The organism is Streptomyces sp. NPDC090127 (assembly GCF_044746945.1).
Classification (GTDB): Bacteria; Actinomycetota; Actinomycetes; order Streptomycetales; family Streptomycetaceae; genus Streptomyces.
Genome location: NZ_JBIVDE010000005.1, coordinates 225,719 through 339,849 on the forward strand (window position 1 = coordinate 225,719; position 114,131 = coordinate 339,849).

The following is a 114,131-nucleotide window of genomic DNA, read 5'->3' on the forward strand; positions in this document are numbered from 1 at the left end:
TGACTATCCGCCCCGAGCGAGCAATCACGACGGCAGGGCTGCGATCTGCCGACGGGCTGAGTCCCAGACCTCCTCGAACTGGTCAGAGGTCAGCTCCTCCGGATCGTGGCCTTCCCATTCAGAGACGGGCAGTTCTGCTGTGATCCCGAACCTGTTGTCGTACTCGTCGAGGCGGCCTGCGTCGCGGGCCTGCTGGCATTCGGCGAGGGAGGCGGCTGCGATCGGGATCAGCTCAGGCCCTTCGAGCTCGATCTGCCGGGTCACCCAACCTTCGGCGTCGACCTCGAAGTAGAACCAGACGTCTTCCTCGTCCCAGTAGCAGCACATCCATGTCGTCACCAGCACATGATGACAACATGCCCTGTCTGCTCGCCGGGGCAATGTCAGAGCCGTGTTGGAGGATCACGCCATGCTGATTACGACTGATGAGGCGGGCCGCGTGGTGAAGAAGCCCTCGAAGCCAGCGATAGGCAGGATGCTGGCCAACCTCCAACGCGGTAACGCGCATCTGATTCTGGAGCGCGTGGAGGAGGGCACGGAAGGCAGCTGGTATGTCCAGGTGTTGCTGCGTGACGACAACACGTACCAACTCGAATTCCGGGACGGCGTGGCAGCCGAGCACTATCAGACGCGGACCGTGTCCCAGGAGAAGGTCTTGTCCGCGATGCTCGGCTGGGCGGCCGGCATGGCCGACTGGAAGGTCGACTTCATATGGAACAACATCGGCTCGCAGTTCGAGGCGGATGACGCTCAACATCAGGGCTGACATGACCTGGTGCTGACGACTGCTCACGACGACGGCGAATTCCTCAGACACGTGTCAGAGTGCAGCGAGCTCGACATCTTGTCCGACGGAGCTCATCGTCCGTCTTCATCATCGAAATCGTAGGGCGGAATAGTCCATCGCATCACTGCCTGACTGGCCTCGTCCGCTTCGAGCGTGACGGGGTAGACCTGGCCGGCGAGTCGTTCACCGCGGTGTCTCATCGAGTGATCTCCCTGGTCCCAGTCGATGCCGAGCACCTGACAGCCGCCGATCTCGATCGCACCGAGGTGGAGCGGATGGTGCCACCCTGCCCGTCTGAACCGGTAGAAGTCGGTGTGAGTATCGAGCGAGACTGCGACACCCTTGCCTTGGAGACCACCTCGCCACGTGGTGAGTTCGGCAGCGAGCGTCTCTGCTTCGACCAGGGGCATATCGAGCCATCCATGCGGTCCGTCATGCCGATGCTTTGCGATCGGCTCGCCGCCGAATTGAGCGTGCGCGTCGTCCTTGTAACGGCCCCAGTAGGTGACGTCGGCGAGCCCATCGGCTGGCTCGCTGTCCATCCCTGTCCACGCGTCGAGCCCCGAGGCGTCGCCGAGCACCATGCCGCACCGGTCGACGGGCAGGTCTCCAAGCCGGATAAGCGTTGCTCGGTCGGCAGTCTCGGGCCACGGCAGACCGAGGTCGACTTCCAGCATCGCGATCGTCGGCTCGTCGTCGAACGGCGACGGAGAGGTAGTCGCCCGCACCCTCAGTGGCTGATCGTCGACCACAGGGACTGCGACCGCCTCACACAGCCACTCATGGACATGACCTCCCCCCGATGCCGCCAATGTCCTGGCACGTTCAGACAAGGGCTGACCCAGTTCCCGCCAGTAGTCGATCCACCCGGCCATCCCCAGCACGAGCACGCCGGAGGGTGCGGTCACGAGACCCTACAGGGGGCGCCGTTACGTCTGCGCCATGTCCACGAAGCGGGAGTAGTGGCCCTGGAAGGCCACGGTGATCGTCGCCGTCGGGCCGTTTCGGTGCTTGCCCACGATGATGTCGGCCTCGCCCGCGCGGGGTGACTCCTTCTCGTAGGCGTCCTCACGGTGCAGCAGGATGACCATGTCCGCGTCCTGCTCGATCGAGCCGGACTCACGCAGGTCGGAGACCATCGGCTTCTTGTCGGTGCGCTGCTCGGGGCCACGGTTCAGCTGGGAGAGCGCGATCACCGGCAGTTCGAGCTCCTTGGCCAGGAGCTTGAGGTTTCGCGACATGTCCGAGACTTCCTGCTGGCGGCTCTCCTGCCGCTTGGAGCCACCCGACTGCATCAGCTGCAGATAGTCGATGACCACGAGCTTGAGCCCGGCGCGCTGCTTCAGCCGACGGCACTTGGCGCGGATCTCCATCATTGACAGGTTCGGGGAGTCGTCGATGTACAGCGGTGCCTGGGAGACGTCCGGCATCCGGCGCGCCAGCCGGGTCCAGTCCTCGTCGGTCATGGTGCCGGAGCGCATGTGGTGCAGCGCGACCCGGGCCTCTGCCGAGAGCAGGCGCATCGCGATCTCGTTGCGGCCCATTTCGAGGGAGAAGATGACGCTGGGGAGGTTGTGCTTGATGGAGCAGGCCCGCGCGAAGTCCAGGGCGAGCGTCGACTTACCCATGGCGGGACGGGCCGCGATGATGATCATCTGGCCCGGGTGCAGACCGTTGGTGAGCTGGTCGAGATCGGTGAAGCCGGTCGGCACACCGGTCATCTCGCCGCTGCGGGAGCCGATCGCCTCGATCTCGTCGAGCGCACCCTCCATGATGTCGCCGAGCGGGAGGTAGTCCTCGGTCGTGCGCTGTTCGGTGACCGCGTAGATCTCGGCCTGCGCCGAGTTCACGATCTCGTCGACATCGCCGTCGGCCGCGTATCCCATCTGCGTGATCTTGGTGCCGGCCTCCACGAGGCGGCGCAGCACGGCCCGCTCATGGACGATCTCCGCGTAGTACGCCGCGTTGGCCGCGGTCGGTACCGACTGGACGAGCGTGTGCAGATACGAGGCGCCGCCGACGCGGGTGATCTCGCCGCGCTTGGTGAGCTCCGCGCCGACCGTGATCGGGTCGGCCGGCTCGCCCTTCGCGTACAGGTCGAGGATGGCCGCGTAGACCGTCTCGTGGGCGGGCTTGTAGAAGTCGTGGCCCTTGATGATCTCCACGACGTCCGCGATGGCGTCCTTGGAGAGCAACATGCCGCCGAGCACGGACTGCTCGGCGTCGAGATCCTGCGGGGGCACCCGCTCGAAACCGGACAGGCCGCTGTCCCACGGCCCGCCGTCGCTGCCGCGGTCGTGCTGGTCCTCGCGGCCCCGTCCCCGCCCACGACCCTCACCGCGGGGGCGCGCGACGGGCAGTCGGTCGCTCGGTCCGCTGTCGGTCCAGGGGTCGTCCAAGGGCTCGGGAATGCTCACCCAGCCACCTCCTCCCGTCCGCTCCGCGGACCTCGCCGTGCCACTCTTTCTTACGCCACGGCTCGGACAAACAAGAGGCTTTGACTCCGCTTCTGGCGCGTCGGGCGCCGGACCACGGTAGGCCCGCGGGCACCGTCAGCCAATCTGGTTATCCACAGGGCCTGTGGGTGAAGGACCAGATGCTGTGGAGAACCCCGCCGATCCTGTGCACGGACCGGGGGACAGTCATGTGGACAAACTCATAGCGGACCCCGCAGCACCACCCTGACCTGCATGTCTTCCATCCACCGGCTGTGGGGGAGAAAAACTTTTCCCTCCGGACCAAGATCAGAACAAACGGCGCACACCCGAGGTTCCACAGGGGAGCAATGTAAGGACCTCAGACACATTGCATCTCTTACCTGTGGAAGATTAGATTTGACCCATGACCCAGGCTCCCCCGACCCCCAAGGCCGTCCGTCGGCAGCACGACCGCGAGATCGTCTCCCTCGCGCTGCCGGCCTTCGGCGCACTCGTCGCCGAGCCCCTCTTCCTGATGGTCGACAGTGCCATTGTCGGCCATCTCGGCACCCCTCAGCTCGCCGGTCTCGCCATCGCCGCAGCGCTGCTCACGACGGCGGTCAGCGTCTTCGTGTTCCTCGCCTACGCGACCACGGCCGCTGTCGCCCGTCGCGTGGGAGCCGGTGACCTCAAGGCGGCCATCCGCCAGGGCATGGACGGCATCTGGCTCGCGCTCCTTCTCGGAGCAGCCGTGGTCGCCGCCACGCTGCCCACCGCACCCTGGCTGGTCGACCTCTTCGGAGCCTCCGACACAGCGGCCCCCTACGCCACCACGTACCTGCGGATCTCCATCCTGGGCATCCCCGCCATGCTCGTGGTCCTGGCCGCCACCGGCGTCCTGCGAGGCCTCCAGGACACCCGTACACCGCTCTACGTCGCCATCGGCGGCTTCACGGCCAACGCGCTGCTCAATGTGGGCTTCGTCTACGGCGCCGGAATGGGCATCGCCGGCTCGGCCTGGGGAACGGTCATCGCGCAGTTCGCCATGGCTGCCGTGTACCTCGTCGTGGTCGTCAGGGGCGCACGGCGCCACGGCGCCTCCCTGCGCCCCGACGCGGCCGGCATACGGGCCAGTGCCCACGCGGGCGTCCCTCTGCTCGTCCGTACGCTCTCCCTGCGCGCGGTCCTGATGATCGCCACCGCCGTCGCGGCCCGCATGGGCGATGCCGAGGTGGCCGCCCACCAGATCATCCTGTCCCTGTGGAGCCTGATGGCCTTCGCCCTCGACGCGATCGCGATCGCCGGTCAGGCCATCATCGGGCGATACCTCGGCGCCGACGACGCCGGGGGCGCCAAGCAGGTCTGCCGCCGCATGGTCCAGTGGGGCGTGCTGTCCGGAATCGTTCTGGGCGCACTCCTCGTCGTGGCCCGCCCCCTCTTCGTCCCGCTCTTCACCGGCGACACGACGGTTCAGGACACCCTGCTCCCGGCGCTGCTTGTCGTCGCGGTCTCCCAGCCGATCGCCGGAGTGGTCTTCGTCCTCGACGGTGTCCTCATGGGTGCGGGCGACGGCCCGTATCTGGCGTGGGCCATGCTCCTCACCCTGGCCGTCTTCGCTCCGGTCGCCCTCCTGGTCCCCACGCTCGGCGGCGGGCTCACGGCGCTCTGGTGGGCGATGACGCTGATGATGACCGTCCGGCTGGTGACCCTCTGGCTGAGGTCGCGTTCCGGCCGCTGGATCGTCACCGGCGCCACGCGCTGAATGTTTCACGTGAAACGGCGGAAGGGCCGCACCCCGAGGGGTGCGGCCCTTCCGTACTGCTGAGAGCAGCGTTACGCGGCGACAACCTCGACGCCGAGCTTCGCGGCAACCTCGGGGTGCAGACGCACGGACACCTGGTGCGAGCCCAGGGTCTTGATCGGCGAACCGAGCTCGACGCGACGCTTGTCGACGTCGGGGCCACCCGCGGACTTGATCGCCGTGGCGATGTCGGCCGGGGTCACGGAGCCGAAGAGGCGGCCGGCGTCGCCGGAGCGAACGGCCAGACGCACCTTCACGCCCTCGAGCTGGGCCTTGATCTCGTTGGCCTGCTCGATGGTCGCGATCTCGTGGATCTTGCGGGCGCGGCGGATCTGCGCCACGTCCTTCTCGCCACCCTTGGTCCAGCGGATCGCGAAACCACGCGGGACCAGGTAGTTGCGAGCGTAACCGTCCTTGACGTCGACGACATCGCCGGCGGCACCGAGGCCAGAGACCTCGTGGGTGAGGATGATCTTCATTTTTCGGTCACCCTTCCCTTATCGCGCGGTGGACGTGTAGGGCAGCAGCGCCATCTCACGGCTGTTCTTCACGGCCGTGGCGACGTCACGCTGGTGCTGCGTGCAGTTGCCGGTCACGCGGCGGGCACGGATCTTGCCACGGTCGGAAATGAACTTCCGCAGCATGTTCGTGTCCTTGTAGTCCACGTACGCGGTCTTGTCCTTGCAGAACGCGCAGACCTTCTTCTTAGGCTTGCGCACAGGCGGCTTCGCCATGGTGTTTCTCCTGTGTGATCAAGAAGTTTGGGTACGAGCCGTCTTCCAGGGGAGTGCCCTAGAAGGGGGGCTCGTCCGAGTAGCCGCCGCCGCTGGAGTTTCCACCCCAGCTGCCTCCGCCGCCCTGCTGCTGGCCGCCGCCGGCCGGCGCGCTGGTCGCCCACGGGTCGTCGGCGGGAGCACCGCCACCACCCTGCTGGCCACCGCCGGAGTTTCCACCCCAGCTACCGCCGCCGCCCTGCTGCTGACCGCCGCCACCGTAGCCACCCTGGCCACCGCGACCGGTGGTCTTGGTGACCTTGGCCGTGGCGTTCTTGAGACTGGGGCCGACTTCGTCGACGTCCAGCTCGTAGACCGTGCGCTTGACGCCCTCGCGGTCCTCATAGGACCGCTGCTTCAGACGACCCTGCACCACGACACGCATGCCGCGCTGGAGGGACTCGGCGACGTTCTCCGCCGCCTGACGCCACACCGAGCAGGTCAGGAACAGGCTCTCGCCGTCCTTCCACTCATTGGTCTGACGGTCGAAGGTGCGGGGGGTGGACGCGATACGGAACTTCGCGACCGCCGCACCGGACGGGGTGAAGCGCAGCTCGGGGTCGTCGACAAGATTGCCGACGACCGTGATGACGGTCTCGCCTGCCATTGGATGAACCTCTCGGCGGGATTGCTTCTGGCTGCTTACTGCTACTCGAACCCGATGACCTCTGAGCTAGAAGCTCAGTGGGTCTCGGGACGGAGGACCTTGGTCCGGAGGACCGACTCGTTCAGGTTCATCTGTCGGTCGAGCTCCTTGACGACCGCAGGCTCGGCCTGCAGGTCGATGACCGAGTAGATGCCCTCGGGCTTCTTCTTGATCTCGTAGGCGAGACGACGACGGCCCCAGGTGTCGACCTTCTCGACCTTTCCGTTGCCCTCACGGACGACAGAAAGGAAGTTCTCGATCAGCGGGGAGACAGCGCGCTCCTCGAGATCGGGGTCGAGGATGACCATCACCTCGTAGTGACGCATGTGGAACCCACCTCCTTTGGACTCAGCGGCCACGGTCGTTCCGTGGCAGGAGGGTCGTGATGCGTAGACAACGGTATCCGCCACCACTGACAACCCCCTCGACCAGCGAGGAGGACGTCGGGTCCTTGGTGGACCTGGGCAGACACCGGTGCAGACCGTACAGAGTACCCGCACACCGGCTTCCGGTTGAAATCCGGTGGTGGGGGGACGCAATCTGTACACAACGGATGTCGGCGGCGCTACGATGCGCCGCCGTCCGGCAAGCACGCCAGGAGGTGCCCCATGGCACAGGCAATGCAACCCGACCCCGGACACTCTCTCCTCGCCACCGACGGCAAGCCGCACGTCCTCCAGGACACCCTGGTCGCCGTGACGCTCGTCCTCGGTGTGCTGGCCTTCATCACCGCGATGTTCCACCACCTGCACGTGCTGAGCTCCTGGGCAGGGCTGCTCGGGATCCTCACCGGCGCGTTCGGCCAGTTCATCTCCGTGACGACCAGGGAGCGCTTCGCGCTGATCGTCGGGCTCGGCGCCTCGGCGGTGGGCTTCTACCTCGGAATGTTCCACGGCGGCCTCGCCTGAGTGAGGCATCCGGGTCGCTCGCCGGTCCGAAGGACACACGTCCCATCGAGGCGCTCCCCGGTCACAGTAGGCTTCGGCGCGAGAGCCGGAGCCCCTGAACCGATGGGGACACACCTGCCGAGGAGCGCCCCGCATGAGCCTGACCCTGAGGACCATCAGCCGTGAGCAGCATCTGGCATTCATCCAGAGCCAGCCCTCGGCGAGCCACTGCCAGGTCCCGGCGTGGGCGGATGTGAAGACCGAGTGGCGCTCGGAGAACCTGGGCTGGTTCGACAAGTCCGGCGAACTCGTCGGCGCGGGCCTCGTGCTCTACCGCCAGCTGCCGAAGATCAAGCGCTACCTGGCCTACCTCCCCGAGGGCCCGGTCATCAACTGGTACGCCCCCAACCTCGACGACTGGCTGCAGCCGATGCTCGCGCATCTCAAGCAGCAGGGCGCCTTCTCCGTGAAGATGGGCCCGCCGGTCGTCATCCGGCGCTGGGACTCCGCCGCCATCAAGTCCGGCATCCAGGACCCGGACGTGAAGCGCCTGAAGGACGTCGAGGCCAGCCACATCGAGCCCCGCGCCTTCGAAGTCGCCGACCGGCTGCGGAAGATGGGCTGGCAGCAGGGTGAGGACGGCGGCGCCGGCTTCGGTGACGTGCAGCCCCGCTACGTCTTCCAGGTGCCGCTGGCCAACCGCTCGCTCGACGACGTCCTCAAGGGCTTCAACCAGCTGTGGCGCCGCAACATCAAGAAGGCCGACAAGGCCGGTGTCGAGGTCGTCCAGGGCGGCTACGAGGACCTCGCCGAGTGGCAGCGGCTGTACGAGATCACGGCCGTCCGCGACCACTTCCGCCCGCGCCCGCTCTCGTACTTCCAGCGCATGTGGACCGTCCTCAACAACGAGGACCCCAACCGCATGCGGCTGTACTTCGCCCGCCACAACGGTGTGAACCTCTCCGCCGCTACGATGCTCGTCGTCGGGGGGCACGTCTGGTACTCCTACGGCGCTTCCGACAACATCGGCCGCGAGGTCCGCCCGTCGAACGCGATGCAGTGGCGGATGCTGCGCGACGCCTACGCGATGGGCGCGACCGTCTACGACCTCCGCGGCATCTCGGACTCGCTGGACGAGACCGACCACCTCTTCGGCCTCATCCAGTTCAAGGTCGGTACGGGCGGCGAGGCGGTGGAGTACGTCGGTGAGTGGGACTTCCCGCTCAACAAGCTCCTGCACAAGGCGCTCGACATCTACATGTCGCGCCGCTGACGGTCCGGGCGTCCCGCCCGTAATCTCGTACGTACCCTCGTACACATCTTTGATCCACCGCAGCCACCAGAAAGGTTCCGGGCCGGCCATGGCGCTCTCCCTCTACGTCGACACCGCTCGTTGGCGAGCGCACCAGAAGACCGTGATCGACCAGTTCCCCGGTCTGATCCCGGTCTGCAAGGGCAACGGCTACGGCTTCGGCCACGAGCGGCTGGCCGACGAGGCCTCCCGGTTCGGTTCCGACATGCTGGCCGTGGGCACCACCTACGAGGCCGCGAAGATCAAGGACTGGTTCGGCGGTGACCTGCTCGTCCTCACCCCGTTCCGGCGGGGCGAGGAGCCGGTGCCGCTGCCGGACCGGGTGATCCGATCGGTGTCGTCCGTGGACGGCGTGCACGCGCTCGTGGGTGCCCGCGTGGTCATCGAGTGCATGAGCTCGATGAAGCGGCACGGCGTCCTGGAAGAGGACCTGGGGCGGCTGCACGCGGCCATCGAGGACGTACGGCTCGAGGGCTTCGCCCTGCACCTGCCCCTGGACCGCACGGACGGCACGGACGCGGTCGAGGAGGTCATCGGCTGGATGGACCGCCTGCGGGCCGCCCGGCTGCCCCTGCACACCATGTTCGTCAGCCACCTGCGGGCGGAGGAACAGGCCAGGCTCCAGCAGCAGTTCCCGCAGACCCGGTTCCGCGCCCGGATCGGCACCCGGCTCTGGCTGGGCGACCACGAGGCCACCGAGTACCGGGGCTCCGTCCTGGACGTCACCCGCGTCGCCAAGGGCGACCGCTTCGGCTACCGCCAGCAGAAGGCCGCCTCCGACGGCTGGCTGGTGGTCGTCGCCGGCGGTACGTCGCACGGGGTGGGCCTGGAGGCTCCCAAGGCGATGCACGGCGTGATGCCGCGCGCCAAGGGCGTGGCCCGCGCCGGCCTCGCCACCGTCAACCGGAACCTTTCGCCGTTCGTCTGGGCCGGCAAGCAGCGCTGGTTCGCCGAGCCTCCGCACATGCAGGTCTCGATCCTGTTCGTGCCGTCCGACGCCCAGGAGCCGAAGGTCGGCGACGAACTGGTGGCCCACCTGCGCCACACCACCACGCAGTTCGACCGGATCGTCGAGCGCTAGAGCCTGGCCGAAGGACAGACCCTGGTCCCGAAGGACAGGCCCTAGTCCCGAACGACCGCCCCTAGCCCCCCAGCCGCTCCCCGGGCGCCGCGTCCCGGGGGACGCCCGCCACTCCCCACTGCACCCGCGGTCCCTCCACGGCCGGGGCCGCGTGCCGGGCGGGGTGGGCGGCCCGGCCCCGTACGAAGACGTCCTCCGCGCCGTCCAGGACGCCCCCGGAGGGGTCGTCCGAGCCGTCCTGCCGCACCACGTCCCGTTCCGGCGCCAGGATGTCGCGTACGACCATGGCGCACAGGTACACCGTGCCGAGCAGGTGCAGGACGATCACGAAGTGGTAGCCGTCCGTCGGCAGCCCCTGCTTGTTGCCGCTGGTGGTGAAGGCCAGGTACATCCAGATGCCGAGGAAGTACATGACCTCGCACGCCTGCCAGACGAGGAAGTCCCGCCAGCGCGGCCGCGCCAGGGCCGCGAGCGGGATGAGCCACAGCACGTACTGCGGCGAGTAGACCTTGTTGGTCAGGACGAACGCGGCCACGATCAGGAACGCCAACTGCACGAAGCGGGGCCGGCGAGGTGCCGTCAGCGACAGGACGGCGAGGCCCACGCCCGCGAGCACCATCAGCAGCATCGTGTACGTGTTCGCGCTGCCCGGGGTGATCTGCTCGCCGCTGCGCTGGCTGATCAGCAGCCAGAGGGAGCCGAAGTCGACGTTCCGTTCCTCGTTGAACGTGTAGAACTGCTTCCACCCCTCGGGCGCGAGCAGCATGACCGGCAGGTTCACGACGAGCCACGCCCCGGCCGCGCCGATCAGCGCCGTACCGAACTCCCGCCATCGCCCCGCGCGCCAGCACAGCAGGAGCACCGGCCAGAGGATCAGGAACGGATAGAACTTGGCGGCGATCGCGAGGCCGAGCAGGACGCCGAAGGCGAGCGGGCGGCCGCGTGACCACATGAGAACGGCGGCGGAGGTCAGCGCCACGGCCAGCAGGTCCCAGTTGACGGTGGCCGTGAGCGCGAACGCGGGGGCCAGGGCGACCAGGAGGGCGTCCCAGGGGCGACGGCGGTGCGTACGGGCCACACAGACGGCCATGACGGCCGCGCAGACCATCAGCAGGCCCGCGTTGACCATCCAGTAGATCTGCTCGCGGTGCACCAGATCGCCGCCACCGGGCGTGAGCCAGGCCGCGACCTGCATGAACAGACCGGTCAGGACCGGGTACTCCAGAAACTCTATGTCGCCGCTCAGCCGGTCGAAGTACGGCACCAGGCCCTCGGAGAACCCGCGTCCGACGAAGAGGTGCGGGATGTCGGAGTAGCAGGCGTGGGTGTACTGGGAGGTGCTGCCCCGGAACCAGGCCCAGTCGTAGCAGGGGATCTTCTGCACCATGCCGAGCGCGAACATCCCGATGGCCACCAGCGCGATGACACGCACGGGGGTGATCGCCCCGAAGCCGAGCAGCGCCCGGCGGCCGATGGGCCCGCCGATCAGTTCGCTGCCCGCCGCGGCGACCTCGTCGCGACGGGTGGGGCACACGATCGCGGGGTCCTGCGGCCGGTCCTGCTGCGGACTCGTCTTGTGGAGGCTCGGCATGGGGACATCCTGCCGTACGCCCCCGAGAAACCGTGAGGGCCGCCGTACCCGCGCCGTACATGTGCGTACGTGTCGGATACGACGGCCCCAGGGCCGTTACCGGGCGAGGCCCGGTGGACGGGTCAGTCGCTGCCCAGCCAACCGTTTCCACCGCCGTTGGGCCTGCCGGTGGCGGTGTCCGTCGGGGTCGGTGACGTCGGTGTCGTAGGTGTCGACGGTGTCCCGCCGGGTCCACCGTCCTGACCGCCGTCCTGACCGCCGTTCTGGCCACCGTTGTCGTTGCACGGCCAGTCGAACACGCCACAGGACTCACTCGGGCTCGGCGAGCCGCTGGGCGTGCGCGACGGCGTCTGAGACGGAGTGACGGTCGGCGACGGGGTCTGCGACGGCGTCGGCGTCGGCGACGGGGTCGGGCTCGCGGCGCCGCCTCCGTAGACGATCTCGGCGTCCAGGTCCTCGGGCTCGGGGAAGGACTCGACCTTCATGCCCTGGAGCGCGTCGGTCATGTAGTCCTTCCAGATCTGCGAGGGGAAGGACGAACCGTGGATCTTGGGCTGAGCACCGGTGCCGAACATCGACAGGAACTTGCGACCCTTCTTGGACTCGTCGTCGTCGAAGCGGTACATGTCGATCGCGGTCGACAGATTGGGCGTGTAGCCCACGAACCAGGCCGAGTTGTTGCCGTCGGTCGTACCGGTCTTGCCGGCCACGTCACGGCCCGGGATCGCGGCCTTCCGGCCGGTGCCCTTCGGGTTCTCGACGACATCGCGCAGGACGTCGGTCACGTTGCTCGCGATCGCGGAGGAGAAGGCACGCTTGGGCTTCGACTCGTGCGTGTAGATGACCCGACCCTTCTCCTTCACCTCCTTCACCGAGAACGGATCGTTGCGCTCACCGTTGTTCGCGAAGGTCGCGTACGCGCCGGCCATCCGGATGGCGCTCGGGTCGGAGATACCGAGGGAGAACGACGGCACGTTGGCCTTGACCAGCGAGCTCTCGCGCAGACCGGCCTTGACCGCCGTCTCGCGGACCTGGTCGATGCCGACGTCCATGCCGAGCTGCACGTAGGGCGAGTTGGCCGAGCGGATCATCGCCTCGCGCAGGCTCATGGGGCCGTAGTTGGCGTCGTCGTCGTTGACCTGCTCCCACTCCTCGCCGTTCTCGTCGTGCCAGATCGTGCCGTCGTAGTTCTTGATCCGCAGCTTGTTCTTGCCGGAGTAGCGGCTCTTGTTCGGGTCGACGATCTTCCGGGTGCTCTGGTCCTGGGCCACGCCCTCGTCCGGGTCCCGCACGCCGTACTCCATGGCCGCGGCCAGGACGAACGGCTTGAATGTCGATCCGACCTGCGCACCGGTCTGGTCGGCGTTGTTGGTGAAGTGCTTGGTGGCGTCGGCGCCGCCGTAGATGGCGACGATCTCACCGGTCTTGGGGTTGACCGAGGCACCGCCGAACTGGACGTGGGTGTCTTCCTTCGGCCGCTTCTTCGGATCGATGTGCTCGGCGTAGACCTTCTTGATGGAATCCTCGAGCGCCTTGACCTTCTTCTTGTCGAAGGTCGTGTAGATCTCGTAGCCACCCCGGGCGAGCTGCTTCTCGTCCATCCCCGGGTGGTTGTTGATGAAGTTGGCCTTGGCCGTGCTCACCAGGTAACCGATCTGGCCGGTCAGCTGCGCGTTCTTCTTCGGCGGCTGCACCTTGGGGAAGGTCGGGTACTTGGCCCGGTCGGCTGCCGAAAGACCCTCGTCCTTGACCATCTCGTCGAGGATCCAGTTCCAGCGCTCGGTGGCCCGCTCCAGGTTCGCCTTCGGCGTCGCCCGGGGGTCGATCTCGGTGGAGCCTGCCGGGTCGTAGTAGGTCGCTCCCTTGAGGAGCGAGGCGAGGAAGGCGCACTCGCTCGGGTTCAGATCTCTGGAGTCCTTCTGGAAGTACGTCCGCGCCGCTGCCTGGATGCCGTAGGCACCGCGTCCGTAGTACGCGGTGTTCAGATAGCCCTCCATGATCTCGGGCTTCTCCATCTCGGTACCAACCTTGATGGAGATGAACAGCTCCTTGACCTTGCGGGACAGGGTCTGGGACTGGTCGTTGAGCAGGCTGTTCTTCACGTACTGCTGGGTGATGGTCGAGCCGCCCTGCGTCTGGCCACCCTTGGCCATGTTCCACACGGCACGCCCGATGCCCATGGGGTCGATGCCGGAGTCCTCGCGGAACGTCTTGTTCTCCGCCGAGATCACCGCGTTCTGCATCGCGGCCGGAATCTTGTCGATCCCCACGATCTGCCGGTTGACCTCGCCACCGGTCGCGGCCATCTGACTTCCGTCGGACCACAGGTAGACGTTGTTCTGCGCGGTGGCCGCCTCGTCCACGTTCGGAATGGCCACCTGGGAGTAGGCGATCGTGGCCGCGCCCATCAGGACGCCGAGGAACGCCAGGCAGAGCCCCGAGACGAGCTTCCAGGACGGCACCCAGCGGCGCCAGCCGTACTTGTCGTAGCGCGGGTAGTCGATGATCCGCTTCTTGCCCGGCGGACGGCCGCCCCCGCGGCCACGGCCCGGGCCACCGCCCTGTCCGCCGCCTCCGCCACGCCGGCCACCACCGTGACCGCCGTGACCTCCCGCGCCGCCGTCGGGAGCACGCCGACGTCCTCCCCGCTGGGCGGCGCGCCGGGCCTCGGCCCGCCCGCCGTAGGGGCGCTCCTCTTCTCCGTACCCCGACGAAGGGGAGCCGGTACTGACATCCCGTCCCTGAGCCGACCGGCGGCCCATGGGCTGCTGGGCGGCGCGCCGGGCCGCCGCACGGCCGCCACTCGGCGGCTGCGACTGCGGCATTTTGCGACGATGCTCGCTCATCGAACGACTACTCCTCGGGCAGGCGCGTGCGCCTGGAAGCGGCAGTTGAGTTCCGGTCCCCCCGAAATGCGCACGGCCTGACCTCACCAGAGGCCCCTCCGTAGCGCAGCCGATCACCCGGATCACTGACGCCTTGCGGCGTCTCTCGGTTCCCGGTGGTCTGCATGCCGCAAGACTACGCACGGCCAAAACCCACCTAGGGCCGAAGTTCACCCCAAATCAGGCAAGTCGATTGCTGTGAATTGACGATGTGACGCCGGTCACCGTGGCCCCACTTGTCGCAGCAGTCTCGCCGTTCTATCGTCTGGATGTATCGAGTCGATACATCAGCACGGCATAAGGCACCCCGCGGCGGAGGAGGGCGACGGATGAGCAGACGCTCGGGAATCCTCGAGTTCGCCGTTCTCGGCCTGCTCCGGGAAGCGCCGATGCACGGGTACGAGCTGCGGAAGCGGCTCAATACCTCACTGGGCATCTTCCGGGCCTTCAGCTACGGGACCCTGTACCCCTGCCTCAAGACGCTGGTCGCCAACGGCTGGTTGATCGAAGAGCCGGGCAGCGCTCCCGAGGAGGCGCTCGCCGCTTCACTCGCAGGACGCCGCGCCAAGATCGTCTACCGGTTGACGGCCGAAGGTAAGGAGCACTTCGAGGAGCTCCTCTCCCACACCGGTCCGGACACCTGGGAGGACGAACACTTCGCCGCCCGCTTCGCCTTCTTCGGTCAGACCGAGCGCGAGGTGCGGATGCGGGTGCTGGAAGGCCGCCGCAGCCGGCTGGAGGAGCGCCTGGAGAAGATGCGCGCCTCTCTGGCCCGCACACGCGAACGCCTCGACGACTACACGCTTGAGCTGCAGCGGCACGGAATGGAGTCCGTGGAGCGCGAAGTGCGCTGGCTGAACGAGCTCATCGAGAGCGAGCGGGCGGGGCGGGATCAGCGATCCGGCCCCGACGCCCCCGCTCAGCACGACAACGATTCTGGAGAAACGGGCGGCCTGCCCCGGCACGGGGGCAGTACCCGGCCGGATCCGTCCGACGACACCGCCAAGTGAATCCCTGCATCCCGCAGGGCTTCCACGATCACACAGGGAGCAACCGGAATGGGTTCGGTTCGCGTAGCCATCGTCGGCGTGGGCAACTGCGCCGCCTCGCTGGTGCAGGGCGTCGAGTACTACAAGGACGCCGACCCGGCGTCCAAGGTGCCCGGCCTGATGCACGTCCAGTTCGGCGAGTACCACGTCGGTGACGTCGAGTTCGTCGCCGCCTTCGACGTGGACGCCAAGAAGGTCGGCCTCGACCTCTCCGACGCCATCGGCGCCAGCGAGAACAACACCATCAAGATCTGCGACGTCCCGAACACGGGCGTCACGGTGCAGCGCGGCCACACCCTGGACGGGCTCGGCAAGTACTACCGCCAGACGATCGAGGAGTCCGCCGAGGCCCCCGTCGACGTCGTGCAGGTCCTCAAGGACCAGCAGGTCGACGTGCTCGTCTGCTACCTGCCCGTGGGTTCCGAGGCCGCGGCGAAGTTCTACGCCCAGTGCGCCATCGACGCCAAGGTCGCCTTCGTCAACGCCCTCCCGGTCTTCATCGCCGGCACCAAGGAGTGGGCGGACAAGTTCACCGAGGCCGGTGTCCCGATCGTCGGTGACGACATCAAGTCCCAGGTCGGCGCGACCATCACGCACCGCGTGATGGCGAAGCTGTTCGAGGACCGCGGTGTCCGTCTTGAGCGCACCATGCAGCTCAACGTCGGCGGCAACATGGACTTCAAGAACATGCTCGAGCGCGACCGCCTCGAGTCGAAGAAGATCTCGAAGACCCAGGCCGTCACCTCGCAGATCCCCGACCGCGAGCTGGGCGAGAAGAACGTCCACATCGGCCCGTCGGACTACGTGGCCTGGCTGGACGACCGCAAGTGGGCGTACGTCCGCCTCGAGGGCCGCGCCTTCGGTGACGTTCCGCTGAACCTGGAGTACAAGCTCGAGGTCTGGGACTCCCCGAACTCGGCCGGTGTCATCATCGACGCGCTGCGCGCTGCGAAGATCGCCAAGGACCGTGGCATCGGTGGCCCGATCCTCTCCGCGTCCTCGTACTTCATGAAGTCCCCGCCGGTGCAGTACTTCGACGACGAGGCCTTCGCCAACGTCGAGAAGTTCATCAAGGGCGAGGTCGAGCGCTAAGCGCTGATCCACTTCGTCGTTCGAGGGTCCCCGGTCTTCCGCCCGGGGGCCCTCTTCGTATGTGAGTCTTGCTGCCATGCCCGTCGTACGTGATCTGCGCGTACTCCTGCGCCTGACGAACTTCCGCCGCCTCCTCGCCGTCCGGCTGCTCTCCCAGTGCGCCGACGGCGTCTACCAGGTGGCGCTGGCCACGTACGTCGTCTTCTCCCCCGAGAAGCAGACCTCTCCCGCTGCCATCGCCTCGGCCATGGCCGTGCTGCTCCTCCCGTACTCCTTGGTCGGACCGTTCGCCGGAGTGCTGCTGGACCGCTGGCAGCGCCGCCAGGTCTTCCTGTACGGGAACCTGCTGCGCACCCTTCTCGCCTGCGGTACGGCCGTCCTGATGCTGGCTTCCGTACCCGACTGGCTCTTCTACGCCTCAGCCCTGTCGGTCACGGCCGTCAACCGCTTCGTCCTCGCCGGACTCTCGGCGGCACTGCCACGGGTCGTCGACGACGAGCGGCTGGTCGTGGCCAACTCACTGTCCCCGACGGCCGGCACGGTGGCAGCGACCGTGGGCGGTGGTCTGGCCTTCGGGATCCGGCTCCTCTCCGAGGACTCCGACGCGGCGGTCGTCCTGTTCGGCGCTCTCCTCTATCTCTGCTCCGCGCTGGCCTCCCTGCGGATGCCCCGGGAGCTCCTGGGCCCCGACCCCGAGGAGATCCAGCCCCGACTGGGCGCCGCCCTCGCCTCGACGGCCCGGGGGCTCGTGGCCGGGCTGCACCATCTGGCCGAGCGGCGGCCCGCTGCCCGCGCGCTGGCCGCGGTGACGCTGATGCGCTTCTGCTACGGGGCGCTCACGGTGACCGTGCTGATGCTCTGCCGCTACGCCTGGAGCTCCACGGAGTCCGAGGGGCTCGCTCTGCTGGGGCTGGCCGTCGGTGTCTCCGGAGCCGGGTTCTTCGTGGCCGCCCTGGTCTCACCCTCGGCGATCGGGCGGTTCGGACCCTTCGGCTGGATGACCGTCTGCGCGGCTTCGGCAGCTGTGCTGGAGCCCGCGTTGGGGCTGCCCTTCACGCAGACCCCTCTGCTGATCGCGGCCTTCCTGCTCGGTCTCGTCACCCAGGGCACCAAGATCGCGACAGACACGGTCGTCCAGATGACCGTGGACGACGCCTTCCGCGGACGGGTCTTCGCCCTCTATGACACGCTCTTCAACGTCGCCTTCGTGGGCGCTGCGGCGGTCGCGGCGTTGATGCTGCCGCCGGACGGCCGGTCCGTCCCCGTCGTTCTCATGGTCGCCGCGGTGTACGCCTCGATCGCGTTGATGCTGGGGCGCCAACAGAAGAAGGGGTGATGTTTCACGTGAAACATCACCCCTCCCGACTGTGGCCCCGTCGATGTTTCACGTGAAACATCGACCGCACCGACTCAGCCCTGCGTCGCCCACCACTCCTTGAGCGCGGCGACCGCCGCCTCGTGCTCCATCGGCCCGTTCTCCAGGCGCAGCTCCAGCAGGAACTTGTACGCCTGCCCGACAGCGGGGCCTGGCCGGATGCCGAGGATCTCCTGGATCTGGTTGCCGTCCAGGTCGGGCCGGATCGAGTCGAGCTCCTCCTGCTCCTGGAGCTGCGCGATCCGCTCCTCCAGCCCGTCGTAGGCGCGCGAGAGAGCACCCGCCTTGCGCTTGTTGCGCGTCGTGCAGTCCGAGCGGGTCAGCTTGTGAAGGCGGGAGAGGAGGGGGCCCGCGTCGCGCACATAGCGACGCACCGCGGAGTCGGTCCACTCACCGGTTCCGTAGCCGTGGAAGCGGAGGTGCAGCTCCACCAGGCGCGAAACGTCCTTGATCATCTCGTTCGAGTACTTCAGGGCCGTCATGCGCTTCTTGGTCATCTTCGCGCCGACCACTTCGTGGTGGTGGAAGGAGACCCGACCATCCTTCTCGAAGCGCCGGGTGCGCGGCTTGCCGATGTCGTGCAGCAGCGCGGCCAGGCGCAGCACCAGGTCCGGCCCGTCCTCCTCCAGGTCGATCGCCTGGTCGAGGACGGTCAGGGAGTGCTCGTAGACGTCCTTGTGCCGGTGATGCTCGTCGCTCTCGAGTCGCAACCCCGGCAGTTCCGGCAGCACGTACGCGGCGAGGCCGGTGTCGACGAGCAGACCCAGCCCCTTGCGGGGGTGCGCGGAGAGCAGGAGCTTGTTGAGTTCCTCACGGATCCGCTCCGCGGAGACGATCTCCAGACGGCCGGCCATCTCCGTCATCGCCGTGACGACCTCGGGGGCGACCTCGAAGTCGAGCTGGGCGGCGAAGCGTGCGGCCCGCATCATGCGCAGCGGGTCGTCCGAGAACGACTCCTCCGGCGTCCCGGGGGTACGCAGGATCCGTGCGGCGAGGTCGTCGAGGCCACCGTGCGGGTCGATGAACTCCTTCTCCGGGAGGGCGACGGCCATGGCGTTGACGGTGAAGTCACGCCGGACAAGATCCTCCTCGATGGAGTCGCCGTAGGAGACCTCCGGCTTGCGCGACGTCCGGTCGTACGCCTCCGAGCGGTACGTCGTCACCTCGATCTGGTAGCCGCTCTTCTGGCAGCCGACCGTGCCGAAGGCGATCCCGACCTCCCAGACCGCGTCGGCCCACGGCCGAACGATCTTGAGGACGTCTTCCGGCCGGGCGTCGGTGGTGAAGTCGAGATCGTTGCCGAGCCGTCCGAGCAACGCGTCCCGTACCGAGCCGCCGACCAGCGCGAGGCTGAACCCCGCATCCTGGAATCGGACGGCGAGGTCGTCGGCGACAGGGGAGACGCGCAGCAGTTCACTGACGGCGCGGCGTTGCACCTGGCTCAGTGCGGTCGGGGTGTCTTCGTTGGCGTTCGGCACAACAGAAAAGGGTACGTGCCCCGGCCCTGGGCAGCGTCCCCGTTTTCCCACGGAGCGACCGCCTTGCCCCCATCGGCTGGAGCAGTCCCCGGCACTTGCCCCCGGCGTGCCTCGTTACCATGCGTGGACACAGCAACGGGGAACCACCGACACCACTGATACGACGAGGACGGGCGAGCGCGTGGCCGAGGCGGCAGACATCCAGGGGACCCTTCCCTCACCTGCCCGTCGGTGGCTGCGGCGGACGGTGTCCCTCCTTGCCGGGGCGCCGCTGCTGGCCGGGCTCCTTCAGGGCGCCGTGGCCCCCTCGGCCGTCGCCGCCGAGGACGGCACCGGCTCACGCACCGTCGATGTGTCTCTCGACACGCTCTCGCCGAGCGCCCCGGTGGAGGGCGACACCGTCACGGTCTCCGGAACGCTGACCAACAAGGGCAAGCAGACCGTGACGGATGCCACGGTGGACGTGCGGGTCGGTCCGCGCATGACCAGCCGGAGCCAGATCGAACAGGTCTCGGGCCGCTCCGGTTACCGGCCCGGGAGCGATCCCGCCGCCCTCGGCGGTGCCTACACGGTCAAGGTCCCTCGGCTTGCGGCGGGGCTCAGCACGGAATTCAAGCTCTCCGTCCCCGTCGACAAGATGGGCCTGGACGACCCGGGCGTCTACCAGCTGGGCGTCTCCCTCTCGGGTCAGACCCCCTCGCAGCCCGGGCCGCACGTGCTCGGGATCGAGCGGACGTTCCTGCCCTACCAGCCCGAGCCGGCGGAGAAGAAGACCCAGCTCACCTACCTCTGGCCGCTGATCTCCTCGGCACATGTGTCGGCACAGACCGGCACCGACGACCAGCAGACGCCGGTCTTCGAGAACGACGACCTGGCGGCCGAGCTCGGCCCCGGCGGGCGCCTGGACCACATGGTCACGCTGGGCAAGGAGCTCCCGGTCACCTGGGTGATCGACCCGGACCTGCTCGCCACCGTCGACGCGATGACCCGGAGCTACCAGGTCAAGAGCGCGGCGGGCACGGTCCCCGGCAAGAACCAGATCGTCGCCAAGCGGTGGCTGGACGCCCTGCAGAAGGCCGTGGCGGGGCGCAAGGTCGTCGCCCTGCCGTTCGCCGACCCGGACATCGCCTCGCTCGCCCACCGCGGCAAGGACGTCCCCGGCTCGCTCAGCCACCTTCAGCCGGCGACGGAGCTCGCCGGTTCGACCGTGGAGACCATCCTTCATGTGAAGCCGTCCACCGACTTCTCCTGGCCCGTGGACGGGGCCGTCGACCCTTCGATCATGGATGTCGCCACCTCGGCCGGCGCCCACAAGGTGATCGCCCGCAGCGACAGCTTCCAGGACGACCTCCCGTACACGCCGACCGCGGCCCGCCCCATCGGGGGCGGCACGACGGCCGTCGTGAGCGACGCCTACCTCTCGACCGCGTTCGAGGGCGACCTGCTGCCGTCCGGGAACTCCACGCTCGCCGTCCAGGAGTTCCTGGCCCAGTCGCTCGCGGTCACGCTGGAACAGCCCGACCAGCAGCGCAGCATCGTGGTCGCCCCCCAGAGGATCCCGACCACGTCACAGGCACAGACCATGGCGACCGCGCTGCGCGGGCTGTCGGCCCAGCGCTGGACCCAGCCCCTCGATCTGATCGCGGCCGCCGCGGTGAAGCCGGACCCGGACGCCAGCACGACGGTGCCGAGCGCCTCCCGCTACCCGCAGCAGCTGCGCAAGCAGGAGCTGCCGGTCGAGGCCTTCCGGGACATGAAGGACACCCGAGCGGGTCTGGACGACTTCAAGGTCATCCTCACTCAGCCCGACCGCGTGGTGACGCCCTTCGGCAACGCGATCAGCCGCGAGATGTCGACGTCCTGGCGCGGCCAGGCCCCTGCGGCCTCGCTGTACCGGATCAGGGTGCTCGAGTACCTCAAGAGCCTCACCCGCGAGGTGCAGCTCATCGAGAAGTCGGACCTCACGCTCTCCGGCCGCAGCGCCACCATCCCGGTGACCGTCCAGAACAAGCTGCTGCAGGGCGTGGACGACCTCGTGCTGAGGCTGACGTCCACCAACAAGACGCGTCTGAAGTTCGAGGGCGGTGCCCCGGTCGCCGAGCTTCCCGTCAAGATCGGCGCGGGACACAGCCAGTCCGTGAAGTTCGACGCCTCGGCCAACGCCAACGGTCCGGTGGCGATGACGGCCCAGCTCTTCACCAAGGACGGCACCCCCTACGGGCAGCCCATGACGTTCACCGTGAAGGTCTCCGAGATCACCCCGACGGTGATGCTCGTCCTCGCCGGTGGTGTGCTGCTCCTGGTCCTCGCCGGAGGCCGGATGTACGTCCAGCGCAAGCGCGCGGCGGCCCGGAACGCCGAAGCGGAGGCCGCGGAGGACGACGATCCCGAGCAGCCGAGTGACCCGATGCCGGACACCGCCCACGAAAGCGGCGACCCGTCCGGCCCGGGTGAGAAAGTGGACCGTTGAGCGATGTCGTGGCCGGTCGGCCGGGGACGATGAGGTGGGGTAACCATGAACGCGCCGTACGACGGTGACCGCGGGCACGGCCGGGGCGGTACCGAGCCGTCCGGTGGAACGCCCGCGGATGCCTCGGGACCCGGTCAGTCGCCGGTTCCTCCACCGCAGCAGCCCGCCTCGGACCCGTATGCCCAGAACCCGTACGCCCAGGACCCCTACCTCCAGGACCCCTACGTCCAGGACGCGTACACCCACGATCCGTTCCAGGCGCGGGACCTGTCCGCGCAGGACCCGGTGGGCGAGGCCCTCTACGACCGCGCCGCGCACCCTCCGCCCCCGCCCGGGACCTACCAGGAGCCCCAGCCGCTCTATCAGCAGCCCGCGGCGCCCCAGCACGGTCCCGACCCGAGGGTGTGGGCCCAGACGCCTGCTCCGGAGCCGGACGGGCCCTCGCGTCATCTGCCGTACGGCGACGACGCCCGCACGGTCCAGTTCACCGGCGTGGACGATCTCGTGACCCGGGCCGGCGACGAGCACCCAGAGCCGGACGCCTTCGCCCACCTCTACCGGGACCAGCAGACACCCGGCCAGGTGCCGCCGCCCGCTCCGGAGCCGAACCCGATGCCCGCCCCCGCCCCGAAGAAGTCCGGTCGCGCCTCCGGGCTGCTGAAGTCCAGCGCGGTCATGGCGGCCGGCACGCTCGTCTCCCGGCTGACCGGCTTCGTCCGCAGCCTGGTCATCACCGGCGCGCTCGGCGCCGCCCTGCTCGGTGACACCTTCACCGTCGCGTACACCCTGCCGACGATGATCTACATCCTCACCGTCGGCGGCGGACTGAACTCCGTCTTCGTCCCGCAGCTCGTCCGCTCGATGAAGAACGACGAGGACGGCGGCGAGGCCTACGCCAACCGGCTGCTGACCCTGGTCATGGTGGCGCTCGGACTGATCGTGGTCGCCGCCGTCTTCGCGGCGCCCCTGCTGATCCGGGCGATGTCGAACACCATCGCCGACGACGCGGCGGCCAACAGCGTCGCCGTGACCTTCGCCCGCTTCTGCCTGCCCACGATCTTCTTCATGGGCGTGCACGTGGTGATGGGTCAGATCCTGAACGCCCGGGGCAAGTTCGGCGCGATGATGTGGACCCCGGTCCTCAACAACATCGTCATGATCGTCACGTTCGGCCTCTTCATCTGGGTCTACGGCACCTCCGCCGAGTCCCACATGGGTGTGCAGACCATCCCGGACGACGGCATCCGCCTGCTCGGCATCGGCACCCTGCTCGGCCTGGTCGTCCAGGCGCTGGCGATGGTCCCCTACCTGCGCGAGGCCGGCTTCCGCTTCCGCCCACGGTTCGACTGGAAGGGCCACGGTCTCGGCAAGACGGTCAAACTCGCCAAGTGGACCGTGCTGTTCGTCCTCGCCAACCAGGCGGGTGTCCTGGTCGTCACCCAGCTCGCCACGGCGGCCGGTGAGGAGTCCGGCAGGAACGGCGCCGGCTTCCTCGCGTACTCCAACGCCCAGCTGATCTGGGGCATGCCGCAGGCCATCATCACCGTCTCGGTCATGGCCGCCCTGCTGCCCCGCATCTCCCGCGCCGCCCATGACAACGACCCCGGCGCGGTCCGCGACGACATCTCGCAGGGCCTGCGGAACTCCGCCGTCGCGATCGTCCCGGTCGCCTTCGCCTTCCTGGCGCTCGGCGTCCCGATGTGCACCCTGCTCTACGCCTCCAGCGGCGTGCAGGCCGCCCAGGGCATGGGCTTCATCCTGATGGCCTTCGGCCTCGGCCTCATCCCGTACTCGGTCCAGTACGTCGTCCTGCGCGGCTTCTACGCCTACGAGGACACCCGGACGCCGTTCTACAACACGGTCATCGTCGCCGCCGTCAACGCGGCTGCCTCGGCGGCCTGTTACTTCGTACTCCCCGCCCAGTGGGCCGTTGTCGGCATGGCCGCCTCGTACGGTCTGGCCTACGCGGTCGGCGTCGGCGTCGCGTGGCGCCGGCTGCGCAACCGCCTCGGCGGCGATCTGGACGGCGCCCACATCATGCGGACCTACGCCCGTCTCTGCCTGGCATCGCTGCCCGCCGCGGTCGTGGCCGGAGCCGTCGGTTTCGGCCTCTTGAAGCTGCTCGGCGAGGGCGCCCTGGGCTCGCTCGTGGCCCTGCTCGTCGGCGGCGTCATGCTCCTCGGCGTCTTCTTCGTGGCCGCCAAGCGCATGCGGATCGCAGAGCTGAACTCCATGGTCGGTATGGTCCGTGGACGCCTGGGACGGTAGGAAACCGTCCCCCGCACAACCATCGTCGTCTGCCGCGTGTCGTGCAGAGCGGCCGACTGTGGGCACAATTGGCTTGGCTGTTGGATGTGGCGCAACGGATGGGGAGGCAGGAACGACGGTGGCGGAACGTAGCACGGCTGCCGTCGACGTGGCCGACAACAGCGGTGACGACCCGCTGACCGCCAAGGCGGACACGGCCGCGACCGACGGGGTGGCGGAAGCGCAGGACCAGGCGGAGCAGTCCGCCGAGGTCACAGAGGACAAGGCCGGTAAGCGGCAGAACGGCGAGCAGCCCTCCATCGAGACTCCCGAGCTGCACAGCGGGCACAAGCTGGCCAGGCGCTACCGCCTGGAGGAATGCGTCACTCGTCTGGACGGATTCAGCAGTTGGCGTGCCGTCGACGAGAAGCTTCGGCGTGCCGTCGGCGTCCACCTGTTGCCGGCGGACCACCCCCGGGCCCGTTCGGTCCTCGCGGCGGCCCGCTCGGCCGCGCTGCTCGGAGACCCCCGGTTCGTCCAGGTCCTCGACGCGGTCGAGGAGAACGACCTCGTATACGTGGTGCACGAGTGGCTTCCCGACTCCACCGAGCTGACGGCGCTGCTCGCCGTAGGCCCGTTGGAGCCGCACGACGCCTACCAACTCGTCAGCCAGGTGTCCCAGGCCATGGCCGCCGCGCACCGCGAGGGCCTGGCCCATCTCCGCCTCACGCCCAGCGCGGTCCTGCGCAGCTCCACCGGCCAGTACCGGATCCGCGGCCTGGCCGTGAACGCCGCGCTGCGTGGCATCAGCGCCGAGCGCCCCCAGCGCGCCGACACCGAGGCGATCGGAGCCCTGCTGTACGCGGCGCTGACCCAGCGCTGGCCGTACGACAGCGACGCCTACGGCCTGACCGGACTCCCCAAGGGAGTCGGACTGCTCCCTCCCGATCAGGTACGGGCGGGTGTCCACCGCGGGCTGTCCGAGATCGCCATGCGGGCCCTGGCCAACGACGGCGCCACCGCCTCGCGCCAGGAGCCGCCCTGCACCACCCCGGACGAGCTCGCCAAGGCCGTGGCGGCGATGCCCCGTATCCGCCCGCCGGAGCCGGAGTTCCCCGCACCGCCCGACTACCAGCGCACGACCTACCAGCAGGGCACCTACGGCCGCCCGCAGCCCCGCCCGGGCATCCCGGTGGCCCAGCCCGTGATGATGCCTCCGGCCCCGCTGGAGAGCCGTACGGGCCGGGCTCTGAAGTGGGCCGTGTCGGCCCTGCTGATCGCCGCGCTCGGTCTGGGCAGCTGGCAGATCGCGGACCGGCTGCTCGACCAGAACAAGAACAGCAAGGAGCCCCCGCAGACCACGCAGCCGCAGGACAGCGAGGACGAGAAGCAGCCCGTCACGGGCAAGCCGGTGACGATCGCCGGTGCGAGCGACTTCGACCCCGACGGCAATGGCTCCGAGACTCCGTCGGAGATAGGGAATGCCTTCGACGGCAACCCCTCGACGTCCTGGCAGACGGCCATCTACTACGGGTACTCGGACTTCGGCAGGCTAAAGGAAGGCGTGGGCCTGATCCTGGATCTCGGTACGGTTCAGGAGGTCTCCACGGTGGACGTCACCTTCGAGGGCAGGACGTCGGTGCAGCTGCGGACGGCGCCTGAGAACGCCCCGTTCCGGCCCACGACGGCCGACGGCTTCACCACCGTGGCCTCCGGCTCCGGGACGCAGGTCGCACTCAAGGCCACCAAGCCCGTGAAGACGCGCTACGTTCTGGTCTGGCTGACCGACCTGCCGGGTAGCGGTGACGGTTTCCGCGGCAAGGTCTCGGAAGTCAAGATCACCAGCTGACGCGTCGGGGGAGGGGGCTCACCGTTGGACGAAGCCATAGGAAGCGGCATCAGCGACCAGGAACTCCTGACGCGCCATGTCGCCGGCGATCCCGACGCCTTCGGTGAGCTCGTACGGCGTCACCGCGATCGGCTGTGGGCGGTGGCGCTGCGGACCCTGGGGGACCGTGAGGAGGCCGCTGACGCCGTCCAGGACGCCCTGGTGTCCGCCTTCCGGGCCGCGCATACCTTCCGAGGGCAGTCGGCCGTCACGACCTGGCTGCACCGGATCACGGTGAACGCCTGTCTCGACCGCGCCCGGAAGGCCGCGTCGCGCAAGACCTCCCCGATGGACGACACCGAGCGCTTCGAGCAGCTCCTCGAACCCGCCGAGTCGGCCGAGGCCCCTGTCGAGCGCCAGGATCTCCACCGTGAGCTGCTGGCCGCCCTCGCCACGCTTCCCGCCGACCAGCGGGCCGCCCTCGTCCTCGTGGACATGCAGGGCTACCCCGTGGCGGAGGCGGCCCGCATCCTCGACGTACCCACCGGAACGGTGAAGAGCCGCTGTTCACGCGGACGGGCGAGGCTGCTCCCGATGCTCAGCCATCTGCGCGCCGAGACCGTGGGTAACGAGGGCCCCGAGCGGGGAAGGAACCGGACGCCGGGGACATCCGTCCCACCGGTGTCGGGGCCATCGGATACCGGACCGAACGGGCCGGCTGCTGTGAAGGGTGGAGGTGGGCGCGCGTGACTTCCACGACCGGCAGGGCCGACACAGCACAGCACCCGGACGTCTCGGAGATCTCCGACCTGACCGAGGGGCTGCTCTCACCCTCCCGTACGGCAACCGTCCGTCGGCACATCGAGAGCTGCTCCCTCTGCGCGGACGTACAGACCTCCCTGGTGGAGATCCGCGGACTGCTCGGCACCCTCCCCGGCCCGCCCCGCATGCCCGCCGACATCGCCGGGCGCATCGATGCCGCCCTCGCCGCCGAGGCGCTGCTGGACGCCACCTCCCCCGAGGTCGACTCCGATGTTTCACGTGAAACAGCGAACGACCACGCCGAGACCCCGCCGTCCGCGACGCCCGCCCCGGCGGCAAGCCGCCCCGGCGGCCACCCTCGCGCCGCCACCGGCCCCGGGCGCCCCCGTTCCCGCCGTCGCCGCATCGCGGCTCTCGGCGCGGCTTTGAGCGCCGCAGCGCTCGGCATGAGCCTCTTCCTCACCCAGGGCGGTCTTCAGACGCTCACCGGTGGCGAATCGGCCGACCGGGAGGCGTCCACCGCAGCGAGCGGTGTCGGCGGCCGCTTCGACGGCCGGCCGATGGAAGCCGAGGTCCAGGAGCTGCTCCGGCCGGACACCCTCAAGGTCCCCGGCGAGACCCAGCCGGAATCGCTCTCCGCCGAGAACGAGGCGGGCACGAAGCGGAACACGCCCGAAGTCCTCCCGGAGTGCGTCAAGGCGGGCACCGGTCGCACGGAAGCGGTCGTCGCCTTCCAGCGGGGTGACTACCAAGGAACACCGGCCTACCTCCTTCTGCTGCCCAAAGGGACGGAGGGCGCCGAAGTCCAGGCCTACGTCCTGGATGCCTCCTGCGCCGACAACCCGGGACAGGGCAAGGCCGAGGTTCTACTCACGCAGACCTACCCGCGCCCCTGACCCCTTGCCGTGCCGTGCGGCGTTCTCGGGAATGTTGGCCCCGTAGGATCCGTTGGGTGGGGTGAGAGTCACCGACAGACCACCCTGTAGGCAGCTGGCAGTCCGCAGAGACGAGGAAGAAACCCGTGAGCGACGTCCGTAACGTGATCATCATCGGCTCCGGGCCCGCGGGTTACACCGCTGCGCTCTACACGGCGCGTGCGTCGCTGAAGCCGCTGGTCTTCGAGGGTGCCGTCACCGCTGGTGGCGCGCTGATGAACACGACCGACGTGGAGAACTTCCCCGGCTTCCGTGACGGCATCATGGGCCCGGACCTGATGGACAACATGCGTGCCCAGGCCGAGCGCTTCGGCGCCGAGCTGGTCCCGGACGACATCGTCTCGGTCGACCTGACCGGTGAGATCAAGACCGTCACCGACACCGCCGGCACCGTGCACCGCGCGAGGGCCGTCATCGTCACGACCGGCTCTCAGCACCGCAAGCTCGGTCTCCCGAAGGAGGACGCGCTCTCCGGACGCGGCGTCTCCTGGTGCGCCACCTGCGACGGGTTCTTCTTCAAGGACCAGGACATCGCCGTGGTCGGCGGTGGCGACACCGCGATGGAGGAGGCCACCTTCCTCTCGCGCTTCGCCAAGTCCGTCACGATCGTCCACCGTCGGAATTCCCTGCGCGCCTCGAAGGCGATGCAGGAGCGCGCCTTCGCCGACCCGAAGATCAAGTTCGCCTGGGACAGCGAGGTCGCCGAGATCCACGGGGACCAGAAGCTCTCCGGTCTGACCCTGCGCAACACCAAGACGGGCGAGACCAGCGAGCTGGCGGCCACCGGCCTGTTCATCGCCGTGGGCCACGACCCGCGCACCGAGCTCTTCAAGGGCCAGCTGGAGCTGGACGACGAGGGTTACCTCAAGGTCGACGCCCCGTCGACGCGGACCAACATCCCCGGCGTCTTCGGAGCCGGCGATGTCGTCGACCACACCTACCGCCAGGCGATCACCGCCGCCGGCACCGGCTGCTCCGCCGCGCTCGACGCCGAGCGCTTCCTCTCCGCCCTCGTCGACGCCGCGAAGCTCGCCGAGACCCCTGCGGTCTGACCCCACCACTCACACCACGCAAAGTTAAAGGGAGGTTGCCGTGGCCGGCACCCTGAAGACTGTGACCGACGACGACTTCGACGAGGTCGTTCTCAAGAGCGACAAGCCCGTCCTGGTGGACTTCTGGGCCGCATGGTGCGGACCGTGCCGCCAGATCGCCCCGTCGCTGGAGGCCATCGCGGCCGAGCACGAGGAGATCGAGATCGTGAAGCTCAACATCGACGAGAACCCGGGTACGGCTGCCAAGTACGGCGTCATGTCCATTCCGACGCTGAACGTCTACCAGGGCGGCGAGGTCGTGAAGACGATCGTCGGCGCGAAGCCGAAGGCCGCGATCCTCCGCGACCTCGAGGACTTCGTCGAGGCCACTGCCTGACCTCTGTTTCACGTGAAACATGAACGGCCCGTCTCCTTCCGGAGGCGGGCCGTTCGTCATCGGTCAGGGCAGAACTACAGGGGTCGCAGCGCAGGCTCCTTCTGGACGGCGCCCAGCAGGCGGTCCAGGGCCAGCTCCACATCTTCCTTCCAGGACAGCGTCGTCCGGAGCTCCAGGCGGAGCCTCGGGTGTGCGGGATGCGGTCGCACGGTCTTGAAGCCCACCGCCGTGAGGTGGTCCGCCGGCAGCACACAGGCCGGCTCCTTCCACCGGGCGTCCCCGAAGGCCTCGATGGCCTTGAAGCCGCGCCGCAGGAGATCCTTGGCCACGGTCTGCACCATCATCCGGCCGAGCCCCTGCCCCTGATAGCTCGGCATGATCCAGGCCGTCATCAACTGGACCGAGTCCGCCGAGACGGGGCTCGTGGGAAAGGCCATGGAGCGGGGCACATACGCGGGCGGCGCGTAGAGGACGAAGCCGACCGGCACCTCGTCGACATAGACCACGCGACCACAGGATCCCCACTCCAGCAGGACCGCCGAGATCCACGCTTCCTTCTCCAGCTCCGGTCGGCCCGCCTTCAGCGCGGCTTCCCCGCTCACCGGGTCGAGCTCCCAGAACACACAGGAGCGACATCGCTTGGGGAGATCCGGAAGGTTGTCCAGAGTGAGCGGTACAAGCCGACGCCCCACGGCTCTTCCCTCGCTTCCCACGGCCATCACAGCACGGTCACGCACTGCAAGAATCGTATCGATGGGGCGATCAGGGCGATACCGCTCACAGGCAAAGGGCGGACCGTGTTCCGGCTCTCACCGGATCACGGCCCGCCCAGAGGTCGTGGAGAGAACGACGGAGGGTCAGCTCTCGGCTTCGTCCTCGCTCTGCTCGGAACTCCCCTGGTCCATCACGCGCCCCTCACCGGGCGCCAGGGTCGAGAGGATCCGGTCCAGATCATCCATCGAGGCGAACTCGACGACGATCTTGCCCTTCTTCTGGCCCAGGTCGACCTTCACTCGGGTCTCGAAGCGATCCGAGAGCCGCGAGGCGAGATCCGTGAGCGCCGGCGAGACACGCCCTCCGGCCCGCGGCCCCTTCGGCTTGGTCGTGGCGCCGGGCTCGGAGCCCATCAGCGTCACGATCTCCTCGACCGCACGCACCGAGAGCCCCTCGGCCACGATCCGGTACGCCAGCTTGTCCTGCGCCTCCGGGTCGTCCACGGAGAGCAGCGCACGCGCATGACCGGCAGAGAGCACACCGGCGGCGACACGACGCTGGACCGGGGGAGAAAGACGCAGCAGACGCAGCGTGTTGGAGACCTGCGGACGCGACCGTCCGATCCGGTCGGCCAGCTGGTCATGGGTGCAGTGGAAGTCCTTCAGGAGCTGGTCGTAGGCGGCTGCCTCCTCCAGCGGGTTCAGCTGCGCCCGGTGGAGGTTCTCCAGGAGCGCGTCCAGGAGAAGCTTCTCGTCCTCCGTGGCCCTGACGATCGCGGGGATCCGCTCCAGGCCGGCCTCACGGCAGGCCCTCCAGCGGCGCTCGCCCATGATCAGTTCGTAGCGCTCGGTGCCCAGCTGCCGTACGACGACCGGCTGCAGCAGGCCGACCTCCTTGATGGAGGTGACCAGCTCCGCCAGCGCGTCCTCGTCGAAGACCTCACGCGGCTGCCGGGGGTTGGGCGTGATGAAGTCCAGCGGCAGCTCGGCGAAGTGCGCACCAGCCGGGGACTCCGGCTCCACCACTACCTCTGCCTCGACCACCGGCACGACAGAATCCGGGGACTGCGGACTCTGCGGCAGCGTCGCCACCTTCGCGGCGGCCACCCCTCGGTCCGAGGACAGCGTCGTCATCGATCCGGCCGAGGCGGACCCCGTGCTCACACCGGCCGCAGGTACCTGCCGCTCCTGAGGAGCAGCGGGGATCAGCGCACCGAGCCCACGCCCCAGTCCTCTACGTCGCTCGCTCACTGGATCCCCTCCGACATGCTGTGCTGGCTATTCTGGTGCCCCCCAGGGGCGTGCTGCGGGTCGTAGTGGATTCCGACGCCCCGCAGAGCGATCTCACGGGCCGCTTCCAGGTAGGAGAGCGAACCGCTGGAACCCGGGTCGTACGTCAGGACCGTCTGTCCGTAGCTCGGCGCCTCGGAGATGCGCACGGACCTCGGGATGCTGGTCCGCAGCACCTCCTTGCCGAAGTGGCTGCGTACCTCGTCGGCGACCTGCGAGGCGAGCCTCGTCCGGCCGTCGTACATGGTGAGCAGGATCGTCGAGACATGCAGGGTGGGGTTCAGATGCCCCCGCACCAGGTCGACGTTGCGCAGCAGCTGCCCCAGGCCTTCCAGCGCGTAGTACTCGCACTGGATCGGGATCAGGACCTCGGCTCCCGCCACCATGGCGTTGACCGTGAGTAGTCCCAGCGACGGCGGGCAGTCGATCAGGATGTAGTCCAGCGGCTGCTCGTAGGCCTGGATGGCTCGCTGGAGCCGGCTCTCCCGCGCCACGAGCGACACCAACTCGATCTCCGCACCGGCGAGATCGATGGTGGCCGGGGCGCAGAACAGACCTTCGACATCCTGGACGGGCTGCACCACGTCGGAGAGCGGCTTGCTCTCCACGAGGACGTCGTAGATCGAGGGAACTTCGGCGTGGTGGTCGATACCGAGGGCTGTCGAGGCGTTGCCCTGCGGGTCGAGGTCGATGACCAGGACACGGGCACCATGCAGCGCCAGGGAAGCAGCAAGATTGACCGTCGTGGTCGTCTTGCCCACTCCGCCCTTCTGGTTCGCCACCACCATCACGCGTGTCTGGGCAGGCCGGGGAAGACCCTCGCCGGCACGCCCCAGCGCCTCTACTGCCAGCTGGGCAGCACGACCAATGGGGGTGTCGTCCATCGGGGGCGGTGTTTCACGTGAAACATCCTCCCCCGCCGATTCGGTTCGGGGACCGGGGACCGGATCGGTCATCGGTCCCGCGATGTTGGCGTCGGACCGCAAGGATTCACTCTCCTCGGCTTCAGGCTCGCGATGAACAGAGCCTGCCATGCTTTCGGGGTCGTGAACCAGCGAGGCCCGTGGTTCTGTGGGTGAATCCACCTCTGTGGACAATCCCGTCCCCCTCGCGAGTGGTTTCGCGAGGGGCTTGCGGTCCCGGGGCGTGGCAGCCGCGCGGCCGCGGCTGATGATCCCCTGCAGCAGTGAGCGACGTTTCACGTGAAACACGATGCACGCGCCGCCGACTCAGGGCCGCTCGACACTCCGAAATACGTACGTATGGCAGCTTTAACGGATCAATTGCGCCGCGTTCACGCGCCATGTGCGTCGCGTCGACGGCTCAGCGGCGACGGCGAGGCGCCCTGCTCGGGCGGGCGGCCTTGGCTCGCTTGGCGGCGAACCTCACGCCGCCCGGGCTCTCGCCGACCTCCACCCGTACGACGGTCGAGAGCGGATCCACCAGACCCTCGCCGACCTGGACCACGGAGGTGCCCACCACGCCGAGCTTGGCGAGCGCGGCGCGGGCGCCGTCGATCTCCTCCTCCGCCGTGTCGCCCTTGAGAGCCAGCATCTCCCCGTACGGGCGCAGCAGCGGGACGCCCCATCCGGCCAGCCGGTCCAGCGGCGCCACCGCGCGCGCCGTCACCACGTGCACCGGAGGGAGCTTGCCGAGCATCTCCTCCGCGCGGCCCCGGACCACGGTCACATGGTCCAGGCCCAGCAGCTCCACGACCTCCTGGAGGAAGTTCGTCCGCCGGAGCAGCGGCTCCAGGAGCGTGATCTTCAGGTCCGGGCGGACCAGGGCCAGGGGGATACCCGGCAGTCCGGCGCCCGAGCCGACATCGCAGACGGTGACGCCCTCGGGCACCACCTCGGAGAGCACCGCGCAGTTCAGCAGGTGCCTCTCCCACAGACGGGGAACCTCACGCGGGCCGATCAGCCCGCGCTTGACGCCCGCGTCCGCGAGGAGCTCCGCGTACCGGACGGCCTCCGGGAAGTACTGGCCGAATACCGTCCGCGCCTGTTCGGGCGCAGGGGGGAGCTCCGCTGCCTCCGTCACGGGGAACCGTCCTTCCGTACCGCACCCATGGGTGCGCGCACTGTGGTGGCTGACAATCAGGCTGACAAGATCGGCCCCGCCTGCGAGCAGACGGGGCCGACACTGCGAGAAGGGTCAGGCAGGGAGTACGACGACGAAGCGCTGCGGCTCCTCGCCCTCGGACTCGCTGCGCAGACCGGCGGCGGCGACCGCGTCGTGCACGACCTTGCGCTCGAACGGCGTCATCGGGTCCAGCTTGACCGGTGCGCCGGTCGACTTCACCTCGGACGCGGCCTTGGCGCCGATCTCGGCGAGCTCGGTGCGCTTCTGGGCCCGGAACCCGGCGATGTCGAGCATCAGCCGGCTGCGGTCGCCGGTCTCCCGGTGCACGGCCAGCCGGGTCAGCTCCTGGAGCGCCTCCAGCACCTCGCCGTCCCGGCCGACGAGCTTCTGCAGGTCGCGGGTGCTCGAGTCACTGACGATCGAGACCGCGGCTCGGTCCGCCTCGACGTCCATGTCGATGTCGCCGTCGAGGTCGGCGATGTCGAGCAGACCCTCGAGGTAGTCGGCCGCGATCTCACCCTCCTGCTCCAGGCGGGTCAGGGTGTCGCCACCCTCGGCGGCGGCGGAGGTGGTGCCTTCCGTCACGGACGGACTCCTTCTACTTCTTGGAGGACGGGTGCTTCGGGCGCTGCTGGCCCTTGCGCTGACCGGACTTGGTCTGGCCGGACTTGGCCTGACGGGAACCGCCGGAGTTGGCCCGGCTCGGCCGCGCGGGCTTGTCGCCCTGCTCCGATTCCTTCGCCTCGTCCTTCACCGCGTCCTTGGCCTCGCCCTGGGGCTTCTTCTCCAGCGAGGTCGTGGGCTTCTCGTCCGGGGTCTCCGACTCGTCGGTGTCCTCGGCGGTCTTCCCCGTGGAGTGCTGTGCGGCGGCCTGCCGCTTCGCCTTGGTCTGGCGCTTGGGCTGCTGCCGCTTGGCCGCGGTAGCGCCCTCCGCCTCGGCGGCGACGGTGTCGCTCTTGATCACGGTGCCGTCGACCTGGGCGGCGAAGCCGGCCTTGGCGAGACCGGAGAAGAAGCGGCGCTCGTTCTCGTTGCGATCGGCGCCCTTGGCGACGATGGCCTTGATGACGTTCTTCCGGCGCCGCCCGCGCACCTCACCGTGCGCCCCGACGCTCTTCAGCAGGCGCTGGAGGTAGGCGTCCTGGGCCTTGCTACCCGGGGTGGGGTTCTGGCTGATCACGTACATCTGCTGGCCCATGGTCCACACGTTCGTGGTCAGCCAGTAGACGAGGACACCGACGGGGAAGTTGATGCCCATGACGGCGAAGATCAGCGGGAAGATGTACATGAGCATCTTCTGCTGCTGCATGTACGGCGTCTTCACCGAGAGGTCGACGTTCTTCATCATCAGCTGGCGCTGCGTGTAGAACTGCGAGGCCGACATCAGGACGATCATGATCGCGGTGACGATGCGGACCGAGGTGATCGAGGCGTCGAGTGCGGCGACGTCGGCCGCGCTGTCCGTGAAGGTGGACGCCAGCGGAGCACCGAAGATGTGGGCCTGACGGGCGCTGTCGAGCAGCGACTGGTTGATGACACCGATCGTCTTGCCCTCGGCGATGTGGGAGAGCACCGAGTACAGGGCGAAGAAGAACGGCGACTGCGCCAGGATCGGAAGGCACGAGGAGAGCGGGTTGGTGCCCGTCTCCTTGTACAGCTTCATCATCTCTTCGGACTGACGCTGCTTGTCGCTCTTGTAGCGCTCCTGGATCGCCTTCATCTTCGGCTGGAGCGCCTGCATGTTCCGCGTCGACTTGATCTGCTTCACGAAGAGCGGGATCAGACAGATACGGATCAGCACCACGAGGGACACGATCGAGAGGCCCCAGGCCCAGCCCGTGTCAGGGCCGAAGATCTCCCCGTACAGCTTGTGGAACTGGACGATCACCCATGAGACAGGTGTGGTGATGAAGCTGAAAAAATTGGCAATCGTGTCCACTAATCAGGCTCCTTGAGCATTGGGCGGGGTCTCTGCGGCCGGGCTCGTCTCGGCGGGGGACCCGCCCTTGTCGCCGCGCAGTGCGTTCCGCAGCAGTTCGTGCCAGCGCGGACGCTTGCGCGGGGGTACGTGGTCCACGCCGCCGGGCGACCACGGATTGCACCGCAGGATGCGCCAGGCGGTCAGGGCAGTGCCCTTGATCGCGCCATGCCGGTCGATGGCCGTGAATCCGTAGTGGGAACACGACGGGTAGTACCGGCAGACGGGCCCGAGGAGCGGGCTGATCGTCCACTGGTACAGCTTGATGAGAGCCAGCAGCGGGTACTTCATCGCGCGCCCCCTCCCAGGAGCCGCTGAAGAGCGGCGTCAAGGTCTCGGGCCAGCTGTGCGTGATCGGCGTCACCGGCTCCGGGCAACGCCCGTACGACCACCAGGCTACCGGGGGGCAGCTCGGACAGCCGTTCGCGGACGAGGTGGCGCAGGCGACGCTTCACCTGGTTGCGTACCACCGCACCGCCCACGGCCTTGCTCACGACGAAACCCGCACGCGTCTGGGAAGCGCTCTCCCCAGGCGCGTGCGGGTCCGTTGCACCGCTGCGTAGGTGGACGACGAGGAGCGGGCGACCGGCCCGGCGCCCTCGGCGTACCGCGGTTGCGAAGTCCTCGCGCCGCCTCAGCCGATTCTCGGTAGGCAGCACGTCATGACCTGTTAAAGCTGATCAGGCGGACAGGCTCGAACGACCCTTGGAACGGCGGTTCGCCAGGATGGCGCGACCGGCACGGGTGCGCATCCGCAGGCGGAAGCCGTGGGTCTTGGCGCGACGACGGTTGTTCGGCTGGAAGGTGCGCTTGCTCACTCGGGGGCTCCAGAAATGATTCGTAGATGGCGGGACATCGCCTGGCTGTCACCGTGCGCCCACGAGTAGCTCGCAATACGCCCGAGTGCACCGCTTCACGATCACTGACCGTGATCTTTGCCCATCGGAGGCAGGCGGCAGCAGCCATCGACAACTCGACCTGGTTACGGTACGCGCGGCTACGCCATCCGGTCAAACCGACCGATCACCGGGGGTCCATTGTGCACAGGCTGTGGACAACGACTTGAACGAGGTCAGCCGCCACGACTACCGTGGCCGGACTCCCAATCTTTTCCGTTCTGTCCTTACCTGTCCTGATGGACTTCGACCCACCGTCCCGAGAACCACACATTCGTGGGACCTGCGAGGAAGCGTGCCCTGTGGCTGACGTACCTGCCGATCTTGCCGCAGTGTGGCCACGCGTGCTCGAGCACCTCCTCGGCGAAGGCCAGCAGGGCATCGAGCCCAAGGACAAGCAGTGGATCGAGCGCTGCCAGCCTCTCGCACTGGTGGCCGACACCGCACTCCTGGCCGTCCCCAACGAGTGGGGCAAGCGCGTCCTCGAAGGGCGACTGGCGCCGCTCATCAGCGAGACCCTCAGCCGTGAGTGCGGCCGGCCGATCCGGATCGCGATCACCGTCGACGACTCGGTCGGCGAGCCGACACCGCCGGCGCCCCCGATCCAGCAGCAGCCGCGGTACGACGAGCGGCCGCCGACGGACTCGTACGACAAGTACGACGGCTACGGCCACCGGCCGATGCCGGACGACGGGCTGCCCACGGCCCGCCCGGCCTACCCGGACTACCAGCAGCAGCGGCCCGACCCGGGCTCCTGGCCGCGCACCCAGGAGGACCTCTCCTGGCAGCAGCCGCGCCTCGGGGGCTACCAGGAGCGCGAGCCGTACACCGGTCCGCGTCCGCAGCAGCCGCAGCAGCCCCGCTACGACGAGCGCCCGTCCTCCTACGACCAGCCGCAGCGCCCCGAGCGGGCCGAGCTGCCCGACCCGCCGCGACCGGGCCCCGGTCACGGACCTCGGCCGGGCGGCCCGGGCGGCCACGGTGGGCACGGCGGCCCGATGTCGGGTCATACCGGCGGCGGCACGGGCTCGGGCCAGGGGACCGGCTCCGGCGCGCCCGGCGAGCAGCACGCGCGTCTGAACCCGAAATACCTCTTCGACACCTTCGTCATCGGTTCCTCGAACCGGTTCGCGCACGCCGCCGCGGTCGCGGTGGCCGAGGCGCCGGCGAAGGCCTACAACCCTCTCTTCATCTACGGGGAGTCGGGCCTCGGCAAGACCCACCTGCTGCACGCCATCGGGCACTACGCGCGCAGTCTGTACCCCGGCACGCGCGTGCGGTACGTGAGCTCGGAGGAGTTCACCAACGAGTTCATCAACTCGATCCGCGACGGCAAGGGCGACACCTTCCGCAAGCGCTACCGCGACGTGGACATCCTGCTCGTCGACGACATCCAGTTCCTCGCGAGCAAGGAGTCGACGCAGGAGGAGTTCTTCCACACCTTCAACACGCTCCACAACGCGAACAAGCAGATCGTGCTCTCCTCGGACCGGCCGCCCAAGCAGCTGATGACCCTGGAGGACCGGCTCCGCAACCGCTTCGAGTGGGGCCTGACCACCGATGTGCAGCCGCCCGAGCTGGAGACGCGGATCGCGATCCTGCGCAAGAAGGCGGTGCAGGAACAGCTCAACGCCCCGCCGGAGGTACTGGAGTTCATCGCCTCCCGCATCTCGCGGAACATCCGTGAGCTGGAGGGCGCGCTGATCCGGGTGACGGCCTTCGCCAGCCTCAACCGGCAGCCGGTGGACCTCGGGCTGACCGAGATCGTCCTCAAGGACCTGATCCCCGGCGGCGAGGACGCGGCCCCCGAGATCACGGCCGGCGCGATCATGGCGGCCACCGCCGACTACTTCGGCCTGACGGTCGAGGATCTCTGCGGATCCTCGCGCAGCCGCGTACTGGTGACGGCCCGGCAGATCGCCATGTACCTGTGCCGTGAGCTGACCGACCTGTCGCTGCCGAAGATCGGTGCGCAGTTCGGTGGCCGTGACCACACGACCGTGATGCACGCGGACCGGAAGATCCGCGCGCTGATGGCCGAGCGCCGCTCCATCTACAACCAGGTAACCGAGCTCACCAACCGCATCAAGAACGGCTGACGAAGCCGCTCAGCAGCTCTCGAAGGGCGCCCCGGAACACCTCCCGGGGCGCCCTTCGGCGTGCTGTGGGTGGGCTTCCTGGGCTCTTGAGGGCTGCCGCGAGGGGGCTTCCGGGGGTGTCGGAGGACTGCCGCGGGCGGCTTCCGGGGGCTCTTGACGGGTACCTCGGGCAGCTCCCGAGGGCTCCTCGGCGTGCTGCGGGCGTCTTCCACGCGCCTGTGCACACGCGCGGTGTTCGAATTCGTCTCTGTGGTGGCGCGTTCTCCACAGATTGCGGGATGATCTTCCGTCCACAGGGTGGGGACTCAGGAGTTATCCGGATAGCGTCCACAGGTGGGCCGGCCGTCAGGTCAACACTCCAGGTCAGAGGGGTGTGGATTTGTTGGCAACCTTCATCCACACCCTGTGGATGAATTTTTCGTCCACAGGGCCTCCTCTCGGTTGTCCACTGGCAACCCACAGGGGCGGGTCCGTTGCCCACAAGTTCTCCACACCCCTGTCCACTGTTCGGCAACGAAACGCCCGGCGTCACCGCGTCGAGTGAAAGCGGTCACACCAAGGGGGACGGTTGGGCTGTGGGGAACACGGGTAAAGCTGGGGACAGCGTTGGGGAGAAGTCCCCGTTGCCTGTGTACCGGGTGTGCAGAACTTTCGGGTGTCCACAGAACACCCCAGTTGTCCACCGGCTCCACCCACAGGGTCAGTGGACAAAAAATCGGGTCTGACCTGCGAAAACGACGTTATCCACGGTTTCCACAGGCCCTACTACTACTGCCACATAGAGTTAGCCCGGAATCCGCTTCGAAGTGGGTCCTGTGCACAACTCGGCGCCGGAGCCTCCTCGACCTCTTGTCGCGACTTGACCCCGAGCCGCACCGAGTGTCGGCGGCGTACGTCAGACTGGGTGCCGCAGTCGACGAAGAGCCAGCAACAGCAGGAGGCGGTTCCGGTGAAGATCCGGGTGGAGCGCGATGTACTCGCGGAGGCGGTGGCCTGGGTGGCCCGCAGCCTCCCGGCCCGTCCGCCGGCGCCCGTACTCGCGGGCCTTCTGCTGAAGGCCGAGGACGGCGCGCTGAGCTTCTCGAGCTTCGACTACGAGGTCTCGGCCCGGGTCTCCGTCGAGGCCGAGGTCGAGGAGGACGGCGTCGTCCTGGTCTCCGGCCGGCTGCTCGCCGACATCTGCCGCGCGCTTCCCAACCGCCCCGTCGAGATCTCCACAGACGGTGTACGGGCGACCGTGGTCTGCGGCTCCTCCCGCTTCACCCTCCACACCCTGCCTGTGGAGGAGTACCCGGCGCTGCCGGAGATGCCCACCGCGACCGGCACCGTTCCCGGTGAGGTCTTCGCCTCCGCCGCCGCCCAGGTGGCCATCGCCGCCGGCCGTGACGACACGCTGCCGGTGCTCACCGGTGTGCGTATCGAGATCGAGGGCGACACGGTCACCCTGGCCTCCACCGACCGCTACCGCTTCGCGGTCCGCGAGTTCCTGTGGAAGCCCGAGTCCCCCGACGCCTCCGCGGTCGCCCTGGTGCCCGCGAAGACCCTCCTGGACACCGCCAAGGCGCTCACCAGCGGCGACACCGTCACGCTCGCGCTCTCGGGCTCCGGCAAGGGCGAGGGCCTGATCGGCTTCGAGGGCGCCGGCCGCCGCACCACCACCCGGCTGCTCGAGGGCGACCTGCCGAAGTACCGGACGCTCTTCCCCACCGAGTTCAACTCCATCGCGGTGATCGAGACCGCCCCGTTCGTCGAGGCCGTCAAGCGTGTCGCCCTGGTGGCCGAGCGCAACACCCCGGTCCGTCTGAGCTTCGAGCAGGGCGTGCTGATCCTGGAGGCCGGCTCCAGCGACGACGCACAGGCTGTGGAGCGTGTGGACGCGCAGCTGGACGGCGACGACATCTCGATCGCCTTCAACCCGACCTTCCTGCTGGACGGCCTGAGCGCGATCGACTCCCCGGTCGCCCAGCTCTCCTTCACCACCTCCACCAAGCCCGCGCTGCTCAGCGGCAAGCCGGCCGTGGACGCGGAGGCCGACGAGGCGTACAAGTACCTGATCATGCCGGTGCGGCTCTCCGGATGACCTTCGGGGCGGCCGTCGACTGAGCGGCCGACCCCACAGGTGTGCACCCGGGTCCGGGCGTAGGCTCGGACCCGGGAAAACCGCACACGACGCTTAAGGAATCTCTGATGGAGCTCGGTCTCGTCGGTCTCGGCAAGATGGGCGGCAACATGCGCGAGCGCATCCGCCGCGCAGGCCACACCGTCATCGGATACGACCGCAATCCGGACCTCGCGGATGTCCACAGCCTGGAAGAGCTTGTGGGCAAGCTGAAGGGTCCGCGCGTCGTGTGGGTCATGGTCCCGGCCGGTGCCGCGACCCAGTCCACGGTCGACGAGCTGGCGAGCCTGCTCTCCCCCGGCGACATCGTCGTGGACGGCGGGAACTCCCGCTGGACCGACGACGAGAAGCACGCCGAGGAGCTCGCCGCCAAGGGCATCGGCTTCGTCGACTGCGGAGTCTCCGGCGGCGTGTGGGGCCTGGAGAACGGCTACGCGCTGATGTACGGCGGCGACGCCGAGAACGTGGCGCGCGTGCAGCCGGTCTTCGACGCGCTGAAGCCCGAGGGCGAGTTCGGCGCGGTCCACGCGGGCAAGGTCGGCGCCGGCCACTTCGCCAAGATGGTTCACAACGGCATCGAGTACGCGATGATGCAGGCGTACGCCGAGGGCTGGGAGCTCCTGGAGAAGGTCGACTCCGTCACCGACGTGCGCGAGGTCTTCCGGTCCTGGCAGGAGGGCACGGTCATCCGTTCCTGGCTGCTGGACCTGGCGGTCAACGCGCTGGACGAGGACGAGCACCTGGAGCAGCTCCGCGGCTACGCGCAGGACTCCGGCGAGGGCCGCTGGACGGTGGAGGCCGCGATCGACAACGCGGTGCCGCTGCCCGCGATCACCGCGTCGCTGTTCGCGCGGTTCGCGTCCCGCCAGGACGACTCCCCGCAGATGAAGATGATCGCCGCGCTGCGCAACCAGTTCGGTGGCCACGCGGTCGAGTCCAAGAAGTAATCCACAGGCTGTGCACCCCTCGGTGCACAGCAGCCGGGGGAAGGTCGGCCACCCACCATGCATGTCACGCATCTGTCGCTGGCCGACTTCCGCTCCTACGCCCGGGTCGAGGTCCCGCTCGACCCGGGCGTCACCGCTTTCGTGGGCGCCAACGGCCAGGGGAAGACCAATCTGGTCGAGGCCGTCGGTTACCTCGCCACGCTCGGCAGCCACCGTGTCGCCTCGGACGCCCCGCTCGTACGGATGGGGGCGGATCGGGCGATCATCCGCGCCGCGGTCACCCAGGGCGAGCGCTCCCAGCTGGTCGAGCTCGAACTGAACCCGGGGCGCGCGAACCGTGCCCGTATCAACAGGTCCTCGCAGGTCAGACCGCGTGACGTGCTGGGGATCGTACGGACCGTGCTGTTCGCCCCCGAGGACCTGGCCCTGGTGAAGGGCGATCCCGGCGAGCGCCGGCGCTTCCTCGACGAGCTGATCACGGCGCGCGCGCCGCGCATGGCGGGCGTGCGCTCCGACTACGAGCGGGTCCTCAAGCAGCGCAACACCCTGCTGAAGTCCGCGGCCATGGCCCGGCGCCACGGCGGCCGGGGCATGGACCTGTCGACGATCGACGTGTGGGACCAGCATCTGGCGCGGGCGGGCGCCGAACTCCTCGCGCAGCGGCTGGATCTGATCGCTGTGCTGCAGCCGCTCGCCGACAAGGCGTACGAGCAGCTGGCGCCCGGCGGCGGACCGATCCTCCTGGAGTACCGGCCGTCCGCGCCGGGCCCGGGGCACAGGCGCGAGGAGCTGTACGAGCAGCTGATCGCGGCGCTCGCGGAGGTGCGCAAGCAGGAGATCGAGCGCGGGGTGACGCTGGTCGGGCCGCACCGCGACGAGCTGGTGCTCAAGCTGGGCGAGCTGCCGGCGAAGGGGTACGCGAGCCACGGGGAGTCCTGGTCGTACGCGCTGGCGCTGCGGCTCGCCTCCTACGACCTGCTGCGGGCCGAGGGCAACGAGCCGGTCCTCGTCCTCGACGACGTCTTCGCCGAGCTGGACGCACGGCGTCGGGAGCGGCTGGCCGAGCTGGTGGCACCGGGCGAGCAGGTGCTGGTGACGGCGGCGGTGGACGACGACGTACCGGGGGTGCTCGCGGGGGCTCGGTACGGGGTCGCGGGGGGTTCGGTGGAGAGGCTGTGAGGGGCCGTACGGGCGGGGCGGACGGCGGCCGCGCGAAGGGCGTGAGGGTGTGAGGGCGTGAGCGAGGACCAGATTCCCCTGAGCGGTCAGGGCGCGCAGGACGCCCGGACGCCCCAAGGCCCTGAGGCCGCCAGGACTCCCGAGCCCTCGGGTGTGGATCTCGCGCGGGTCGCGCTGCGCGCCGCCAAGGAGCAGGCGCGGGCGCGGGGCGCCGCGGCGCAGCAGAAGAAGCAGGCGCGGCGCGGGGGCGGTCTGCGGTCCGGCGCGCACGCCGACGGGAGGGATCCGGTCGGCCTCGGCGCCGCGATCAACCGGCTCATCACCGAGCGGGGCTGGGAGACGCCGGCGGCGGTCGGCGGCGTCATGGGGCGCTGGCCGCAGATCGTGGGCGAGGACCTGGCGAACCACTGCGTCCCGCTGAAGTACGACGACGACCCCGAGGAGCGGGTGCTCACCGTCCAGTGCGACTCGACGGCGTGGGCGACGCAGCTGCGGTTGCTGGCGCCGAGGCTGGTGGCGCGGCTGAACGAGGACCTGGGGCACGGGACGGTGCGGGTGATCAAGGTCCTGGGGCCGGGGGGCCCGCGGAAGGGATACGGGCCGCTGCGGGCGCCGGGCTCGGTGGGGCCGGGGGACACGTACGGCTGACGTTGTCCCAGCGCCCTGCGGATCGATTGCCCGCAGCCCTGGGCCCCGGGGCGAGTGCCCTCCTGCGGAGCGTCGTCGGCTCAGTGGCCCGATCGGTTACTCAACGTGAGGAGGCGCCCCCGCCGTAGTCAAAAGTGCGTGGCGACGCCGAAGACGCGGCGGAGTTGTGCCATGTCGTGTCGGTCACGTTCCGAGGGCTCGTAGCCCTGGTGGAAGTAGACCTGCTGTTCGGCGGACAAGCACGGGACCGACGTCCCATGGAGGGTGCCCGTCACGAAGCACGAGGACGCGTAGGTGAAGGGATGCTCGGGTTCGGGTGACGCCTGCACCGCTGAGCCGTCGGCTGCGAAGACCAGCGGGTGGAGGTCGATCTCTCGTCCGTCGGGTGCCGTCACGACGAACCGGATGGGCCTCGCGTTCAGGGTCTCCACGAAACCGACCTCCCGGAGGGCGGCCACCACCACGTCTTCCTGCTCCTGCCGGTGCATGAGGTCCAGGTCCCGATGGTCTCGCGTCTGCTCGCCGACCAGAGCGTCGATCCCCCATCCTCCACCGATCCAGAAGTCCGCCTTCGTCCGTCGCAGCAGTGCCAGGACGAACAACACGTCGTCAGCTGTCATCACCTGACGCAGGCTAGGAGCCTTCGCCCGGGGCCGCCAACGTTTTGCCGGCCCTCGGCCTCCCGCCGGCCGGTGGTGGCAGGCGCGAGCCCGGCGGTGCGCGGCGAGAATCCCGGGGACGGGAGTCGGCCCTCGAAGCGCCGTCCACAACGCGCTACGACTCGAAGCGCTGGGTGGCCGTCAGAGCCCTTTGGAGCCCCTCCCTGGATATGGGGAGTCGTCTCGCTACCGCACAGGGCGGCACATGCGGACTCAGGTACCGGCAAACCCCCATTCGTGTCGGCGCTACCGGTAGACTGGTCGGTAATCCCGCCACCCCGCGGAACAAGTCGAACGACGCAGCCGCTCCCGTATGCCCGGAGAACGGTCTGTGCTGTGCCAGAAAGGGCGCTTCGTGGCCGATTCCGGCAACCCCAACGAGAACACTCCGTCCGCCAACGCTGCGTCGTACGACGCCAGCGCGATCACCGTCCTCGAGGGTCTGGACGCGGTCCGCAAGCGACCCGGCATGTACATCGGGTCGACCGGTGAGCGAGGACTGCACCACATGGTGCAGGAGGTCGTCGACAACTCCGTCGACGAGGCCCTGGCCGGTCACGCGGACACCATCGACGTGACGATCCTGGCCGACGGCGGCGTGCGCGTCGTCGACAACGGGCGCGGCATCCCGGTCGGCATCGTCGCCTCCGAGGGCAAGCCGGCCGTCGAGGTCGTGCTGACGGTGCTCCACGCGGGCGGCAAGTTCGGCGGCGGCGGCTACGCGGTCTCCGGCGGTCTGCACGGCGTCGGCGTCTCCGTCGTGAACGCCCTCTCCACCAAGGTCTCGGTGGAGATCAAGACCGACGGCCACCGCTGGACGCAGGACTACAAGCTGGGTGCCCCGACCGCGCCCCTCGCCCAGCACGAGGCGACCGACGAGACCGGCACCTCGGTCACGTTCTGGTCCGACCCGGACATCTTCGAGACGACCGAGTACTCCTTCGAGACGCTCTCGCGCCGTTTCCAGGAGATGGCCTTCCTCAACAAGGGCCTCACCATCACGCTCACCGACGAGCGTGAGTCCGCGAAGGCCACGGTCGGCGCCGACGACCCGGACGCCGAGGCCGCCGCGGAGCCGACCGCGCGCACGGTGAAGTACCACTACGAGGGCGGCATCGTCGACTTCGTGAAGTACCTCAACTCGCGCAAGGGCGAGCTGATCCACCCGACCGTCATCGACGTCGAGGCCGAGGACCAGGAGCGGATGCTCTCGGTCGAGATCGCGATGCAGTGGAACTCGCAGTACAGCGAGGGTGTGTACTCCTTCGCCAACACGATCCACACGCACGAGGGCGGTACGCACGAAGAGGGCTTCCGTGCCGCGCTGACGGGCCTGGTGAACCGGTACGCGCGCGAGAAGAAGCTGCTGCGCGAGAAGGACGACAACCTCACGGGTGAGGACATCCGCGAGGGTCTGACGGCGATCATCTCGGTCAAGCTGGGCGAGCCCCAGTTCGAGGGCCAGACGAAGACCAAGCTGGGCAACACCGAGGCCAAGACCTTCGTCCAGAAGATCGTCCACGAGCACCTCAACGACTGGTTCGACCGCAACCCCGTCGAGGCCGCGGACATCATCCGTAAGTCGATCCAGGCGGCCACCGCGCGCGTGGCGGCCCGCAAGGCGCGTGACCTGACCCGCCGCAAGGGTCTGCTGGAGTCGGCGTCCCTGCCGGGCAAGCTGAGCGACTGCCAGTCGAACGACCCCACCAAGTGCGAGATCTTCATCGTCGAGGGTGACTCCGCCGGTGGTTCGGCCAAGTCCGGCCGCAACCCGATGTACCAGGCCATCCTGCCGATCCGCGGCAAGATCCTGAACGTCGAGAAGGCCCGGATCGACAAGATCCTGCAGAACACCGAGGTCCAGGCGCTGATCTCGGCCTTCGGCACCGGAGTCCACGAGGACTTCGACATCGAGAAGCTCCGCTATCACAAGATCATTCTGATGGCGGACGCCGACGTCGACGGTCAGCACATCAACACCCTCCTGCTGACCTTCCTCTTCCGCTTCATGCGCCCGCTGGTCGAGGCCGGTCACGTCTACCTCTCCCGCCCGCCGCTCTACAAGATCAAGTGGGGCCGGGACGACTTCGAGTACGCGTACTCGGACCGTGAGCGGGACGCGCTCGTCGAGCTGGGCAAGCAGAACGGCAAGCGGATCAGGGAAGACTCGATCCAGCGCTTCAAGGGTCTGGGCGAGATGAACGCCGAGGAGCTGCGCGTCACCACGATGGACGTGGACCACCGTGTCCTCGGCCAGGTGACCCTGGACGACGCGGCCCAGGCGGACGACCTGTTCTCGGTGCTGATGGGTGAGGACGTCGAGGCCCGGCGTTCGTTCATCCAGCGCAACGCCAAGGACGTTCGCTTCCTCGACATCTGAGTCGGTCTCAGCTGACCGTACGAAAGGACTGACGACCAGCAATGGCCGACGAGAACCCCCCTGTGACCACCGAAGAAGAAGAGCCGGTGCTGCGGATCGAGCCCGTCGGGCTCGAGACCGAGATGCAGCGCTCGTACCTCGACTACGCGATGTCCGTCATCGTGTCGCGTGCGCTGCCCGACGTCCGTGACGGCCTCAAGCCCGTCCACCGTCGCGTGCTGTACGCGATGTACGACGGCGGCTACCGGCCCGAGAAGGGCTTCTACAAGTGCGCCCGCGTCGTCGGTGACGTCATGGGTACGTACCACCCGCACGGCGACTCCTCCATCTACGACGCGCTCGTCCGCCTCGCCCAGCCGTGGTCGATGCGTCTGCCGCTGGTGGACTCCAACGGCAACTTCGGTTCTCCGGGCAACGACCCGGCCGCCGCCATGCGGTACACCGAGTGCAAGATGATGCCGCTGGCCATGGAGATGCTCCGGGACATCGACGAGGAGACCGTCGACTTCCAGGACAACTACGACGGCCGTAACCAGGAGCCGACGGTCCTGCCGGCGCGCTTCCCGAACCTGCTGGTCAACGGCAGCGCCGGCATCGCCGTCGGCATGGCGACCAACATCCCGCCGCACAACCTGCGCGAGGTCGCGGCCGGTGCCCAGTGGGCGCTGGAGCACCCGGAGGCCACGCACGAGGAGCTGCTCGACGCGCTCATCGAGCGGATCAAGGGCCCTGACTTCCCGACCGGCGCGCTGGTCGTGGGCCGCAAGGGCATCGAGGAGGCGTACCGCACCGGTCGCGGCTCCATCACGATGCGCGCGGTCGTCGAGGTCGAGGAGATCCAGAACCGCCAGTGCCTGGTGGTCACGGAGCTGCCGTACCAGACCAACCCGGACAACCTCGCGCAGAAGATCGCCGACCTGGTGAAGGACGGCCGGATCGGCGGCATCGCCGACGTCCGCGACGAGACCTCCTCCCGTACCGGCCAGCGGCTCGTCATCGTGCTCAAGCGCGACGCCGTCGCCAAGGTCGTCCTCAACAACCTGTACAAGCACACCGACCTCCAGTCGAACTTCGGCGCGAACATGCTCGCGCTCGTCGACGGTGTGCCGCGCACGCTCTCGCTGGACGCTTTCATCCGCCACTGGGTGACGCACCAGATCGAGGTCATCGTCCGCCGGACGAAGTTCCGCCTGCGCAAGGCCGAGGAGCGGGCGCACATCCTGCGCGGTCTGCTCAAGGCGCTGGACGCGATCGACGAGGTCATCGCGCTCATCCGGCGCAGCGACACGGTCGAGGTCGCGCGCGAGGGCCTGATGGGCCTGCTGCAGATCGACGAGATCCAGGCCAACGCCATCCTCGAGATGCAGCTGCGCCGGCTCGCCGCCCTGGAGCGTCAGAAGATCGTCGCCGAGCACGACGAGCTCCAGGCGAAGATCAACGAGTACAACGCGATCCTCGCCTCCGAGGAGCGGCAGCGCCAGATCGTCAGCGAGGAGCTGGCGCTGATCGTCGAGAAGTTCGGCGACGACCGCCGCTCCAAGCTGGTGCCCTTCGACGGTGACATGTCCATCGAGGACCTGATCGCCGAGGAGGACATCGTCGTCACCATCACGCGTGGCGGCTATGTGAAGCGTACGAAGACCGAGGACTACCGCTCGCAGAAGCGTGGCGGCAAGGGCGTGCGCGGCACGAAGCTGAAGCAGGACGACATCGTCGACCACTTCTTCGTCTCCACGACCCACCACTGGCTGCTCTTCTTCACGAACAAGGGCCGGGTCTACCGCGCGAAGGCGTACGAGCTCCCGGACGCCGGGCGCGACGCGCGCGGCCAGCACGTCGCCAACCTGCTGGCCTTCCAGCCGGACGAGCAGATCGCCGAGATCCTCGCGATCCGCGACTACGAGGCCGCGCCGTACCTGGTGCTCGCCACCAAGGCCGGCCTGGTGAAGAAGACCGCGCTGAAGGACTACGACTCCCCGCGCGCGGGCGGTGTCATCGCCATCAACCTCCGGGAGACGGAGGCCGGCGGCGACGACGAGCTCATCGGCGCCGAGCTGGTCTCGGCGGAGGACGATCTCCTGCTCATCAGCAGGAAGGCGCAGTCGATCCGGTTCACCGCGACGGACGACGCGCTGCGTCCGATGGGACGAGCCACGTCCGGCGTCAAGGGGATGAGTTTCCGCGAGGGCGACGAGCTGCTCTCGATGAATGTCGTCCGGCCCGGTACGTTCGTCTTCACCGCCACCGACGGTGGGTACGCGAAGCGGACCAACGTCGACGAATACCGCGTCCAGGGTCGCGGTGGCCTCGGAATCAAGGCCGCCAAGATCGTGGAGGACCGGGGTTCGCTCGTGGGGGCGCTGGTGGTCGAGGAGACGGACGAGATCCTCGCCATCACGCTGTCCGGCGGTGTGATTCGTACGCGAGTCAACGAAGTCAGGGAGACCGGCCGTGACACCATGGGCGTCCAGCTGATCAATCTGGGCAAGCGGGATGCCGTCGTCGGCATCGCGCGCAACGCCGAGGCGGGCAGCGAGGCCGAAGAGGTCGTCGAGGCCGATGCCGAGGCCGAGATCGGCGAAGGCGTCGAGGTCGCGACCGCGGCCGAGGCCGAGGCAGCCGAGGGCAACGAGCCTTCGGCCGGGGAGCACGAGGAGTAGAGCGTGAGTGGAGCCACGGGCGCCGGTTCGGCGGACGCCGGAGCTTCCGCCGGTGCTGGAGCGAACGGTGCCCGTGGTTCCGCCACGGACTCCCAGGGGGTTGCGGTGACGGACACCCGAGGGCAGGGGCCCTCGTACGAGACGTACAACGGGCCGCTGCCCGGCGAACGCGCGGGAGCGCAGCAGCCGAGCGGGCCGTACCACCCTCCGCAGGCGTACGGCGCGCAGGCGCCGGGCGCCGGTGGGGGCGGTACGACGGCCGGCGTGGCAGGCGGTACTGGAGGCGGCGGGGTGGCAGGCGGCGTGGTCGGTGGCGTGGGCGGTCAGAGCGCGGGTGCCGTGCGCCGGCCGCGCACGGGGGCGCGCACGACGCCCCGTACGCGCAAGGCGCGGCTGCGGGTGGCCAAGGCCGACCCGTGGTCGGTGATGAAGGTGAGCTTCCTGCTCTCCATCGCGCTGGGCGTCTGCACGATCGTGGCGGCTTCGGTGCTGTGGATGGTCATGGACGCCATGGGCGTCTTCTCGACCGTCGGCGGCACGATCAGCGAGGCGACGGGCTCGAACGAGTCCAACGGCTTCGACCTGCAGTCGTTCCTGTCGCTGCCGCGTGTGCTGGTGTTCACCTCGGTGATCGCCGTGATCGACGTGGTCCTGATGACCGCGCTGGCGACGCTGGGCGCGTTCATCTACAACCTGTCGGCCGGTTTCGTGGGCGGTGTCGAGCTCACGCTGGCGGAGGACGAGTGACCTGCGGGGGGCCGGTGAGAACCGATTTTGGGACTGGCCCCCACGTGCGCTAATCTTCAGGAGTCAGCGCGCGGGACACACACCGCAGAGCGCGGCGGGGCTATAGCTCAGTTGGTTAGAGCGCATCCCTGATAAGGATGAGGCCACAGGTTCAAATCCTGTTAGCCCCACCAGCTTGAAGACCCCCAGCCATCACGGCTGGGGGTCTTCGACGTTATGGCCGACGGTACGGCCCACGGAAGGCCGACGTCGGGCCCGGACCTCCGGCGTGGACGGTTCACCCGTTCGGGCCGATTGTTTTCGGCGAGGCGTGCCCGGGCTAGGTCACCGATCGGTATCGGTCCATGTGTAGAGTGGGCGTCAGAAGTCTCCTACGTCAACGAAGGACGAGGTCGCGCGGTGAAGAAGCTTCTCCTGGTCGCACTGGCCGCCATCGGCGGGCTCCTCGTGTACCGCCAGATCCAGGCGGATCGCGCCGAGCAGGATCTGTGGACGGAGGCGACCGACTCCGTGCCTGCAGGTTCGGGTGTCTGAGTCGCACACTCTCTGAGGGCGAAGCCCCGGCCGCGTTCGAGCGGCCGGGGCTTCGCGCTGTTCCGGAGCTGCCCGGCCCGCTGTGATTCACCGGAGTGAATTTCTCGGGCAGGATGGGCGCCGTCGTCGAGGCCGCCGGAGCGGGACGACAGCGACGGACACGAGGAGAGGCGCGTGAAGACGCAGCAACGCGTGGGGGCGGGGCCCGGACGGGGCCTGGCGGCGGCGCTCGGCGCGACGGTGTGTGCGGCCGTGTTCACGGCTGCCGCCCTGCCCGGCACGGCGTGGGCGGCCGGCGAGAGCCCGTACGGGTTCGACGGGGGCGCGCAGCCGATCAAGGGCGCCGCCACCAGCCTGGACGCGCGGCCGTTGACGGCAGGCCAGAGCTACCGCGACAGCATCAAGAAGGACGGCAAGCTCTACTACCGGGTCGACCTCGGCACCCAGGAGAACGCGTACGTCTCCGTCGTCGCCGTCCCCAAGGCCGGTGGCGCGGCGGAGTACGGCGACGGCATCACGGTCACGCTGCAGGACGGCTCCGGCGCCCAGTGCGGCTACCAGGACTCCTCCTTCGCGTCGGCCACCTTCACCCGGCCCATCACCGCGTACGCCCACCGCACGATCGAGCCCGACCGCTCCACCTGCCAGCAGGCCGGCGCCTACTACGTGCTGGTCGAGCGGACCTCCAAGGCCGCCTCGCCGCCCGACGACTGGCAACTGGAGATCCGGTACGTCCCCGAGCCGGGCGTGACGCAGAACGGCCCCACCGAACTGCCCGAGAACTGGCCCTCCTCCTCGCCTCCGCCGCCGGTCGGCGGGCCGCAGAAACGGCAGGGCGGGACGGGCTTCCACGACGCGACCTCCCTGCGGCAGGGCGAGTGGCGCGCCGACATCGAGCCCGGGCAGACGCTGTTCTACCGGGTCCCCGTCGACTGGGGACAGCAGGTCTTCGCCACCGCGGAGCTCGGCAGCAGCCCCACCGGCGCGACCGGGTACGTGCCCAACGCGCTGGTGCTCTCGCTCGACAACCCGGCCCGCGGCCACGTCGACCAGAACACCGTCAGCTACGACGGCAAGCCGGCCACGCTGGCGCTCGACCCGCACCGCCCGGTCGCCTTCGAGAACCGTTACTCCTCCCACAGCACCACCAACGCCCTGCGGTTCGCGGGCTGGTACCACCTGTCGGCCACGCTCAGCCCGGAGATCGTCAAGGAGTACGGGGACAGGCCGGTGCAGCTGACGCTGCGGGTGAACGTCACCGGCACGCCGAAGGCGGGTCCCGCGTACGCCGGGGACGCGGGGCCCTTCCAGGTCACCGCGGACGATCGGGACGCGGCCGCCAGCGGGGCGAGCGGGGACGAGGCGGGGACGAACGACGGCATGGTGGTGGTCGCGGCGGCCGGGATCGGCGCCGGGACGGTGCTGCTCGCGGGGCTCGGCGTGTGGAGTTTCGCGGGGCGGCGCCGGGCGGCACGGGACGCGGCCCGGGGCGGCCCGGGGGGCCCGCAGGACGGTCCGTCGCCGTTCGGGCCGCCGCCTCCGGCCTGGTAGCGGGCGGGACGGGTCAGGCAGCGGGCCGGGCCGGTCAGGTCTGGGTGAGCGCCCAGAAACCGACGGCGAAGCAGACCAGCGAGAGGAACAGCACCGGGATCGCCACCTTCGGGGGCGGTCCCGGTCGCTTCGCCGGGGCCCCGGCCGTGGCCGAGAGCGGTGGCGGGGCCGTGGCCGAGGACGGTGGCGGTGGCGGGGTCTGCGGGGAAGGCGCCGGGCCGGGCTGAGCGGTGTACTGCGCCGTCGGGACGTGCGGGGCCGGAGCGGGGGCCGCCGTCGGCGGGGGCAGATGGAAGCTGCCCGTCTCGGAGGGGCTGGGCAGGGGCGGCTGCGGCTGCGGAGGCTGCGAGGGACGCGAGCCCTGCGAGGGCTGGGACGGCTGATGCTGTTGTACGCCCACGGGGTCGGTCGGAGTGTGCGGCGGCGCGGGATCGGCGTGCCCGGGTGTCGTCGGGGCTCCCGGGGCTCCCGGGGTTTCCGGGGCTCCCGGGGTTTCCGGGGCTCCCGGGGCCGGCCGTTCGGGGCCGTTCGGGCCGAAGCCGGCGGGCAGCGGGCCGATCTGGTCGAAGACCTCGACCGGCTCCTCGTCCGGGCGCGGCTCGGGCAGCATCTCGACCGCCGTGGTGAGCGCCTTGCGTACGCCCGTCGCCGTCCTGAAGCGGGCCTCCGGGTCCGGCTGGAGCAGGCCGGCCAGGACCTGCCACAGCGGCTCGGGAATCCCCTCCGGGGCCCCCGGTGTCCCGTGTGCCATGAAGTACTCGATCAGGGCCCGGGAGTCCGGCTTCTGGCCCTGGAGCAGATAGAGCGCGACCAGGCCGACGGCGAAGAGGTCGGCCGGGAAGTCAGGCTCCGCGCCGAGCATCTGCTCGGGTGCGAAGTAACCGGGCGTCCCCACCACGTAGTTGGTCTCCGTGAGGCGGGGCTCGCCCTTGCGCATCGAGATGCCGAAGTCGGAGAGCCGCAGATGCGGCCGCCCGGTTCCGGTCACGTCGAGCAGGATGTTCGCCGGCTTGATGTCGCGGTGCACGACCCCCTCCGCGTGCACCGCGGCAAGTCCGGCGAGCAGCTGATCCAGCAGGGTGCAGACGAAGCGCGGGGGCAGCGGGCCGTAGTCGCCGATGACGTGCGCCAGCGAGCCGCCGGCCACCAGATCCATGGTGAACAGCACCTTGTCGTCGTCGGCGGCCCAGCTGGCCGGGGCGAGGACGTGGGGGTGGTCGATCCGGAGCGCCTGCTCCCGGACGAAGCGGAGCAGCGTGTGGGCGTCGCTCTGCAGGAGCACCTTGGCCGCCACGTAGCGGCGGCGCCGGTGGTCCCACGCGCGCCAGACGGCCCCGACCCCGCCCCGTCCGATCGGGTCGACCAGTTCGTACCGACCAGCGAAGACCTCACCCATCGCGCTGCGCCCGCTCCCCGTCGTGCCTCGACGGTCCGGCGGTGGCCGCCGGACCGGCTGCTCTGCGTCAGTTCTGGTGCGACTCGTAGTGGGCGACCGCGTCCGCGGTGCGACCGGCGCCGTACACCCGGAGGAACTCTGCCAGTTCCGGGTGGGCGGGGGCGAGGGAGTCGGCCGCATCGATGATGTCGCCGGCCGCCGCGACCGAGCGCAGCAGCGACTGGATCTCGCGGACGACCCGGCGCACGGTCGGCGCGCCCGAGCTGGTGGTGGTCTGGCCGGTGGCGGTGAGCACGGATCCGCCCTGGGACTTCTTGATCTCGTCCATGCGGTCGGTGGCCTCCGCCGCGCTGACGCTGCCGTCGGCGACCAGGCCGGCGAGCTCCTGGAGGGCCTGGACGCGCTGGACGACGGCCGGGTTGCCGATCTTGGCACGCTGGCCGCTCATCAGCTGGGAGAGCATGGGCGCCGAAAGGCCGAGCACAGCAGCGAGCCGGGCCTGATTGAGGCCGAGATCGTCGATCAGCCGACGGAAGAGCGCCCCCAGCGGCTCTCCGTACCAACTGCGCTGAAGCTCGCGGGCTCTTGCCGTGGCTTCTTGCTGTACTGCGTCCATTACTTCTCCCCATCCCTTAGGTTCGCCACTGCGAACCTCGATCAGCATCCTACGGAGCGTGGTCGCCGACCGGGAGTCCCAATCCTTTTGCGGGAAAGAGGGGGTGACCCGGTACTCTGGTCTCGTTCCGGGGCCTTAGCTCAGTTGGTAGAGCGCTGTCTTTGCATGGCAGATGTCAGGGGTTCGACTCCCCTAGGCTCCACCGGACAAGCCCCTCCGAACCGTGGCAATGCGGTTCGGAGGGGCTTTCTCGTGTTCCGGGCCCGGCGATCGGCCCATGATCATGGGCCCCTGAACGGGTCTGTCCCCCTGCGGTCACCGGGCCCGCCGTGCGCTGGGCGGAGCGGGTCCGCGCGCAGGCACCGGCCGCGCACGCCGCGACGGAGCTGCTCGAAGCCTGAGGAGCCGGCGTTGCGCCGGACGAGTGGTGTTCATCGGAAGAACTGCGCGGGAACGGCGTCGCTCCGGGACATCCGGATCCGCGTCCCCATCATGAGGAATGTACGAAAAGCGCGCAATCCGAAATGAACCATCCGAGAACCTCACGAACCGCACCGCCGCATGAAGCGCATCACCGCGTGAACCGCACCACGCACCACCGCACCACCCACGTCACGAGCACCACGTCACGAAAGCGAGGGGCCATGGCCACCGCCAAGGTCAAGCAGTTCTGGACCGCCTTCATCTCCGTACTCTTCGCCCTGCTCGCCTCCGTCGGCCTGGCGTCCACCGCCACCGCCGCGCAGGCACCCGCCGTCCAGCAGCCCGAGGAGCCGGCCGCCGCGCCCGCCCCCGCCGGAGCGCGCACCACCGTCGCCGTACCGGCACAGAGGGCGGCCTATCAGTGGCCCACCACGGTCCGCGAGCGTTCGCTGCCGCCCACGATCAAGCAGCGCATCGGCGCCGAGGCCCACAACTCCTCGCCGTCCGTACGTCACCTGCGGGCCGACGCCCCGGCGGAGACCCCGCTCGCGGACCAGACGGAGCTGTCGGGCCTGGCGCTTGCCGCCGCGGCGTAGGGCACGGGGAGTCGATTCGCTCCTCCCCACGCCCCTCGCCCTCGTCATCGCCGTACGCCATCCGCACGCGGAGGCGCCCCACGGTCAGCGACGGTCGTCGCGGTCCGGGTCCACCTCCCCATCGGTTTCGGCCTCCTTGGCCTCCACCTCGGGATCGAGAGCTCCACTGCCGTCGACGGACGTCAGCGGTGTGGTCCGGGACGACGGTTCCGCGACAGTCTCGTCGACCTCGGTAGGAGCGGGCGGCTCGACCAGCCAGTCCGGGTTGGCCTGCTTGTCCCACCACTTCCACGCACAGAACGCGCCGGCGGCCACCACGCCCAGGACAGCGAGTCCCTTGGCGAGACGACCGGCCCTGGCACGGCGCTCGTGCTTGCGCACGAGCTTCTGGATCTCCTTCGGTGTCACCTGTCCGCGCAGCGCGGCCCAGGCGGCCACCGAACGCGACCCGGCCTCGTCGAGAACGGGACCGGTAGCGGCGACCGCGTGCTCGACACGCGGAACGGTGTAGTCGGCCGCCTGACGGGCGGCCCTACGGGTCACCAGCGCGGCGCGTTGCGCGGCGTCGTCGACCCGAGGCGGTACATGCGGTGCGACACGGGCGTCGTACTGCACGCGAGCTTGAACACGGGCCTGCTGAGCGGCCTTCGAGACCTTCGGCGCGAGCCGGACGCGAGCCTCGTGCGCATAGCGCGTGGCCTGGTCCTTGGCCGTTCCGGCGTACTGAGCGGCCTGCTCCTTGGCGGTGTCCGCATAGGGCGCGACCACTTCCGCAGCGTGCAGCACGCTGTCCTTGGCCGAATCGGTCGCGGCGCGCACGCTGTCCATCCGGGTCACGGGATCCTCCTACTCGGTGGCGGTGTCGTTTATTCGCCTTTCCGTCCTTTTCGAAATCATGCCTGCCCGATCGCCGTCCGGCATGTGGGGCTGGCATCCGGGGCATGCCCTGACGCTTCCGTGCGAGGATGCGATGCGCGTCAGTGGGCAGACTTACGGGAAGGCGGACCGTGGCCGAGCAGCTCTACGCCACTCTCAGGACCAGCCGGGGTGACATCGAGATCCGGTTGCTGCCGGACCACGCCCCGAACACGGTCAGGAACTTCACCGAACTCGCCCAGGGCGAGCGGGAGTGGACGCACCCGGCGACCGGCAAGGTCGCCGCGGACCGGCTGTACGACGGCACCGTCTTCCACCAGGTCATCGAGGGCTTCATGATCCAGGGCGGGGACCCGCTGGGGAACGGCACGGGCGGGCCGGGCTACGAGTTCGCCGACGAGTTCCACCCCGAGCTCTATTTCGACCGCCCCTATCTGCTGGCGATGGCCAACGCGGGCCCGGGCACCAACGGCTCGCAGTTCTTCATCACCGTCGGCGCGACGACCTGGCTGAACCGCAAGCGCACGATCTTCGGGGAGGTCGTCGGCGCGAAGAGCCGCAAGGTCGTCGACACGATCGCCGGCGTGCCGGTCAACCCGAACACCAAGCGGCCGCTGAGCGACGTGGTCCTCGAGTCGGTCGTCATCGAGACCCGCCGACCCGCCGACCACTGACCAGCGGTCCCGCCGGCCACCGACGAGCGGTCCCGACGGCCACCATGCGACACCCCGCCGACGGGTCGGCCGCCCGGCGCCGGGTCGACCAGGGAACCTTTCCGCCCCGCCCGTCCGTATCAGGAAGGCGGGGCGCCGCCTCGCCGCCCCATCTCCTCGGGAGGGACCTCCATGGAGCCGCAGTCCGGCCTGCCGCGCTGTCACCGCCACCCGGACGTCGAGACCGGCATCCGCTGCACCCGCTGCGAGAAGCCGATCTGCCCGCGGTGCATGGTCTCGGCCTCCGTCGGCTTCCAGTGCCCGGACTGTGTCCGGGGCGGCTCCGGCACGGGTCACGCGCCGGACGCCAACCAGCCCCGCACGCTCGCCGGCGGCCGGGTCGCGTCGGACGGGCGTCTCGTCACCAAGATCCTCATCGCGCTCAACCTCGCCCTCTTCATCGCCGCCCAGGTGGCCGGCGACCGGCTCGTGGACGAGCTGACGCTGATCGGCTACGCCTACAGCCCGCCGCTCGGCGAGCTGGTGGGGGTCGCGGACGGCGAGTGGTACCGGCTGCTGTCCTCGACCTTCCTCCATCAGGAGGTCGCGCACTTCGTCTTCAACATGCTGGGGCTCTGGGTGATCGGCGGCATCGTCGAGCCCGAGCTCGGCCGCATCCGGTTCGCCGCGCTCTGTCTGCTCTCCGGACTGTCCGGCTCCGCCCTCGCCTTCGTGGTGGCCCCGTCGAACCAGCCCTCGCTCGGCGCCTCCGGCGTGGTCTTCGGCCTGATCGGCGCCTGGGCGGTGCTCACCCGACGGCAGCGGTACGACATGCGGCCGGTCGCCCTCTTCGTCGCTCTCTCGCTGCTGCTGACCTTCACCCGGCCCGGGATCTCCTGGGAGGCGCACATCGGCGGTCTCGTGGGCGGCGCCCTGGTGACCTACGGCCTGCTGCACGCACCGAAGGCCCGGCGGAACCTCGTGCAGTACGGAGCCTGTGGACTGGTGCTCCTGATCGACCTGGCGATGGTCCTGGCCCGGTCGGCCAGCCTCACCACATGAGCGAGGGGGGTCGCGGACGAGCGGCTCCGAAAGCTTTCCCCAGAGTTATCCACAGTGTGTGGCGAGCTGTGTGCACCTGGTGGAGAACGGCCGCGCCCCCCGCTCCTGAGCTGGGCTTTTCCAGCGGGAGCGAGGGGCGTGGCAGGCGCGGGGCGGTAGTGACGCAGTCACACCGGCGTCAACCCGGCCTGAGTTATCCACAGATCTTCGTAAGTTATCCAGTGCTGTGCACAACGCTGTGGATAAGTTCAGGGCAAGGCTTGACGGGCGGGTCGGGTGCCCGCTACTTCCACTGCGTGGAGACGCCGAACCCGGCCGCGATGAAGCCGAAGCCCACCACGATGTTCCAGTTGTTGAGGGACTTCACCGGCAGCGAGCCGTCGGTGACGTAGAAGACGACGATCCACACGAGCCCGATGAGGAACAGCGCCAGCATCACCGGTGCCACCCAGCTGCGGTTGGTCAGCTTGATGTTGGTGGCCTGCTTGGCGGGCGGGGGCGTGAAGTCGGCCTTCTTGCGGATACGTGACTTCGGCACGAGGGACTCTCCTGTCGATGCGCTGCGTGACCGCGCAGGGAACTGTGGCTGGCGCCGGGGTGGGACGGCTGGGTGACGTAGGAGGACCACTGCGTCCCCCGGGCGTCCGTTAGCGTAGTGCTTCCACGGCACCGAAGGGGATCAGGGTACGTTGAGCAATTCTGCCGACTCTTCCTCCGGGCCGGGCCGACCCTCCAGGTGGCGCCCCGTCCGGGTGCTCACGGCTGCCGTCTTCGCGCTCGCCGGGCTGATCTTCGTGACCAGCTTCAACACCGCGAAGGGCACCAACATCCGGACCGACGCCTCCCTGCTCAGGCTCTCCGACCTGATCGAGGAGCGCAGCCACAAGAACGCGGGCCTGGACGAGTCCACCGCCGCCCTGCGCGACCAGGTCGACACCCTCGCCGCCCGCGACGACGGCTCCACGAGCGCCGAGGACAAGCGGCTGAACGCCCTGGAGGAGGCCGCGGGAACCACCGAGACGTCCGGGCCCGGCCTCACCGTCACCCTGAACGACGCCCCGCCGAACGCCCAGGCCGCCCCCGGCTACCCCGAGCCGCAGGCCAACGACCTCGTCATCCACCAGCAGGACCTCCAGGCGGTCGTGAACGCGCTCTGGCAGGGCGGCGCCCAGGGCATCAAGGTCATGGACCAGCGGCTCATCTCGACCAGCGCCGTGCGCTGCGTGGGCAACACCCTGATCCTCCAGGGCCGGGTCTACTCACCGCCGTACAAGATCACCGCAGTGGGTGACCGGGGCAAGCTCGCCGAGGCGCTCGCCGCCTCGCCGGCCGTGCAGAACTACCAGCTGTACGTGAAGGCCTACGGGCTCGGCTGGAAAGTGGACGAGCACAAGGCGATGACTCTTCCCGGTTACTCCGGCACAGTGGATCTCCACTACGCGAAGCCCGTGAGCTGACGGAGCCCACCCGGAGCCGACGGGCCGGCGGAGCTCACGGAGCCGACGGGCCGGCGGAGCTCACACGGAGCTGACGGAGCTCGACGGAGCTCACTGCGGGGAGGCCCGGCCGGTGGCGGTGCGACTGATCGTCAGGACGTTCAGCGAGCTGTGCCTCACCGTCGGGACCGTGATCGTCCTCTTCGTCGTCTACGTCCTGCACTGGACCGGCGTCCGGGCCGAGAGCGCGACGGCCGGCCAGATCGACCTCCTGGAGCGGGCGTGGGTGGACCGGCCCGTCGCCGAGGCCGTCACGGCCGCCCCGCCCCCGGAGCCGTACACGGCGGGCCGGGGCATCGCCGTCATGTACGTCCCCCGGCTCGGCGAGGACTGGGAATGGCCGGTCCTGGAGGGCACGACCACGGCCGTCCTCAAGAAGGGCCTCGGCCACTACGCCTCCACCGCCCGCCTCGGCGCGACCGGCAACTTCTCCGTGGCGGGTCACCGGCGCACGTACGGAGATCCGTTCAAGGACTTCCCCCGGTTGCGGCCGGGTGACGCGATCGTCCTCACCGACGGCACGACCTGGTTCACGTACCGCGTCGAGCGCGCCCCGTACCGGACCGTCCCCACCGACGTCGGCGTGATCGACCCCGTGCCGCGCAGGTCCGGCTTCGACGGGCCCGGCCGCTACCTCACCCTCACCACCTGCGAGCCGGAATGGGGCAGCAGCCACCGGCTGATCGTCTGGGCGCACCTCGACGCCACCCAGCCTGTGACGCAGGGCAAGCCGCCGGCTTTGGCGGGCTGACCCCCCAACGATCCTCCGCCCCGTACTCTGGTGCCCGTAACGAACGGAAGGGGCAGCGGACGTCATGTACGGCTGGATCTGGCGGCATCTGCCGGGCAACGCGTGGGTACGGGCCCTCATCTCGCTCGTCCTCGTCCTGGGGGTCGTGTACGCCCTCTTCCAGTACGTGTTCCCCTGGGCGGAGCCTCTGCTTCCGTTCAACGATGTGACGGTGGACGGCCAGTGAGCGCGCGGATTCTCGTCGTCGACAACTACGACAGCTTCGTCTTCAACCTCGTCCAGTACCTCTACCAGCTCGGCGCCGAGTGCGAGGTCCTGCGCAACGACGAGGTCGAGCTGAGCCACGCCCAGGACGGCTTCGACGGGGTCCTGCTCTCGCCCGGCCCCGGCTCGCCCGAACAGGCCGGGGTCTGCGTCGACATGGTCCGCCACTGCGCCGAGACCGACGTGCCCGTCTTCGGCGTCTGCCTCGGTATGCAGTCGATGGCCGTGGCGTACGGCGGTGTCGTCGACCGCGCCCCCGAGCTGCTGCACGGCAAGACCTCGCTCGTCACGCACGAGGGCCAGGGAGTCTTCGCGGGCCTGCCGTCGCCGTTCACGGCGACCCGCTACCACTCGCTGGCGGCCGAGCCCGGCACGCTGCCGGACGAGCTGGAGGTCACGGCCCGCACGGAGGACGGCATCATCATGGGCCTGCGCCACCGCGAACGGGACGTCGAGGGCGTGCAGTTCCACCCCGAGTCGGTGCTCACCGAGCACGGTCACCTGATGCTCGCCAACTGGCTGGAGCGGTGCGGCGACAAGGGGGCGGTGGGCCGGTCGGCCGGGCTCGCGCCGGTGGTGGGCAAGGCCGTCGCGTGACGACGGGGTCGCCGTGGTTCCGGGCGACGAACGATCCGGACGACGGGCAGGAGCCCGTACCGCCGCAGACGCAGGCCATGCCGCGGTACGAGGAGTCGGCGTACCCGTACCCGCAGGAGTACGCGTACCCGCAGGAGCAGCCGTACCAGCGGGAGCAGCCGTACCAGCCCGGCCAGCCGTACCAGGCTGAGCAGCCGTACCAGGCTGAGCAGCCGTACCAGCCTGAGCAGCCGTACCAGCGGGAGTACGCGTACGAGCCGATACCGGAGGCCGTGCCCGCCCCGCGTACCGTCCCCGGCCCGACCGGCCCGGGCCCGGCACCGGCCGCGGAGAGCCCGTACGAAGCGCCGCAGGCCCCCTACGAGGCCCCCTACGAGCCTCGGCACGAGACGATGGCCCTGCGGGCCGATGAGGCCGCCGGGACGCCTGAGGCGGCTGTGACGCCCCTTCCCGGCCCCGGCCGGGCCGAGCGCAGACGCGCCGCCAAGGGCAGGGGGAAGGGCCGCCGCGGCGGCCCGGCCGCCGAACCCGACGTCGAGACCTCCGCCGCCGCACCCGGCGCCCCCGCCGCTCCGATGTCCCGCGTCGAGGCCCGGCGCGCGGCCCGCGCGGCCAAGGACAGCGTCGGCGTCGTCGCCAGCCGCGTGGTGGGTGAGCTGTTCATCACCTTCGGCGTCGTGATGCTGCTCTTCGTCACGTACCAGCTGTGGTGGACGAACGTACGGGCCGATCAGCAGGCGAGCCAGGCCAAGGGGCAGATCGAGGACTCCTGGTCCAAGGGCAGGGCGCCCGGCGTCTTCGAGCCGGGGCAGGGCTTCGCCATCATGTACATCCCCAAGCTGGACGTGGTCGTCCCCGTGGCCGAGGGCATCAGCAAGCCCAAGGTCCTCGACCGGGGCATGGTCGGCCACTACAGCGAGGGCACCCTCAAGACGGCGATGCCCGGCGACAAGCAGGGCAACTTCGCGGTGGCCGGACACCGCAACACACACGGCGAACCGTTCCGGTACATCAACCAGTTGAAGCCCGGCGACCCGATCGTCGTGGAGACGCAGGACGCGTACTACACGTACGAGATGGCGAGCATCCTGCCGCAGACGGCCCCGTCGAACGTCTCGGTGATCGACCCGGTGCCGAAGCAGTCCGGCTTCGAGGGGCCGGGACGCTACATCACGCTGACGACCTGCACGCCCGAATTCACCAGCACCTACCGGATGATCGTGTGGGGCAAGATGGTCGAGGAACGCCCGCGCAGCAAGGGGAAGCCGGACGCGCTCGTAGGCTGAGCCCCTACGAGAACCACGACCCACACTTCAGGACGGGACGACGCAGTGGCACGTGCGCGCAACTGGATCGCCGGAGGCATCAGTCTCTTCGGCGAACTCCTCATCACCGCGGGCCTGGTGCTCGGTCTCTTCGTCGTCTACTCGCTGTGGTGGACGAACGTCCTGGCCGACCGGGCCGCCGACAAGGACGGCGACCAGGTCCGCGACCGCTGGGCGGCCGGGCCCGGCGCCCTGGACACCAAGGACGGCATCGGCTTCCTGCACGTCCCGGCCATGGGCGACGGCGAGATACTCGTCAAGAAGGGCACCGACCCCAAGACGCTGAACAACGGTGTCGCCGGCTACTACACCGACCCCGTGAAGTCGGCCCTCCCGCAGGACAAGCAGGGCAACTTCACGCTCGCGGCGCACCGCGACGGGCACGGGGCCAAGTTCCACAACATCCACAAGATGAAGAGCGGCGACTCGATCGTCTTCGAGTCCAAGGACACGTGGTTCGTCTACAAGGTCTACAAGAGCCTGCCGCAGACGACGAAGTACAACGTGGACGTCCTCCAGCCGGTCCCGAAGGAGTCGGGCAAGGCCAAGCCGGGCCGCTACATCACGCTGACCACGTGCACCCCGATGTACACCTCGGACTTCCGCTACATCGTCTGGGGCGAGCTGGTCCGCACGGAGAAGGTCGACGCGGACCGCACCCCGCCGGCGGAGCTGCGGTAACCGCAACGGGTCCCACCGCACGGGGTACGCGCAGGGCCGACCCGCTCCCCCCGAGGCACGTGAAGAGCCCCGGCAACCTTCGGGATGCCGGGGCTCTTTCGCGGTACCGCGTCCGCGGGGCTAGTCGAAGAAGCCGCCGCCGTTGCCACCGTTGTTGCCGTTGCCGCCGCCACCCGTCGAGAAGACCGTGACCGTCTGGCCGGTGGTGATCGGGCTGCCCTCCGGCGGGTTGGTGCCGAAGACCACGGCGTCGCCCTTGTCCGAGCCCTGCTGCTGCACGACCAGGCCCAGGGCCTCCAGCTGCTGCTTCACTTCCTCGAACTTCTTGCCCGTCAGCCCCGTCGGGATCGTCGTCTGCGTCTGCTGCGGGCCCTTGGAGACCTTCAGCGTGATCTGGACGTCCTTCGGCTGGTTCGAGTTGCCGCTCGGGGTCATCCCGGTGACCGTGCCGGCCGGCTGCTGGGAGTCCTCCTGCTGCTGGGCGATGTTGGTGAAGCCGAGCTGGTTGAGCTGCTGGATCGCCTGGTTGACCTCGCGGCCCGTGACGTCCGGCAGCTGCGACTTCTCCTGCTTGGCCACGGTGATCGTGACCTCGGAGTTCTGCTCGGCCTTGGCACCGCCGTCCGGGCTCTGCTTCAGCACCTTGCCCGGGTCCTCGTCGGACTCCTCCTGCTTGACGACGACCTTGAAGCCCTTGTCCTTCAGGAGCTGCTCGGCGCTCTCCTGGGACTTCTCCGTCACGTCAGGGACCTCGATCTGCGGCGCGCCCTCGGAGACGACGACGGAGATCGTCTCGCCGACGGTCATCTTCGCCGTGCCGTCCGCCACGGGCGTCTGGCTGCAGATCTTGCCCTTCGGCTGCTCGCACCGCTCGGAACCCGACTGGACGACCTGCACCTGGGCGTTGGTCGCCGAGCCCTTGGCCTCCGCGAGCGTGTGGCCGACCAGTGACGGCACGGTCACCTGCTGCGGCTCCGCCTTGGTCTCGAAGATCGAGCGGCCGATGAGGATCGCGCCGACCAGGACCAGGACGCCCGCCAGAACCAGCAGGATCGTCGAGGTGTTCGACTTCTTCTGGCGGCGGCGGTCCGGGCGGTCGTCGTAGCCGTAGCCGCCGTCGTCCGGGTTCACCGGCGGGAGCATGGAGGTCTGGCCGGCCGCGTCGGTCTGGCGCAGGGCGGTCGTCGGCTGGTCGTCGGAGCCGTAGCCGCCGTAGCCGTTGCCGTAACCGCCGCCGTACGCCGCGGCGCCCATCGCCGCGGCCGCGGCGACGGGCTGGCCGTCGAGGCAGGCCTCGATGTCGGCACGCATCTCGTCGGCCGACTGGTAGCGGTAGTCGGGGTCCTTGACCAGCGCCTTCAGGACGATGGCGTCCATCGAGGGCGTGATCTCGGCATCGAAGTTGCTCGGTGCCTGCGGCTCTTCCCGTACGTGCTGGTAGGCGACCGCGACCGGCGAGTCGCCGATGAACGGCGGCCGGACGGTCAGCAGCTCGTACAGCAGGCAGCCGGTGGAGTACAGGTCGGAGCGGGCGTCGACCTGCTCGCCCTTGGCCTGCTCCGGGGAGAGGTACTGGGCGGTGCCGATCACCGCGGCGGTCTGCGTCATGGTCATGCCCGCGTCGCCCATGGCGCGCGCGATGCCGAAGTCCATGACCTTGACCTGGCCGGTGCGCGTCAGCATGACGTTCGCCGGCTTGATGTCGCGGTGCACGATGCCGGCGCGGTGCGAGTACTCCAGCGCCTGGAGGATGCCGACCGTCATCTCGAGCGTGCGCTCGGGCAGCAGCTTGCGCCCGGAGTGCAGCAGCTCACGCAGGGTCGAACCGTCGACGTACTCCATCACGATGTACGGGATGGAGACCCCGTCGACGTAGTCCTCGCCGGTGTCGTAGACGGCGACGATCGCCGGGTGGTTGAGCGAGGCGGCCGACTGGGCCTCACGGCGGAACCGGGCCTGGAAGGACGGGTCGCGGGCGAGGTCGGCCCGCAGCGTCTTCACGGCGACGGTGCGGCCGAGCCGGGTGTCGTGGGCGAGGTAGACCTCTGCCATGCCACCACGGCCGAGCACCGAGCCCAGCTCGTACCGGCCGCCGAGGCGACGCGGCTCTTCCATAACTGATCCAGCCCTCTCCGTCTGTCCCGACCGCACCCGTGTGTGGTCCGGCGGTGTGCTGTTCGCGCAAAGGCTACCGGCCACGGGAGGGCGATCCGCCCGTGACCATCACCTGATACCTGACCGGTACCTGGCCGGTGCCAGGACGCAAGGTCAGCTCTTGCTCTTCAGTACCGCCTTCATCACGGCCTTGGCGATCGGGGCGGCGAGGCCGCCACCGGAGATGTCCTCACGGGTGGTGCCCGCGGAGTCCTCGACGATCACGGCCACCGCGACCGGCGAGCCCTGGTCGGTCTTCGCGTACGAGATGAACCAGGCGTAGGGGCGCTTGGCGTTCTTCTCGCCGTGCTGGGCCGTACCCGTCTTGCCGCCGACCTTCACGCCGTCCATCTTGAGGTCGGCGTTGCCGCCGGTCCCGTTGGAGACGACGTTCTCCATCATCTGCTGGAGCTTCTGCGCGTTCTCCGGCGAGACCGGGCGGCTCATCTCCTCGGGCTCGTTCTGCTTGATCACGTCGACGCCCGGGGACTCCAGCTTGTCGATCATGTACGGCTTCATCAGCTTGCCGTCGTTGGCGATCGCGGCCGTGACCATGGCCATCTGGAGCGGGGTGGTCGCGGTGTTGAACTGGCCGATGGAGGAGAGCGCGTTACCGCCGCGGTCGGCCTGCTTGTCGTAGACCGAGGCGGCCGAGCGGACCGGCGTGAACTGCTCGGCGTTGAAACCGAACTTCTCGGCCATCTCGACCATCTTGTCGCGGCCGACGTCGTCACCGAGCTTGGCGAAGACGGAGTTGCAGGAGACCTCCAGCGCCTTGTTCAGGCTGGCGTTCTCGCACCCGCTGGCGTGGTTGACCATGGGCGTACGGGACAGCGGGATGTTGTACGGCTCCGGCGTGTCCGTCGCCGCGTTGATGTCCTTGACCTTGCCGTTCTCCAGCGCCGCGGCCGCCGTGACGACCTTGAAGACGGAGCCGGGCGGGTAGATCTCGCGCAGCGCGCGGTTCTGCTTCGGCTTGTTCTTGTCGCTCTCCAGCGCCACCCAGGCCTTCTCGTCCTTGGCCGAGTAGCCGGCGAAGGTCGAGGGGTCGTACGAAGGGGTGGACGCCAGCGCGAGGATCTTGCCGGTCTTGGGCTCGATGGCGACGACCGCGCCGGTCTTCTTGCCGAGGCCCTCGAAGGCGGCCTTCTGGGCGGCGCCGCTCAGCGTCGTGACGACGTTGCCGCCCTTCTTCTTGTCGCCCGTGAACATCGACAGGGTGCGGTCGAAGAAGAGCCGGTCGTCGTTGCCGGTGAGGATGCCGTCCTCGATCTTCTCGATCTGGTTGGCGTCGTACGCCTGCGAGGCGTACCCGGTCACCGGGGCCCACATCGGGCCGTCGGTGTACGTGCGCTTGAAGCGGTAGTACGGGTCCTGGGAGTCGACCGAGCCCGTGATCGGCTTGCCGTCCACGATGATGTTGCCGCGCTCGTTGGCGTACCGCTCGATCTGGACCCGCTTGTTCCGCGGGTGCGTGGTCAGCTCGTCGGCACGGACGTACTGCAGCCAGTTGTCCCGGACCAGCAGGGCGAGGACCAGCAGGCCGCAGAAGAGCGCGACCCGGCGCAGGGGCTTGTTCACGGACGGACCACCTGGGTCATCTCGGCGTCGGGGGACGGGGCGGGGGCGGGCGCCGGGCGGCGCGCGGTGTCGCTGATCCGGATCAGGATGCCGATCAGCGCCCAGTTGGCGATCACGGAGGAACCGCCGTACGCGAGGAACGGCATCGTCATACCGGTCAGCGGGATGAGCCCCATCACACCGCCGGCGACGACGAAGATCTGCAGCGCGAACGCGCCGGACAGGCCCATGGCGAGCAGCTTGCCGAACGGGTCACGGGCCGCGAGGGCGGTACGGACACCACGCTCGATGATCAGGCCGTACAGCAGCAGGAAGGCCATCACGCCGGTCAGACCGAGCTCCTCGCCGACGGTGGCGAAGATGAAGTCGGAGTTGGCGGCGAAGCCGATCAGGTCGGAGTTGCCCTGGCCGAGGCCGGTGCCGAGGATGCCGCCGGAGCCGAAGGACATCAGCACCTGTGACATCTGGTCGCACGCGGCGGCCATGTTGGACCCCTCGGGCGCCGTCTTCAGGCAGCCGAAGGGGTCGCTCCAGGCCGCCACCCGGGACTGCACGTGCCCGGCGAACGACGCCACTCCGACCGCGCCGGCGACGGACATCAGCAGACCCATGACGATCCAGCTGGTCCGCTCCGTCGCCACGTACAGCATGATCACGAACATGCCGAAGAACAGCAGCGACGTACCGAGGTCGTTCTCGAAGATCAGGATGAGGAGGCTGACGGCCCAGATCGTCAGGATCGGGCCGAGGTCACGGCCGCGCGGCAGGTAGAGACCCATGAAGCGGCGGCTGGCCAGGGCCAGCGCGTCGCGTTTCACCATGAGATAGCCGGAGAAGAAGACCGCCAGGACGATCTTGGCGAACTCACCGGGCTGGATGGAGAAACCACCCACGCTGATCCAGATCTTGGCGCCGAAGACGTCCGCGCCGAGGCCCGGGACCAGCGGCAGCAGCAGCAGGACGAGCGCCGCGACCATCGAGATGTACGTGTAGCGCTGCAGGACCCGGTGGTCCTTCAGGATCAGCAGCACACCCACGAACATGGCGATGCCGATCGCCGAGTACAGCATCTGGTTCGGGGCGTCCGGGGTGAACGTCTTGTACCGGGCGATGATGCGCGGCGACTGGTCGAGACGCCAGATCAGCACCAGGCCCAGACCGTTCAGCAGCGTCGCGAGCGGCAGCAGCAGCGGGTCCGCGTACGGCGCGAACTTGCGCACGACGAGGTGCGCGACGGCGGCGAGCAGGCCGAGGCCGAGGCCGTAGCCGAGCATGCCGGACGGCACCTCGCCGTCGATCGCCAGACCGACGTTGAGGTACGCGAAGACCGGGATGACGACGGCGAACGCGAGCAGTGCGAGCTCGGTGTTCCGGCGGCTCGGTGCCTCGATGGCGCCGATGGTGGTCGTGTTGGTGACAACGCTCATGGTGGTGAAAGGCCCCCTACGGGTGCTTACTGCTTGCCGCAGTTCGAGGCCAGCTTCTGCTCTTCCTCCGTGAGGGTGGGGCCCGGGGAGGGAGCGGCTGTGGTGGGCTTGTCGGACGGGGTCGAGCCGTCGGCGGGCGGCTTGCTCGCCTGGTCGGCCGCCTTCTCGGCGGCCGCACGACGCTGCTCGGTCTTCTTGCACGCCGAGGCCTGCAGGGAGAGCTCGGAGACCTTCGTCTCGGCCTTGCCGAGGCTGCCGCCGGCGATGGTCTCCTCGACCTGCTTGCGCTGGTAGGGCGGGAGGTACTTGAGTTCGATCTCGGGGTGGTCCTTCTCCACGTCCGAGAGCGAGACCCACGCCAGGTCCTGGCTGATGCCCCGGTAGAGCGCGACGTGCTGGTCCTTGGAGCCGACGTAGTACTGCGTCTGCGTCCAGCGGTAGCCGCCGTACAGACCGCCGCCGACCACGCCGACCACCAGGGCGAGGAAGAAGATCCGCTTCAGCCACTTGAGACCGGTGCGCGGCTTCTCGAACTTCTCGTACTTGTCGAAGTCCTCGTCCGTGTACTGCCCGAACGAGCCCTGCGGCGGCATCCCGCCGTACCCGTGCTCCTCACCGCTGCCGGGCGGGCCGAAGCCCTGCGGCGGCTGGCCGCCGGGCTGCTGCTGGTGCCCACCGGTGCGACCGAGACCGGAGGCCCGGCCGGCGGGCGTCTGCATCGCCCCGCCGTCGGACTGCTGCACCTGGTTCTCGGCGACCGCGCCCACGATGACCGGGGTGTCGCTGAGCTGACCGGCGAGGGTGTCGCCGCCGTCGACGTCGAGGACGTCCGCGACGATCACCGTGATGTTGTCGGGGCCGCCGCCGCGCAGCGCGAGCTGGATCAGCTCCTGCACGGTCTCCTGCGGGCCCTGGTAGCTGGCGAGGGTGTCCTCCATCGTCTGGTGCGAGACGACTCCGGACAGCCCGTCGGAGCAGATCAGATAGCGGTCGCCGGCCCGGACCTCACGGATCGACAGATCCGGCTCGACGTGGTCGCCGCTGCCGAGCGCGCGCATCAGGAGCGAGCGCTGCGGGTGGGTCGTGGCCTCTTCCTCGGTGATCCGGCCCTCGTCGACGAGCCGCTGCACCCACGTGTGGTCCTGGGTGATCTGCGTGAGCACCCCGTCCCGCAGGAGGTACGCGCGCGAGTCGCCGACGTGCACCAGGCCGAGGCGCTGACCCGTCCACAGCAGGGCGGTGAGCGTGGTGCCCATGCCCTCCAGCTGGGGGTCCTCCTCGACCATCATCCGCAGCTGGTCGTTGGCGCGCTGCACCGCGGCGCCGAGCGAGGTGAGGATGTCGGAGCTCGGGACGTCGTCGTCGAGCGTGACGAGGGTGGAGATCACCTCGGACGAGGCGACCTCACCGGCGGCCTGGCCGCCCATGCCGTCGGCGATGGCGAGCAGCCGCGGCCCGGCGTAGCCGGAGTCCTCGTTGCCCTCGCGGATCATGCCCTTGTGCGACCCGGCGGCGAAGCGCAGTGACAGGCTCATGCGCACCTGCCCCGTCGCCGCCGCCTCGGGGTACAGCCGGTCTCGAGCCACACTGCCCACCCTCCGGTCGGGAGCCCGTGCCGGTACGCGGCACGGACCTGACGGTCCGCCGCGCGGTCCGTCGTGGGGACCGCCTCGGCCCGCTCGCTCCGCTCGCACTCATACATGACGTAGCACTACTTCCGCAGCTCGATGACGGTCTTGCCGATGCGGATCGGCGCGCCCAGCGGAATCGGCGTGGCGGTCGTGAGGCGGGTCCGGTCGAGATACGTGCCGTTGGTGGACCCGAGATCCTCGACGATCCACTGGCCGTCCCGGTCCGGATAGATCCTGGCGTGCCTGCTGGACGCGTAGTCGTCGTCCAGCACGATCGTCGAGTCGTGGGCACGGCCCAGCGTGATGGTCTGCCCCTGCAGGGCGACCGTCGTGCCGGTCAGCGTCCCCTCGGAGACGACGAGTTTGGTCGGGGCGCCGCGGCGCTGGCGGCCGCCGCCCCCGTTCTGCTGTTGACCGCGCTGCTGGGGCGGCTGGGCCGCCTGGCGCGTGTTCTGCTGCGGACGGGCGTCCTGGCGGCGCGAACCGCGCTGCGTGACACGCGTGCCGAACAGGTCGCTCCGAATGACCTGGACGGCCACGATCACGAACAGCCACAGAACGGCCAGGAAACCCAGCCGCATGACCGTCAGGGTCAGCTCTGACATTGCCCCCGCTTCACCCTTCGGCTTGCCGGTAAACGATGGTGGTGCTGCCCACGACGATCCGCGAGCCGTCGCGGAGCGTAGCGCGGGTGGTGTGCTGCCCGTCCACCACGATGCCGTTGGTGGATCCGAGATCCTGGATCGTCGAGGGCGTTCCGGTCCGGATCTCGCAGTGCCGGCGGGAGACGCCGGGATCGTCGATCCTCACGTCCGCGTCGGTGCTGCGGCCAAGGACCAGAGTCGGGCGTGAGATCTGATGGCGGGTGCCGTTGATCTCGATCCACCGGCGCACTGGGGCGCCGGAGACGGGCATGGGGCCGGGGCCGCCGGCCGTGGGACGGCCGGCGGCGGGCGCCTGGCCGGGTCCTTGGCCGGGTCGCTGACCGGCCGAGCCCGGCGGCGGGGCCGCGGGCATCGGCGGGGCGCCGACCGGGGGGTAGCCGTAGCCGCCCGGGGCTTGGCCGCCGGGTGCGTGACCGCCTGGTGCGTGACCGCCGGGTGCGTGGCCGCCCGGCTGGGGGCCCGCGGCGGGCGACTGCTGCTGTGACGAACTCGACGCGAGAGTGCGGCTGCGCACCCGGTACAGACCGGTGTCGAGGTCCTCGGCCTTCTCCAGGTGGACCTTGATCGGGCCCATGAAGGTGTACCGCTGCTGCTTCGCGTAGTCGCGGACCAGACCGGCGAGCTCGTCGCCGAGCTGGCCCGAGTACGGGCTGAGGCGGTCGAAGTCCGGCGTGCTCAGCTCGACGATGAAGTCGTTGGGGACGACGGTCCGCTCGCGGTTCCAGATCGTCGCGTTGTTGTCGCACTCGCGCTGGAGGGCGCCCGCGATCTCGACAGGCTGGACCTCGGACTTGAAGACCTTGGCGAAGGTGCCGTTGACCAGACCTTCGAGCCGCTGTTCGAAACGCTTCAGGACTCCCATGGGGCACCTCCTCCGTCGTTGTCGTCCTGGTACTGCTTACTGATCGTATCCACGCGTCGGGAAATCGGCTGGTTCCCCTTCTCTGCCCTGTGGACGAGTGTCACCTCTCACAGACCTTCCCCATGGATCGTAGAGGCGGCCCCTGGACAGTGTCCCGCACCCGAGGAGCGAGCAGGAGGAGTGGGGCCGAGCGGCGGGTGCGTCCGTCCCGTTCCTCCCGTTACCCGTCGGCCCTCCCCCGAGGATTCGTCGCCACCTTCTCCCTACCTTCCCCCGACCTTCTCCCTTGACCCTGCTGGTCCCTGTGTCCCTGTTCGCTCGGGGAGGGGGTCAAACAACGGATGTGAATCCACCGTCTGCGACGTGCTAATCTTCAGATGTCGCCAGGCGATCGCACCGAAAAGTGCAGGAGCCCGGAGCACACCCAATGCGCGGGTGGCGGAATAGGCAGACGCGCTGGATTCAGGTTCCAGTGCCCGAAAGGGCGTGGGGGTTCAACTCCCCCCTCGCGCACCAGACGGAAGCCCCGTAGGTCATCGACCTACGGGGCTTCTGCGTTGCTGGGTGGTGGGCGCGGCGTGGGTGCGGGCGCTGACGGTGTGAGAGAGGCGACGTTCGTCGTTGGTGTGCGCGACGAAAGAGGGCCGCCGGTGAGGCGGGGCGCTGCCTAAGGTGCGACCGTGGACGCGACTTCGAAGATCAGGGCAGGGGCCGACGCCGCGTGGGACTGGTTCGCGGCGCCCGGGATGTGGTCGCGGCGCAGGACCGCCGGTGAGGTGGTGCTCGCCGTCGTGATGGGGCTGCTCGCCTCCGGCACCGAGGAGCTGCTGGGCGGCGAGGGATGGTGGCTCGCCGCGGTGGGCCTGGCGGCCTCCGTGCTGTCGCTGCTGCGCCGTCGGCTGCCCGTGACTGTGCTCATCGTCACGGGAGGCCTCGCGCCGGTGGTGCCCGGCTTCGTCGTCCTGCTGATACTCGTCGGCTGGTCGTCGGGTCGGTACATCCCCGGGGCCGGCCGGGCGCTGATCGCCTACACCGTCGCATACGTGTTGAACGTCTCCGCCAGCCTGATCGAGATCTGGGACCTGCACCGGACGCTGACCATCGTCTTCATGTCGACGCTGTACTTCCTGGCGACGACCCTGGCGCCCGGCCTCGCCAACCGGTACTGGACGCAGCGCAGGACCCTGCTGCACGCCCTGCAGGAGGGCAACGCCCAGCTGCTGCGCGAGCGGGCGATGGTGGTCGGGCAGGCGAGGCTCCTCGAACGGCAGCGGATCGCCCAGGACATGCACGACAGCCTCGGGCACCAGCTCGCACTGATCGCGGTCCACACCGGCGCCCTGGAGGTCGACCGGGAGCTGACCGACCGCCAGCGGGAAGCCGTCGGGGTGCTGCGGAACGCCTCGGTGACCGCCATGCACGAGCTGCGTGAGGTCGTCGGCATCCTGCGGGACGGCGTCCACGCGGGGGCGGAGACCGCGGCGCTGCCGACGGGGACGGGCGACGGTCCGGGACGGGCGGCGCGGGGGACCGCCGGTATCGACGGGCTCGTCGAGGCGGCGCGGGCCGCGGGGAACCGGGTGGAGCTGCGGCGGCGCGGGGAGTACCAGCCCCTGCCACCGGCCGCCGACCACGCCGCGTACCGGATCGTCCAGGAGGCGCTGACGAACGCGTACAAGCACGCGCCGGGCGCGCTCATCGACGTGGAGGTGCGGTACGAGCCGGACTCCCTGGTCGTGGAGATCGTCAACGAGGCGGCCGAGAAGGCCCCCGAGGGCGTGGTCAGTGGCGGGCAGGGGCTGACCGGGCTGCACGAGCGGGCCCGGCTCGTCGGCGGCATCGTCCACGCCGGGCCGGCCGACGGCGGGGGGTTCCGGGTCGCCGGGATGCTGCCGTACGGCGTGGTGGAGGCCGCGCCTTTGGTCGATGCGGCCGACGACTTCCGGCAGCAGTCGCCGAGGCCCCTGGTGGGACACCGTGGTGCCGTCCCGGTCGGGCAGGCCGACTGGACGGTGACGGAACGGGAGTTGGCGATGGCGATACGCGGGGGCAGGAGCACGGGCAGCGGGGTCGCGCTGGGATGCGGCATCGCTTTCGCGGCTCTGGTGCTGCTGCTGGTGGCGGGAGGCTTCGGCGTCTACTTCCTGGTCGGGTCCCTGGAGAAGGGCATGATCGACCCGGCCGACTACAACGCCGTCACGGTCGGATCGGCCGAGCAGGACGTCCGCGACCGGCTGCCGTCCGGTGACACCATCGCCACCACCGGACTGCACGGCAAGGGCCCCGCGGAGCCCGAGGGTGCGAAGTGCCTGGTGCTGATGTCCTCCGAGGTGGGGAGCACCTTTGAGACGGAGCCGGTTTACCGGTTCTGCTTCAAGGACGGCAAGCTGATCGAGAAGAAGTCGTACGAGGTCACGCGCTAGTGCTGACCCGCCCGAACCGGTAGCCGTGGGGGAGTAGCTGTGGCAGGGCAGCGCATCAGGGTCGTGATCGCCGATGACGAGCCGCTGATCAGGGCCGGGATCAGGATGATCCTCACCTCGGACGAGGACATCGAGGTGGTCGCGGAGGCCGCGAACGGCCGGGAGGCCGTCGAGCACGTGCGCGCGCACGTCGCCGACGTGGTGCTGCTCGACATCCAGATGCCGGTGCTCGACGGGCTGTCCGCACTTCCGGAGCTGCGCCGGGTGGCGCCCTCGACGAGGGTGATCGTGCTGACGACGTTCGGCGAGCGGGAGAACGTGCTGCGGGCCCTGGAGCACGGGGGTGCCGGTTTCCTGCTCAAGGACACGGCGCCGGCCGAACTGATCCGCGCGGTGCGGGCCGCGGCGGCGGGTGACGCGTATCTCTCGCCCGCCGCCACCCGGCACGTGGTGGAGCAGCTGGCCTCGGGCCGTGAGGTGGCGCGCGCGGAGCAGGCCAGGGGGCGGGTGGCGGCGCTGAGCGAGAAGGAGCGCGGCGTCCTCGCCCTCCTCGGCGAGGGTCTCTCCAACGCCGAGGCCGGGCGGCGCCTGCACATGAGCGAGGCCACCGTGAAGACGTATGTCAGCCGGATCCTGGCGAAGCTGGGCTGCGAGAACCGGGTCCAGGCGGCGCTGCTGGCGCGCGACGCCGGGCTCTAGGCCTCCGTCGCGGTGGCGCGCGGGGCGGGGCTCGGCGCGGTGCCGGGGAGGCCTGCGGCGCCTGCCGCGTTGTAGCGGAGCAGGTAGCCGGCGAAGCGGGCGAGGTCCTCGGCCGACCAGTCCTTCAGGCGCTCCTGGTAGGCGGCCTGGCGGCTCGCCTGGGTGGCGGCGAGGAGGTGGCTGCCCGCCGCCGTGGGATGCAGGACCTGGACCCGGTGGTCTTCCGGGTCCGGTCGGCGTTCGACCAGGCCGAGTTTCTCCAGGGCGGCGATCTGGCGGCTGACCGTCGACTTGTCCAGCAGGTAGTGGGCGGCCAGGTCGGTGGCCCGGCAGCCCTGCTGGTCGACGATGTGGGCGAGCAGGGTGTACGACACGAGCGGCAGCTCCGGATGGAGCCGGGCGGCCGCGGCGCGGGCGCGGCGGGCGAAGGCCGTCAGCTCCCGCTGGATGGTGTCGACGGAAGTCCTTCGCGTGTCGTCGCCGTCGGTCATGGTGCGCTCCGTGGGGTTGCCCGACAGGGTTCAGTTGCATACTACAACCACACGACAATTTAGGTGTACGATACAAGGGTATTCAGTTGTAAAGACCAACCATGGAGGTGCTCGGTGACCGCAGGACTCCCCGCCTCATCTGCCTCATCTGCCTCATCTGCCTCATCTGCCTCATCTGCCTCATCTACGGGATCGGCGTTGACGGGCGCGCTGCGTCATGTGCTCGGCCATCTGCTCACCCCGCTGCTGATGTGCATCGGCATGGGGCTCGCCTACCTCGGCGCGTTCCACGCTCCCCAGCCCCACGATCTGCCCGTCAGCGTCGTCGGCTCCGGGCCCACGGCCCAGGTCCTCGCCCAGACCCTGCACGACAAGGGTGACGGCGCACTCGACGTGCGTACCGTCCCCGACCGGGAGACGGCCGTCACCGCCCTGCGCGAGCAGAACTCCTTCGGCGCCTACCTCCCCGGCGCCCGCCCCGAGCTCCTCGTCGCGTCCGCCTCCTCCGACACCAGCGCCATGGCCGTCGAAAAGGTCTTCACCAAGGTCGCCGCCGGACAGGACGCACCCCTGAAGGTCACCGACGTCGCCCCCGTCTCCGACGGAGACCCCACCGGACAGGGCGTCTTCTTCCTCCTGGTCGCCCTCAGCATCGGCTCCTACGCCTCCGTCGCCGTCATCGGCGGAGCGGGCGCCGTCCTACCCCTGCGCGTCCGCGCCCTGCTCGCCGCCGGAACGTCCCTCGTCGTCAGCCTCGTCGGCGCGGTCTTCGCCGGACCGATGTTCCACCTCGTCGACCAAGGACTCGGCGGAGTCTGGGCGATGTCCTGGCTGTACTCCGCCGGCATCCTGCTGATCGGCGTCGGCCTCCACACCTTCCTGCGCCGCTGGACCACCCTCGGCGTGATGGTCCTCTTCGTCATGCTCAACTTCACCAGCTCCGGCGGTATCTACCGCCCCGAATTGCAACCCGGCTTCTTCGGCTCCCTGCACGCCTTCTGGAACGGCGCCGGCTTCGTCGAGGGCGTCCGCAGCCACGTCTACTTCGACGGCCACGCCCTCGGCGGGCACGTCCTGACCCTCGCGCTCTGGCTCCTCGCCGGAGCGGCTGTCATGGGCTGCGCGGCTCTGGCCGAGGCACGCCGCCGCGCCGCCACCGCACCGGCGGCGGCCGAGACACGACGCGGGAACATGGCCGACACGGCGGCCGGGGCCGCGGCCGCGACGGGGCCCGTGACGGTGGCCGGTACAGGCCCTGCGACGGGGTCCGCGACCGTGGCCGGAGCTGCGGCGGAAGGGGAGGAGATGGAAGAGGAGATGGAGGAGGCCGTCGGGGTCTGAGAGGCGGCCGCCCGCCGGCCGGACCGTTGTCCACAGGCCGTTGTCCACAGGGGAAGACGGGCCGCCGAACCCGGCGTACCGTCATCCCTGGTTGATGTTGAACACCACGGCACAGCACAGGACAGCACGACATCGGGGGAGGACGTCCCATGGGCGAGATCCGGACAGCGGTACCGGGACAGCGAGACACGGACGGCGGGCGCGTACCGCACGTGCCCGGGTTCGCCCGGCGAGCCGCCGGAGGAGTCACCGACTCCCCGAAGAAGAAGGGCAAGGCCCTGCGGCAGCGCGTCCCGCGCACCGCCCACGACACCCTCGCCCTCGCCGCCGACCGACCCGACACCGTCCGCGCCGTCGAGGAGTCCAACCGCGACCGCGTGCCGGAACTGGCACCCATGCGCGTCGGACGCATGGCCGCGAGCCCCTTCGCGTTCCTGCGCGGCTCCGCCGGGCTCATGGCCCACGACCTGGCCGGCTCCCCCGTCACCGGCATCGCCGCCCAGCTCTGCGGCGACGCGCACGCCGCCAACTTCGGCCTCTACGGAGACGCCCGCGGCAACCTCGTCATCGACCTCAACGACTTCGACGAGACCGTCGTCGGCCCCTGGGAATGGGACCTCAAGCGACTGGCCTCCTCCCTGGTCCTCGCCGGACGCGAAACGGGCGCGGACGAGGACACCTGCCGCGCCGCCGCGTTCGACACCGTCGGCGCCTACCGCCGGACCATGCGCCTGCTGGCCAAGCTCCCCGCGCTCGACGCATGGAACGCCATAGCCGACGAGGAGCTCGTCTCCCACACCGACGCCCGCGACCTGGTCGGCACCCTCGAACGCGTCTCGGCCAAGGCCCGGAACAACACCAGCGCGCGCTTCGCCGCCAGGTCGACCGAGGCCGCCAGCGACGGCGAAGGACGCCGGTTCGTGGACGCGCCGCCCGTCCTGCGCCGCGTCCCCGACGAGGAAGCTGCGGCCGTCGCCACCGCGCTCGGCCCCTACCTGGAGACCGTCTCGGAGGACCGGCTGCCGCTCCTCGCCCGGTATGCCGTCCACGACGTCGCCTTCCGCGTCGTCGGCACCGGCAGCGTCGGCACCCGCTCGTACGTGGTGCTGCTGCTCGACCACCGCGGCGAGGCGCTCGTCCTCCAGGTGAAGGAGGCACGGCCCTCCGCGCTGCTCCCCCACCTCCCGGCCGTCGGCTTCACCACCCCGGACGCGGGGCACGAAGGACGGCGCGTGGTGCTCGGCCAGAAGCGGATGCAGGTCGTCAGCGACATCCTGCTCGGCTGGACCACCGTCGACGGGCGCCCGTTCCAGGTGCGCCAGTTCCGCAACCGCAAGGGCAGCGTCGACCCGGCCGCGCTCACCCCCGACCAGCTCGACGACTACGGCCGCATGACCGGCGCACTACTGGCCCGCGCCCACGCCCACAGCGCCGACCCGCGCTTCATAGCGGGCTACTGCGGCAAGAACGAGGAGCTCGACGAGGCCATCGCGTCCTTCGCCGTCGCCTACGCCGACCGCACCACGGCCGACCACACCGACCTGGTCACGGCGATACGCGACGGCCGGATAGCGGCCGACCTCGGAGTGTGACGACCTCGGCTGCCCCGGATCCAGCAGGGCCGGGGTGCCACGGTCTGTGGGTCTGTGGGGCTTGAGGAATCGGGGGGCGGGGCGGGGGAGGGAGGGGGGAGGGGCCCCCGGGGATCGTAGGCTGGTGGGGTGACGGACCGGAGCGAGGACGTGGGCGTGGACCAGGACGTGGACCCGGGCGCAGGCGAGGGTACGGGCGAGGACACCGGTACCGGCGCGGGTGAGGGCGCCGGTACGGGCGAAGCCGCCGGCACGGGTGTGGGTGCGGGTGAGGGCACCGTCGGCGCCGGTGCGGGTACGAGCCCCGGTGTGGGTGGGGCTGAGCGGCCTGAGGCCCGGTTGGAGAAGGCCGTCGGGGTGGCCGAGCAGGCGCTGATCGAGTTCGAGATCGCGGTGGAGACCTTCCGTGTCGAGGTCGACAACTTCTCCCGGCTGCACCACCAGAAGCTCGGCCCGATGTATGCGCGGCTCGACGAGCTGGACGCGTTGATCGCCGAGGCGCGCGCCGCCCGGACCGGGGATCCCGAGGATCTGCGACGGGCGCAGGAGGCGCGGGCCGTCGTCATGCCGATGCCCGGTGTCGAGGAGCTCTTCCACGACTGGATCGACTCGGACGGGCTCTCCCCCGAGGCCGCGGCGATGCTGACCGAGCAGCCCGTGCAGCCGCCGAAGCGGGTCCGGCCCGGCGAGGAGGCCCGCAAGCTGTATCGCGAGCTGGCCCGGCAGGCCCACCCCGACCTGGCGCGCGAGGAGGACGAGCGCGCGCGGCGCGAGGAGTTCATCACCCGGGTGAACGCGGCCTACGCGCGCGGTGACGTCACGCTGTTGCGCGAGCTGTCCGCCGAGTGGGCCGCCGGTCCCGTGCCGGAGCCGGAGCGGCTCAGCGAGAGCGAGGAGCTGTACGCGCGGCTGGAGTGGCTCTCGCAGCGCAAGGAGCTCCTGACGCTGGTCGCTCGGGAGCTGGAGGAGAGCGCGATCGGCGCCATGCTGCGGATGGCGCCCGACGACCCCGATCGGCTCCTGGAGGAGATCGCCGAGCAGCTGCTCGCGCAGGTCTCCGAGCGGGAGGCCGAGCTTGCCGCGCTGATGCGGCAGGTGCAGTAGGTTTCCACCGAGCTCGATCCCTTCGAGCCGTACGTACGAGAGAAGGCCTGTCCCATGAACTTCGCCCCGCTCCCCTCGGTGGACGTGGCTTCCGTGCCGGCCGACGCCTTGGTGCTGGACGTCCGTGAGGACGACGAGTGGGCGGCCGGGCACGCCGACGGTGCGCTGCACGTGCCGATGAGTGACTTCGTGGGCCGGTTCGGTGAGGTGACCGAGGCCGTGGCCGACGGGCGTCGGGCGTTCGTCATGTGCCGGGTGGGTGGCCGGTCGGCTCAGGTCACGCAGTATCTGGTGCAGCAGGGGATCGACGCGGTGAACGTCGACGGCGGCATGATCGCCTGGGACGCGGCCGGTCGGCCGGTGGTGACGGAGGCCGGGGCTCCGGGCTTCGTGGCCTGATCCGTTCGCGGCTCGGGGCGCGGTTCCGGGTGGGGTCAGCCGAGGGGGTGGGCGGCCAGGAGGTCGCCGAGGGCCTCTTCGTGGGCGGCCGCCGGTCCGAGGGCGAGTTCGAGCTGTTTGGCCCAGGCGTGGTAGCGGTGCAGCGGGTAGTCGGTGTCGGCGCCGAAGCCGCCGTGGAGGTGCTGGGCGGTCTGCACCACGCGGCGGACGCCTTCCGAGGCCCAGATCTTGGCGACGGCGACGTCCGCGGCGGGCGGCAGGGGGCCGCCTGCTCCGCTGCTGATGCGCCAGGCGGCCTGCCAGAGGGTGACTTCCATGGCGCGCAGGTCGATGTAGCGGTCGGCGGCTTGGACGGCGACGGCCTGGAAGGTGGCCACGGGGTGGCCGAACTGTTCGCGTGTGCCGGTGTAGTGGCTCGTCATGGTGAGGACGTTCTCGCCGAGGCCGAGGGCGAGGGCGCAGGTGCCGGTGGCGAGGACGCCGCGGAGCCAGTCCCAGGCGCCGTCGGTGTCGATGACGTCGGCGCTGTCGAGGCGTACGGAGTCCAGGTGTAGTTCGGCGAGGAGTTCGCCGCTGGTGGAGAACTGTGCGGCGAGGGTGAGACCGGGCCGGCTGCGGGGGACGAGGGCGAGGACGGTCCGTCCTTCGCCGGTGTGCGCGGGGACGGCGATCCTGTCCGCTCCGTGGGCCCAGGGGACGGCGGTCTGGAGGCCGTCGAGGATCCAGTCGGTGCCGTCGCGGCGGGCGGTGACGGCGAGTTCGGCGGGGTCGTGGCCGGTGTGGCCGTTGGAGGCGGCGGTGAGGACGAGTTCGCCGCGGCCCACGCGGGGGAGGAGTGCGGCGGCGGTGCGCGGGTCGGCGTACCGTTCGACGGCCATCGCGACCGCGCTGGTCTCCAGGAGGGGGACGCGGGCGAGGACGCGGGCGGATTCGCGCAGGACGAGGCAGAGGGCGGTGGTGTCGAGGCCTGCGCCGCCGTGTTCGGGGGCGAGTACGAGGCTGAGCAGGTCGGCGTCGGCGAGGCGGGACCAGAGCGGGCGGTCGAAGTCGTCGGCGACGGCTCCGGGGGTGAGCGCGGGGCTCGGTACGGCGTCGGGGGCGACGCCGGAGAAGACCGCCTTGGCCGCCTCGACGGCAGCCTGCTGTTCCTCGGTGAAGGTGAAGTCCACGGCCATGCCCTCCCGTTGCCCTGCCTGACGGATCGTCAAGATAGAACAGGTTCTAGGGGAAGGGAATGGGTGCGCGGGGTCGGTCAGCGGTCGAAGTCCAGCTCCACGTCGGGGGTGGCCGGGTGGGACTGGCAGGCCAGGACGTATCCGGCTTCGGTCTCTTCCGGTTCCAGCGCGAAGTTCCGGTCCATGCGGACCTCGCCGCCGACGAGGAAGGCGCGGCAGGTGCCGCACACGCCGCCCTTGCAGGCGTAGGGGGCGTCGGCGCGGGCGCGCAACACCGTTTCGAGGAGCGTTTCGCCTTCCTGGACGGGCCAGTTGCCGGAGCGGCCGTGCAGGGTGGCCGTCAGCGTGGCGTGGACGGGTGCGGTGGTGGTGGGGGCCGGGGCCGGGGCGGAGCCGTCGTCGACGTGGAAGATCTCCTGGTGGATCCGGGAGCGGTCGACGCCGAGTCCGCGCAGGGCGCGTTCGGTCGCTGTGACGAGGCCGAAGGGGCCGCAGAGGAACCAGCCGTCGATGTCCTCGACGGGCAGGAGCGCGGGGAGCAGGCCGGTCAGCCGCTCCTGGTCGAGGCGTCCGGAGGGGAGGCCTGCCTGCTGTTCCTCGCGGGAGAGGACGGTGACGAGCTGGAAGCGCTCAGGGAAGCGGTCCTTGAGGTCGGCGACCTCGTCGAGGAACATCGTGGACGAGGCGGTGCGGTCGCTGCGGACGAGACAGAAGCGGGCGTCCGGCTCCTGGGCGAGGAGGGTGGCGGCCATCGACAGGACCGGGGTGATGCCGCTGCCGCCGACGACGGCGGCGAAGTGGCCGGGTCGGGGTGTGAGGGTGAAGCGGCCCATGGGTTCCATGACCTCGACGGTGTCGCCGACGGCCAGTTCCTTCAGGGCGTAGGTGGAGAACTCTCCGCCGTCGACGAGCCGGATGCCCACGCGCAGGACGGGGTCCTCGCCGGTGGGCGCGGCGGGTGCGCAGATCGAGTACGTACGGCGGATCTCCTCGCCGTCCCGTGCGGTGCGGCGCAGGGCGAGGTGCTGGCCGGGGGTGTGGCGGTAGGCGTCGCGCAGCTCGGCGGGGACGGCGAAGGTGACGGCCACCGAGTCGTCCGTGAGCTGCTCGACCTCACTCACCCGGAGCGGGTGGAACCCGGTTCGGCCGGCGCCTGAGGACACCATCTACAACTCCTTGAAGTGGTCGAACGGTTCGCGGCAGGCCGTGCAGCGGCGCAGCGCCTTGCAGGCGGTGGAGGAGAACCGGCTGAGCAGTTCGGTCTCGGTGGAGCCGCAGTGGGGGCAGCGGATGGCCAGGGTGAGGGGGACGGGGCCGCCGGCCGGGCCCTGGGGGCGGGGCGGGGCGATGCCGAACTCGGCGAGCTTGCGCCGTCCTTCGTCGCTGATGTCGTCGGTGGACCAGGCGGGGGCGAGGACGGTGACGACGGAGACCTCGGGGATGCCGTGCTCGTGCAGGGCGTGCTCGATGTCGGAGGACATGGCCTCGATGGCGGGGCAGCCGGTGTACGTCGGGGTCAGTTCGACCTCGACGCGGCCGGGGCCGAGGACCTGGACGCCGCGCAGGACTCCGAGCTCGCCGAGGGTGAGCACGGGCAGCTCGGGGTCGGGGACGGCGCCGGCGATCCGGCTCAGCTCCTGCTCCAGGTCGGTCATGGTGGTCACCATGTCGCCCCCGGGTGGCTGCGGTGCAGGTGCTGCATCTCGGCGAGCATCCGTCCGAAGGGCTCGGTGTGCAGGCCCTGCCGGCCGGCTCCCGCCCGCCAGCCGCCGGTGTGGGGGCCGCTCGGGACGGTGAGGGTGGCCTTGTCGAGGACGGCGGTGACGGATTCGAGCCAGGCGGTCCGCAGGGTCTCGTGGTCGACGTCGAGGCCCTCGACGGGCTGGAACAGTTCGCCGGTGAAGCGCCAGAGGGCGTCGCAGGCGCGCTGCATGCGGTCGTGGCTCTCGGGGGTGCCGTCGCCGAGGCGGAGGGTCCAGTGTTCGGCGTGGTCCTGGTGGTAGGCGACTTCCTTGACGGCCTTGGCCGCGAGCCCGCTCAGCGGGCCGTCCCCGGCCGCCAGTTGGGTGTGCAGGAGCCGCTGGTAGGTGGAGAAGTAGAGCTGGCGGGCGATGGTGTGGGCGAAGTCGCCGTTGGGCTGTTCGACGAGCTGGGTGTTGCGGAAGGCGCGTTCCTCGCGGAGGTAGGCCAGCTCGTCCTCGTCCCCGACGAGGGAGAGCAGGACGCGTGCCTGGCCGAGCAGGTCGAGCGCGATGTTCGCGAGGGCGACCTCCTCCTCCAGGACGGGGGCGTGGCCCGCCCACTCCCCCAGCCGGTGGGAGAGCACCAGGGCGTCGTCACCGAGGGCCAGGGCGGCTTCGGCGATCACGGCGGTGCCGGCCGTGCCGGCGGAGACAGGCATGGTGCCGATGGATACGGCCGTGTCGGTGGCGGCGGTCGTGCCGTGGGGCCGGGTCACAGGTGCTTCACCCCCTCGGGGATCTCGTAGAAGGTCGGGTGGCGGTAGGGCTTGTCCGCCGACGGGTCGAAGAAGGGGTCCTTCTCGTCGGGCGAGGAGGCGGTGATCGCGGTGGAGGGCACCACCCAGATCGAGATGCCTTCGTTGCGGCGTGTGTACAGGTCCCGGGCGTTGCGCAGGGCCATCTCGGCGTCCGGTGCGTGCAGGCTGCCGGCGTGGGTGTGGGACAGTCCGCGGCGCGAGCGCACGAACACCTCCCACAGGGGCCATCCATCGGTGGTCATGCCCGTGCCTCCCCGTGCTTTCCGGCGTATGCCGCCGCTGCTTCTCTGACCCAGGCCCCGTCCTCGTGGGCCCGGCGCCGCTGGTCCAGCCGCTGCTCGTTGCAGGGGCCGTTGCCCTTGAGGACGTCCTGGAACTCGGCCCAGTCGAGGGGGCCGAAGTCGTAGTGCCCGCGCTCCTCGTTCCACCGCAGCTCCGGGTCGGGGAGGGTGAGTCCGAGGGCCTCGGCCTGGGGGACGGCGATGTCCACGAACCGCTGGCGCAGTTCGTCGTTGGAGTGGCGCTTGATCTTCCAGGCCATGGACTGGGCGGAGTGCGCCGACGCGTCGTCGGGCGGGCCGAACATCATCAGCGAGGGCCACCACCAGCGGTTCACCGCGTCCTGGGCCATGGCGTGCTGGGCCTCGGTGCCCCGGGAGAGGGCGAGGAGCGCTTCGTACCCCTGGCGCTGGTGGAAGGACTCCTCCTTGCAGACGCGGACCATCGCGCGGGCGTACGGGCCGTAGGAGCAGCGGCAGAGCGGGACCTGGTTCGTAATGGCGGCGCCGTCCACGAGCCAACCGATCGCGCCGACGTCGGCCCAGGTCAGCGTCGGGTAGTTGAAGATCGAGGAGTACTTCTGGCGGCCGGAGTGGAGCTTGTCGAGAAGCTCGTCGCGGCTGGTGCCGAGGGTCTCCGCCGCGCTGTACAGATACAGCCCGTGGCCGGCCTCGTCCTGGACCTTGGCCATGAGGATGGCCTTGCGGCGCAGCGAGGGCGCGCGGGTGATCCAGTTGGCCTCCGGCTGCATGCCGATGATCTCGGAGTGGGCGTGCTGGGCCATCTGGCGGACGAGGGAGGCCCGGTAGGCGTCCGGCATCCAGTCGCGAGGCTCGATGCGCTCGTCGGCGGCGACGGCGGCGTCGAACACCGCCTCGTAGGCCGCCCGCTCCGCTGCCTCGGCCGCAGCCGTGGCCGCGTCCGGCGTGCCGTGCGCGGCGCCCCGCGCGTCCTGTGCGTCCGCGGTCACTGCGGTCGCTGCCGTCCCTGCGGTCATCGGACCCCCTACCGACCGATCGTTCGGTTGAATGACTTCAATGGTCGGTCGGCGGCCCGTATGGTGTCAACCCTGTGGATGACCGAGGGTGGACGGATCGGGATCGGGGCGGGATGGAAGCGCAGGTCGACGCGGGCGCACACGAGAAGCAGCCGGCGCCGGGACCGGGGCCGTCCGGGGGACGCGGGCAGGGCGCCGGGATCGCCTCGCTCTCGCTTCCGTACCAGGTCGTCGCGGCGGTCGCGCTCGCCGCTGTCGCGGTCTTCGCCTGTGTCCACCTCGCGATGGTGTTCCTCCACGTCGCGCCCTCGAACACGCTGACCAAGCAGCACGGCGCGGCGGTCGACGAGTGGATCTATCCCGAGTTCGAGCAGAACTGGAAGCTCTTCGCCCCCAACCCGCTCCAGCAGAACGTCGCGGTCCAGGCCCGCGCCGAGGTCGCCGGGGCTCCCGGCGCCCCGCGCACCACCGGCTGGATCGATCTGACCGCGCAGGACGCGGAGGCGATCCGGGGCAGCCTCGTGCCCAGCCACAGCGAACAGAACGCGCTCCGCAGGGCATGGGACTTCTACGTGAACACCCACACCGACGACCACCGGCCCAACGGTCTGCGCGGCCGGCTCTCCGAGGAGTACATCCGCCGGATCGTCCTGCTCCGCCTCGACGGGCAGAACCTCGGCGGCACGGTGGAGCGGATCCAGATCCGCTCGATCACCCGCCCCGTTCCCGCCCCGGCGTGGAGCACCGAGAAGAGGGACACGGACCCCGTCCGCACGGAGCTGCCGTGGTGGAAGGTGAGCGTCGCCGATCTGCCGGGCGGGGCCCGGGACGACCGCACGGAGGCCGGCCGATGAACCGATCGTCCACACCCGGCGCCGGGCACGCCCTCCCCGACTCCCCCGAGCCCTTCGACCGGCGGCTCGCGCGAGGCGTCCAGCGGGTCACGGCGGCGGCTCTCGGCCCGTACCAGACGGCGATCGTCCGCATCGGCTTCGCGCTCACCTGGCTGCTCTTCCTGCTGCGCGAGCTGCCCCACCGGCACGAGCTCTACGGCCCCGACGGCCCCTGGGCGTGGGGGATGGGCCGCCGGCTGATCGCCCAGAACGACGCGTTCACGGTGCTCATGTGGTCCGACAGCGCGATCTGGTTCGAGACCGTCTACGCGCTCGCCCTGCTCTCCGCCCTCCTGCTGCTCCTCGGCTGGCGCACCCGCGCCATGTCGGTGGTCTTCATGGTCGGCGTGCTGTCCCTGCAGAATCGCTCCGTCTTCGTGGGGGACGGCGGGGACAACGTCATCCACCTCGCCGCGATCTACCTCGTCCTGACCCGCTGCGGTCAGGTCTGGTCCCTCGACGCCCGCCGGGCCCGGCGGCCGGACGCCCGCGAGGCCGCCGCCCGCCAGGACGGCCCTGAGAGCGGCGGCGAGGCGCGGGGAGATCTCGTCGGGCCGCTGCTGTGGACGGTGCTCGGCGGCTTCCTGCTCGCCGCCACGTACTACTCCGACACCAACGGCACGACCTGGCTGCTGGTACTGCTGTGGGTGCTCTGGCTCGGCAACGCGCTGTGGTGGGTGGTGTGCCGCTACGCCCCGGGCGAACCGCGCACCCTCCTCGACGTCCTCGCCAACCTCACGCACAACGCCGCCCTCGTCGTGATCATGGCCGAGGTCTGTCTGATCTACGCGACGGCCGGCTGGTACAAGATCCAGGGCTCCCGCTGGCAGGACGGCACCGCGCTCTACTACCCGCTCCAGCTGGACTACTTCTCGCCCTGGCCGCTCCTCTCCGACCTGCTCGGATCCAGCGGCGTGATGGTGATGGTGCTGACCTACGGCACCGTGCTGATCCAGGTCGCCTTCCCCTTCGCCCTGTTCAACCGCAAGGTCAAGAACGTGCTGCTGGTGGCGATGATGCTGGAGCACGCCGGCATCGCCGTGCTGCTCGGGCTCCCGCTCTTCTCGCTGGCGATGATCTCCGCGGACGCGGTGTTCCTGCCGACCGCGTTCCTGGTGTGGCTGGGCACCCGGGCCGGGCGCGGCAGGGACCGACTGCTGTCCCGGCCGCGCGGCGGGGTGCCCGACCAGCGCCGTACGGACGAGGAGGCCGCCCCCCGTACCCTCGTGGGGTGAGCACCGCTGAACAGTCCGAGCCGATCCAGTACGACGAGGGGTACGCCCCCGAGGTCGGCGTGGGGCCGCATCCGCTGCCCTGGCCGGACGGCGAGCGCTACGACCCGGAGCTGCTGGCCGGCGGGGACCGGCGCAACGTCGTCGACCGCTACCGCTACTGGACGCGGGAGGCGATCGTCGCCGACCTGGACACCCGGCGGCACGACTTCCACGTCGCGGTGGAGAACTGGGGCCACGACTTCAACATCGGGTCGGTCGTGCGGACCGCCAACGCCTTTCTGGCGAAGGAGATCCACATCGTCGGGCGGCGCCGCTGGAACCGGCGCGGCGCGATGGTCACCGACCGCTACCAGCACGTGCGCCACCACCCCGACACCGAGTCGCTGACGGCGTGGGCGGCCGCCGAGGGCGTACCGATCATCGGCATCGACAACCTGCCGGGCGCGGTGCCGCTGGAGCGGACCGTCCTGCCGCGTCGCTGTGTGCTGCTCTTCGGCCAGGAGGGCCCGGGCCTCACGGAGGAGGCCCGGAACCACGCGGAGATGGTCTGCTCGATCGCCCAGTTCGGTTCGACCCGTTCGATCAACGCCGGGGCGGCCGCCGCGGTCGCGATGCACGCGTGGGTGCAGCGGTACGCGGAGATCACCCCGGGCGCGTGATCCGACCGGATCACGCCTGGCGGCGGACCTCCACCACACGGAAGCGGTTGGCGACGAACGCTCCGTCGCACAGCGCCGCGTTCGCCGCCGGGTTCCCGCCGGAGCCGTGGAAGTCGGAGAACGCCGCCGTCTGGTTGACGTACACCCCGCCCGTCAGATTCAGCGAGAGCTGGGCCGACTCCTCCAGGCAGACCTCCTCGACGGCGCGCTCGGTGTCGGGGGACGTGGTGTACGCCCCGACCGTCATCGCGCCCTTCTCGCGGACCGTGCGCCGCAGCAGCTCCAGCGCGTCGGCCGTCGAGTCGACGGAGACGGCGAAGGAGACCGGGCCGAAGCACTCCGAGAAGTAGGCGGCGTCCGTGTCGGCCCCGTCCCAGTGCTTCCGGGAGCCGTCCAGCTTGACGATGACCGGTGTACGGACGACAGCGTCCGGGAAGTCCGGGTTCGCCACCTCGCGGGAGGGCAGGGCCACCTCGCCGAGGCCTGCGGCGGCCTCCAGACGCGCCTTCACGTCCGGGTTGACCAGGGCGCCCAGCAGCGCGTTCGCCCGCGCGTCGTCGCCGAGGAGGCCGCCGACGGCCGACGCCAGGTCGGTGACGACCTCGTCGTACGACTTGGGGCCCGCGTCGGTGGTGATGCCGTCACGGGGGATCAGCAGGTTCTGCGGGGTGGTGCACATCTGGCCGCTGTACAGCGAGAGGGAGAACGCCAGGTTGGACAGCATTCCCTTGTAGTCGTCGGTGGAGTCGACGACGACCGTGTTGACGCCGGCCTTCTCCGTGTAGACCTGCGCCTGGCGTGCGTTGGCCTCCAGCCAGTCGCCGAAGGCGGTGGAGCCGGTGTAGTCGATGATCCGGACCTCGGGGCGGACGGCCAGGGTCTTGGCGATGCCCTCGCCACGCCGCTCGACGGCCAGCGCGACCAGGTTCGGGTCGAAACCGGCCTCGGCGAGGACCTCGCGGGCGACGCGGACGGTGAGCGCCAGCGGCAGGACGGCGCGGGGGTGCGGCTTGACCAGGACGGGGTTGCCGGTGGCGAGGGAGGCGAAGAGGCCCGGGTAGCCGTTCCAGGTCGGGAAGGTGTTGCAGCCGATGACGAGGGCGATGCCGCGCGCGACGGGGGTGAACGCCTTGGTCAGCTCCAGCGGGTCCCGCTTGCCCTGCGGCTTGGACCAGTCGGCGCCGCCGGGGGTGCGGGTCTGCTCCGCGTAGGCGTACGCCACGGCCTCCAGGCCGCGGTCCTGGGCGTGCGGGCCGCCGGCCTGGAACGCCATCATGAAGGCCTGGCCGCTGGTGTGCATGACGGCGTGCGCGAACTCGTGCGTGCGGGCGGAGATGCGGGCGAGGATCTCCACACAGACCAGGGCACGGGTCTCGGCGCCCGCGTCGCGCCAGGCGCCCATGCCGGCCCGCATCGCGGGCAGCAGGACGTCGATGTCGGCGTGCGGGTACTCGATGCCGAGCGCCGGGCCGTAGGGCGAGGTCTCCTCGCCGGTCCAGCCGTCCGTGCCGGGCTGGTCCAGCTCGAAGCGGGTGTTCAGCAGGGCCTTGTACGCCTCGAGACCGGCGGCGGCGTCCAGCGAGCCGTTCTCGCCGTAGGCCTTGGGGTGCTCGGGGTGCGGCGACCAGTAGGCACGGGTGCGGATGGTGTCGAGAGCCTGGTCGAGTGTGGACCGGTGCTTCTCGGCCAGAGCGTCGGTGGTCAGCTGAGCGGCGGCCATGGCGGGACCAACTCCTCGTCGAGCTAGATCGGTTCGGCGCGTGCGGCACTGCGCGTGGTCCTCCGCGACGGCTGGTCGTGGAAGACGGGTGGGCAGGGACGAGCGGACAGAGTTAGAGTAACCGAACGATCGGTCGGGACAAGGGGGTCTGTCGAAGCTGTGGACAACCCATCGGGGAGGATCAGTCGTATGACCGCCAATGTGAGCGACTCCGCGCCGGACGCCGCCCCGGCCACGGCGCCGGATCCCGGCACCGACGCCCTCGACCGGAGCCGTACCGTCGCCGTCGTGGGCACCGGGACCATGGGCCAGGGAATCGCCCAGGTCGCGCTCGTCGCCGGACACCCCGTACGGCTCTACGACAGCGCTCCCGGCCGCGCCGAAGAGGCCGTGACCGCCCTCGTCGCCCGGCTGGACCGGCTGGTCGAGAAGGGACGTCTCGACGGGGCCGCGCGCGACGCCGCCGTGGGCCGGCTGCACGCCGCGGCCGAGCTGACGGAGCTGGCCGACGCGGCGCTGGTCGTCGAGGCGATCGTCGAGCACCTCCCGGTCAAGCAGCAGCTGTTCGCCGACCTGGAGAAGATCGTCGGCGACGACACCCTCCTCGCCACCAACACCTCCTCCCTCTCCGTCACCGCGATCGCGGGAGGGCTGCGGCTGCCCGGACGGTTCGTCGGGCTGCACTTCTTCAACCCGGCGCCGCTGCTGCCGCTCGTCGAGGTCGTCAGCGGCTTCGCCACCGACGCATCGGCCGCCACGCGCGCGTACGCGACCGCCAAGAGCTGGGGCAAGACGCCGGTGCGCTGCGCCGACACCCCCGGCTTCATCGTCAACCGGATCGCCCGGCCCTTCTACGCGGAGGCGTTTCGCGTGTACGAGGAGGGCGCGGCCGACCCCGCCACCATCGACGCGGCCCTGCGCGAGAGCGGCGGCTTCCGGATGGGCCCCTTCGAGCTGACCGACCTCATCGGCCAGGACGTCAACGAGGCCGTCACCCGGTCCGTCTGGGACTCCTTCTTCCAGGACCCCAAGTTCACCCCGTCGCTCGCCCAGCGCCGCCTCGTCGAGTCGGCGCGGCTCGGCCGCAAGTCCGGGCACGGCTGGTTCCCGTACGGGGAAGGCGCGCCGGCCCCCGCACCGCACACCGCACCGCTCGCCACGCCGCCGGCCTCGGTCACGGTCCAGGGGGACCTGTACCAGGCGCAGGCGCTGGTGGGGCTCTTCGAGGCGTCCGGGATCGCCGTCGAGCGCGCCGACGACGCGGTGCCCGGCTACCCGGGCTGGCTCGAGCTGCCCAGTGGTACCCGGCTCTTCCTCGCCGACGGCACCGCCGCCGACGACGCCGAGATGCCGGTGATCCACATCGACCTGGCGCTGGACTTCGCCACCTGCGAGCGGATCGTCCTCGCGCCCGCGGCGACCGTCGAGGACGCCTCCCTCCAGGAGGCGATCGGTCTCTTCCAGGCCGCGGGCAAGAGGGTCAGCGTCATCCGGGACGTCCCCGGCATGATCGTCGCCCGGACGGTCGCGATGCTCGCCGACTTCGCGTACGACGCCGCCACGCGCGCGGTGGCGGACGCCGACGACGTCGACACCGCGATGCGGCTCGGCGTGAACTATCCGCGCGGTCCCCTCGCCTGGGCCGAGGAGCTGGGCCCGGGCTGGGTCCTGGAGACCCTTCTCCACCTCCACGAGGAGTACCCGACGGGCCGCTACGCGCCCTCGCAGGCCCTGCGCCGCCGCGTCGCCGCGGAGCAGGCGGCCGCAGACCGGCGTGACATGGACGCGGCCGGCGAGGGGGCGACGGCGTGACGACCGCGAAGCGCGACACCTACACCCCGGAGACGCTGCTCTCCGTCGCCGTCGGGGTCTTCAACGAGCGCGGCTACGACGGCACCTCGATGGAGCACCTCTCCAAGGCCGCGGGGATCTCCAAGTCCTCGATCTACCACCACGTCGCGGGCAAGGAGGAGCTGCTGCGGCGCGCGGTGAGCCGCGCGCTCGACGGGCTCTTCGGGATCCTCGACGAGCAGGGCGCCGGGCGTGGGCGGGCCATCGAGCGGGTCGAGTACGTGACCCGGCGCACCGTCGAGGTGCTGATGGCCGAGCTGCCGTACGTGACGCTGCTGCTGCGGGTCCGCGGGAACACGGACACCGAGCGCTGGGCCATGGAGCGGCGCCGCGAGTTCGACCACAGGGTGGCCGATCTGCTGAAGGCGGCCGTGGCCGAGGGGGACCTGCGGGCCGACGTGGACATCAAGCTCGCCACCCGGCTGCTCTTCGGCATGATCAACTCGTTGGTGGAGTGGTACCGGCCGCTGCCGGGCGCCCACGCCGAGCGGGAGCAGCTCGCCGACACCGTCGTCCACCTCGCCTTCGACGGGCTGCGGACGGCCCGCTGAGACCCGTTCGGCGGTGTCTGTGGGCGCGGATGGGCGCCTACAGGCTCGCCCGGGCCGTCAGGGGCCGGCGCTCGGGTTGTCAGGGGGCCCTCCGCCTGTGCCGTCAGGGGAGCCGCCCGGGCAGCCAGGGGGCCGCCGCCCGGGCAGCCAGGGGGCCGCCGCCCGGGCAGCCAGGGGGCCGCCGCCCGGGCAGCCAGGGGGCCGCCGCCCGGGCTGTCAGGGCCCGCCCGGGCCGGTCAGTGGTCCGGGTCGAGGTCCGTCTCCTCGAAGACCAGCAGCGTGCGCGTGGAGAGCACCTCCGGGATGGACTGGAGCTTGGTCAACACCAGTTCGCGCAGCGTCCGGTTGTCCGGCGTGTGCACCAGCAGGAGCACGTCGAAGTCCCCGCTGACCAGGGCGATGTGCGCGGCTCCGGGCAGCGCCTGGAGCTGCTCGCGCACAGTCCGCCAGGAGTTCTGGACGATCTTGAGCGTGATGTACGCCGAGGCGCCCTGGCCCGCGCGCTCGTGGTTGACCCGGGCGCTGAAGCCGCGGATCACGCCGTCGTCGATCAGCCGGTTGATCCGCGCGTAGGCGTTGGCGCGGGAGACGTGCACCCGTTCGGCCACGGAGCGTATCGACGCGCGACCGTCCGTCTGCAGGATGCGCAGGATGTCCCGGTCGATCGCGTCGAGCGGGCGGGCCGGCGGGCCCTGCGGCACACCGGCCGGGCTCTGGGCCAGGGTCTGCTCCCAGCCGTCGGCCATTTGTTCATCCGCCATGTCCCCCCACCTCTCATCCATGGACGACATGCCTCCATCCCAGGCTGTGGAGAACCGATTGTCCACAGGCTGAGGGCGCCTGTAGCCAAAATGGATCCACGACCGAACAATCGGTAGGTGAGGCGCACCACATTCGCGCCACCCGCCTTCGGGTCTTGTGCCCGCTCCCACGAGGAGGTGGACTCGTTGCAACAGCGCAGTTCGACAGTCCAAGAGCCGCCCGGTGCTTCGACCGCCTACCGGCCCACCCCGCCCCCGGCGTGGAAGCCGCGCACCGACCCCGCCCCGCTGCTGCCCGACGCCGAGCCCTTCCGGGTCCTCGGCACGGACGCGGCGGCCGACACCGACCCCGAGCTGCTGCGGCGGCTGTACGCGGAGCTGGTCCGCGGCCGCCGGTACAACGCGCAGGCCACGGCGCTCACCAAGCAGGGCCGGCTGGCGGTCTACCCGTCGACCACCGGGCAGGAGGCCGCCGAGGTCGCGGCCGCGCTGTCCCTGGAGGAGCGGGACTGGCTCTTCCCCTCGTACCGCGACACCCTCGCGGCCGTCGCCCGCGGCCTGGACCCGGTGCAGGCGCTGACGCTGCTGCGCGGCGACTGGCACACCGGCTACGACCCGCGCGAGCACCGCGTGGCCCCGCTGTCCACCCCTCTCGCCACCCAGCTGCCGCACGCGGTGGGCCTCGCGCACGCGGCCCGTCTCAAGGGCGACGACGTGGTCGCTCTCGCCATGGTCGGTGACGGCGGCACCAGCGAGGGCGACTTCCACGAGGCGCTGAACTTCGCGGCCGTCTGGCAGGCCCCCGTGGTCTTCCTCGTGCAGAACAACGGCTTCGCGATCTCCGTGCCCCTCGCCAAGCAGACCGCGGCCCCCTCGCTGGCCCACAAGGCCGTCGGCTACGGCATGCCGGGCCGGCTCGTCGACGGCAACGACGCCGTCGCCGTCCACCAGGTGCTGACCGAGGCCGTGACCCGTGCGCGGCGGGGCGGCGGACCGACGCTGGTCGAGGCCGTCACGTACCGGATCGACGCCCACACCAACGCCGACGACGCGACCCGCTACCGCGGGGACAGCGAGGTCGAGGCCTGGCGGGCGCACGACCCGATCCTGCTCCTGGAGCGGGAGCTGACGGAGCGTGGCCTGCTCGACGAGGACGGCAGGCGGGCGGCGGCCGAGGCCGCCGAGACGATGGCGGCGCAGCTGCGCGAGCGGATGAACGCCGAGCCGGTCCTGGATCCGATGGATCTGTTCGCGCACGTCTACGCCGAGCAGACGGCACAACTGCGCGAGCAGGCCGCGCAGCTGCGGGCCGAGCTCGACGCCGAGAGCGAGGCGTGATGACCACCGCGCAGAAGACGGCGGCCAAGGCGGTCGCCGCCAAGCCCGCCACCATGGCGCAGGCGCTCCAGCGGGCGATGCGCGACGCGATGGCCGAGGACCCGACGGTCCACGTCATGGGGGAGGACGTCGGCACGCTCGGCGGCGTCTTCCGGGTCACCGACGGGCTCGCCAAGGAGTTCGGCGAGGACCGCTGCACGGACACCCCGCTGGCCGAGGCCGGCATCCTCGGGACGGCCGTCGGCATGGCGATGTACGGGCTGCGGCCGGTCGTCGAGATGCAGTTCGACGCCTTCGCCTATCCCGCGTTCGAGCAGCTGATCAGCCATGTCTCCCGGATGCGGAACCGCACGCGCGGCGCGATGCCGATGCCGCTGGTGATCCGTGTGCCGTACGGCGGTGGCATCGGCGGTGTGGAGCACCACAGCGACTCCTCCGAGGCGTACTACATGGCGACCCCCGGGCTCCATGTCGTGACCCCGGCCACGGTCGAGGACGCCTACGGGCTGCTGCGGGCGGCGATCGCCTCCGACGACCCGGTCGTCTTCCTGGAGCCCAAGCGGCTCTACTGGTCGAAGGCCGACTGGCGGCCCGAGGCGCCGACGCCGGTGGAGCCGATCGGCAAGGCCGTGGTGCGGCGCGCCGGGCGCAGCGCGACGCTGATCACGTACGGGCCGTCCGTGCCGGTCTGCCTGGAGGCGGCGGAGGCCGCGCGGGCCGAGGGCTGGGACCTGGAGGTGGTCGATCTGCGCTCGCTGGTGCCGTTCGACGAGGAGACGGTCTGCGCGTCGGTGCGGCGCACCGGGCGCGCCGTCGTCGTGCACGAGTCGGCCGGGTTCGGCGGGCCGGGCGGGGAGATCGCGGCGCGGGTGAGCGAGCGCTGTTTCCACCATCTGGAGGCGCCGGTCCTCCGGGTCGCCGGCTTCGACATCCCGTACCCGCCGCCGATGCTGGAGCGGCACCACCTGCCGGGCGTGGACCGGATCCTCGACGCGGTGGCGCGGTTGCAGTGGGAGGCGGGGAACTGATGGCACAGGTGCTCGAGTTCAAGCTGCCCGACCTCGGCGAGGGGCTCACCGAGGCGGAGATCGTGCGCTGGCTGGTGAACGTGGGCGATGTCGTCGCCATCGACCAGCCGGTGGTGGAGGTGGAGACCGCCAAGGCGATGGTGGAGGTGCCGTGCCCGTACGGGGGTGTGGTGACCGCCCGCTTCGGCGAGGAGGGCACGGAACTGCCGGTCGGAGCGCCGCTGCTGACGGTCGCGGTCGGCGGTACGTCGGGGACGTCGGGTGCCTCAGGTTCGGCGGGGGCGGTGACGGGGTCTGCGGACCCCGAGGCGGCCGAGTCCTCGGAGTACTCCGGCAACGTGCTCGTCGGGTACGGCACGGCCGGACCGGCGGCCAGGCGTCGCCGGGTGCGGCGCGAGAGCCCGGCGTCGGCTTCGGCTGCGGTGCCGGCCTCGGTCGCGGCGCAGGCTTCGGCTGCGGTGCCGGCTTCTGCGGCGGTCCCGGTTCCGGCTTCGGTTCCGGTTCCGGCTTCGGTTCCGGCTCCGGTGGTTTCTGAGGGGCCCGTGCCGGTGATCTCGCCTCTCGTGCGGAAGTTGGCGCGGGACAAGGGGCTCGACCTGCGGGAGGTACGGGGATCGGGCCCGGACGGGCTGATCCTGCGGGCCGACGTGGAGTCCGCCCTGGCCGCCGCCGGGACCGCCGCCGCGGGTCCGGCTCCGGCCGTCGTGGCCGACGGGACGGCTGTGGCCGGAGGTGAGCGGGTGCCGCTGCGCGGCGTCCGTGGGGCCGTCGCCGACAAGCTTTCCCGCAGCCGTACGGAGATCCCGGACGCGACCTGCTGGGTGGACGCCGACGCGACCGAACTCATGGCGGCGCGGGCCGCGATGAACGCCGCAGGTGGCCCGAAGGTCTCGCTGCTCGCGCTGCTCGCCCGGATCTGCACCCATGCGCTCGCCCGCCACCCGGAGCTCAACTCCACGGTCGACACGGCCGCGCGGGAGATCGTCCGCCTGCCTGCCGTGCACCTCGGGTTCGCGGCGCAGACCGAGCGCGGTCTGGTCGTTCCGGTGGTCCGGGACGCGGGCACGCGGACGGTGGAGTCGCTGACGGAGGAGTTCGCGCGGCTGACGGAGTCGGCGCGGCAGGGGAAGCTGACGCCGGGGGACCTGACCGGTGGGACGTTCACGCTGAACAACTACGGGGTGTTCGGGGTGGACGGCTCCACGCCGATCATCAACCATCCGGAGGCGGCGATGCTCGGCGTGGGCCGGATCATCCCCAAGCCGTGGGTCCACGAAGGTGAACTGGCGGTCCGCCAGGTCGTCCAGCTGTCGCTGACCTTCGACCACCGGGTCTGCGACGGAGGCACGGCGGGCGGCTTCCTCCGTTACGTGGCCGACTGCGTCGAACACCCGGCGATCCTCCTCCGCACGCTCTGACGGGCGGGGCGGCGGGCGCCCGGCGCCCCGCCCGTCAGCCGGGGGCGCTTCCGCTGCCGAGCCCGGCCGCGCGCCCACCCCGGCAGGGCTCGGCGCTTGCGCTCTGGCCCGCAGGGGCCCCGGCCGCCGGGCCCTGAACGCCCGGCGGCCGTGTCGGCCGGCCCGGGTCGGCGCGCACCGGGGTTCGGTGAGCTGGCTGCGAGGTCGGCGCCCACGGGGGGCGGTGAGCTGGCTGCCGAATCGCGGCGCCTACCGGGGGGTCGGTGAGCCGCCTGCCGAGGTCGGGGCCCACCGGGGGTCGGTGAGCCGCCTGCCGAGGTCGGCGCCTACCGGGGGTCGGTGAGCTGGCTGCCGCGGTCCGTGCCTCAGTGCCGCGTGCCGGGCACGCCTGTTGCGCCCGGCAGGCGGCTCCAACCGTCGCCTGACCGTCCAGTGGCTGCCGTGTCCTGGTCGGCGTCACCGGGCTTCTCTGTGGGCAGGCGTCCAGCCCCCTTTCGCGCCCGCTGGCTACGGATCGTCTCCTTCCCTGAGACGGCTGGGGGTTCTGGGGGTGGGGGCGGCTCATACTGCTGGGGTGACGACCTTGTATGACGCCGTCGTGCTGGCCGGTGGGGCCGCCAAGCGGTTGGGTGGGGTGGACAAGCCCGGCGTACGCGTCGGCGGGCGGGCGCTGCTCGACCGGGTGCTCGCCGGGTGCCGGGGGGCCGGGCGCACCGTGGTCGTCGGGGGGCGGCGGGCGACCGTGCGGCCCGTCGTGTGGGCCAGGGAGGAGCCGCCCGGCGGGGGACCGCTGGCCGCGCTCGGTGCCGGGGTGCGCGATGTCGCGGCCGGGGCCGTGCTCGTCCTCTCCGCCGACCTGCCGTTCCTCGACGAGGAGACCGGCCGACGGCTCCTCGACGCCCTGACCGCCGCCCCCGACGTCGACGCGGCCCTCCTCGTCGACGCCGACGGCCGCGACCAGCCGCTCGTCGCCGCCTACCGCACCGACGCCCTCCGCCGTGAACTCGCTCACCTCGTCACCACGCACGGCTCCCTCTCCGGGCTCCCGTTGCGTCTGCTCACCCAGGGGCTGCGGGTCGTCCGGGTCACCGCAGGCCCCCTCGCCTCCTTCGACTGCGACACCTGGGAGGACATCGCCGCGGCCCGGGCCCGGATCAGGGAGCATGGGAACGTGCTGGACGAATGGATCACCGCAGTCAAGGACGAGCTGGGCATCGAGATCGACGTGGACACCGGCGTCCTGCTCGATCTCGCAAGGGACGCCGCTCACGGTGTCGCCCGCCCCGCCGCGCCGCTGACCACCTTCCTGGTCGGGTACGCGGCCGCGCAGGCCGCCGCTGCGGGCACGGCCGATGGACCCGAGGCCGTCGCGGAGGCGTCGCGCAGGGCGGCCGCTCTCGCCAACCGCTGGGCCGCCGAAGCGGAGCGGGACACGGCCGGATGAGGCCCCACGACGTAGGCGACGACGACGACGGCGTGGACGAGGTCCTCGCCCTCGTCGCCCCGCAGCGTGGCGCCGATCCCAGGTCCGCATCCGCATCCGCATCCGCATCCACGTCCGCATCCACGTCCGCATCCGCGTCCGCCTCCTCCTCCGCCCCCGATGAACCCCACCGCGCCACCGCCTGGCCCGCCGCACGCGCCCTCGCCGCACGGGCCGGCGCCGCCGTGGGCGCCGCGCGCCCACCCCTGCGTACGCCTCTCGACCAGGCGCTGGGCCAGGTGCTGGCCGAGCCGCTCCACGCGCTCACCGATCTGCCGTCCTTCGACACCTCGGCCATGGACGGCTGGGCGGTCGCCGGGCCCGGCCCCTGGGTGATCCGCGCCGACGGTGCGGAAGGACGCGAGGAGGCGCTGCTCGCCGGCGACGCCCCCGCCGCCCCGCTGCAGGACGGTACGGCCGTCCGGATCGCCACCGGAGCCCGCGTACCGCGCGAGACCACGGCGGTCATCCGCAGCGAGCACGCCCGCACCGACGCGACCGGTCATCTGCATGCCCGGCGCGAGGTCGTGCCCGGCCAGGACATCCGCCCCCGGGGACAGGAATGCCGTGCCGGTGACCGGTTGCTGCCCGCCGGGACCCAGGTGACCCCTGTCGTCCTCGGCCTCGCGGCGGCCGCCGGGTACGACGAGCTGCCGACCCCGGCCCGCCCTCGCGTGGAGGTCCTCGTCCTCGGTGACGAGCTGCTGACCGCCGGACTCCCCCACGACGGGCTGATCCGGGACGCCCTCGGCCCCATGCTCGGTCCCTGGCTCGACGCGCTGGGCGCCGAGGTGCTCGCCACCCGGAGGATCGGCGACGACGCCGACGCCCTCGCGACGGCCGTCACCGGCTCCGTGGCCGATGTGGTGATCACCACCGGCGGCACGGCCTCGGGCCCCGTCGACCACGTCCACCCCGTGCTCGCCAAGGCGGAAGCGACCCTGCTCGTCGACGGCGTGAAGGTCCGCCCCGGTCACCCGATGGTGCTCGCGCGTCTCGACGGCGACCGTCACCTCGTCGGGCTCCCCGGCAACCCCCTGGCCGCCGTCTCGGGCCTGCTCACCCTCGCCGAGCCGCTGCTCCGCGCCCTCGCGGGCGCCACCCCGATGCCGCCGCCGTATCGAGGCCTCATCGCGGACGAGGTGCAGGGACATCCTCACGACACCCGGCTCGTCCCGGTCGTCCACCGCGACGAGCAGGTCGTTCCCCTGCGCTACCACGGGCCCGCGATGCTCCGGGGGATCGCGGCGGCGGAGGGGATGGCCGTCGTCCCGCCCGGTGGCGCGCGCCCCGGCGACGAAGTGGAGGTCCTCGACCTCCCCTGGCCGAGCTCACTCCCGAGGCCCGCGTCCCCACCCCCGACCGGACTCCCCGGGCCCGGAAACCTTCGTGCGGAAGGAGGGTGTTTCACGTGAAACTTCCCAGCCGTGACGTCATGGCCCGACACGCCGACGAGAAGCTGTCCCCCACCCGCATCCGCATGCCCCGGCCGGTCGTCGAGAAGCCCCTGCGGCAGGTCGCCAAGCGGCTGATGATGGCGCTGAGCGTGCTCGCCGTGACGACCCTCATCGTCTATCTGGACCGCGAGGGCTATCACGACAACGCCGACGAGACCCTCGACTTCCTCGACTGCGCCTACTACGCGACCGTCACCCTCTCCACCACGGGCTACGGCGACATCGTCCCGTACAGCGATTCCGCGCGGCTGGTCAACATCCTGCTGATCACGCCCCTGCGCGTGCTGTTTCTGATCATTCTGGTCGGCACCACTCTCGAGGTCCTCACCGAGCGGACCCGGGAGGAGTGGCGGCTGAACCGCTGGAGGTCCACCTTGCGCGACCACACCGTCGTCGTCGGCTTCGGCACCAAGGGCCGTTCCGCGATCCAGACACTCTGCGCGACCGGTCTGCGCAAGGAGCAGATCGTCATCGTCGATCCCTCCACCAAGGTGATCGAGACGGCCAACTCCGATGGCTTCGTCGGCGTTCTGGGCGATGCCACCCGCAGTGACGTGCTGCTCCGCGCCGAGGTGCAGAAGGCCCGGCAGATCGTCATCGCCACCCAGCGCGACGACACCGCCGTCCTGGTGGCGCTCACCGCCCGGCAGCTCAACAAGGGGGCGAAGATCGTCGCCGCCGTACGGGAGGAGGAGAACGCACCCCTGCTGCGGCAGTCCGGTGCGGATGCCGTGATCACCAGCGCCAGCGCGGCCGGCCGGCTGCTCGGGCTCTCCGTCCTCAGCCCCAGCGCCGGCACGGTGATGGAGGATCTGATCCAGCAGGGGTCGGGCCTCGATCTGGTGGAGCGGCCGGTCATAAAGTCCGAGGTCGGCAAGCACGTGCGGGAGACCGAGGACCTGGTGGTCAGCGTGTTGCGCGGGCACCGGCTGCTCGGTTACGACGATCCGGCCGCCAGCCCGCTGCAGTTGACGGACCGTGTGATCACCATCGTGCGCGCGGCGGCCGTCACTCCACTGTCCACGCCGCCCGAGTAGCCTCGCCGCCATGCATGCGATCACGATTCCGGAACCCGGCGGCCCCGAAGCCCTCGTCTGGGCCGAGGTGCCCGATCCCGTGCCCGCCGAGGGCCAGGTGCTCGTCGAGGTGGTGGCGAGCGCCGTCAACCGTGCCGACCTGCTCCAGCGCCAGGGCTTCTACGACCCGCCGCCGGGCTCGTCCCCGTACCCCGGTCTCGAATGTTCGGGCCGGATCGCCGCTCTCGGGCCGGGCGTCTCCGGCTGGTCGGTCGGCCAGGAGGTGTGTGCGCTGCTCGTGGGCGGCGGGTACGCGGAGAAGGTGGTCGTCCCCGTCGGCCAGCTGCTGCCGGTACCGGAGGGCATGGACCTGGTCACGGCCGCGGCGCTGCCCGAGGTGACCAGCACGGTCTGGTCCAACGTCTTCATGATCGCCCATCTGCGCCCCGGCGAGACGCTGTTGGTGCACGGCGGTGCGAGCGGCATCGGCACGATGGCGATCCAGCTCGCCAAGGCGGTCGGCGCGAAGGTCGCGGTCACCGCGGGCGGTCCCGAGAAGCTCGCGCGCTGCGCCGAGCTGGGCGCGGACATCCTGATCGACTACCGCGAGCAGGACTTCGTCGAGGAACTCCGTAAGGCCACGGACGGCGCGGGTGCCGACGTGATCCTGGACATCGTCGGGGCGAAGTACCTGGAGCGCAATGTGAAGGCGCTCGCGGTCAACGGCCGACTGGCCGTGATCGGCCTGCAGGGCGGTGTGAAGGGTGAGTTGAACCTCGGCGCGCTGCTGGCCAAGCGGGCCGCGATCACCGCGACCACGCTGCGGGCCCGCCCGCTCCAGGAGAAGACGGCCATCGTCGCCGCGGTGCGCGAGCACGTGTGGCCGCTGATCGGATCCGGGACGGTACGGGCGGTGGTCGACCGTACGGTGGAGATGCGGGACGCCGCCGAGGCGCACCGGGCCTTGGAGGCCGGCTCCCACGTCGGCAAGATCCTGCTCCTGGCGCCCCAGCCCGCCTGATCTTCCGTACCCGGCACGCCCAAGGCCCGGACACCTGCCCGGACGCACCACGTGCCCGGCACGCCAAAGGCCCCGCCACCTGCCCGGACGCACCACGTGCCCGGCACGCCCAAGGCCCCGCCACCTGCCCGGACGCACCACGTGCCCGGCACGCCAAAGGCCCGGCACACATCGTGTGCCGGGCCTTCGGTGACCGACGGACCTCTGCGGGTGCCTCTACAGATAGGGGCCCGAGCGGACCGCGTGGCCTCGGCCGTGCTCGTCGTCGTCATCGTCGGACGACGCCCCCGGCGGGAGCGCCCGTCGCATCTGCTCCAGTTGGGCGCGGGCCGCCATCTGCTGGGCGAACAGCGCCGTCTGGATGCCGTGGAAGAGGCCTTCGAGCCAGCCCACCAACTGGGCCTGCGCGATCCGCAGTTCCGCCTCGGACGGAATCGCCTCGTCGGTGAACGGCAGGGAGAGCCGCTCCAGTTCCTCGACCAGTTCGGGCGCGAGCCCGTCCTCCAGCTCCTTCACCGAGCTCGCGTGGATGTCCTTGAGCCTGACACGGCTCGCCTCGTCCAGAGGAGCCGCGCGTACTTCCTCCAGGAGCTGCTTGATCATGCTGCCGATCCGCATGACCTTCGCAGGCTGCTCGACCATTTCCGTCACCGGGACCTCGCGGGATTCGTCGTCACCCTGAGCGCCGCCGAGTGCCATCCCGTCCTGTCCCACGATGAGGACCTGGGGAGTCTCCTGCGACCGTTCATTCCTCGGCATCTCCATGCCGCCATTCTCTCGCACACGTGCCTCACCACACGGTGTGCCCCTGGAGAAGGGTGATCCACCCTTCTCCAGGGGCACAGGACGGCAACGGACCGTGCACGGACCTTCGCCGTGCGTCGCGGGACCCGTCAGGCGGCTTCGCGGCGGGCCAGGGCCCCGCGCGAGCGGGTCACCAGGGCTGCCAGGAGCGCGGCACCGAGCGGTACGGCGATCAGCAGCGCCGCGAGCGTCTCCCAGGGGACGACGATCGGGACGTACGGCACGTCCGACGTCGTGCCCCAGCCGTTGTCGAGGCTCTCCTGGTAGAACCGCAGCTCCTGGCGCTCCTCGGTGAGCCGCAGCCCCATCGCCGGGAGCACTCCGGCCGCCGATCCGAGGATCACGCCCATCGCGGCGACCACCCCGCACTGGAAGCCGCTGAGGGTACGGCGGACCCGCGGGGGCGCGCCGACGGCGGACAGGGTCTTCAGGTCGGCCTCGGCGTCGGCCTGCGCGAGGCCGGTGGCGATACCCGCGGCGCCGATGGTGACGAGGCCGGCGAAGACGGTCAGGGCCAGGAGCACGATGCTCATGTCGCTGACGAATCCTTCCTCCACGTGGAAGGCGACCTCGCTGCCGATCTTGGCGATCTCCCCGTCGAGCTTCTGACGCTGCTCGGCGCCGGGCATCGTGTCGGTGGAGAAGAACGAGCCGAGGGGTACGGCGGTGAAGCCGGCCGTCCTGGCGGCCTCCGGGGTGAGGAGAGCCCGCACGCCGTAGGCGTTCTGCCCGGTCACCAGGTGGGCGGGGAGGGTCGTGACCTCGCCGGGGACCGGCTTGTTCTCCTGCTGAGCCTCGTTCGCCTTCTTGTTGTCGGCGATCACCTTGATGCTGATCTTCCCGGCCGCGTCGATCGGGGCCTTGGCGAAGGAGACGACCTTCCCCTCGGCGAGGGCCTTCTCCGCGCCCGCGTCCGTGACGCCGAGGACCTTCAGGAGCGCGACGTCGCCGATCAGCAGGCCCCCCTCGACGTACACGTTGCCGGGCAGGTCACCGCCGCTGTTCTCCTTGCAGCGCCAGCCCTCGGCGAACGTGCGGCGCTGCTCCTTGGTGAACTTCGCGGCCGGGTCCGAGCCGTCGTCGGTGCTCGCCCACAGGGGGCACTCGTTGGCCTTCGGGATGACCATCTCGTAGCGGCCACAGCCCGGGCTCTCGCTGTACGGGGCGCAGCTAGGCTTGCCGACCTGGACGCGCTGGACGTCCGCGCGGGAGTCGACGGGCAGCAGCCGCTGCACGGCGTCCCGCACCGCCGGAACGTCCCGGCCGCCGTCCTCCATCACGAGCGCGGAGACCGCGCCGTGCGGGAGACTCGCCGTGTAGCCGGCCTCGTTCTGGGCCTCGCGGCTGGCCGTGTACGTGGAGACGGCGACCGTGCCGGCGACCGCGGCGAGCACGGCGGCGACGGCGGGTGCCGTACGGCCCCGGTTGCGGACCGCGTCCCGCAGCGCGAGGCGCGGGGAGAGCGGCAGCCAGCGGCCGGCGCGGCCGAAGAGACCCACCAGGGCCGGCGTCATGGCGACGACACCGAGCTCGGCGAGGGCGCTGCCGGCCGCGACGATCGCGAACTGGTCGGAGATCACCGAGCCGTAGAGCGCGATCGCACCGCCCAGGAGCAGGGCGCCCAGGCCGACCAGCGGCAGGACACGGCTGCTGCGGCGGACACCGCGGCGGCCGGTCAGTGACGCGAGGACGGTCTGCCGGGACGCGGTGACGGCCGGGACGATCGCGGCCAGCAGGCCGGTCAGCACGGCGATGAACGCGATGCCGAGCAGTTCCAGCGGGCGGATGTCGAGGGAGCCGAACCGCTGGCCCATCGCGGTTTCGAGGACGGGCTGGAGTGCGAACGTCAGGATCAGCGCGAGCACGGTGCCGGTGACGGCCGCCGCGAAACCGATGACGAGGCCGCCGCTCAGCACGATGGCGCGGATGTGGTGACGGTCGCCGCCGTTGGCGCCGACGAGGCCGAGCTGACGGCGCGAGCGGCGGGCGCCCACGGCGAACGCGGGCCCGGCCAGCAGGCAGATCTCCAGCATGGCGAGGCCGACGATCGTGCCGGCCGCGGCGAGTTCGGCGGCCTGGGCGCCCGCGCTGGTCTCGAAGTCCCCCCAGCCTTCCTTCTGGTAGAGCGGCACGTCGGCCTTGGCGGGCGGGTCCAGGAGCACGGCACGGGAGGTGACGGCCACACCCTTGGTGTTGATCTTCTGGACGTCGTTCCACGTGAAACCACCGGCGGACTTCACCAGGTACGTCGTGAAGGCCTCGCCCCCGTTCAGTCCGCTCTTCGCGATCGTCTTGGCGTACGAGGCGAGGAAGGCGCCCGGGAGAACGTTGATCTGGTGGGTCTTCAGGTCGTTGGGGAGCTCGTATGAGCCGACGATGCGGAAGGTCCGGTCGTCGCCGCGCGCGGAGAGCGTGGAGCCGATGCCCAGCCCGCTGGTCTCCAGGAAGTGCGTGGTCGCGGCGACCTCGTCGGCCTTCTCGGGGAAGCGGCCGTCCTGGAGGCTCATGATCCCCCGGGCGATCGGGTCGGCGGCCTTCAGCTCACGGACCTCGCTCTGGAGCAGGCCGTGGGCGGTGGTCAGCTTGGCGCTGCCCGTGCTGTCCGTGAGGACCGTCGCGCCGGCCGGGAAGGTCTTGGTGACATCGGTCGGGCCGCTCGGCCAGACCCTGTCCCCGTAGTCCTCGGCGGTCGTGCTCGACTCGCCGTCCGGTTGCTGGAGGATCGGCACGCCGTTCACGGAGGCGTCGGTGAACCGGGCGTCGGCGGCGCCGATCTTCCGGCTCAGGTTCTCCTCGGGGGAGAGCTGGGAGCTGCGCAGGGTCAGGTCGGCGGCGCTGACGCCGAGGATGGGCAGGGCGATCATCGCGAGGACGAGGAAACTGCGTCCCTTGGACCGCCAGGCGTCACGGCGGGCGATACGGACCGCGGCGCGCCAGGAGTGGAGCCAGTTGTTCACCGCTCGCCCGCCTGGCCGGAGAGGAGCGAGTCGGCCTCGCTGCGCACGGTCTGGTCGACGACGGCGCCGTCCCGCAGGAAGACGACCCGGTCGGCCCAGGCGGCGAACCGCGGTTCGTGGGTGACGAGGACGCCCGCCGCCCCGGCGTCGCAGCGCGAGCGCAGCAGGGCGAGGACGGACTCGCCGGTCTCGGAGTCCAGGGCGCCGGTGGGCTCGTCGGCGAGGACCAGGCGCCGGTCGCCGACGAGGGCGCGGGCGATGGCCACGCGCTGCTGCTGGCCGCCGGACATCTCGTCGGGGAAGCGGTCGGCGAGGTGCCCGAGGTCCATCTCCTCCAGCGCGGCCACGGCCTCGACGCGGGCCTTGCGGGCGGAGACGCCGTCCAGCTCGCGGGGCAGGGCGACGTTCTCGGCGGCGGTCAGCGCCGGGATGAGGTTGTAGTCCTGGAAGACGTACCCGATGCTGCGGCGGCGCAGGGCGGCGAGCGCCTTGCGGTCGGCGGTGGTGATGTCGGTGTTCTCGACGATCACCCGGCCGGAGGTGGGGATGTCGAGGCCGCCCGCGATGGTCAGCAGGGTCGACTTGCCGGAGCCGGACGGGCCCATGACGGCGACGAGTTCACCGGGGTAGACCGCGAGGTCGATGCCGCGCAGGGCGTGCACCTCGGTGGCGCCGGAGCCATGGACGCGGGTCAGGTTCTGGAGTTGCAGCACGGGCTGCGCTGTGGACATGGAGGGGTCCCCCTTGGGCGTACGGACGCGGACGGCGTTCTCGTACGGAGCGGCTGGTGCGGATGAAACGGATGGGACGGACGAGACGGAAGAAACGGAAGGAACGGATGGAGAGGTGGCGCCGGACAGGCCGCCGGGTCACACGGCCCGGGAGCCGCCCGGGAGCCGCCCGGGAGCCGCCCGGGAGCCGCGGCCGCGGGGTCAGCGCAGTCGCGCCGGGCGGTGCGCCTCGTCGGAGGTCGGTGGCGCGGGCGAGGTCGCGTGCCGTGACGCGGGTGTCGCCGGGTCGGCGGGCTCCGGAGGCGGGGCGTCCGCCGCGCCGACGGCGGTCGTCGAGAGCCGGATCAGCCGGGCCTCGCAGTGGTCGAGCCAGCGGGCCTCGGCCTCGGTCTGGAAGATGAGCTGTTCCAGGACGAGGAGCCAGGCGACGTCGTCGCGTTCCTGGGACCGGCCGCTCTCCAGCGCGGTGAGCGCCTGCGCCTTGAGCCGGGTGTAGTCCTGCATCGCCTTCACGGTGTGCCGGCGCTGGGACTGGATGACGTTCCGGATGTCGACCCCGGGCGCTCCGACGGCCATGGCGAGCTTGATGGCGAGCTCGTCACGGGCCGGGCTGGTGCGGTCCACGGGCTTCTCGAACCAGGTCCGCAGCTCTTCGCGACCGCCGTCGGTGATCGAGTAGAGGGCATGACCGGCCTCGTCCTCGCCGTCCTGCGCGACCATGCCGTCCCGTTCGAGACGGTTCAGGGTCGTGTAGACCTGGCCGACGTTGAGCGGCCAGGTGGAGCCCGTGCGGGACTCGAACTCCGTGCGGAGCTGCGAGCCGTAGCGAGGCCCGCGTTCGAGGAGGGCGAGAAGCCCGTGGCGGATCGACATACTCAGTATGTATACCGAGTATGTCGACGCCGACAAGCGACCTGAGACGGAGCTTCCGCGTCCGCCTCAAGGGGGACGGACGCGGTCGTGCGGGGGATGGGGGCCCCTCAGCGGCGCCGCATCCGGAGGCCGAGGAAGCCGATCCCGAGCCCCATCAGCGCGAGCCCGGCGCCGAGCGTGACCACGGGAATCTGCCGGTGAGACGAGGTGGCGGCGGTACGGGCGCCGATCCGGGGCGCCGCGGCCGGCGCGCTCGCGGGCGGCGAAGCGGAATCCGTGGCGTCCGTCTCCGGTACCGCTTCGGCGGTCTCGTCCGCCTCCTCGCGCGGCTCCTGCGAAGGCTCCTCGGCTGTTGCGGTTTTGGTACGAGACGGGTCGACGGACGCGTCCGCTCCGCTCGGCCTCGGCGGTGCGGCGGGTCGGCCGGGCCGCTCGCGGCCCACCCCGGCGGGACGGCCGGCCAGCGAACCGGAGGGGACGGGTCCGGGGGGCGCGGAGGCCGACGCCGACCCCGGGGGCGCGGGCGCGGCGGAGGTGGACGCGCGGGGCGGGCCGGAGGCGCCGGGGATGGGGCGGCCGGTCCAGGCGGGGGCGGTCGAGGAGGGGGAGGGAGGGGAGCCGGAGGGGGTCGGGGGCCTCGACGTGGCCGACGCCGATGCACGGGGGCCTCGTTTCGAGGGCGTCCACGAGGAGGACGAGGATGAGGACGAGGGCGAGGACGAGAAGGAGGACGAGGACGAGAAGGAGGGCGACGAGGCCCGGGGCGCCGACGCGGAGGCCGGACCGGGCCGCTCGTACCCGTACGCCACCGGTCCGGCGCCGACCATCAGCCCACACGCGACCAGCGGGCCGAGCGCCCGCCACCGCGACACGGGCACCCGCGGCGCAGGAGCCCGCGGCGCAGGAGCCCGCGGCGCAGGCGTCCGCAGAAGCGATGCCCACGGCGCCCGCCGGCGCAGCGCACCCGCCCGGACGCGCGCCCGCAGCGCCCGCGCCCGCAGCGCCCGCGCCCGCCGCGCCCGAGGGAGCCGCACCCGCCCGGCCCGCATACGCATGATCTGCACCCGCATGACGTGCACCCGCATCACCCGCACCCGCAATGCCCGCGTCCGCGTGCCGCGGAGTCCTGGAGTCACTGGGTGACCCCCCCTCCCGTGCCGAGCCGCCGAGGTATCCAACTCAGCGTCACATAGCGGGACAATTCCGGCATCCGGGCGCCCGCGCACGGATGACGCCCACCGAAGGCCGCCAGAGAAAACCGTCCGAAGATCCCTCCCGGAAACCCGTCCGGGAGGGCTGATCACGCGACGGGGCTACTGCGGCGGGTTGCCGGTCGAGTACTCCAGGGTGAACTCGGCGTCGTCCTTCGCAGCGTCCTCACCGGCCGGCGGGTACTGGCTGAGCACCGTGCCCTCGCCGTACGTCGCCTCGTCCACCGGGGTCTGCTTGGTGAGCTTCCAGCCGGCGGCCTGGATGCAGTCCTTCACCGACTGGATGTTCTTGTACGTGAAGTCGGGGATCTCGAACTTCGAGGGGTCGTCGCTCGACTCCCTCGGCTCGGTGCACTTCTTCTTGTCGATGGTCTTCGTCAGGTCGGGACCCTTGTGCCCCGGCGCGACCGACTGGCTCTGGCTCGGGTCGCCGCCCGCGTTGTTCCCCGGGTCGTCGTCCTTGTTCAGGTTGACCGCGAGGATCACGCCACCGATGACGAGCAGGGCGGCGACCGCCGCGCCCACGATCATCGGCCCGCCCCGCCGGGAGCCTCCTGCGGAACCCCCGGACGCGCCCCCCACCGTCGGATTCTGCGGCGCGGGACCGTACGGCCCGGGGGTCGGCGTCTGGTACATCGGCGACGGCGGCGGGGTCTGCGCCTGCTGCGGGTACCCGTAGGTCGGGGCCGGGGTCGGCGGACCGTAGGGAGACGGCTGCGGCGTCGGCTGCTGGTACGGGTGCTGAACGCCGTGGGTCGCGGGCGGCGGGGTGCCGATCGGCGGGAAGACCGCCGAGCCCACGCCCGCACCGCTGCTGACCGGTCCGCCCGCGACGATGATCGGCGCGCCCGTCTGCCCCGCCGACAGCACACGCAGGCACTCGTCCTGCATCGCGGAGGCGCTCGGGAAACGCTCGTTCGGGTTCTTCTTCAGCGCGCGGGCGACGAGCGCGTCCATCGCCGGGCTGACCGAGCGGTTGATGGAGGACGGGGCGACCGGCTCCTCCTGCACGTGCGCGTACGCGATGGCCAGCGGCGAGTCCGCGTCGAACGGCAGCCGGCCCGTGAGCAGCTGGAACAGCATGATGCCGACCGAGTACAGGTCGGAGCGGGCGTCCACCGCGCGGCCGAGGGCCTGCTCGGGGGAGAGGTACTGCGGCGTGCCGACGACCATGCCCGTCTGCGTCATGGAGGTGACACCGGACTGCATGGCGCGCGCGATGCCGAAGTCCATCACCTTGACCACGCCGCGCTTGGTCATCATCACGTTGCCGGGCTTGATGTCCCGGTGGACCAGGCCCATCTCGTGGCTGGTGTCGAGGGCGGCGAGGACGTCGGCGGTCACCTTGAGCGCCTTGTCCGCGGGCATCGCGCCGAACTGCCGTACGTCGTCGGCCAGGACCGAGCCGAGCGGCTGACCCTCCACGTACTCCATGACGATGTACGGCATGACGGAGCCGTCGAGGGTGTCCTCACCGGTGTCGAAGACCGAGACGATGTTCGTGTGCGAAAGCTTCGCGACCGCCTGCGCCTCGCGCCGGAACCGCTCGCGGAACGACTGTTCCCGGCCGAGTTCGGTGTGCAGCGTCTTGATGGCGACCTGCCGGTCGAGCGCGCTGTCGTACGCCAGGTAGACGGAGGCCATGCCGCCTTCGCCGAGCAGGTCGCGCAGCTGGTACCGGCCGTTCGCGACCGAACCGCCCGCATAGCGGCCCTGGGCGCCGTCCTGGCTCATTCGTGCTCCCCCTACGCGCGCGTGGCGGCGCTGATCGTGAATTTCCTGGCCAAGTCTGCCCCAGGGCACCGACACGTCAAGCCGCATGCCCGTTCCGTGACCCTCCGCGCAAGAAGCGTCTCGGAAGCGTTACACGAACCGACCAGAATTTGCGGCGGCGTACGCACAAGGGGTTGGATGGCCGGTCCACTCGGACCGTGGTGTCGGACGAAGCCTGTAGCGTGACGACGGCACGGCTCCACACGACAGACACATGACGGCGAGGACTGATGGCACCCGAATCCGAAGCAGGCGGCGGCGGCCTGTCGGGCGCTGCGGCGGAGTCCTGGGGCGAGGGCGGAGTGGTCGGTGACGGACGGTACCGGCTCACGCACCGCCTCGGGCGCGGTGGCATGGCCGAGGTGTTCGCCGCCGAGGACGTCCGGCTCGGACGCACCGTCGCCGTCAAGCTGCTCCGCTCCGACCTCGCCGAGGACCCGGTCTCCAAGGCCCGCTTCACGCGCGAGGCGCAGTCCGTCGCCGGGCTCAACCACCACGCGATCGTCGCGGTGTACGACTCCGGCGAGGACGTCGTCGGCGGCCAGTCCGTGCCGTACATCGTGATGGAGCTGGTCGAGGGCCGCACCATCCGGGACCTGCTGATCAGCGCCGAGGCGCCGGGCCCCGAGCAGGCCCTGATCATCGTCTCCGGTGTCCTGGAGGCGCTCGCCTACTCCCACCAGCACGGCATCGTGCACCGGGACATCAAGCCGGCGAACGTGATCATCACGCACGGCGGTGCGGTGAAGGTGATGGACTTCGGCATCGCGCGCGCCCTGCACGGCGCGCAGTCGACGATGACCCAGACCGGCATGGTCATGGGCACGCCGCAGTACCTCTCCCCCGAGCAGGCCCTCGGCAAGGCCGTCGACCACCGCTCCGACCTGTACGCCACCGGCTGTCTGCTCTACGAGCTGCTGGCGCTGCGTCCCCCGTTCACCGGCGAGACCCCGCTCTCGGTGGTCTACCAGCACGTGCAGGACGCGCCGATCCCGCCGTCCGACGTCGCCCAGGCCTCGCCGCCGGAGCTCGACGGCCTGGTGATGCGCTCGCTGGCCAAGGAGCCGGACGACCGGTTCCAGAGCGCCGAGGAGATGCGCGGGCTGATCCAGTACAGCCTGCAGATGCTCCAGCAGGCTGGCGGCCACACCGGCACGTGGAACACCGGTCCGGTCGAGGTGCACGAGGGCGGCCACACCCCGATCGGCGGCGTCGCGGCGACGACGGCGATGGGGCACCCGATGCACCACGAGACCGCGCAGCGCCCGATCCTGCCGCCGGTCAACCCGGACGACGGCGGCTACGACGGCGCGGGCCACGGCGGCTACGGCCACCAGGGCGGGAGCAAGGGCGGGCGCGGCAAGGTGCTGCTGTTCCTGTCGCTCGCGCTGATCGCGATCGTGGCAGGTGTCGTGTACGCGCTGGACAAGGCGGGCGACCCGGGCAGCAACAAGCCGAAGACGCCCGTGACGACCTCGCCGACGCCGACCTCGGAGAGCCCGAGTCCCTCGCAGGAGCCGACCGAGGAGACCCAGGAGCCCGACGGGGGGTCGACGGGCGGCAACCAGGACAACTGGACGCCTTCGTGGACCCCGTCGACGACGCCCCCGACGACCCCGCAGACCACTCCGCCGACCACCCAGCCGACGCCGACGGACGACGGTTCGGACGACGGCGGCGCCACGGGTGAGCCCACGGACGAGCCGACCGGCACCCCGACCGACGAGAACACGGACCCGCCGGCGACCATCGAGGGGAACACCGGGCAGCCCACCGGCGGCGGCCCCGGCGCCACCACCCCCTGACCCACCCCCGGGCGGCCGTGGGCCGTCACCCGGCGAACGCGTCGCGTACCGCCTCGTACTCGCGGGTCCACCACACCGCCAGGGCCGACGCCGCAGGAAACTGCGGGTCGGCCCTTCGGTCGTGGAGCTGGTAGCGCCAGCGCAGTATCCAGAAGTCGTTGAGCCGCTCCCACCACACCCGGTGCACCGCCGACGCCAGCTCCGCCTCGTCCGCGCCCGCCGCCCGCCGGTAGGCCCGCGCGTACGCCCGCACCTTCTCCAGCGCCAGCTCGCCCGCCGGTCGTACGAAGAAGATGGCGGCGGCCCTGACGGCCTCCTCGGCGCGGGGCTGGACGCCGAGGCGGTCCCAGTCGACGATCGCGGCGGGTTCGGCGCCCCGGTAGAGCAGGTTCAGCGGGTGGAAGTCGCCGTGCACCCAGCCGGCCGAGGCGGCCCGGGGCGGGCGGCGGTGGGCGTGCTCGGCGAGCAGTCCCCGGCGTTCGAGCAGCCGGTGCTCGGCGAGCACGTCGAAGCCGGTGCGGGGGCGGTGGGCGCGGGCGAGGCGGAGGAGCTCGTCGATGACGCGGAGGGTGTCCTCGGGGTGGGCGCTCTGGTGCCCGTCGCCGGGCGGCGGGGACTCCATGACCTGCTCCAGGCAGGTGTGGACGTGCCCGAGGAGCGCGCCGAGGCGCCGTGAACCGCCCGTGGAGAGCTGGGCGCCGTCGCGGTGGCGGCCGTCGATCCAGGGGTGCAGGGCGTAGCAGTGGCCGCCGATGACGGCGACCGTGCGGCCGGCGGCGTCGGCGAGCGGCGGGGCGACGGGCAGACCGAGGGCGTGCAGGCGCTGGGTGGCGCGGTGCTGGCGGCTGATGGTGTCCCGGTCGGCGGTCGGGGCGTCGAGGTGCTGCTTCAGGAAGTAGGCGCCACGGGTGGTGCAGAGGCGGTAGCCGCGGTTGAGGAGGCCCTGGGTGACCGGTTCGCAGGAGAGCGGCTCGCCGGCCTCGCGGTAGCGGCGCAGCAGGACACCGACGGGCGGAGCGAGCGTTTCAGATGAGCGCGGCACTCCCCAGATGTTAGATCACGCTACGTGCCGGAGATGTCGCTCGGTGGTGTAGTCGAGCTGGTGCACGGTGACGAACTGGGGCTCGACGCGCATGAAGACCGGGTCGAAGGGTTCGCCGTCGACGACCTGCGGCGCGGGGCCGAAGGCGGCGAGCTGTTCCTCGGTCGGCTCGACGACCTCGGCGGTGCCGGTGAACTGCACGGACCAGAGGTTCTCCGCGCCGGAGTCGAAGTTGTCCGCGCCGTAGGCGACGACGCTGCCCGCGCAGGCCCGGTGGTAGCCGAGGCCGCGGTGCATGCGCAGCAGGACGCGGCCGTCGTCCACGATGTGCCGGGCGGGGGCGACGAACGGCATCGCGCGCATGCTCGTCGCCACCCTGCCGTACGAGACGCGGCTCAGCAGCTCGATGGCGCGGATCTCCTCGGTGGACATGGGTTCCACTCTCCGCCACCGGCTGACCGCCGGGAAAGGGGCGCCTGCCCCGCGTCGCCGGGGACGTAGGTCCCGAATCGGGGTCCGCACCGGGTCGGGCCGAACGGGTACCCGTGCTCCCCGCGTCCTCAGTGGTGCCGCTCGGCGCCGGCCTGCATACGGGCCACGTAGGCCGCGGCCTGCGAACGACGCTCCATGCCCAGCTTCGACAGCAGGCTGGAGACGTAGTTCTTGATGGTCTTCTCCGCCAGGTGGAGCCGTTCGCCGATGGCCCGGTTGGTCAGGCCCTCGCCGATCAGATCCAGGATCTTGCGCTCCTGTTCCGTCAGATGGGCGAGTTTGTCGTCACCCTTGGGGTTGTTTCCGTCCCGCAGTCGTTCCAGGACGCGGGCGGTCGCGACCGGGTCGAGCAGGGACTTCCCCGCCGCCACGTCCCGTACCGCGGATAGCAGTTCGTTGCCGCGAATGGCCTTGAGGACATATCCCGAGGCCCCGGCCATGATCGCGTCGAAAAGCGCTTCGTCGTCGGCGTACGAGGTGAGCATCAGGCACTTGATGTCCTCGTTCTGCGAACGCACCTCACGGCAGACCTCGACGCCGCTGCCGTCCGGCAGCCGCACGTCGAGCACGGCCACATCGGGGCGCGTCGCGGGAATCCGGACGAGGGCGTCCGCCGCCGTGCCCGCCTCCCCGACCACCTCGATGTCGTCCTCCACGGAGAGCAGCTCGTGGACGCCGCGCCGGACGACTTCGTGGTCGTCCAGCAGAAATACCCGGATTTTTCCATCTTCGCGCACGCAGTCAGTCTCACATATTGGCTCTTCCCGTGCCCGGGGTGCGCGGGATAACGTGCCCGTGTTCCGGCGGCCCGCGAGGCTGTTGCCAGCGCGCTGACCAGCTACTGTTCCCGTATTTCTCGATTTACTTGGAAATCCAAGCAAAATCGCAGGTCAAATGGGGTTTCGCAGTAATGTGAAGCAGTGGGTAACGTGCCTATGACAGGGCGCTCGCCGGGGCACCTGTCACGCCCGACCCGGCCGAGTCGCACCCACCCCGTGCGCACGTCCGGACAAGGCGAGCCGCACTGGCCTTTCCCGGCAACCCCGGGGGCCGGACCGACGGAGGAGTACGCACGTGACCGTGGAGAGCACTGCCGCGCGCAAGACGACGCGACGCAGCAGCGGCACCAAGCGCACGGCCAGCGCCAGCGCGAGCGCCAAGAAGTCCCAGACTTCGGAGCCCGAGCTTGTTCAGCTGCTGACGCCCGAAGGGGAGCGCGTCCAGCACCCCGAGTACGACATCGACCTGAGCGCCGACGAGCTGCGCGGCCTCTACCGGGACATGGTCCTCACCCGCCGCTTCGACGCCGAGGCCACCGCGCTGCAGCGCCAGGGCGAGCTGGGACTGTGGGCCTCGCTGCTCGGCCAGGAGGCGGCACAGATCGGCTCCGGCCGGGCCCTGCGCGACGACGACTACGTCTTCCCGACGTACCGGGAGCACGGCGTCGCCTGGTGCCGCGGGGTGGACCCGACGAACCTCCTCGGCATGTTCCGCGGTGTGAACCACGGTGGCTGGGACCCCAACACCAACAACTTCCACCTGTACACGATCGTCATCGGCTCGCAGACCCTGCACGCCACCGGCTACGCCATGGGCGTCGCCAAGGACGGCGCGGACTCCGCCGTGATCGCGTACTTCGGTGACGGCGCGTCCAGTCAGGGAGACGTCGCCGAGTCCTTCACCTTCTCCGCGGTCTACAACGCGCCCGTCGTCTTCTTCTGCCAGAACAACCAGTGGGCGATCTCCGAGCCCACCGAGAAGCAGACCCGTGTGCCGCTCTACCAGCGCGCCCAGGGCTTCGGCTTCCCGGGCGTCCGCGTCGACGGCAACGACGTCCTCGCCTGCCTGGCCGTGACCCGCTCGGCCCTGGAGCGCGCCCGCCGCGGCGAGGGCCCGACCCTCGTCGAGGCGTTCACGTACCGCATGGGCGCCCACACCACCTCCGACGACCCGACCAAGTACCGCGCCGACGAGGAGCGCGAGGCCTGGGAGGCGAAGGACCCGATCCTGCGCCTCAAGGCGTACCTGGAGCGCGAGGGCCACGCCGACGCCGCCTTCTTCGAGGCGCTGGAGACGGAGAGCGAGACGCTCGGCAAGCGCGTCCGCGAGGGTGTCCGTGCCATGCCCGACCCGGACCACATGGCGATCTTCGAGAATGTCTACGCGGACGGGCACGCGCTCGTCGACGAGGAGCGGGCGCAGTTCGCCGCCTACCAGGCGTCGTTCGCGGACTCCGCGGCTGAGGGCGAGGTCAAGTAACCATGGCTGTACAGAAGCTTCCCCTGGCCAAGGCGATCAACGAGTCGCTCCGCACGGCCCTCGACGCCGACCCCAAGGTCCTCATCATGGGCGAGGACGTCGGCAAGCTCGGCGGTGTCTTCCGGGTCACCGACGGTCTGCAGAAGGACTTCGGCGAGGACCGGGTCATCGACACCCCGCTCGCCGAGTCCGGCATCGTCGGCACCGCGATCGGCCTGGCCCTGCGCGGCTACCGGCCCGTCGTGGAGATCCAGTTCGACGGTTTCGTCTTCCCCGCGTACGACCAGATCGTCACCCAGCTCGCCAAGATGCACGCCCGCGCGCTCGGCAAGATCAAGATGCCGGTCGTCATCCGGATCCCGTACGGC

The 114,131-nt window shown here is 70.4% G+C and carries 103 protein-coding genes and 3 tRNA genes (1 of these 106 cut by a window edge); 59 read left to right on the forward strand and 47 right to left on the reverse strand.

The features are described 5' to 3' along the window. Window positions 1-24 precede the first annotated feature (24 nt). Window positions 25-327 carry a hypothetical protein gene (locus ACIPPS_RS19915; RefSeq protein ID WP_401434620.1) on the reverse strand — a complete coding sequence of 101 codons (303 nt, stop codon included), beginning with the start codon at window positions 325-327 and terminating at the stop codon, window positions 25-27. Window positions 328-409: 82 nt separating this feature from the next. Here ACIPPS_RS19915 and ACIPPS_RS19920 point away from each other — a divergent pair, with 82 nt between their 5' ends. Continuing rightward, window positions 410-766, forward strand: coding sequence for a hypothetical protein (locus tag ACIPPS_RS19920; RefSeq protein WP_401433624.1), 357 nt, complete (start codon window positions 410-412; stop codon window positions 764-766). Window positions 767-858: 92 nt separating this feature from the next. Here the strand turns inward: ACIPPS_RS19920 and ACIPPS_RS19925 are convergent, their stop codons facing one another. Continuing rightward, window positions 859-1,695 (reverse strand): hypothetical protein, encoded by an 837-nt coding sequence (locus tag ACIPPS_RS19925; RefSeq protein WP_401433627.1) that lies wholly within the window; start codon window positions 1,693-1,695, stop codon window positions 859-861. Window positions 1,696-1,716: 21 nt separating this feature from the next. Beyond that, a complete protein-coding gene (gene dnaB, locus ACIPPS_RS19930; protein ID WP_401433630.1) occupies window positions 1,717-3,204 on the reverse strand; it encodes a replicative DNA helicase in 1,488 nt (495 codons plus the stop codon). Window positions 3,205-3,628: 424 nt separating this feature from the next. Here dnaB and ACIPPS_RS19935 point away from each other — a divergent pair, with 424 nt between their 5' ends. Continuing rightward, complete coding sequence (locus ACIPPS_RS19935; RefSeq protein WP_401433633.1) at window positions 3,629-4,966, forward strand: MATE family efflux transporter; 1,338 nt, start codon at window positions 3,629-3,631, stop codon at window positions 4,964-4,966. Between the two features lie 71 nt (window positions 4,967-5,037). On the opposite strand, the gene rplI is transcribed toward ACIPPS_RS19935, so the two are convergent. From rplI to rpsF, 4 genes are all read right to left on the reverse strand, one after another. Next, entirely contained in the window at window positions 5,038-5,484 is a 447-nt protein-coding gene (rplI, locus tag ACIPPS_RS19940; protein WP_315894947.1) for a 50S ribosomal protein L9, read from the reverse strand. Between the two features lie 18 nt (window positions 5,485-5,502). After that, window positions 5,503-5,739 carry a 30S ribosomal protein S18 gene (gene rpsR / locus ACIPPS_RS19945; RefSeq protein ID WP_005315025.1) on the reverse strand — a complete coding sequence of 79 codons (237 nt, stop codon included), beginning with the start codon at window positions 5,737-5,739 and terminating at the stop codon, window positions 5,503-5,505. Window positions 5,740-5,797: 58 nt separating this feature from the next. Then, on the reverse strand, window positions 5,798-6,385 hold the full coding sequence (locus ACIPPS_RS19950; protein WP_401433637.1) for a single-stranded DNA-binding protein: 588 nt from the start codon (window positions 6,383-6,385) through the stop codon (window positions 5,798-5,800). A 74-nt stretch (window positions 6,386-6,459) separates the two neighbouring features. Next, the gene (gene rpsF, locus ACIPPS_RS19955) at window positions 6,460-6,750 is read right to left on the reverse strand and encodes a 30S ribosomal protein S6 (RefSeq protein ID WP_004950685.1); all 291 of its coding nucleotides are present in this window, start codon (window positions 6,748-6,750) and stop codon (window positions 6,460-6,462) included. Between the two features lie 282 nt (window positions 6,751-7,032). Between rpsF and ACIPPS_RS19960 the strand changes: the two genes are divergently transcribed. The 3 genes from ACIPPS_RS19960 (at window position 7,033) to ACIPPS_RS19970 (ending at window position 9,704) form a co-directional block, all read left to right on the forward strand. After that, window positions 7,033-7,332: a hypothetical protein gene (locus tag ACIPPS_RS19960; protein WP_361960243.1), complete on the forward strand. Its 300-nt coding sequence runs from the start codon at window positions 7,033-7,035 to the stop codon at window positions 7,330-7,332. A gap of 133 nt (window positions 7,333-7,465) precedes the next feature. Continuing rightward, entirely contained in the window at window positions 7,466-8,584 is a 1,119-nt protein-coding gene (locus ACIPPS_RS19965) for a lipid II:glycine glycyltransferase FemX (RefSeq protein WP_391800041.1), read from the forward strand. 88 nt (window positions 8,585-8,672) lie between these two features. Next, the gene (locus ACIPPS_RS19970) at window positions 8,673-9,704 is read left to right on the forward strand and encodes an alanine racemase (protein WP_401433641.1); all 1,032 of its coding nucleotides are present in this window, start codon (window positions 8,673-8,675) and stop codon (window positions 9,702-9,704) included. Window positions 9,705-9,765: 61 nt separating this feature from the next. Here the strand turns inward: ACIPPS_RS19970 and ACIPPS_RS19975 are convergent, their stop codons facing one another. Next, complete coding sequence (locus ACIPPS_RS19975; RefSeq protein ID WP_401433644.1) at window positions 9,766-11,295, reverse strand: glycosyltransferase family 87 protein; 1,530 nt, start codon at window positions 11,293-11,295, stop codon at window positions 9,766-9,768. A gap of 122 nt (window positions 11,296-11,417) precedes the next feature. After that, window positions 11,418-14,141 (reverse strand): transglycosylase domain-containing protein, encoded by a 2,724-nt coding sequence (locus tag ACIPPS_RS19980; protein WP_401433646.1) that lies wholly within the window; start codon window positions 14,139-14,141, stop codon window positions 11,418-11,420. Between the two features lie 368 nt (window positions 14,142-14,509). On the opposite strand from ACIPPS_RS19980, the gene ACIPPS_RS19985 reads away from it, so the two are divergent. From ACIPPS_RS19985 to ACIPPS_RS19995, 3 genes are all read left to right on the forward strand, one after another. Continuing rightward, window positions 14,510-15,190 (forward strand): helix-turn-helix transcriptional regulator, encoded by a 681-nt coding sequence (locus ACIPPS_RS19985; protein WP_401433649.1) that lies wholly within the window; start codon window positions 14,510-14,512, stop codon window positions 15,188-15,190. 48 nt (window positions 15,191-15,238) lie between these two features. Further along, a complete protein-coding gene (locus ACIPPS_RS19990) occupies window positions 15,239-16,321 on the forward strand; it encodes an inositol-3-phosphate synthase (RefSeq protein ID WP_401433652.1) in 1,083 nt (360 codons plus the stop codon). Window positions 16,322-16,397: 76 nt separating this feature from the next. Then, window positions 16,398-17,657, forward strand: coding sequence for an MFS transporter (locus ACIPPS_RS19995; RefSeq protein ID WP_401433655.1), 1,260 nt, complete (start codon window positions 16,398-16,400; stop codon window positions 17,655-17,657). Between the two features lie 74 nt (window positions 17,658-17,731). On the opposite strand, the gene ACIPPS_RS20000 is transcribed toward ACIPPS_RS19995, so the two are convergent. Then, on the reverse strand, window positions 17,732-19,174 hold the full coding sequence (locus tag ACIPPS_RS20000; RefSeq protein ID WP_401433658.1) for a CCA tRNA nucleotidyltransferase: 1,443 nt from the start codon (window positions 19,172-19,174) through the stop codon (window positions 17,732-17,734). Between the two features lie 181 nt (window positions 19,175-19,355). Between ACIPPS_RS20000 and ACIPPS_RS20005 the strand changes: the two genes are divergently transcribed. The 7 genes from ACIPPS_RS20005 (at window position 19,356) to trxA (ending at window position 28,844) form a co-directional block, all read left to right on the forward strand. Further along, complete coding sequence (locus ACIPPS_RS20005) at window positions 19,356-21,644, forward strand: DUF6049 family protein (RefSeq protein ID WP_401433661.1); 2,289 nt, start codon at window positions 19,356-19,358, stop codon at window positions 21,642-21,644. Window positions 21,645-21,689: 45 nt separating this feature from the next. After that, complete coding sequence (gene murJ, locus ACIPPS_RS20010; RefSeq protein WP_401433664.1) at window positions 21,690-23,912, forward strand: murein biosynthesis integral membrane protein MurJ; 2,223 nt, start codon at window positions 21,690-21,692, stop codon at window positions 23,910-23,912. Window positions 23,913-24,030: 118 nt separating this feature from the next. Then, window positions 24,031-25,740: a protein kinase family protein gene (locus ACIPPS_RS20015; protein ID WP_401433666.1), complete on the forward strand. Its 1,710-nt coding sequence runs from the start codon at window positions 24,031-24,033 to the stop codon at window positions 25,738-25,740. A gap of 24 nt (window positions 25,741-25,764) precedes the next feature. After that, window positions 25,765-26,469, forward strand: coding sequence for an RNA polymerase sigma factor SigM (gene sigM, locus ACIPPS_RS20020; RefSeq protein ID WP_401433669.1), 705 nt, complete (start codon window positions 25,765-25,767; stop codon window positions 26,467-26,469). Further along, window positions 26,466-27,377: a hypothetical protein gene (locus tag ACIPPS_RS20025; RefSeq protein ID WP_401433672.1), complete on the forward strand. Its 912-nt coding sequence runs from the start codon at window positions 26,466-26,468 to the stop codon at window positions 27,375-27,377. The genes sigM and ACIPPS_RS20025 overlap by 4 nt, the downstream gene beginning before the upstream one ends. A gap of 125 nt (window positions 27,378-27,502) precedes the next feature. Next, entirely contained in the window at window positions 27,503-28,468 is a 966-nt protein-coding gene (gene trxB / locus ACIPPS_RS20030; protein ID WP_401433675.1) for a thioredoxin-disulfide reductase, read from the forward strand. Between the two features lie 40 nt (window positions 28,469-28,508). Further along, window positions 28,509-28,844, forward strand: coding sequence for a thioredoxin (trxA, locus tag ACIPPS_RS20035; protein WP_401433677.1), 336 nt, complete (start codon window positions 28,509-28,511; stop codon window positions 28,842-28,844). 74 nt (window positions 28,845-28,918) lie between these two features. Here trxA and ACIPPS_RS20040 read toward each other — a convergent pair whose 3' ends face one another. The 9 genes from ACIPPS_RS20040 to rpmH form a co-directional block, all read right to left on the reverse strand. Continuing rightward, window positions 28,919-29,536 (reverse strand): GNAT family N-acetyltransferase, encoded by a 618-nt coding sequence (locus ACIPPS_RS20040; RefSeq protein WP_401433680.1) that lies wholly within the window; start codon window positions 29,534-29,536, stop codon window positions 28,919-28,921. Window positions 29,537-29,701: 165 nt separating this feature from the next. Next, window positions 29,702-30,808 (reverse strand): ParB/RepB/Spo0J family partition protein, encoded by a 1,107-nt coding sequence (locus tag ACIPPS_RS20045; RefSeq protein ID WP_401433682.1) that lies wholly within the window; start codon window positions 30,806-30,808, stop codon window positions 29,702-29,704. Further along, window positions 30,805-31,881: a ParA family protein gene (locus ACIPPS_RS20050; RefSeq protein ID WP_401433685.1), complete on the reverse strand. Its 1,077-nt coding sequence runs from the start codon at window positions 31,879-31,881 to the stop codon at window positions 30,805-30,807. The genes ACIPPS_RS20045 and ACIPPS_RS20050 overlap by 4 nt, the downstream gene beginning before the upstream one ends. Before the next feature lie 289 nt (window positions 31,882-32,170). Continuing rightward, window positions 32,171-32,890, reverse strand: coding sequence for a 16S rRNA (guanine(527)-N(7))-methyltransferase RsmG (rsmG, locus tag ACIPPS_RS20055; protein WP_401433688.1), 720 nt, complete (start codon window positions 32,888-32,890; stop codon window positions 32,171-32,173). 114 nt (window positions 32,891-33,004) lie between these two features. Then, window positions 33,005-33,517 (reverse strand): protein jag, encoded by a 513-nt coding sequence (locus tag ACIPPS_RS20060; RefSeq protein ID WP_401433690.1) that lies wholly within the window; start codon window positions 33,515-33,517, stop codon window positions 33,005-33,007. Between the two features lie 13 nt (window positions 33,518-33,530). Then, the gene (gene yidC, locus ACIPPS_RS20065; RefSeq protein ID WP_401433693.1) at window positions 33,531-34,871 is read right to left on the reverse strand and encodes a membrane protein insertase YidC; all 1,341 of its coding nucleotides are present in this window, start codon (window positions 34,869-34,871) and stop codon (window positions 33,531-33,533) included. A 3-nt stretch (window positions 34,872-34,874) separates the two neighbouring features. Continuing rightward, the gene (gene yidD, locus ACIPPS_RS20070; protein ID WP_315893804.1) at window positions 34,875-35,201 is read right to left on the reverse strand and encodes a membrane protein insertion efficiency factor YidD; all 327 of its coding nucleotides are present in this window, start codon (window positions 35,199-35,201) and stop codon (window positions 34,875-34,877) included. Next, entirely contained in the window at window positions 35,198-35,569 is a 372-nt protein-coding gene (rnpA, locus tag ACIPPS_RS20075) for a ribonuclease P protein component (protein WP_362005379.1), read from the reverse strand. The genes yidD and rnpA overlap by 4 nt, the downstream gene beginning before the upstream one ends. Window positions 35,570-35,590: 21 nt before the next feature. Continuing rightward, window positions 35,591-35,728: a 50S ribosomal protein L34 gene (gene rpmH, locus ACIPPS_RS20080; protein WP_060891143.1), complete on the reverse strand. Its 138-nt coding sequence runs from the start codon at window positions 35,726-35,728 to the stop codon at window positions 35,591-35,593. 380 nt (window positions 35,729-36,108) lie between these two features. On the opposite strand from rpmH, the gene dnaA reads away from it, so the two are divergent. The 5 genes from dnaA (at window position 36,109) to ACIPPS_RS20105 (ending at window position 42,798) form a co-directional block, all read left to right on the forward strand. Continuing rightward, window positions 36,109-37,905 carry a chromosomal replication initiator protein DnaA gene (gene dnaA, locus ACIPPS_RS20085; protein ID WP_401433697.1) on the forward strand — a complete coding sequence of 599 codons (1,797 nt, stop codon included), beginning with the start codon at window positions 36,109-36,111 and terminating at the stop codon, window positions 37,903-37,905. A gap of 949 nt (window positions 37,906-38,854) precedes the next feature. Continuing rightward, window positions 38,855-39,985: a DNA polymerase III subunit beta gene (dnaN, locus tag ACIPPS_RS20090; protein ID WP_401434623.1), complete on the forward strand. Its 1,131-nt coding sequence runs from the start codon at window positions 38,855-38,857 to the stop codon at window positions 39,983-39,985. 107 nt (window positions 39,986-40,092) lie between these two features. After that, a complete protein-coding gene (gene gnd / locus ACIPPS_RS20095) occupies window positions 40,093-40,971 on the forward strand; it encodes a phosphogluconate dehydrogenase (NAD(+)-dependent, decarboxylating) (RefSeq protein WP_401433700.1) in 879 nt (292 codons plus the stop codon). Window positions 40,972-41,028: 57 nt separating this feature from the next. Then, the gene (recF, locus tag ACIPPS_RS20100) at window positions 41,029-42,150 is read left to right on the forward strand and encodes a DNA replication/repair protein RecF (RefSeq protein WP_401433703.1); all 1,122 of its coding nucleotides are present in this window, start codon (window positions 41,029-41,031) and stop codon (window positions 42,148-42,150) included. Between the two features lie 78 nt (window positions 42,151-42,228). Then, entirely contained in the window at window positions 42,229-42,798 is a 570-nt protein-coding gene (locus ACIPPS_RS20105) for a DUF721 domain-containing protein (RefSeq protein WP_401434625.1), read from the forward strand. A 128-nt stretch (window positions 42,799-42,926) separates the two neighbouring features. On the opposite strand, the gene ACIPPS_RS20110 is transcribed toward ACIPPS_RS20105, so the two are convergent. Beyond that, complete coding sequence (locus tag ACIPPS_RS20110) at window positions 42,927-43,418, reverse strand: nucleotidyltransferase domain-containing protein (RefSeq protein WP_401433706.1); 492 nt, start codon at window positions 43,416-43,418, stop codon at window positions 42,927-42,929. A gap of 370 nt (window positions 43,419-43,788) precedes the next feature. On the opposite strand from ACIPPS_RS20110, the gene gyrB reads away from it, so the two are divergent. The 6 genes from gyrB to ACIPPS_RS20140 all read left to right on the forward strand — a co-directional run bounded on the left by gyrB (window position 43,789) and on the right by ACIPPS_RS20140 (window position 51,329). Further along, window positions 43,789-45,837 carry a DNA topoisomerase (ATP-hydrolyzing) subunit B gene (gene gyrB / locus ACIPPS_RS20115; protein ID WP_401433708.1) on the forward strand — a complete coding sequence of 683 codons (2,049 nt, stop codon included), beginning with the start codon at window positions 43,789-43,791 and terminating at the stop codon, window positions 45,835-45,837. Window positions 45,838-45,878: 41 nt separating this feature from the next. After that, window positions 45,879-48,497 (forward strand): DNA gyrase subunit A, encoded by a 2,619-nt coding sequence (gene gyrA / locus ACIPPS_RS20120; protein ID WP_401433710.1) that lies wholly within the window; start codon window positions 45,879-45,881, stop codon window positions 48,495-48,497. A 105-nt stretch (window positions 48,498-48,602) separates the two neighbouring features. After that, a complete protein-coding gene (locus ACIPPS_RS20125) occupies window positions 48,603-49,244 on the forward strand; it encodes a DUF3566 domain-containing protein (protein WP_401433712.1) in 642 nt (213 codons plus the stop codon). Between the two features lie 96 nt (window positions 49,245-49,340). Further along, window positions 49,341-49,417 (forward strand) — tRNA-Ile (locus ACIPPS_RS20130). 226 nt (window positions 49,418-49,643) lie between these two features. Next, entirely contained in the window at window positions 49,644-49,778 is a 135-nt protein-coding gene (locus ACIPPS_RS20135; protein WP_003958712.1) for a DLW-39 family protein, read from the forward strand. Window positions 49,779-49,952: 174 nt separating this feature from the next. Beyond that, window positions 49,953-51,329: a hypothetical protein gene (locus ACIPPS_RS20140; protein ID WP_401433715.1), complete on the forward strand. Its 1,377-nt coding sequence runs from the start codon at window positions 49,953-49,955 to the stop codon at window positions 51,327-51,329. 34 nt (window positions 51,330-51,363) lie between these two features. Here the strand turns inward: ACIPPS_RS20140 and ACIPPS_RS20145 are convergent, their stop codons facing one another. Further along, window positions 51,364-52,725, reverse strand: coding sequence for a protein kinase (locus ACIPPS_RS20145; RefSeq protein ID WP_401433717.1), 1,362 nt, complete (start codon window positions 52,723-52,725; stop codon window positions 51,364-51,366). 67 nt (window positions 52,726-52,792) lie between these two features. Then, complete coding sequence (locus tag ACIPPS_RS20150) at window positions 52,793-53,341, reverse strand: helix-turn-helix domain-containing protein (protein ID WP_401433719.1); 549 nt, start codon at window positions 53,339-53,341, stop codon at window positions 52,793-52,795. 129 nt (window positions 53,342-53,470) lie between these two features. Here ACIPPS_RS20150 and ACIPPS_RS20155 point away from each other — a divergent pair. Continuing rightward, window positions 53,471-53,543 (forward strand) — tRNA-Ala (locus tag ACIPPS_RS20155). A 376-nt stretch (window positions 53,544-53,919) separates the two neighbouring features. After that, window positions 53,920-54,360 carry a DUF6344 domain-containing protein gene (locus tag ACIPPS_RS20160; RefSeq protein ID WP_401433721.1) on the forward strand — a complete coding sequence of 147 codons (441 nt, stop codon included), beginning with the start codon at window positions 53,920-53,922 and terminating at the stop codon, window positions 54,358-54,360. A gap of 84 nt (window positions 54,361-54,444) precedes the next feature. Here ACIPPS_RS20160 and ACIPPS_RS20165 read toward each other — a convergent pair whose 3' ends face one another. Further along, the gene (locus tag ACIPPS_RS20165) at window positions 54,445-55,197 is read right to left on the reverse strand and encodes a DUF5324 family protein (RefSeq protein WP_401433724.1); all 753 of its coding nucleotides are present in this window, start codon (window positions 55,195-55,197) and stop codon (window positions 54,445-54,447) included. A gap of 170 nt (window positions 55,198-55,367) precedes the next feature. On the opposite strand from ACIPPS_RS20165, the gene ACIPPS_RS20170 reads away from it, so the two are divergent. Further along, window positions 55,368-55,910 (forward strand): peptidylprolyl isomerase, encoded by a 543-nt coding sequence (locus tag ACIPPS_RS20170; RefSeq protein WP_401433727.1) that lies wholly within the window; start codon window positions 55,368-55,370, stop codon window positions 55,908-55,910. A 171-nt stretch (window positions 55,911-56,081) separates the two neighbouring features. After that, a complete protein-coding gene (locus ACIPPS_RS20175; RefSeq protein WP_401433730.1) occupies window positions 56,082-56,951 on the forward strand; it encodes a rhomboid family intramembrane serine protease in 870 nt (289 codons plus the stop codon). A gap of 283 nt (window positions 56,952-57,234) precedes the next feature. On the opposite strand, the gene crgA is transcribed toward ACIPPS_RS20175, so the two are convergent. After that, window positions 57,235-57,489: a cell division protein CrgA gene (crgA, locus tag ACIPPS_RS20180; protein WP_362005428.1), complete on the reverse strand. Its 255-nt coding sequence runs from the start codon at window positions 57,487-57,489 to the stop codon at window positions 57,235-57,237. Between the two features lie 151 nt (window positions 57,490-57,640). On the opposite strand from crgA, the gene ACIPPS_RS20185 reads away from it, so the two are divergent. The 6 genes from ACIPPS_RS20185 to ACIPPS_RS20210 all read left to right on the forward strand — a co-directional run bounded on the left by ACIPPS_RS20185 (window position 57,641) and on the right by ACIPPS_RS20210 (window position 62,065). Beyond that, window positions 57,641-58,408, forward strand: a complete 768-nt coding sequence (locus ACIPPS_RS20185; protein WP_401433732.1) for a DUF881 domain-containing protein — start codon at window positions 57,641-57,643, stop codon at window positions 58,406-58,408. 112 nt (window positions 58,409-58,520) lie between these two features. Further along, entirely contained in the window at window positions 58,521-59,198 is a 678-nt protein-coding gene (locus tag ACIPPS_RS20190; protein ID WP_401433734.1) for a class E sortase, read from the forward strand. Between the two features lie 64 nt (window positions 59,199-59,262). Further along, complete coding sequence (locus ACIPPS_RS20195; protein ID WP_362005436.1) at window positions 59,263-59,424, forward strand: hypothetical protein; 162 nt, start codon at window positions 59,263-59,265, stop codon at window positions 59,422-59,424. Continuing rightward, window positions 59,421-60,059 carry an aminodeoxychorismate/anthranilate synthase component II gene (locus tag ACIPPS_RS20200; RefSeq protein ID WP_401433737.1) on the forward strand — a complete coding sequence of 213 codons (639 nt, stop codon included), beginning with the start codon at window positions 59,421-59,423 and terminating at the stop codon, window positions 60,057-60,059. Before ACIPPS_RS20195 ends, ACIPPS_RS20200 begins: the two co-directional genes overlap by 4 nt. Continuing rightward, the gene (locus tag ACIPPS_RS20205; RefSeq protein WP_401433739.1) at window positions 60,056-61,345 is read left to right on the forward strand and encodes a class E sortase; all 1,290 of its coding nucleotides are present in this window, start codon (window positions 60,056-60,058) and stop codon (window positions 61,343-61,345) included. Before ACIPPS_RS20200 ends, ACIPPS_RS20205 begins: the two co-directional genes overlap by 4 nt. A 45-nt stretch (window positions 61,346-61,390) precedes the next feature. Beyond that, window positions 61,391-62,065, forward strand: coding sequence for a class E sortase (locus ACIPPS_RS20210; protein ID WP_401433741.1), 675 nt, complete (start codon window positions 61,391-61,393; stop codon window positions 62,063-62,065). Between the two features lie 120 nt (window positions 62,066-62,185). On the opposite strand, the gene pknB is transcribed toward ACIPPS_RS20210, so the two are convergent. From pknB to ACIPPS_RS20240, 6 genes are all read right to left on the reverse strand, one after another. After that, the gene (gene pknB / locus ACIPPS_RS20215) at window positions 62,186-64,180 is read right to left on the reverse strand and encodes a Stk1 family PASTA domain-containing Ser/Thr kinase (protein ID WP_401433743.1); all 1,995 of its coding nucleotides are present in this window, start codon (window positions 64,178-64,180) and stop codon (window positions 62,186-62,188) included. Between the two features lie 153 nt (window positions 64,181-64,333). Next, complete coding sequence (locus tag ACIPPS_RS20220) at window positions 64,334-65,800, reverse strand: peptidoglycan D,D-transpeptidase FtsI family protein (protein ID WP_401433746.1); 1,467 nt, start codon at window positions 65,798-65,800, stop codon at window positions 64,334-64,336. Then, on the reverse strand, window positions 65,797-67,227 hold the full coding sequence (locus ACIPPS_RS20225) for an FtsW/RodA/SpoVE family cell cycle protein (RefSeq protein WP_401433749.1): 1,431 nt from the start codon (window positions 67,225-67,227) through the stop codon (window positions 65,797-65,799). The genes ACIPPS_RS20220 and ACIPPS_RS20225 overlap by 4 nt, the downstream gene beginning before the upstream one ends. A 26-nt stretch (window positions 67,228-67,253) precedes the next feature. Continuing rightward, complete coding sequence (locus ACIPPS_RS20230; RefSeq protein WP_401433752.1) at window positions 67,254-68,762, reverse strand: Stp1/IreP family PP2C-type Ser/Thr phosphatase; 1,509 nt, start codon at window positions 68,760-68,762, stop codon at window positions 67,254-67,256. A 176-nt stretch (window positions 68,763-68,938) separates the two neighbouring features. Further along, window positions 68,939-69,463, reverse strand: a complete 525-nt coding sequence (locus tag ACIPPS_RS20235; RefSeq protein ID WP_401433754.1) for an FHA domain-containing protein — start codon at window positions 69,461-69,463, stop codon at window positions 68,939-68,941. A 10-nt stretch (window positions 69,464-69,473) separates the two neighbouring features. After that, a complete protein-coding gene (locus ACIPPS_RS20240; protein ID WP_401433757.1) occupies window positions 69,474-70,385 on the reverse strand; it encodes an FhaA domain-containing protein in 912 nt (303 codons plus the stop codon). Window positions 70,386-70,814: 429 nt separating this feature from the next. Between ACIPPS_RS20240 and ACIPPS_RS20245 the strand changes: the two genes are divergently transcribed. The 3 genes from ACIPPS_RS20245 (at window position 70,815) to ACIPPS_RS20255 (ending at window position 73,507) form a co-directional block, all read left to right on the forward strand. After that, a tRNA-Leu gene (locus tag ACIPPS_RS20245) sits at window positions 70,815-70,901 on the forward strand. A gap of 230 nt (window positions 70,902-71,131) precedes the next feature. Continuing rightward, on the forward strand, window positions 71,132-72,808 hold the full coding sequence (locus ACIPPS_RS20250) for a sensor histidine kinase (protein WP_401434627.1): 1,677 nt from the start codon (window positions 71,132-71,134) through the stop codon (window positions 72,806-72,808). Window positions 72,809-72,847: 39 nt separating this feature from the next. Further along, complete coding sequence (locus tag ACIPPS_RS20255; RefSeq protein WP_401433759.1) at window positions 72,848-73,507, forward strand: response regulator; 660 nt, start codon at window positions 72,848-72,850, stop codon at window positions 73,505-73,507. On the opposite strand, the gene ACIPPS_RS20260 is transcribed toward ACIPPS_RS20255, so the two are convergent. After that, window positions 73,504-73,998: a MarR family winged helix-turn-helix transcriptional regulator gene (locus ACIPPS_RS20260; protein WP_401433762.1), complete on the reverse strand. Its 495-nt coding sequence runs from the start codon at window positions 73,996-73,998 to the stop codon at window positions 73,504-73,506. The genes ACIPPS_RS20255 and ACIPPS_RS20260 overlap by 4 nt on opposite strands. 198 nt (window positions 73,999-74,196) lie before the next feature. Between ACIPPS_RS20260 and ACIPPS_RS20265 the strand changes: the two genes are divergently transcribed. From ACIPPS_RS20265 to ACIPPS_RS20280, 4 genes are all read left to right on the forward strand, one after another. Continuing rightward, window positions 74,197-75,339 carry a hypothetical protein gene (locus tag ACIPPS_RS20265; protein ID WP_401433764.1) on the forward strand — a complete coding sequence of 381 codons (1,143 nt, stop codon included), beginning with the start codon at window positions 74,197-74,199 and terminating at the stop codon, window positions 75,337-75,339. Between the two features lie 149 nt (window positions 75,340-75,488). After that, a complete protein-coding gene (locus ACIPPS_RS20270) occupies window positions 75,489-76,931 on the forward strand; it encodes a DUF2252 domain-containing protein (protein WP_401433767.1) in 1,443 nt (480 codons plus the stop codon). 309 nt (window positions 76,932-77,240) lie between these two features. Beyond that, the gene (locus ACIPPS_RS20275; protein ID WP_401434630.1) at window positions 77,241-78,035 is read left to right on the forward strand and encodes a hypothetical protein; all 795 of its coding nucleotides are present in this window, start codon (window positions 77,241-77,243) and stop codon (window positions 78,033-78,035) included. Between the two features lie 54 nt (window positions 78,036-78,089). Further along, window positions 78,090-78,434, forward strand: a complete 345-nt coding sequence (locus ACIPPS_RS20280) for a rhodanese-like domain-containing protein (RefSeq protein WP_401433770.1) — start codon at window positions 78,090-78,092, stop codon at window positions 78,432-78,434. Window positions 78,435-78,469: 35 nt separating this feature from the next. Here ACIPPS_RS20280 and ACIPPS_RS20285 read toward each other — a convergent pair whose 3' ends face one another. The 6 genes from ACIPPS_RS20285 to paaA all read right to left on the reverse strand — a co-directional run bounded on the left by ACIPPS_RS20285 (window position 78,470) and on the right by paaA (window position 83,385). Further along, the gene (locus ACIPPS_RS20285; protein WP_401434633.1) at window positions 78,470-79,603 is read right to left on the reverse strand and encodes an acyl-CoA dehydrogenase family protein; all 1,134 of its coding nucleotides are present in this window, start codon (window positions 79,601-79,603) and stop codon (window positions 78,470-78,472) included. 83 nt (window positions 79,604-79,686) lie between these two features. Next, complete coding sequence (locus ACIPPS_RS20290) at window positions 79,687-80,775, reverse strand: 2Fe-2S iron-sulfur cluster-binding protein (RefSeq protein ID WP_401433772.1); 1,089 nt, start codon at window positions 80,773-80,775, stop codon at window positions 79,687-79,689. Next, window positions 80,776-81,276 (reverse strand): 1,2-phenylacetyl-CoA epoxidase subunit PaaD, encoded by a 501-nt coding sequence (gene paaD, locus ACIPPS_RS20295; protein WP_401433775.1) that lies wholly within the window; start codon window positions 81,274-81,276, stop codon window positions 80,776-80,778. After that, the gene (gene paaC, locus ACIPPS_RS20300; protein WP_401434636.1) at window positions 81,270-82,010 is read right to left on the reverse strand and encodes a 1,2-phenylacetyl-CoA epoxidase subunit PaaC; all 741 of its coding nucleotides are present in this window, start codon (window positions 82,008-82,010) and stop codon (window positions 81,270-81,272) included. Before paaC ends, paaD begins: the two co-directional genes overlap by 7 nt. 53 nt (window positions 82,011-82,063) lie before the next feature. Then, window positions 82,064-82,351 (reverse strand): 1,2-phenylacetyl-CoA epoxidase subunit PaaB, encoded by a 288-nt coding sequence (gene paaB / locus ACIPPS_RS20305; protein WP_401433778.1) that lies wholly within the window; start codon window positions 82,349-82,351, stop codon window positions 82,064-82,066. Beyond that, window positions 82,348-83,385 carry a 1,2-phenylacetyl-CoA epoxidase subunit PaaA gene (gene paaA / locus ACIPPS_RS20310; RefSeq protein WP_401433782.1) on the reverse strand — a complete coding sequence of 346 codons (1,038 nt, stop codon included), beginning with the start codon at window positions 83,383-83,385 and terminating at the stop codon, window positions 82,348-82,350. The genes paaB and paaA overlap by 4 nt, the downstream gene beginning before the upstream one ends. A 113-nt stretch (window positions 83,386-83,498) precedes the next feature. Here paaA and ACIPPS_RS20315 point away from each other — a divergent pair, with 113 nt between their 5' ends. The 3 genes from ACIPPS_RS20315 to ACIPPS_RS20325 are packed head-to-tail and all read left to right on the forward strand — an operon-like array spanning window position 83,499 to window position 86,172. Further along, window positions 83,499-84,239: a DUF5819 family protein gene (locus tag ACIPPS_RS20315; RefSeq protein WP_401433784.1), complete on the forward strand. Its 741-nt coding sequence runs from the start codon at window positions 83,499-83,501 to the stop codon at window positions 84,237-84,239. After that, window positions 84,236-85,513, forward strand: a complete 1,278-nt coding sequence (locus tag ACIPPS_RS20320) for an HTTM domain-containing protein (RefSeq protein ID WP_401433786.1) — start codon at window positions 84,236-84,238, stop codon at window positions 85,511-85,513. Before ACIPPS_RS20315 ends, ACIPPS_RS20320 begins: the two co-directional genes overlap by 4 nt. Then, window positions 85,510-86,172 (forward strand): TrmH family RNA methyltransferase, encoded by a 663-nt coding sequence (locus ACIPPS_RS20325; protein ID WP_401433789.1) that lies wholly within the window; start codon window positions 85,510-85,512, stop codon window positions 86,170-86,172. Before ACIPPS_RS20320 ends, ACIPPS_RS20325 begins: the two co-directional genes overlap by 4 nt. A 10-nt stretch (window positions 86,173-86,182) precedes the next feature. Here the strand turns inward: ACIPPS_RS20325 and paaN are convergent, their stop codons facing one another. Continuing rightward, entirely contained in the window at window positions 86,183-87,892 is a 1,710-nt protein-coding gene (gene paaN, locus ACIPPS_RS20330) for a phenylacetic acid degradation protein PaaN (protein ID WP_401433791.1), read from the reverse strand. Window positions 87,893-88,081: 189 nt separating this feature from the next. On the opposite strand from paaN, the gene ACIPPS_RS20335 reads away from it, so the two are divergent. Both ACIPPS_RS20335 and ACIPPS_RS20340 read left to right on the forward strand, forming a co-directional pair. After that, the gene (locus ACIPPS_RS20335; protein ID WP_401433793.1) at window positions 88,082-89,704 is read left to right on the forward strand and encodes a 3-hydroxyacyl-CoA dehydrogenase; all 1,623 of its coding nucleotides are present in this window, start codon (window positions 88,082-88,084) and stop codon (window positions 89,702-89,704) included. Next, window positions 89,701-90,294 carry a TetR/AcrR family transcriptional regulator gene (locus tag ACIPPS_RS20340; RefSeq protein ID WP_401433796.1) on the forward strand — a complete coding sequence of 198 codons (594 nt, stop codon included), beginning with the start codon at window positions 89,701-89,703 and terminating at the stop codon, window positions 90,292-90,294. The genes ACIPPS_RS20335 and ACIPPS_RS20340 overlap by 4 nt, the downstream gene beginning before the upstream one ends. A gap of 236 nt (window positions 90,295-90,530) precedes the next feature. Here the strand turns inward: ACIPPS_RS20340 and ACIPPS_RS20345 are convergent, their stop codons facing one another. Continuing rightward, complete coding sequence (locus tag ACIPPS_RS20345; protein WP_401434638.1) at window positions 90,531-91,040, reverse strand: Lrp/AsnC family transcriptional regulator; 510 nt, start codon at window positions 91,038-91,040, stop codon at window positions 90,531-90,533. 192 nt (window positions 91,041-91,232) lie between these two features. On the opposite strand from ACIPPS_RS20345, the gene pdhA (ACIPPS_RS20350) reads away from it, so the two are divergent. The 7 genes from pdhA (ACIPPS_RS20350) (at window position 91,233) to ACIPPS_RS20380 (ending at window position 99,816) form a co-directional block, all read left to right on the forward strand. Then, window positions 91,233-92,393: a pyruvate dehydrogenase (acetyl-transferring) E1 component subunit alpha gene (pdhA, locus tag ACIPPS_RS20350; protein ID WP_401433799.1), complete on the forward strand. Its 1,161-nt coding sequence runs from the start codon at window positions 91,233-91,235 to the stop codon at window positions 92,391-92,393. Next, a complete protein-coding gene (locus tag ACIPPS_RS20355; protein WP_401433802.1) occupies window positions 92,393-93,421 on the forward strand; it encodes an alpha-ketoacid dehydrogenase subunit beta in 1,029 nt (342 codons plus the stop codon). The genes pdhA (ACIPPS_RS20350) and ACIPPS_RS20355 overlap by 1 nt, the downstream gene beginning before the upstream one ends. After that, a complete protein-coding gene (locus ACIPPS_RS20360; protein WP_401433804.1) occupies window positions 93,421-94,839 on the forward strand; it encodes a dihydrolipoamide acetyltransferase family protein in 1,419 nt (472 codons plus the stop codon). Before ACIPPS_RS20355 ends, ACIPPS_RS20360 begins: the two co-directional genes overlap by 1 nt. 574 nt (window positions 94,840-95,413) lie before the next feature. Beyond that, the gene (locus tag ACIPPS_RS20365; protein WP_401433807.1) at window positions 95,414-96,283 is read left to right on the forward strand and encodes an NTP transferase domain-containing protein; all 870 of its coding nucleotides are present in this window, start codon (window positions 95,414-95,416) and stop codon (window positions 96,281-96,283) included. Continuing rightward, window positions 96,280-97,737, forward strand: coding sequence for a molybdopterin molybdotransferase MoeA (locus ACIPPS_RS20370; RefSeq protein ID WP_401433810.1), 1,458 nt, complete (start codon window positions 96,280-96,282; stop codon window positions 97,735-97,737). Before ACIPPS_RS20365 ends, ACIPPS_RS20370 begins: the two co-directional genes overlap by 4 nt. 20 nt (window positions 97,738-97,757) lie before the next feature. Further along, window positions 97,758-98,816, forward strand: coding sequence for a potassium channel family protein (locus ACIPPS_RS20375; protein ID WP_401434640.1), 1,059 nt, complete (start codon window positions 97,758-97,760; stop codon window positions 98,814-98,816). 10 nt (window positions 98,817-98,826) lie between these two features. Continuing rightward, on the forward strand, window positions 98,827-99,816 hold the full coding sequence (locus ACIPPS_RS20380; RefSeq protein WP_401433812.1) for an NAD(P)H-quinone oxidoreductase: 990 nt from the start codon (window positions 98,827-98,829) through the stop codon (window positions 99,814-99,816). A gap of 216 nt (window positions 99,817-100,032) precedes the next feature. Here ACIPPS_RS20380 and ACIPPS_RS20385 read toward each other — a convergent pair whose 3' ends face one another. The 4 genes from ACIPPS_RS20385 to ACIPPS_RS20400 all read right to left on the reverse strand — a co-directional run bounded on the left by ACIPPS_RS20385 (window position 100,033) and on the right by ACIPPS_RS20400 (window position 105,181). Further along, entirely contained in the window at window positions 100,033-100,581 is a 549-nt protein-coding gene (locus tag ACIPPS_RS20385) for a bacterial proteasome activator family protein (RefSeq protein ID WP_401433814.1), read from the reverse strand. A 128-nt stretch (window positions 100,582-100,709) separates the two neighbouring features. Then, the gene (locus tag ACIPPS_RS20390) at window positions 100,710-103,577 is read right to left on the reverse strand and encodes an ABC transporter permease (protein ID WP_401433817.1); all 2,868 of its coding nucleotides are present in this window, start codon (window positions 103,575-103,577) and stop codon (window positions 100,710-100,712) included. Beyond that, window positions 103,574-104,308, reverse strand: coding sequence for an ABC transporter ATP-binding protein (locus ACIPPS_RS20395; RefSeq protein WP_401433820.1), 735 nt, complete (start codon window positions 104,306-104,308; stop codon window positions 103,574-103,576). The genes ACIPPS_RS20390 and ACIPPS_RS20395 overlap by 4 nt, the downstream gene beginning before the upstream one ends. Window positions 104,309-104,509: 201 nt before the next feature. Then, window positions 104,510-105,181: a PadR family transcriptional regulator gene (locus ACIPPS_RS20400; RefSeq protein WP_401433823.1), complete on the reverse strand. Its 672-nt coding sequence runs from the start codon at window positions 105,179-105,181 to the stop codon at window positions 104,510-104,512. Window positions 105,182-105,823: 642 nt separating this feature from the next. On the opposite strand from ACIPPS_RS20400, the gene ACIPPS_RS20405 reads away from it, so the two are divergent. Continuing rightward, entirely contained in the window at window positions 105,824-106,324 is a 501-nt protein-coding gene (locus tag ACIPPS_RS20405) for a hypothetical protein (protein WP_401433825.1), read from the forward strand. 170 nt (window positions 106,325-106,494) lie between these two features. Here ACIPPS_RS20405 and ACIPPS_RS20410 read toward each other — a convergent pair whose 3' ends face one another. Next, on the reverse strand, window positions 106,495-108,126 hold the full coding sequence (locus ACIPPS_RS20410) for a protein kinase (protein WP_401433828.1): 1,632 nt from the start codon (window positions 108,124-108,126) through the stop codon (window positions 106,495-106,497). Between the two features lie 269 nt (window positions 108,127-108,395). Between ACIPPS_RS20410 and ACIPPS_RS20415 the strand changes: the two genes are divergently transcribed. Then, a complete protein-coding gene (locus tag ACIPPS_RS20415; protein ID WP_401433831.1) occupies window positions 108,396-109,970 on the forward strand; it encodes a protein kinase in 1,575 nt (524 codons plus the stop codon). Between the two features lie 25 nt (window positions 109,971-109,995). On the opposite strand, the gene ACIPPS_RS20420 is transcribed toward ACIPPS_RS20415, so the two are convergent. The 3 genes from ACIPPS_RS20420 to ACIPPS_RS20430 form a co-directional block, all read right to left on the reverse strand. After that, entirely contained in the window at window positions 109,996-111,012 is a 1,017-nt protein-coding gene (locus tag ACIPPS_RS20420) for a phosphotransferase (protein ID WP_401433833.1), read from the reverse strand. Between the two features lie 15 nt (window positions 111,013-111,027). Next, window positions 111,028-111,444, reverse strand: a complete 417-nt coding sequence (locus tag ACIPPS_RS20425) for a pyridoxamine 5'-phosphate oxidase family protein (protein ID WP_401433836.1) — start codon at window positions 111,442-111,444, stop codon at window positions 111,028-111,030. A gap of 128 nt (window positions 111,445-111,572) precedes the next feature. Further along, the gene (locus tag ACIPPS_RS20430; protein WP_401433839.1) at window positions 111,573-112,241 is read right to left on the reverse strand and encodes a response regulator; all 669 of its coding nucleotides are present in this window, start codon (window positions 112,239-112,241) and stop codon (window positions 111,573-111,575) included. Window positions 112,242-112,578: 337 nt separating this feature from the next. Here ACIPPS_RS20430 and pdhA (ACIPPS_RS20435) point away from each other — a divergent pair, with 337 nt between their 5' ends. Together pdhA (ACIPPS_RS20435) and ACIPPS_RS20440 are read left to right on the forward strand one after the other, a co-directional pair. Next, entirely contained in the window at window positions 112,579-113,763 is a 1,185-nt protein-coding gene (gene pdhA, locus ACIPPS_RS20435) for a pyruvate dehydrogenase (acetyl-transferring) E1 component subunit alpha (protein ID WP_401433842.1), read from the forward strand. A 2-nt stretch (window positions 113,764-113,765) separates the two neighbouring features. Then, window positions 113,766-114,131, forward strand: the beginning of a protein-coding gene (locus ACIPPS_RS20440; protein ID WP_401433844.1) for an alpha-ketoacid dehydrogenase subunit beta. Its footprint extends 615 nt past the window's final position; the window shows 366 of its 981 coding nt (coding positions 1-366); the start codon lies at window positions 113,766-113,768; its stop codon lies beyond the right edge, outside the window.

Excerpts from the sequence above, each read along its gene's own strand:
- ACIPPS_RS19915 (WP_401434620.1), bottom strand. The coding sequence starts at position 327 with ATGTGCTGCTACTGGGACGAGGAAGACGTCTGGTTCTACTTCGAGGTC.
- ACIPPS_RS19920 (WP_401433624.1), top strand. The coding sequence starts at position 410 with ATGCTGATTACGACTGATGAGGCGGGCCGCGTGGTGAAGAAGCCCTCG.
- ACIPPS_RS19935 (WP_401433633.1), top strand. The coding sequence starts at position 3,629 with ATGACCCAGGCTCCCCCGACCCCCAAGGCCGTCCGTCGGCAGCACGAC.
- rplI (WP_315894947.1), bottom strand. The coding sequence starts at position 5,484 with ATGAAGATCATCCTCACCCACGAGGTCTCTGGCCTCGGTGCCGCCGGC.
- rpsR (WP_005315025.1), bottom strand. The coding sequence starts at position 5,739 with ATGGCGAAGCCGCCTGTGCGCAAGCCTAAGAAGAAGGTCTGCGCGTTC.
- ACIPPS_RS19950 (WP_401433637.1), bottom strand. The coding sequence starts at position 6,385 with ATGGCAGGCGAGACCGTCATCACGGTCGTCGGCAATCTTGTCGACGAC.
- rpsF (WP_004950685.1), bottom strand. The coding sequence starts at position 6,750 with ATGCGTCACTACGAGGTGATGGTCATCCTCGACCCCGATCTCGAGGAG.
- ACIPPS_RS19960 (WP_361960243.1), top strand. The coding sequence starts at position 7,033 with ATGGCACAGGCAATGCAACCCGACCCCGGACACTCTCTCCTCGCCACC.
- ACIPPS_RS19965 (WP_391800041.1), top strand. The coding sequence starts at position 7,466 with ATGAGCCTGACCCTGAGGACCATCAGCCGTGAGCAGCATCTGGCATTC.
- ACIPPS_RS19970 (WP_401433641.1), top strand. The coding sequence starts at position 8,673 with ATGGCGCTCTCCCTCTACGTCGACACCGCTCGTTGGCGAGCGCACCAG.
- ACIPPS_RS19975 (WP_401433644.1), bottom strand. The coding sequence starts at position 11,295 with ATGCCGAGCCTCCACAAGACGAGTCCGCAGCAGGACCGGCCGCAGGAC.
- ACIPPS_RS19980 (WP_401433646.1), bottom strand. The coding sequence starts at position 14,141 with ATGAGCGAGCATCGTCGCAAAATGCCGCAGTCGCAGCCGCCGAGTGGC.
- ACIPPS_RS19985 (WP_401433649.1), top strand. The coding sequence starts at position 14,510 with ATGAGCAGACGCTCGGGAATCCTCGAGTTCGCCGTTCTCGGCCTGCTC.
- ACIPPS_RS19990 (WP_401433652.1), top strand. The coding sequence starts at position 15,239 with ATGGGTTCGGTTCGCGTAGCCATCGTCGGCGTGGGCAACTGCGCCGCC.
- ACIPPS_RS19995 (WP_401433655.1), top strand. The coding sequence starts at position 16,398 with ATGCCCGTCGTACGTGATCTGCGCGTACTCCTGCGCCTGACGAACTTC.
- murJ (WP_401433664.1), top strand. The coding sequence starts at position 21,690 with ATGAACGCGCCGTACGACGGTGACCGCGGGCACGGCCGGGGCGGTACC.
- ACIPPS_RS20050 (WP_401433685.1), bottom strand. The coding sequence starts at position 31,881 with ATGGCAGGCTCTGTTCATCGCGAGCCTGAAGCCGAGGAGAGTGAATCC.
- yidD (WP_315893804.1), bottom strand. The coding sequence starts at position 35,201 with ATGAAGTACCCGCTGCTGGCTCTCATCAAGCTGTACCAGTGGACGATC.
- gnd (WP_401433700.1), top strand. The coding sequence starts at position 40,093 with ATGGAGCTCGGTCTCGTCGGTCTCGGCAAGATGGGCGGCAACATGCGC.
- recF (WP_401433703.1), top strand. The coding sequence starts at position 41,029 with ATGCATGTCACGCATCTGTCGCTGGCCGACTTCCGCTCCTACGCCCGG.
- ACIPPS_RS20110 (WP_401433706.1), bottom strand. The coding sequence starts at position 43,418 with ATGACAGCTGACGACGTGTTGTTCGTCCTGGCACTGCTGCGACGGACG.
- gyrA (WP_401433710.1), top strand. The coding sequence starts at position 45,879 with ATGGCCGACGAGAACCCCCCTGTGACCACCGAAGAAGAAGAGCCGGTG.
- ACIPPS_RS20145 (WP_401433717.1), bottom strand. The coding sequence starts at position 52,725 with ATGGGTGAGGTCTTCGCTGGTCGGTACGAACTGGTCGACCCGATCGGA.
- ACIPPS_RS20150 (WP_401433719.1), bottom strand. The coding sequence starts at position 53,341 with ATGGACGCAGTACAGCAAGAAGCCACGGCAAGAGCCCGCGAGCTTCAG.
- ACIPPS_RS20175 (WP_401433730.1), top strand. The coding sequence starts at position 56,082 with ATGGAGCCGCAGTCCGGCCTGCCGCGCTGTCACCGCCACCCGGACGTC.
- ACIPPS_RS20195 (WP_362005436.1), top strand. The coding sequence starts at position 59,263 with ATGTACGGCTGGATCTGGCGGCATCTGCCGGGCAACGCGTGGGTACGG.
- pknB (WP_401433743.1), bottom strand. The coding sequence starts at position 64,180 with ATGGAAGAGCCGCGTCGCCTCGGCGGCCGGTACGAGCTGGGCTCGGTG.
- ACIPPS_RS20225 (WP_401433749.1), bottom strand. The coding sequence starts at position 67,227 with ATGAGCGTTGTCACCAACACGACCACCATCGGCGCCATCGAGGCACCG.
- ACIPPS_RS20230 (WP_401433752.1), bottom strand. The coding sequence starts at position 68,762 with ATGAGCCTGTCACTGCGCTTCGCCGCCGGGTCGCACAAGGGCATGATC.
- ACIPPS_RS20235 (WP_401433754.1), bottom strand. The coding sequence starts at position 69,463 with ATGTCAGAGCTGACCCTGACGGTCATGCGGCTGGGTTTCCTGGCCGTT.
- ACIPPS_RS20240 (WP_401433757.1), bottom strand. The coding sequence starts at position 70,385 with ATGGGAGTCCTGAAGCGTTTCGAACAGCGGCTCGAAGGTCTGGTCAAC.
- ACIPPS_RS20250 (WP_401434627.1), top strand. The coding sequence starts at position 71,132 with ATGTGGTCGCGGCGCAGGACCGCCGGTGAGGTGGTGCTCGCCGTCGTG.
- ACIPPS_RS20260 (WP_401433762.1), bottom strand. The coding sequence starts at position 73,998 with ATGACCGACGGCGACGACACGCGAAGGACTTCCGTCGACACCATCCAG.
- ACIPPS_RS20270 (WP_401433767.1), top strand. The coding sequence starts at position 75,489 with ATGGGCGAGATCCGGACAGCGGTACCGGGACAGCGAGACACGGACGGC.
- ACIPPS_RS20280 (WP_401433770.1), top strand. The coding sequence starts at position 78,090 with ATGAACTTCGCCCCGCTCCCCTCGGTGGACGTGGCTTCCGTGCCGGCC.
- ACIPPS_RS20290 (WP_401433772.1), bottom strand. The coding sequence starts at position 80,775 with ATGGTGTCCTCAGGCGCCGGCCGAACCGGGTTCCACCCGCTCCGGGTG.
- paaD (WP_401433775.1), bottom strand. The coding sequence starts at position 81,276 with ATGGTGACCACCATGACCGACCTGGAGCAGGAGCTGAGCCGGATCGCC.
- paaC (WP_401434636.1), bottom strand. The coding sequence starts at position 82,010 with ATGCCTGTCTCCGCCGGCACGGCCGGCACCGCCGTGATCGCCGAAGCC.
- paaB (WP_401433778.1), bottom strand. The coding sequence starts at position 82,351 with ATGACCACCGATGGATGGCCCCTGTGGGAGGTGTTCGTGCGCTCGCGC.
- paaA (WP_401433782.1), bottom strand. The coding sequence starts at position 83,385 with ATGACCGCAGGGACGGCAGCGACCGCAGTGACCGCGGACGCACAGGAC.
- ACIPPS_RS20315 (WP_401433784.1), top strand. The coding sequence starts at position 83,499 with ATGGAAGCGCAGGTCGACGCGGGCGCACACGAGAAGCAGCCGGCGCCG.
- ACIPPS_RS20320 (WP_401433786.1), top strand. The coding sequence starts at position 84,236 with ATGAACCGATCGTCCACACCCGGCGCCGGGCACGCCCTCCCCGACTCC.
- paaN (WP_401433791.1), bottom strand. The coding sequence starts at position 87,892 with ATGGCCGCCGCTCAGCTGACCACCGACGCTCTGGCCGAGAAGCACCGG.
- ACIPPS_RS20335 (WP_401433793.1), top strand. The coding sequence starts at position 88,082 with ATGACCGCCAATGTGAGCGACTCCGCGCCGGACGCCGCCCCGGCCACG.
- ACIPPS_RS20345 (WP_401434638.1), bottom strand. The coding sequence starts at position 91,040 with ATGGCCGACGGCTGGGAGCAGACCCTGGCCCAGAGCCCGGCCGGTGTG.
- ACIPPS_RS20355 (WP_401433802.1), top strand. The coding sequence starts at position 92,393 with ATGACCACCGCGCAGAAGACGGCGGCCAAGGCGGTCGCCGCCAAGCCC.
- ACIPPS_RS20360 (WP_401433804.1), top strand. The coding sequence starts at position 93,421 with ATGGCACAGGTGCTCGAGTTCAAGCTGCCCGACCTCGGCGAGGGGCTC.
- ACIPPS_RS20370 (WP_401433810.1), top strand. The coding sequence starts at position 96,280 with ATGAGGCCCCACGACGTAGGCGACGACGACGACGGCGTGGACGAGGTC.
- ACIPPS_RS20375 (WP_401434640.1), top strand. The coding sequence starts at position 97,758 with ATGGCCCGACACGCCGACGAGAAGCTGTCCCCCACCCGCATCCGCATG.
- ACIPPS_RS20380 (WP_401433812.1), top strand. The coding sequence starts at position 98,827 with ATGCATGCGATCACGATTCCGGAACCCGGCGGCCCCGAAGCCCTCGTC.
- ACIPPS_RS20385 (WP_401433814.1), bottom strand. The coding sequence starts at position 100,581 with ATGGAGATGCCGAGGAATGAACGGTCGCAGGAGACTCCCCAGGTCCTC.
- ACIPPS_RS20395 (WP_401433820.1), bottom strand. The coding sequence starts at position 104,308 with ATGTCCACAGCGCAGCCCGTGCTGCAACTCCAGAACCTGACCCGCGTC.
- ACIPPS_RS20400 (WP_401433823.1), bottom strand. The coding sequence starts at position 105,181 with ATGTCGATCCGCCACGGGCTTCTCGCCCTCCTCGAACGCGGGCCTCGC.
- ACIPPS_RS20410 (WP_401433828.1), bottom strand. The coding sequence starts at position 108,126 with ATGAGCCAGGACGGCGCCCAGGGCCGCTATGCGGGCGGTTCGGTCGCG.
- ACIPPS_RS20415 (WP_401433831.1), top strand. The coding sequence starts at position 108,396 with ATGGCACCCGAATCCGAAGCAGGCGGCGGCGGCCTGTCGGGCGCTGCG.
- ACIPPS_RS20425 (WP_401433836.1), bottom strand. The coding sequence starts at position 111,444 with ATGTCCACCGAGGAGATCCGCGCCATCGAGCTGCTGAGCCGCGTCTCG.